This window comes from Streptomyces sp. MUSC 14, from assembly GCF_001866675.1.
GTDB lineage: Bacteria > Actinomycetota > Actinomycetes > Streptomycetales > Streptomycetaceae > Streptomyces.
In genome coordinates, this window is the sequence record NZ_MLYN01000060.1 from 1 (window position 1) to 113,108 (window position 113,108).

At 71.4% G+C, this 113,108-nt stretch carries 108 protein-coding genes and 1 tRNA gene (1 of these 109 running past the window's edge); 47 read left to right on the forward strand and 62 right to left on the reverse strand.

Annotated features, from left to right (window positions below; translation table 11 throughout):
• The first annotated feature begins 2 nt into the window (after positions 1–2).
• The 6 genes from BIV25_RS34145 to BIV25_RS34170 all read left to right on the forward strand — a co-directional run bounded on the left by BIV25_RS34145 (position 3) and on the right by BIV25_RS34170 (position 6,361).
• A complete protein-coding gene (locus tag BIV25_RS34145) occupies positions 3–1,649 on the forward strand; it encodes a sensor histidine kinase (protein ID WP_256256594.1) in 1,647 nt (548 codons plus the stop codon).
• Positions 1,646–2,335, forward strand: a complete 690-nt coding sequence (locus tag BIV25_RS34150; RefSeq protein ID WP_071376383.1) for a response regulator — start codon at positions 1,646–1,648, stop codon at positions 2,333–2,335. The genes BIV25_RS34145 and BIV25_RS34150 overlap by 4 nt, the downstream gene beginning before the upstream one ends.
• A 115-nt stretch (positions 2,336–2,450) precedes the next feature.
• A complete protein-coding gene (locus BIV25_RS34155) occupies positions 2,451–3,824 on the forward strand; it encodes an extracellular solute-binding protein (protein ID WP_107486465.1) in 1,374 nt (457 codons plus the stop codon).
• Positions 3,821–4,711 (forward strand): carbohydrate ABC transporter permease, encoded by an 891-nt coding sequence (locus tag BIV25_RS34160; RefSeq protein WP_071376384.1) that lies wholly within the window; start codon positions 3,821–3,823, stop codon positions 4,709–4,711. The genes BIV25_RS34155 and BIV25_RS34160 overlap by 4 nt, the downstream gene beginning before the upstream one ends.
• A gap of 6 nt (positions 4,712–4,717) precedes the next feature.
• Positions 4,718–5,545: a carbohydrate ABC transporter permease gene (locus BIV25_RS34165; protein ID WP_071376385.1), complete on the forward strand. Its 828-nt coding sequence runs from the start codon at positions 4,718–4,720 to the stop codon at positions 5,543–5,545.
• Between the two features lie 120 nt (positions 5,546–5,665).
• Positions 5,666–6,361 (forward strand): helix-turn-helix transcriptional regulator, encoded by a 696-nt coding sequence (locus tag BIV25_RS34170; RefSeq protein WP_107486467.1) that lies wholly within the window; start codon positions 5,666–5,668, stop codon positions 6,359–6,361.
• Between the two features lie 26 nt (positions 6,362–6,387).
• Here BIV25_RS34170 and BIV25_RS34175 read toward each other — a convergent pair whose 3' ends face one another.
• A complete protein-coding gene (locus tag BIV25_RS34175; protein ID WP_071376387.1) occupies positions 6,388–7,413 on the reverse strand; it encodes an ATP-dependent 6-phosphofructokinase in 1,026 nt (341 codons plus the stop codon).
• 192 nt (positions 7,414–7,605) lie between these two features.
• Between BIV25_RS34175 and pta the strand changes: the two genes are divergently transcribed.
• From pta to pyk, 3 genes are all read left to right on the forward strand, one after another.
• On the forward strand, positions 7,606–9,681 hold the full coding sequence (gene pta / locus BIV25_RS34180; protein ID WP_071376388.1) for a phosphate acetyltransferase: 2,076 nt from the start codon (positions 7,606–7,608) through the stop codon (positions 9,679–9,681).
• Positions 9,682–9,710: 29 nt separating this feature from the next.
• Entirely contained in the window at positions 9,711–10,919 is a 1,209-nt protein-coding gene (locus BIV25_RS34185; RefSeq protein ID WP_071376389.1) for an acetate kinase, read from the forward strand.
• An 84-nt stretch (positions 10,920–11,003) separates the two neighbouring features.
• Positions 11,004–12,431, forward strand: coding sequence for a pyruvate kinase (gene pyk, locus BIV25_RS34190; protein WP_071376390.1), 1,428 nt, complete (start codon positions 11,004–11,006; stop codon positions 12,429–12,431).
• 102 nt (positions 12,432–12,533) lie between these two features.
• Here pyk and BIV25_RS34195 read toward each other — a convergent pair whose 3' ends face one another.
• From BIV25_RS34195 to BIV25_RS34210, 4 genes are all read right to left on the reverse strand, one after another.
• The gene (locus tag BIV25_RS34195; RefSeq protein ID WP_177235514.1) at positions 12,534–13,901 is read right to left on the reverse strand and encodes a hypothetical protein; all 1,368 of its coding nucleotides are present in this window, start codon (positions 13,899–13,901) and stop codon (positions 12,534–12,536) included.
• Complete coding sequence (locus tag BIV25_RS34200; RefSeq protein ID WP_071376391.1) at positions 13,891–14,457, reverse strand: DUF6114 domain-containing protein; 567 nt, start codon at positions 14,455–14,457, stop codon at positions 13,891–13,893. The genes BIV25_RS34195 and BIV25_RS34200 overlap by 11 nt, the downstream gene beginning before the upstream one ends.
• Before the next feature lie 115 nt (positions 14,458–14,572).
• Positions 14,573–15,205, reverse strand: a complete 633-nt coding sequence (locus BIV25_RS34205; protein WP_071376392.1) for a DUF6230 family protein — start codon at positions 15,203–15,205, stop codon at positions 14,573–14,575.
• Between the two features lie 619 nt (positions 15,206–15,824).
• Positions 15,825–16,793: a tetratricopeptide repeat protein gene (locus BIV25_RS34210; protein ID WP_071376393.1), complete on the reverse strand. Its 969-nt coding sequence runs from the start codon at positions 16,791–16,793 to the stop codon at positions 15,825–15,827.
• Positions 16,794–17,016: 223 nt separating this feature from the next.
• Between BIV25_RS34210 and BIV25_RS34215 the strand changes: the two genes are divergently transcribed.
• On the forward strand, positions 17,017–17,634 hold the full coding sequence (locus tag BIV25_RS34215; protein WP_071376394.1) for a TetR/AcrR family transcriptional regulator: 618 nt from the start codon (positions 17,017–17,019) through the stop codon (positions 17,632–17,634).
• A gap of 22 nt (positions 17,635–17,656) precedes the next feature.
• Here the strand turns inward: BIV25_RS34215 and BIV25_RS34220 are convergent, their stop codons facing one another.
• The 4 genes from BIV25_RS34220 to BIV25_RS34235 all read right to left on the reverse strand — a co-directional run bounded on the left by BIV25_RS34220 (position 17,657) and on the right by BIV25_RS34235 (position 21,614).
• Positions 17,657–19,357 carry a methylmalonyl-CoA mutase gene (locus tag BIV25_RS34220; RefSeq protein WP_071376395.1) on the reverse strand — a complete coding sequence of 567 codons (1,701 nt, stop codon included), beginning with the start codon at positions 19,355–19,357 and terminating at the stop codon, positions 17,657–17,659.
• Between the two features lie 91 nt (positions 19,358–19,448).
• Positions 19,449–19,787 carry a DUF3817 domain-containing protein gene (locus BIV25_RS34225; RefSeq protein ID WP_071376396.1) on the reverse strand — a complete coding sequence of 113 codons (339 nt, stop codon included), beginning with the start codon at positions 19,785–19,787 and terminating at the stop codon, positions 19,449–19,451.
• Positions 19,788–19,842: 55 nt separating this feature from the next.
• Positions 19,843–20,364 carry a MarR family winged helix-turn-helix transcriptional regulator gene (locus tag BIV25_RS34230; protein ID WP_071376397.1) on the reverse strand — a complete coding sequence of 174 codons (522 nt, stop codon included), beginning with the start codon at positions 20,362–20,364 and terminating at the stop codon, positions 19,843–19,845.
• Positions 20,365–20,375: 11 nt separating this feature from the next.
• Positions 20,376–21,614 (reverse strand): MFS transporter, encoded by a 1,239-nt coding sequence (locus tag BIV25_RS34235; RefSeq protein WP_071376398.1) that lies wholly within the window; start codon positions 21,612–21,614, stop codon positions 20,376–20,378.
• Between the two features lie 82 nt (positions 21,615–21,696).
• Between BIV25_RS34235 and BIV25_RS34240 the strand changes: the two genes are divergently transcribed.
• Positions 21,697–22,677 (forward strand): DUF5937 family protein, encoded by a 981-nt coding sequence (locus BIV25_RS34240; RefSeq protein WP_071376399.1) that lies wholly within the window; start codon positions 21,697–21,699, stop codon positions 22,675–22,677.
• Between the two features lie 10 nt (positions 22,678–22,687).
• On the opposite strand, the gene BIV25_RS34245 is transcribed toward BIV25_RS34240, so the two are convergent.
• From BIV25_RS34245 to BIV25_RS34255, 3 genes are all read right to left on the reverse strand, one after another.
• Positions 22,688–23,440, reverse strand: coding sequence for a hypothetical protein (locus tag BIV25_RS34245; protein ID WP_071376400.1), 753 nt, complete (start codon positions 23,438–23,440; stop codon positions 22,688–22,690).
• Between the two features lie 101 nt (positions 23,441–23,541).
• The gene (locus BIV25_RS34250; RefSeq protein ID WP_071376401.1) at positions 23,542–23,835 is read right to left on the reverse strand and encodes an MTH1187 family thiamine-binding protein; all 294 of its coding nucleotides are present in this window, start codon (positions 23,833–23,835) and stop codon (positions 23,542–23,544) included.
• On the reverse strand, positions 23,832–24,176 hold the full coding sequence (locus tag BIV25_RS34255; protein WP_071376402.1) for a DUF3817 domain-containing protein: 345 nt from the start codon (positions 24,174–24,176) through the stop codon (positions 23,832–23,834). Before BIV25_RS34255 ends, BIV25_RS34250 begins: the two co-directional genes overlap by 4 nt.
• A gap of 159 nt (positions 24,177–24,335) precedes the next feature.
• On the opposite strand from BIV25_RS34255, the gene BIV25_RS34260 reads away from it, so the two are divergent.
• The 4 genes from BIV25_RS34260 to BIV25_RS34275 all read left to right on the forward strand — a co-directional run bounded on the left by BIV25_RS34260 (position 24,336) and on the right by BIV25_RS34275 (position 27,005).
• Positions 24,336–24,968, forward strand: coding sequence for an AIM24 family protein (locus tag BIV25_RS34260; protein WP_071376403.1), 633 nt, complete (start codon positions 24,336–24,338; stop codon positions 24,966–24,968).
• Between the two features lie 2 nt (positions 24,969–24,970).
• Positions 24,971–25,621: an AIM24 family protein gene (locus BIV25_RS34265; protein ID WP_071376404.1), complete on the forward strand. Its 651-nt coding sequence runs from the start codon at positions 24,971–24,973 to the stop codon at positions 25,619–25,621.
• The gene (locus tag BIV25_RS34270) at positions 25,618–26,436 is read left to right on the forward strand and encodes an AIM24 family protein (protein ID WP_071376405.1); all 819 of its coding nucleotides are present in this window, start codon (positions 25,618–25,620) and stop codon (positions 26,434–26,436) included. Before BIV25_RS34265 ends, BIV25_RS34270 begins: the two co-directional genes overlap by 4 nt.
• Before the next feature lie 92 nt (positions 26,437–26,528).
• Positions 26,529–27,005 carry a MarR family winged helix-turn-helix transcriptional regulator gene (locus tag BIV25_RS34275; RefSeq protein ID WP_071376406.1) on the forward strand — a complete coding sequence of 159 codons (477 nt, stop codon included), beginning with the start codon at positions 26,529–26,531 and terminating at the stop codon, positions 27,003–27,005.
• A 5-nt stretch (positions 27,006–27,010) separates the two neighbouring features.
• Here BIV25_RS34275 and BIV25_RS34280 read toward each other — a convergent pair whose 3' ends face one another.
• The 3 genes from BIV25_RS34280 to BIV25_RS34290 all read right to left on the reverse strand — a co-directional run bounded on the left by BIV25_RS34280 (position 27,011) and on the right by BIV25_RS34290 (position 30,881).
• Positions 27,011–28,195: an MFS transporter gene (locus tag BIV25_RS34280; protein WP_071376407.1), complete on the reverse strand. Its 1,185-nt coding sequence runs from the start codon at positions 28,193–28,195 to the stop codon at positions 27,011–27,013.
• A gap of 495 nt (positions 28,196–28,690) precedes the next feature.
• Positions 28,691–29,647 (reverse strand): methylmalonyl Co-A mutase-associated GTPase MeaB, encoded by a 957-nt coding sequence (meaB, locus tag BIV25_RS34285; protein ID WP_071376408.1) that lies wholly within the window; start codon positions 29,645–29,647, stop codon positions 28,691–28,693.
• 34 nt (positions 29,648–29,681) lie between these two features.
• Positions 29,682–30,881, reverse strand: coding sequence for an acetyl-CoA C-acetyltransferase (locus BIV25_RS34290; protein ID WP_071376409.1), 1,200 nt, complete (start codon positions 30,879–30,881; stop codon positions 29,682–29,684).
• A gap of 148 nt (positions 30,882–31,029) precedes the next feature.
• On the opposite strand from BIV25_RS34290, the gene mce reads away from it, so the two are divergent.
• From mce to BIV25_RS34325, 7 genes are all read left to right on the forward strand, one after another.
• Complete coding sequence (gene mce, locus BIV25_RS34295) at positions 31,030–31,470, forward strand: methylmalonyl-CoA epimerase (protein WP_071376410.1); 441 nt, start codon at positions 31,030–31,032, stop codon at positions 31,468–31,470.
• A 209-nt stretch (positions 31,471–31,679) separates the two neighbouring features.
• Positions 31,680–35,594, forward strand: coding sequence for a polarized growth protein Scy (gene scy, locus BIV25_RS34300; protein WP_071376411.1), 3,915 nt, complete (start codon positions 31,680–31,682; stop codon positions 35,592–35,594).
• Positions 35,595–35,777: 183 nt separating this feature from the next.
• Positions 35,778–36,713, forward strand: a complete 936-nt coding sequence (locus tag BIV25_RS34305) for a cellulose-binding protein (protein ID WP_071376412.1) — start codon at positions 35,778–35,780, stop codon at positions 36,711–36,713.
• 84 nt (positions 36,714–36,797) lie between these two features.
• Positions 36,798–37,751 (forward strand): ABC transporter ATP-binding protein, encoded by a 954-nt coding sequence (locus BIV25_RS34310; RefSeq protein WP_071376413.1) that lies wholly within the window; start codon positions 36,798–36,800, stop codon positions 37,749–37,751.
• A 5-nt stretch (positions 37,752–37,756) separates the two neighbouring features.
• Positions 37,757–38,530, forward strand: a complete 774-nt coding sequence (locus BIV25_RS34315) for an ABC transporter permease subunit (RefSeq protein WP_071376569.1) — start codon at positions 37,757–37,759, stop codon at positions 38,528–38,530.
• A 131-nt stretch (positions 38,531–38,661) separates the two neighbouring features.
• Positions 38,662–39,933, forward strand: a complete 1,272-nt coding sequence (locus tag BIV25_RS34320) for an ABC transporter ATP-binding protein (protein ID WP_071376414.1) — start codon at positions 38,662–38,664, stop codon at positions 39,931–39,933.
• Entirely contained in the window at positions 39,930–40,811 is an 882-nt protein-coding gene (locus tag BIV25_RS34325) for an ABC transporter permease subunit (RefSeq protein WP_071376415.1), read from the forward strand. The genes BIV25_RS34320 and BIV25_RS34325 overlap by 4 nt, the downstream gene beginning before the upstream one ends.
• A gap of 18 nt (positions 40,812–40,829) precedes the next feature.
• Here the strand turns inward: BIV25_RS34325 and BIV25_RS34330 are convergent, their stop codons facing one another.
• A complete protein-coding gene (locus BIV25_RS34330; RefSeq protein ID WP_071376416.1) occupies positions 40,830–41,162 on the reverse strand; it encodes an ATP/GTP-binding protein in 333 nt (110 codons plus the stop codon).
• A gap of 223 nt (positions 41,163–41,385) precedes the next feature.
• Here BIV25_RS34330 and BIV25_RS34335 point away from each other — a divergent pair, with 223 nt between their 5' ends.
• A complete protein-coding gene (locus tag BIV25_RS34335) occupies positions 41,386–42,414 on the forward strand; it encodes an LLM class flavin-dependent oxidoreductase (RefSeq protein ID WP_071376417.1) in 1,029 nt (342 codons plus the stop codon).
• A gap of 119 nt (positions 42,415–42,533) precedes the next feature.
• Here the strand turns inward: BIV25_RS34335 and BIV25_RS34340 are convergent, their stop codons facing one another.
• Positions 42,534–42,926, reverse strand: coding sequence for an SCO5389 family protein (locus tag BIV25_RS34340; RefSeq protein ID WP_071376418.1), 393 nt, complete (start codon positions 42,924–42,926; stop codon positions 42,534–42,536).
• 278 nt (positions 42,927–43,204) lie between these two features.
• Here BIV25_RS34340 and nucS point away from each other — a divergent pair, with 278 nt between their 5' ends.
• Positions 43,205–43,876 (forward strand): endonuclease NucS, encoded by a 672-nt coding sequence (gene nucS / locus BIV25_RS34345; protein WP_071376419.1) that lies wholly within the window; start codon positions 43,205–43,207, stop codon positions 43,874–43,876.
• A gap of 56 nt (positions 43,877–43,932) precedes the next feature.
• On the opposite strand, the gene BIV25_RS34350 is transcribed toward nucS, so the two are convergent.
• From BIV25_RS34350 to BIV25_RS34360, 3 genes are all read right to left on the reverse strand, one after another.
• Positions 43,933–46,554 carry an ATP-binding protein gene (locus BIV25_RS34350; RefSeq protein ID WP_177235522.1) on the reverse strand — a complete coding sequence of 874 codons (2,622 nt, stop codon included), beginning with the start codon at positions 46,552–46,554 and terminating at the stop codon, positions 43,933–43,935.
• Positions 46,555–46,841: 287 nt separating this feature from the next.
• Positions 46,842–47,165 carry an STAS domain-containing protein gene (locus tag BIV25_RS34355; RefSeq protein WP_071376420.1) on the reverse strand — a complete coding sequence of 108 codons (324 nt, stop codon included), beginning with the start codon at positions 47,163–47,165 and terminating at the stop codon, positions 46,842–46,844.
• A gap of 193 nt (positions 47,166–47,358) precedes the next feature.
• Entirely contained in the window at positions 47,359–48,207 is an 849-nt protein-coding gene (locus BIV25_RS34360; RefSeq protein ID WP_071376421.1) for a 3-hydroxyacyl-CoA dehydrogenase family protein, read from the reverse strand.
• A gap of 490 nt (positions 48,208–48,697) precedes the next feature.
• On the opposite strand from BIV25_RS34360, the gene BIV25_RS34365 reads away from it, so the two are divergent.
• The 3 genes from BIV25_RS34365 to BIV25_RS34375 are packed head-to-tail and all read left to right on the forward strand — an operon-like array spanning position 48,698 to position 50,528.
• Positions 48,698–48,919: a hypothetical protein gene (locus BIV25_RS34365; protein WP_071376422.1), complete on the forward strand. Its 222-nt coding sequence runs from the start codon at positions 48,698–48,700 to the stop codon at positions 48,917–48,919.
• On the forward strand, positions 48,916–49,803 hold the full coding sequence (locus BIV25_RS34370) for a helix-turn-helix domain-containing protein (RefSeq protein ID WP_071376423.1): 888 nt from the start codon (positions 48,916–48,918) through the stop codon (positions 49,801–49,803). Before BIV25_RS34365 ends, BIV25_RS34370 begins: the two co-directional genes overlap by 4 nt.
• A gap of 11 nt (positions 49,804–49,814) precedes the next feature.
• Positions 49,815–50,528, forward strand: coding sequence for a hypothetical protein (locus BIV25_RS34375; RefSeq protein ID WP_143076743.1), 714 nt, complete (start codon positions 49,815–49,817; stop codon positions 50,526–50,528).
• Here BIV25_RS34375 and BIV25_RS34380 read toward each other — a convergent pair.
• Positions 50,525–51,166 (reverse strand): TetR/AcrR family transcriptional regulator, encoded by a 642-nt coding sequence (locus BIV25_RS34380; protein WP_071376425.1) that lies wholly within the window; start codon positions 51,164–51,166, stop codon positions 50,525–50,527. The two genes, BIV25_RS34375 and BIV25_RS34380, sit on opposite strands and share 4 nt — an antisense overlap.
• A 97-nt stretch (positions 51,167–51,263) precedes the next feature.
• On the opposite strand from BIV25_RS34380, the gene BIV25_RS34385 reads away from it, so the two are divergent.
• The 3 genes from BIV25_RS34385 to BIV25_RS34395 are packed head-to-tail and all read left to right on the forward strand — an operon-like array spanning position 51,264 to position 53,398.
• Positions 51,264–52,049, forward strand: coding sequence for an ABC transporter ATP-binding protein (locus BIV25_RS34385; RefSeq protein ID WP_071376426.1), 786 nt, complete (start codon positions 51,264–51,266; stop codon positions 52,047–52,049).
• A gap of 13 nt (positions 52,050–52,062) precedes the next feature.
• Complete coding sequence (locus BIV25_RS34390) at positions 52,063–52,812, forward strand: ABC transporter permease (RefSeq protein WP_071376427.1); 750 nt, start codon at positions 52,063–52,065, stop codon at positions 52,810–52,812.
• Between the two features lie 13 nt (positions 52,813–52,825).
• Complete coding sequence (locus BIV25_RS34395; protein ID WP_071376428.1) at positions 52,826–53,398, forward strand: cob(I)yrinic acid a,c-diamide adenosyltransferase; 573 nt, start codon at positions 52,826–52,828, stop codon at positions 53,396–53,398.
• 36 nt (positions 53,399–53,434) lie between these two features.
• On the opposite strand, the gene BIV25_RS34400 is transcribed toward BIV25_RS34395, so the two are convergent.
• Genes BIV25_RS34400 through BIV25_RS34420 form a run of 5 tightly spaced genes read right to left on the reverse strand, consistent with a single transcriptional unit; the run spans position 53,435 to position 56,951 of the window.
• A complete protein-coding gene (locus tag BIV25_RS34400) occupies positions 53,435–53,674 on the reverse strand; it encodes a hypothetical protein (RefSeq protein ID WP_071376429.1) in 240 nt (79 codons plus the stop codon).
• Positions 53,674–54,078, reverse strand: coding sequence for a hypothetical protein (locus BIV25_RS34405; protein ID WP_071376430.1), 405 nt, complete (start codon positions 54,076–54,078; stop codon positions 53,674–53,676). Before BIV25_RS34405 ends, BIV25_RS34400 begins: the two co-directional genes overlap by 1 nt.
• 57 nt (positions 54,079–54,135) lie before the next feature.
• On the reverse strand, positions 54,136–55,623 hold the full coding sequence (locus tag BIV25_RS34410) for a sensor histidine kinase KdpD (protein WP_071376431.1): 1,488 nt from the start codon (positions 55,621–55,623) through the stop codon (positions 54,136–54,138).
• Positions 55,620–56,360, reverse strand: coding sequence for a response regulator transcription factor (locus tag BIV25_RS34415; protein ID WP_071376432.1), 741 nt, complete (start codon positions 56,358–56,360; stop codon positions 55,620–55,622). The genes BIV25_RS34410 and BIV25_RS34415 overlap by 4 nt, the downstream gene beginning before the upstream one ends.
• A gap of 9 nt (positions 56,361–56,369) precedes the next feature.
• Positions 56,370–56,951: a hypothetical protein gene (locus tag BIV25_RS34420; RefSeq protein ID WP_071376433.1), complete on the reverse strand. Its 582-nt coding sequence runs from the start codon at positions 56,949–56,951 to the stop codon at positions 56,370–56,372.
• A 151-nt stretch (positions 56,952–57,102) separates the two neighbouring features.
• On the opposite strand from BIV25_RS34420, the gene BIV25_RS34425 reads away from it, so the two are divergent.
• The 3 genes from BIV25_RS34425 (at position 57,103) to BIV25_RS34435 (ending at position 61,346) form a co-directional block, all read left to right on the forward strand.
• A complete protein-coding gene (locus BIV25_RS34425) occupies positions 57,103–58,287 on the forward strand; it encodes a sensor histidine kinase (RefSeq protein ID WP_071376434.1) in 1,185 nt (394 codons plus the stop codon).
• Positions 58,288–58,714: 427 nt separating this feature from the next.
• Entirely contained in the window at positions 58,715–59,368 is a 654-nt protein-coding gene (locus BIV25_RS34430) for a response regulator transcription factor (RefSeq protein ID WP_071376435.1), read from the forward strand.
• A gap of 148 nt (positions 59,369–59,516) precedes the next feature.
• On the forward strand, positions 59,517–61,346 hold the full coding sequence (locus tag BIV25_RS34435; RefSeq protein WP_071376436.1) for a glycoside hydrolase family 18 chitinase: 1,830 nt from the start codon (positions 59,517–59,519) through the stop codon (positions 61,344–61,346).
• Positions 61,347–61,424: 78 nt separating this feature from the next.
• Here BIV25_RS34435 and BIV25_RS34440 read toward each other — a convergent pair whose 3' ends face one another.
• From BIV25_RS34440 to BIV25_RS34560, 25 genes are all read right to left on the reverse strand, one after another.
• On the reverse strand, positions 61,425–61,871 hold the full coding sequence (locus BIV25_RS34440) for a DUF2550 domain-containing protein (RefSeq protein ID WP_071376437.1): 447 nt from the start codon (positions 61,869–61,871) through the stop codon (positions 61,425–61,427).
• A gap of 157 nt (positions 61,872–62,028) precedes the next feature.
• Positions 62,029–62,403, reverse strand: coding sequence for a F0F1 ATP synthase subunit epsilon (locus BIV25_RS34445; protein WP_071376438.1), 375 nt, complete (start codon positions 62,401–62,403; stop codon positions 62,029–62,031).
• Between the two features lie 130 nt (positions 62,404–62,533).
• Positions 62,534–63,970: a F0F1 ATP synthase subunit beta gene (gene atpD, locus BIV25_RS34450; protein WP_071376439.1), complete on the reverse strand. Its 1,437-nt coding sequence runs from the start codon at positions 63,968–63,970 to the stop codon at positions 62,534–62,536.
• Positions 63,971–64,885, reverse strand: coding sequence for a F0F1 ATP synthase subunit gamma (locus BIV25_RS34455; RefSeq protein ID WP_071376440.1), 915 nt, complete (start codon positions 64,883–64,885; stop codon positions 63,971–63,973).
• Between the two features lie 21 nt (positions 64,886–64,906).
• Complete coding sequence (atpA, locus tag BIV25_RS34460) at positions 64,907–66,499, reverse strand: F0F1 ATP synthase subunit alpha (protein WP_071376441.1); 1,593 nt, start codon at positions 66,497–66,499, stop codon at positions 64,907–64,909.
• A gap of 133 nt (positions 66,500–66,632) precedes the next feature.
• The gene (locus BIV25_RS34465; protein ID WP_071376442.1) at positions 66,633–67,448 is read right to left on the reverse strand and encodes a F0F1 ATP synthase subunit delta; all 816 of its coding nucleotides are present in this window, start codon (positions 67,446–67,448) and stop codon (positions 66,633–66,635) included.
• Entirely contained in the window at positions 67,445–67,996 is a 552-nt protein-coding gene (locus BIV25_RS34470) for a F0F1 ATP synthase subunit B (RefSeq protein WP_071376443.1), read from the reverse strand. The genes BIV25_RS34465 and BIV25_RS34470 overlap by 4 nt, the downstream gene beginning before the upstream one ends.
• A gap of 39 nt (positions 67,997–68,035) precedes the next feature.
• Positions 68,036–68,284: an ATP synthase F0 subunit C gene (atpE, locus tag BIV25_RS34475; protein WP_023546735.1), complete on the reverse strand. Its 249-nt coding sequence runs from the start codon at positions 68,282–68,284 to the stop codon at positions 68,036–68,038.
• A gap of 76 nt (positions 68,285–68,360) precedes the next feature.
• The gene (atpB, locus tag BIV25_RS34480; protein WP_071376444.1) at positions 68,361–69,131 is read right to left on the reverse strand and encodes a F0F1 ATP synthase subunit A; all 771 of its coding nucleotides are present in this window, start codon (positions 69,129–69,131) and stop codon (positions 68,361–68,363) included.
• 273 nt (positions 69,132–69,404) lie between these two features.
• Positions 69,405–69,842, reverse strand: coding sequence for a hypothetical protein (locus tag BIV25_RS34485; RefSeq protein ID WP_071376445.1), 438 nt, complete (start codon positions 69,840–69,842; stop codon positions 69,405–69,407).
• Positions 69,843–70,145: 303 nt separating this feature from the next.
• Complete coding sequence (locus BIV25_RS34490) at positions 70,146–71,456, reverse strand: MraY family glycosyltransferase (RefSeq protein WP_071376446.1); 1,311 nt, start codon at positions 71,454–71,456, stop codon at positions 70,146–70,148.
• Between the two features lie 151 nt (positions 71,457–71,607).
• Complete coding sequence (gene glyA / locus BIV25_RS34495) at positions 71,608–72,849, reverse strand: serine hydroxymethyltransferase (protein WP_071376447.1); 1,242 nt, start codon at positions 72,847–72,849, stop codon at positions 71,608–71,610.
• Positions 72,850–72,965: 116 nt separating this feature from the next.
• On the reverse strand, positions 72,966–73,643 hold the full coding sequence (locus tag BIV25_RS34500) for a protein-tyrosine-phosphatase (protein ID WP_071376448.1): 678 nt from the start codon (positions 73,641–73,643) through the stop codon (positions 72,966–72,968).
• Entirely contained in the window at positions 73,640–74,287 is a 648-nt protein-coding gene (locus BIV25_RS34505; RefSeq protein ID WP_071376449.1) for an L-threonylcarbamoyladenylate synthase, read from the reverse strand. Before BIV25_RS34505 ends, BIV25_RS34500 begins: the two co-directional genes overlap by 4 nt.
• 52 nt (positions 74,288–74,339) lie before the next feature.
• A complete protein-coding gene (gene prmC, locus BIV25_RS34510; RefSeq protein ID WP_071376450.1) occupies positions 74,340–75,185 on the reverse strand; it encodes a peptide chain release factor N(5)-glutamine methyltransferase in 846 nt (281 codons plus the stop codon).
• Positions 75,186–75,225: 40 nt separating this feature from the next.
• The gene (gene prfA, locus BIV25_RS34515; RefSeq protein WP_071376451.1) at positions 75,226–76,302 is read right to left on the reverse strand and encodes a peptide chain release factor 1; all 1,077 of its coding nucleotides are present in this window, start codon (positions 76,300–76,302) and stop codon (positions 75,226–75,228) included.
• A gap of 105 nt (positions 76,303–76,407) precedes the next feature.
• Positions 76,408–76,632 carry a 50S ribosomal protein L31 gene (gene rpmE / locus BIV25_RS34520; protein ID WP_019326867.1) on the reverse strand — a complete coding sequence of 75 codons (225 nt, stop codon included), beginning with the start codon at positions 76,630–76,632 and terminating at the stop codon, positions 76,408–76,410.
• Between the two features lie 171 nt (positions 76,633–76,803).
• A complete protein-coding gene (locus tag BIV25_RS34525; RefSeq protein WP_071376452.1) occupies positions 76,804–77,934 on the reverse strand; it encodes an LCP family protein in 1,131 nt (376 codons plus the stop codon).
• Positions 77,935–78,165: 231 nt separating this feature from the next.
• Positions 78,166–80,187 (reverse strand): transcription termination factor Rho, encoded by a 2,022-nt coding sequence (gene rho, locus BIV25_RS34530; protein ID WP_071376453.1) that lies wholly within the window; start codon positions 80,185–80,187, stop codon positions 78,166–78,168.
• A 409-nt stretch (positions 80,188–80,596) separates the two neighbouring features.
• Positions 80,597–81,526, reverse strand: coding sequence for a homoserine kinase (gene thrB / locus BIV25_RS34535; RefSeq protein WP_071376454.1), 930 nt, complete (start codon positions 81,524–81,526; stop codon positions 80,597–80,599).
• A gap of 239 nt (positions 81,527–81,765) precedes the next feature.
• Positions 81,766–82,824: a threonine synthase gene (gene thrC / locus BIV25_RS34540; protein WP_071376455.1), complete on the reverse strand. Its 1,059-nt coding sequence runs from the start codon at positions 82,822–82,824 to the stop codon at positions 81,766–81,768.
• Positions 82,825–82,830: 6 nt separating this feature from the next.
• Complete coding sequence (locus tag BIV25_RS34545) at positions 82,831–84,123, reverse strand: homoserine dehydrogenase (protein ID WP_071376456.1); 1,293 nt, start codon at positions 84,121–84,123, stop codon at positions 82,831–82,833.
• 151 nt (positions 84,124–84,274) lie between these two features.
• Complete coding sequence (lysA, locus tag BIV25_RS34550; RefSeq protein ID WP_071376457.1) at positions 84,275–85,666, reverse strand: diaminopimelate decarboxylase; 1,392 nt, start codon at positions 85,664–85,666, stop codon at positions 84,275–84,277.
• A 55-nt stretch (positions 85,667–85,721) separates the two neighbouring features.
• Positions 85,722–86,711, reverse strand: a complete 990-nt coding sequence (gene nrtL / locus BIV25_RS34555; protein ID WP_071376458.1) for an ArgS-related anticodon-binding protein NrtL — start codon at positions 86,709–86,711, stop codon at positions 85,722–85,724.
• A gap of 90 nt (positions 86,712–86,801) precedes the next feature.
• Positions 86,802–87,320, reverse strand: a complete 519-nt coding sequence (locus BIV25_RS34560; protein ID WP_071376459.1) for a response regulator — start codon at positions 87,318–87,320, stop codon at positions 86,802–86,804.
• A gap of 229 nt (positions 87,321–87,549) precedes the next feature.
• Between BIV25_RS34560 and BIV25_RS34565 the strand changes: the two genes are divergently transcribed.
• Positions 87,550–87,621: transfer RNA gene (locus BIV25_RS34565), tRNA-Arg, on the forward strand.
• Between the two features lie 97 nt (positions 87,622–87,718).
• Here BIV25_RS34565 and BIV25_RS34570 read toward each other — a convergent pair.
• Positions 87,719–88,687 carry a Ku protein gene (locus BIV25_RS34570; protein ID WP_177235515.1) on the reverse strand — a complete coding sequence of 323 codons (969 nt, stop codon included), beginning with the start codon at positions 88,685–88,687 and terminating at the stop codon, positions 87,719–87,721.
• 41 nt (positions 88,688–88,728) lie between these two features.
• Here BIV25_RS34570 and ligD point away from each other — a divergent pair, with 41 nt between their 5' ends.
• Complete coding sequence (ligD, locus tag BIV25_RS34575) at positions 88,729–89,613, forward strand: non-homologous end-joining DNA ligase (RefSeq protein WP_071376460.1); 885 nt, start codon at positions 88,729–88,731, stop codon at positions 89,611–89,613.
• Positions 89,614–89,623: 10 nt separating this feature from the next.
• Here the strand turns inward: ligD and BIV25_RS34580 are convergent, their stop codons facing one another.
• Positions 89,624–90,427, reverse strand: a complete 804-nt coding sequence (locus BIV25_RS34580) for a nuclease-related domain-containing protein (protein WP_071376461.1) — start codon at positions 90,425–90,427, stop codon at positions 89,624–89,626.
• Between the two features lie 321 nt (positions 90,428–90,748).
• On the opposite strand from BIV25_RS34580, the gene BIV25_RS34585 reads away from it, so the two are divergent.
• The 6 genes from BIV25_RS34585 to BIV25_RS34610 all read left to right on the forward strand — a co-directional run bounded on the left by BIV25_RS34585 (position 90,749) and on the right by BIV25_RS34610 (position 96,639).
• Positions 90,749–91,501, forward strand: coding sequence for a hypothetical protein (locus BIV25_RS34585; protein WP_071376462.1), 753 nt, complete (start codon positions 90,749–90,751; stop codon positions 91,499–91,501).
• Positions 91,498–92,754 (forward strand): HAMP domain-containing sensor histidine kinase, encoded by a 1,257-nt coding sequence (locus BIV25_RS34590; protein ID WP_071376463.1) that lies wholly within the window; start codon positions 91,498–91,500, stop codon positions 92,752–92,754. Before BIV25_RS34585 ends, BIV25_RS34590 begins: the two co-directional genes overlap by 4 nt.
• 82 nt (positions 92,755–92,836) lie before the next feature.
• Positions 92,837–93,193 carry an SH3 domain-containing protein gene (locus BIV25_RS34595; RefSeq protein WP_071376464.1) on the forward strand — a complete coding sequence of 119 codons (357 nt, stop codon included), beginning with the start codon at positions 92,837–92,839 and terminating at the stop codon, positions 93,191–93,193.
• 43 nt (positions 93,194–93,236) lie between these two features.
• A complete protein-coding gene (locus tag BIV25_RS34600) occupies positions 93,237–94,598 on the forward strand; it encodes an FtsW/RodA/SpoVE family cell cycle protein (RefSeq protein WP_071376465.1) in 1,362 nt (453 codons plus the stop codon).
• Positions 94,599–94,648: 50 nt separating this feature from the next.
• Positions 94,649–96,106: a penicillin-binding transpeptidase domain-containing protein gene (locus BIV25_RS34605; RefSeq protein ID WP_071376572.1), complete on the forward strand. Its 1,458-nt coding sequence runs from the start codon at positions 94,649–94,651 to the stop codon at positions 96,104–96,106.
• 44 nt (positions 96,107–96,150) lie between these two features.
• Complete coding sequence (locus tag BIV25_RS34610; RefSeq protein ID WP_071376466.1) at positions 96,151–96,639, forward strand: DUF3291 domain-containing protein; 489 nt, start codon at positions 96,151–96,153, stop codon at positions 96,637–96,639.
• Here the strand turns inward: BIV25_RS34610 and BIV25_RS34615 are convergent.
• Together BIV25_RS34615 and BIV25_RS34620 are read right to left on the reverse strand one after the other, a co-directional pair.
• The gene (locus BIV25_RS34615; protein WP_371273099.1) at positions 96,623–97,471 is read right to left on the reverse strand and encodes a hypothetical protein; all 849 of its coding nucleotides are present in this window, start codon (positions 97,469–97,471) and stop codon (positions 96,623–96,625) included. The two genes, BIV25_RS34610 and BIV25_RS34615, sit on opposite strands and share 17 nt — an antisense overlap.
• A gap of 187 nt (positions 97,472–97,658) precedes the next feature.
• Positions 97,659–98,792, reverse strand: coding sequence for a ferritin-like domain-containing protein (locus BIV25_RS34620; RefSeq protein ID WP_071376468.1), 1,134 nt, complete (start codon positions 98,790–98,792; stop codon positions 97,659–97,661).
• 123 nt (positions 98,793–98,915) lie between these two features.
• On the opposite strand from BIV25_RS34620, the gene BIV25_RS34625 reads away from it, so the two are divergent.
• From BIV25_RS34625 to BIV25_RS34640, 4 genes are all read left to right on the forward strand, one after another.
• Positions 98,916–99,854, forward strand: coding sequence for a diiron oxygenase (locus BIV25_RS34625; protein ID WP_071376469.1), 939 nt, complete (start codon positions 98,916–98,918; stop codon positions 99,852–99,854).
• Positions 99,855–99,985: 131 nt separating this feature from the next.
• Positions 99,986–100,642 (forward strand): TetR/AcrR family transcriptional regulator, encoded by a 657-nt coding sequence (locus BIV25_RS34630; protein ID WP_071376470.1) that lies wholly within the window; start codon positions 99,986–99,988, stop codon positions 100,640–100,642.
• Positions 100,629–100,976: a hypothetical protein gene (locus tag BIV25_RS34635; RefSeq protein ID WP_079177060.1), complete on the forward strand. Its 348-nt coding sequence runs from the start codon at positions 100,629–100,631 to the stop codon at positions 100,974–100,976. The genes BIV25_RS34630 and BIV25_RS34635 overlap by 14 nt, the downstream gene beginning before the upstream one ends.
• A 122-nt stretch (positions 100,977–101,098) precedes the next feature.
• Entirely contained in the window at positions 101,099–102,157 is a 1,059-nt protein-coding gene (locus BIV25_RS34640) for a C40 family peptidase (RefSeq protein WP_071376472.1), read from the forward strand.
• Here BIV25_RS34640 and BIV25_RS34645 read toward each other — a convergent pair.
• Genes BIV25_RS34645 through BIV25_RS34665 form a run of 5 tightly spaced genes read right to left on the reverse strand, consistent with a single transcriptional unit; the run spans position 102,130 to position 108,239 of the window.
• Positions 102,130–103,383, reverse strand: coding sequence for a styrene monooxygenase/indole monooxygenase family protein (locus BIV25_RS34645; protein ID WP_071376473.1), 1,254 nt, complete (start codon positions 103,381–103,383; stop codon positions 102,130–102,132). The genes BIV25_RS34640 and BIV25_RS34645 overlap by 28 nt on opposite strands.
• Before the next feature lie 54 nt (positions 103,384–103,437).
• Positions 103,438–104,112 carry an ATP/GTP-binding protein gene (locus tag BIV25_RS34650; RefSeq protein WP_071376474.1) on the reverse strand — a complete coding sequence of 225 codons (675 nt, stop codon included), beginning with the start codon at positions 104,110–104,112 and terminating at the stop codon, positions 103,438–103,440.
• On the reverse strand, positions 104,093–104,521 hold the full coding sequence (locus tag BIV25_RS34655; protein ID WP_071376475.1) for a DUF742 domain-containing protein: 429 nt from the start codon (positions 104,519–104,521) through the stop codon (positions 104,093–104,095). The genes BIV25_RS34650 and BIV25_RS34655 overlap by 20 nt, the downstream gene beginning before the upstream one ends.
• Positions 104,518–105,015: a roadblock/LC7 domain-containing protein gene (locus tag BIV25_RS34660; protein WP_071376476.1), complete on the reverse strand. Its 498-nt coding sequence runs from the start codon at positions 105,013–105,015 to the stop codon at positions 104,518–104,520. The genes BIV25_RS34655 and BIV25_RS34660 overlap by 4 nt, the downstream gene beginning before the upstream one ends.
• Entirely contained in the window at positions 105,012–108,239 is a 3,228-nt protein-coding gene (locus BIV25_RS34665; protein WP_079177061.1) for a nitrate- and nitrite sensing domain-containing protein, read from the reverse strand. The genes BIV25_RS34660 and BIV25_RS34665 overlap by 4 nt, the downstream gene beginning before the upstream one ends.
• Before the next feature lie 385 nt (positions 108,240–108,624).
• Between BIV25_RS34665 and BIV25_RS34670 the strand changes: the two genes are divergently transcribed.
• The gene (locus BIV25_RS34670; protein ID WP_071376477.1) at positions 108,625–109,413 is read left to right on the forward strand and encodes a protein phosphatase 2C domain-containing protein; all 789 of its coding nucleotides are present in this window, start codon (positions 108,625–108,627) and stop codon (positions 109,411–109,413) included.
• Between the two features lie 89 nt (positions 109,414–109,502).
• Here BIV25_RS34670 and BIV25_RS34675 read toward each other — a convergent pair whose 3' ends face one another.
• Positions 109,503–109,994 carry a MarR family winged helix-turn-helix transcriptional regulator gene (locus BIV25_RS34675; RefSeq protein ID WP_071376478.1) on the reverse strand — a complete coding sequence of 164 codons (492 nt, stop codon included), beginning with the start codon at positions 109,992–109,994 and terminating at the stop codon, positions 109,503–109,505.
• A gap of 247 nt (positions 109,995–110,241) precedes the next feature.
• Here BIV25_RS34675 and BIV25_RS34680 point away from each other — a divergent pair, with 247 nt between their 5' ends.
• Positions 110,242–111,066 (forward strand): lysozyme, encoded by an 825-nt coding sequence (locus tag BIV25_RS34680; protein ID WP_071376479.1) that lies wholly within the window; start codon positions 110,242–110,244, stop codon positions 111,064–111,066.
• A 63-nt stretch (positions 111,067–111,129) separates the two neighbouring features.
• On the opposite strand, the gene lon is transcribed toward BIV25_RS34680, so the two are convergent.
• Positions 111,130–113,108, reverse strand: partial view of an endopeptidase La gene (gene lon / locus BIV25_RS34685; RefSeq protein ID WP_071376480.1) — the 3' portion only. It continues 451 nt past the right edge of the window; 1,979 of the gene's 2,430 nt are visible here — the last part of the coding sequence; its start codon lies beyond the right edge, outside the window — the gene reads right to left on this strand; its stop codon occupies positions 111,130–111,132.

Genomic DNA, 113,108 nt, shown 5'->3' on the forward strand with positions numbered 1-113,108 from the left:
GCTTGACGAAAGACATAGAGGCACCCCCCCGGCCTCGCAGCCTGGCGGGCCAGCTGTTCGCCGTGCAGGCCGTGCTGATCGCACTGGTCGTGGCCGGGTACGCGCTGTTCACCTACGTCAGCGACCGGCAGCAGGCCCAGGACGCGGCGCAGCGCCAGGTCGTCGCGGTGGCCCGGTCGATCGCGGACGCCCCCTCGGTCCGCTCGGCGATCCACACCACGGCCCCCTCCGCCGTGCTCCAGCCCTACGCCCTCCAGGTCACCCGGGACGCCGACGTCGACTTCGTGACGATCATGAACACGGACGGCATCCGCTGGACCCACCCCGATCCGTCGCAGATCGGCAAGCGGTTCCTCGGCCGTATCGGCCCCGCCCTGCACGGCCACACCTTCACCGAGACCTACACCGGCACCCTCGGCCCGTCCGTCCGCGCGGTGACCCCGGTCGAGGAGGACGGCCGCGTCATCGGCCTGGTCAGCGCCGGCATCAAGGTCGAGGCGATCAGCGAGCGGGTCCAGGGCCAGGTCACGGCCCTGCTCGGGGTGGCCGGCGGCACCCTGCTGCTGGGCGCGGTCGGCACGTACGTCGTCAACGCACGCCTGCGCCGCCACACCCACGGCATGAACGCCGCCGAGCTGAGCCGGATGCACGACTACCACCAGGCGGCGCTGCACGCGGTCCGCGAGGGCCTGCTGATGCTGGACGGGCAGTACAGGGTGGCGCTGATCAACGACGGCGGGCGCGAGCTGCTGGGCGTGGGGAGCGAGGAAGAGGTGATCGGCCACTCGGTCGCCGACCTCGGCCTGCCGGGCCCGCTGACCGGCGCGCTGCTGTCGTCGGAGCCGAGGGTGGACGAGGTGTATCTGACGGCCTCCCGCGTCCTGGTGGTGAACACCTCCCCGGTGTCGGGAGGCGAGCGGCGAGGAACGGTGGCGACCCTGCGCGACGTGACCGAACTCCAGGCGCTGACGGGCGAGTTGGACTCGGAACGCGGCTTCACCCAGGCCCTGCGCTCCCAGGCGCACGAGGCCGCCAACCGCCTCCACACGGTCGTCTCGCTGATCGAGCTGGGCCGGGCCGAGGAGGCGGTGGCGTTCGCCACGGCCGAACTGGAGCTGGCGCAGGCCCTGACCGACCAGGTCGTGGCGGCGGTGCGCGAGCCGGTGCTGGCCGCGCTGCTGCTCGGCAAGACGGCCCAGGCCAACGAGCGGGGCGTGGAGCTGGTCGTCTCCCCCGACAGCCGCCTGGACGACGGCCTGCTCCCGGCGGAGCTGTCCTCCCGCGACCTGGTCACGATCCTCGGCAACCTGATCGACAACGCGGTGGACGCGGCGCAGGGCAGCGCCGGGGCGCGGGTGACGGTCACGGCGTACGCCTCGGAGCGCGAAGTGGTCCTGCGGGTGACCGACACCGGCCCCGGTGTCGACCCGGCCCATGCCGACCTGGTATTCCAGCGGGGGTTCTCCACCAAGCCGGCCGGACCCGGCGGGCGGGGACTCGGGCTGGCCCTGGTCCGACAGGCGGTGGCCCGCCACCAGGGCACGCTGACGGTGGCGGAGCCCGACGACAACGGCGAGGGCGGAGCGGTGTTCGAGGTGCGGTTGCCGACGCGTACGACTTCCCCGCTGCCGGGAGGCGACACGACATGACGGATGCACCGGCGATCAGGGTGCTGGTGGTCGAGGACGACCCGGTGGCCGCGGACGCGCACGTGCTGTACGTCGGCCGGGTGCCGGGGTTCGTCGCGGTCGGCAAGGCCCACACGGGCGCGGAGGCACGCCGCGTCCTGGACCGCACGCCCGTGGACCTCCTCCTGCTGGACCTCCACCTGCCCGACGTGCACGGCCTCCAGTTCGCCCGCTCCCTGCGCGCGGCCGGCCACCATGCGGACGTCATAGCGGTGACCTCGGCCCGCGACCTCGCGGTCGTCCGCGAGGGCGTCTCCCTGGGCGTCGTCCAGTACGTCCTGAAGCCCTTCACCTTCGCGACCCTCCGCGACCGCCTGGTCCGCTACGCCGAGTTCCACGCCGCGGCCGGCGAGGCGAGCGGCCAGGACGAGGTCGACCGCGCCCTGGCGACCCTCCGGGCACCCTCACCCGCGGCCCTCCCGAAGGGCCTGAGCGGGCCCACGCTGGAGCGGGTGACGTCCGCTCTGCGAGAGGCGCCGGAGGGCCTTACGGCGGCGGGCCTGGCGGAGTCGGTGGGGATCTCCCGCATCACCGCCCGGCGGTATCTGGAACACCTGGTGGAGACGGGCCGCGCCGACCGGAGCCCGCTGTACGGACAGGTGGGGCGGCCGGAGTTGGTGTACCGGTGGGTGGCGCGGGGGCGGTGAGGCCGGGGATCTCCGGGTACTGATCCCGCGCACATCCATTGACCTGACCAGACCGCCCCTCTTACCTTCACACGGCAGTCATCTCCGCGCCATCCCCACGTGCGCTCAGGAGGTCATGCCCGTGCGCCCCACCGCCGCCCTCTCCGCCCTCCTCACCACCGTTCTCGCCGCAGCAGCCCTCACCGCGTGCACCAGCGGCTCCGGAAGCAGTCCCAACACCCTCAAGGTGTCGTACAAGCAGTCGACCGACAACTCCATCAAGGTGATGGACACCTATCTCGCCGGGATCAAGAAGGAGTTCGAGAAGAAGTACCCGGGGAAGAAGGTCGAGTTCGTTCCCGTGAAGGCCCCGGACTCGGAGTACTACACCAAGGTCCAGCAGATGATGCGCTCGCCGAGGACCGCGCCGGACCTGGTCTACGAGGACACCTTCCTCATCAACTCCGACATCACGAGCGGGTATTTGAAGCCCCTCGACCCCTATCTCGCGGGCTGGCCGGACTGGAAGCAGTTCCTCGACAACGCCAAGGCGTCGGCGCGGGGTGCGGACGGGAAGACGTACGGTGTGCCGGACGGGACCGACACCCGGGGGCTGTGGTTCGACAAGCGGGTGTTCCGGAAGGCCGGGCTGCCGCTGGACTGGCAGCCGAAGACCTGGGACGACGTCCTCGCCGCCGCCCGTACCATCAGGCAGAAGGTGCCCGGCGTCGTCCCGCTCAACGTCTACACCGGCAAGCCGGCCGGTGAGCGGGCGACCATGCAGGGCATGGAGATGCTGCTCTACGGCACGGGGGACGGGACGTCCGATCCGCTGTACGACAGCGCCGGCAAGAAGTGGATCGCGGGGAGCCAGGGGTTCACGGACTCGCTGAGGTTCATCGAGAGCGTCTACAAGGAGAAGCTCGGGCCCGACGTCTCCGACGCCCTCGACCCGAACTACGCCACCACCGTCGCGGGCGAACTGCTCCCCCAGGGCAAGCTGGGCATCGACCTCGACGGCTCCTGGCTGCCGCAGAACTGGCTGCCGGGCAGCGGCCGTGACTGGCCGGACTGGTCCAGGCAGCTCGGTCTCGCGTACATGCCGACCCAGCACGGGCAGGCCCCGGGGAAGGTGAGCATGTCGGGCGGGTGGACGTGGGCGATTCCGGCCAAGGCCGGGCACCCCGACCTCGCCTTCGACTTCATCAAGACGATGCAGACGGAGGCGAACGCCAGGAAGTGGTACATCGCCAACTCCGGTATCGCGCTGCGCAAGGACGTCGCCGCCGACCCCGCGTACGCCACCGCCCAGCCCGGCATCAGGTTCTTCACCGATCTGGTGTCCAGCACGCACTACCGGCCCGCCTATCCGGCGTATCCGAAGGTGTCCACGGCGATCCAGGAGGCGATGGAGAGCGTGACCACCGGTGACGCGTCGGCCGCGAAGGCGGCGAGCACGTACGACTCGACGCTGAAGGACGTCACCGGCGGCCAAGTGGTCCGCAGGTGAGTCCACACGTGAGGCGGCGTCCCGGCCGGGCCCGCCGCCGGTTCGTGCGGGCGCTCCCGCTCACCCCGGCCGTCGTCCTCATCCTGCTCTTCCTCGCCGGCCCGATCGCCTACTGCGTCTACATCGCCTTCACCGACCTGCAGTTGACCGGGCAGGCGCACGCGTCGTTCGTCGGGTTCGACAACTTCCGCAGGGCCTTCCGGGACAGCGAGTTCCTGAACGCCGTATGGCTGACGCTGGTGTTCACCGTGCTGTCCTCGCTCGTCGGGCAGAACACCCTGGGGCTCGCGCTGGCCGCGCTGATGAAGCGGGCCGGCAGGACCGTGCGGACCCTCACCGGCGGGGTGGTGGTCACGGCCTGGGTGCTGCCGGAGGTCGTCGCCGGGTTTCTGCTGTACGCCTTCTTCCGGCGGGAGGGGACGCTCGACGCCATCCTGGAGTGGCTTGGTCTGCCGCGTCAGAACTGGCTGTTCACCCTGCCCATCCTCGCCGTGTCCTTCGCCAACGTCTGGCGCGGGACGGCGTTCTCGATGCTCGTCTACTCCGCCGCGCTCGACGAGATCCCCGCCGAGATCACGGAGGCCGCGGAGGTCGACGGGGCCGGCGGCTGGCGGCGGATGTGGCACATCACGCTGCCGATGATCCGCCGGTCCATCGCCACCAACCTCATGCTCAACACCCTCCAGACGCTGTCCGTCTTCGGGCTGATCTGGGTGATGACCCGGGGCGGCCCCGGCAACAAGAGCCAGACCCTGCCGCTGTTCATGTACGAACAGGCCTTCCAGAACAGCATGATCGGATACGGCACCGCGGTCGCCCTGCTCCTGCTGCTCGTCGGCTCCCTGTTCTCCGTCGTGTACCTGCGTCTGCTGCGAACGGAGGTGTGACCGGCCGTGCCCCGCAAGCGCACCTCCCGCCGGCTCACCGCGGACGCCGCCCTGCTGCTGGTGGCCGCCGCCTTCGCCCTGCCCCTCGCCTGGGTGGTGCTGTCCGCCGTGGACCCGCACGCCGACCTCAGGGTCCGCGTCCCGGGCGGCTTCACACTCGCCAACTTCCGGGCCGTCCTCACCCCCGACATCACCTACACGCCGCTGCTCAACAGCCTGGTCCTGTGCGGCTGCGCGACCGCGCTGACGGTCGTCTGCGCTGCCCTCGCCGCGTACCCGCTCTCCCGTTTCCACTCCCGTCTGAACCGGCCGTTCCTGCTGACGATCCTGTTCGCGACGAGCCTGCCGATCACCGCGATCATGGTGCCGGTGTACGCGCTGTTCGTCCGCGTGAATCTGATCGACACCATGCAGGGCACGATCCTGTTCTTCACCGCCTCCCAACTCCCCTTCGCCATCTGGCTGATGAAGAACTTCATGGACGGGGTGCCGAGGGAGCTGGAGGAGGCGGCCTGGACGGACGGCGCCTCCGCGCTCCAGTCGCTGCTGCGCATCGTGCTGCCGCTGATGGGCCCGGGCGTCGCCGTCGTCACGGTGTTCTCGTTCGTGACGATGTGGGGCAACTTCTTCGTCCCGTTCATGCTGCTGCTCACCCCGGACCAGATGCCGGCCTCGGTCAGCATCAACGACTTCTTCGGCAACCGCGGCATGGTGGCGTACGGCCAGCTCGCCGCGTTCTCCGTGCTCTACTCGACACCGGTGATCCTGCTGTACGTCCTGGTGGCGCGCAGGCTGGGCGGCGGGTTCGCGCTGGGCGGGGCGGTCAAGGGGTAGCCGGCACAGGTGTTCCGTCCGTTACATTCCTTACATACCGAACAGTCGGAACTGTACGTTCACACAATCCGTGCTCCTGGCCGAACAGACCGTAGCCATGACCGCACCGACACCCTTAGGTTGTGCGAGGTGCGCCAACCGTCAGCTCCACCGTTCAACGCCCAGGCCGCCCGCAGACTGCGCGCGGCGCTCGGCATGGGCCCCGAGCATGTCGCCTACGGCATGCGCGTCTCGTACGGCATGCCCTACGTCACGCCCGATCTCGTCATCTCCTGGGAGCGGGGTACGGCGGTGCCGTCGAGCCCTGAAGTCACCGCTCTCGCCGGGGTGTTGTGGTGCTCCCCCGGCGAGCTGATCGGACGGCCCCGCACCCTGCGGGAGCACCGCATCGCGCGCGGTCTCGCCGGTGAGGACGTCGCCCGTGCGACCGGCCTGGAGCACCGCGCCTATCTGCGCATGGAGGAGAGCGACGACTGGCGCGGCAACGAACGCCAGTCCGCCGCGCTCGCCGAGGCCCTCCAGCTGTCCCTGCCGGACTTCGTCGCCGTGACGAAGCGGGAGGGGAAGCTCACCGAACTGCTGCGCAGCGCGGTCACCACGCGCTGGCAGGCCTACGTACGGCCGGTCGGCAAGCTGGTGCCCCTGGACCGGAAGCTGCTGGAGAGCGCTCTCCAACGGCTGCACACGGACTATCAGGGGCAGATGGTGGCCAGCCTCAACTGGGGCGGGAACAGCGCGGCCGACGCCGCCGGCGACGCGGGCCGCGAGTTCCTCGACGGGATAGTCGAGCGCTTCTGGGCGCTCGCCGTTCCCTAGGAGACCGACCCCTGGGAGACCGGCCCCTAGAAGACCGACTCCGCCTCGTCCATCCGGTCCTTGGGGACCGTCTTCAGTTCGGTGACCGCCTCGGCGAGCGGCACCATCTGGATGTCGGTGCCGCGCAGCGCGGTCATCCGGCCGAACTCGCCGCGGTGGGCGGCCTCGACGGCGTGCCAGCCGAAGCGGGTGGCGAGGACGCGGTCGTAGGCGGTGGGGACGCCGCCGCGCTGGACGTGGCCGAGGATGACCGGCTTGGCCTCCTTGCCGAGGCGCCGCTCCAGCTCGTAGGCGAGCGCGGTGCCGATGCCCTGGAAGCGCTCGTGGCCGTACTGGTCGATCTCGCCCTTGCCGTAGTCCATGCTGCCCTCGGCGGGGTGGGCGCCCTCGGCGACGCAGACGACGGCGAACTTCTTGCCGCGGGCGAAGCGCTCCTCGACCATCTTGACCAGGTCGACCGGGTCGAAGGGCCGCTCGGGCAGGCAGATGCCGTGGGCGCCGGCGGCCATGCCGGACTCCAGGGCGATCCAGCCGGCGTGCCGGCCCATGACCTCGACGACCATCACGCGCTGGTGGGACTCGGCGGTGGTCTTCAGCCGGTCCATCGCCTCGGTCGCGACACCCACGGCCGTGTCGAAGCCGAAGGTGCGGTCGGTGGAGGAGATGTCGTTGTCGATGGTCTTCGGGACGCCCACAACGGGCAGGCCGGCGTCGGAGAGCATGCGGGCCGCGGTCAGCGTGCCCTCGCCGCCGATCGGGATCAGCGCGTCGATGCCGAACTCCTCGACCATGTCGGTCGCCTTGTCGCAGGCCTCGCGCAGCCGGTCGCGCTCCAGCCGGGAGGAGCCGAGGATCGTGCCGCCGCGGGCCAGGATGCCGCTGACGGCGTCCAGGTCGAGGGAGCGGTAGTGGCGGTCGAGCAGACCGCGGTAGCCGTCCTCGAAGCCGATGACCTCGTCGCCGTACTGTGTCACGGCCCGGTGCACGACCGACCGGATCACGGCGTTCAGGCCGGGGCAGTCGCCGCCTGCGGTGAGAACTCCGATGCGCATCGTGCTGTGTCTCCTGCTCGCTGTCGGTGCGGGTGAGCCAGTGCCGATTCTTCCACGTCCGCCGGAGCACCGACCTACTTGACGGGCGCTTTATCCGGAGCCGGAGGTATTGTCAAGAGGGTTCCGCTCACCTTGGTGGGCGATTTTTATGCCGGTGATGCGACATACGAGACCGAGGAACGGAGTGGACGCGTGACGCGCAGCGTGTACGTGACCGGGATCGACCGGGGCGACGGCCGTCAGGTCGTGGAGCTGGGAGTCATGGAGCTCCTGACCCGCCAGGTCGACCGGGTGGGGGTCTTCCGTCCGCTCGTCCACGACCGTCCCGACCGGATGTTCGAGCTGCTGCGCTCGCGCTACCGGCTCTCCCAGGACCCGGCGACCGTCTACGGCATGGACTACCACGAGGCGTCCGCGCTCCAGGCCGAGCGGGGTACCGACGAACTGGTCTCCACGCTGGTCGACCGCTTCCACCTGGTGGCCCGCGACTACGACGTCGTCCTCGTCCTCGGCACCGACTTCGCCGACACCCAGCTGCCCGACGAGCTGTCCCTGAACGCCCGGCTGGCCAACGAGTTCGGCGCCTCCGTGATCCCGGTGGTCGGCGGCCGCAGGCAGCCGGCCGAGTCCGTGCTCGCCGAGACCCGCAACGCCTACCGCGCCTACGACGGCCTCGGCTGCGACGTGCTCGCCATGGTCACCAACCGGGTGGCCCGCGAGGACCGCGACGAGATCGCCGAGCGGCTGCGCGACCGGCTGCCCGTGCCCTGCTACGTCGTCCCCGACGAGCCCGCGCTGGCCGCGCCGACCGTCGCCCAGATCGTCCACGCCCTCGACGCGAAGGTCCTGCTCGGCGACGACTCGGGGCTCGCCAGGGACGCGCTGGACTTCGTCTTCGGCGGCGCGATGCTGCCGAACCTGCTCGGGGCCCTGACCCCGGGCTGCCTGGTCGTCACCCCGGGCGACCGCGCCGACCTGGTCATCGGCTCGCTGGCCGCGCACAGCGCCGGCACCCCTCCGATAGCCGGTGTGCTGCTGACCCTGAACGAGGTGCCGCGCGAGGAGATCCTCACCCTCGCCGCCCGCCTCGCCCCCGGCACCCCGGTGCTGTCCGTGACCGGCAACAGCTTCCCCACCGCCGAGCGGCTGTTCTCGCTGGAGGGCAAGCTGAACGCGGCCACCCCGCGCAAGGCGGAGACCGCACTCGGCCTGTTCGAGCGCTACGCCGACACCGCCGAGCTGGCCGCGCGGGTGAGCGCACCCAGCACCGACCGGGTCACTCCGATGATGTTCGAGCACAAGCTGCTGGAGCAGGCCCGCGCCGACAAGCGCCGGGTCGTGCTCCCCGAGGGCAGCGAGACGCGCGTGCTGCACGCGGCCGAGGTGCTGCTGCGCCGGGGCGTGTGCGACCTGACCCTGCTCGGCCCCGAGGACCAGATCCGCAAGAAGGCCGCCGACCTCGGCATCGACCTCGGCGACAGCCAGCTGATCGACCCGGCCACCAGCGAGCTGCGCGATGCCTTCGCCGAGCAGTACGCCCTGCTCCGGGCCCACAAGGGCGTCACCGTCGAGCTGGCCTACGACGTCGTGACGGACGTCAACTACTTCGGCACCCTGATGGTCCAGGAGGGCCTGGCCGACGGTATGGTCTCGGGCTCCGTGCACTCCACGGCCGCCACCATCCGCCCGGCCTTCGAGATCATCAAGACCACGCCCGAGTCGTCGATCGTCTCTTCCGTCTTCTTCATGTGCCTGGCCGACAAGGTGCTGGTCTACGGCGACTGCGCGGTCAACCCGGACCCGGACGCGCAGGCGCTCGCGGACATCGCCATCCAGTCGGCGGCGACGGCCGCGCGGTTCGGCGTGGAGCCGAGGATCGCGATGCTGTCGTACTCGACCGGCACGTCCGGTTCGGGCGCCGACGTCGACAAGGTGCGCGAGGCGACCGAGCTGGCGCGCTCGCGCCGGCCCGACCTGAAGATCGAGGGGCCGATCCAGTACGACGCGGCCGTCGAGCCCTCGGTCGCCGCGACCAAGCTGCCGGACTCCGATGTCGCCGGGCAGGCGACGGTCCTGATCTTCCCGGACCTCAACACCGGCAACAACACCTACAAGGCCGTGCAGCGCTCGGCCGGCGCGATCGCCGTCGGACCGGTCCTGCAGGGTCTGCGCAAGCCGGTCAACGACCTGTCCCGGGGCGCGCTCGTCCAGGACATCGTCAACACCGTGGCCATCACCGCCATCCAGGCCCAGACGCCCGCCAACTGACCTTCCCGTACAGAGAGTTCCCGAACACCGTGACCGCGACCCGCGTCCTCGTCCTCAACTCCGGCTCCTCGTCGCTGAAGTACCAGCTGCTCGACATGCGCGACGCCGCCCGCCTGGCCGCCGGCCTGGTGGAGCGCATCGGCGAGCAGACGTCCCGGTTCAGGCACACCCGCCTCACCACCGGCGAGACCCGCGAGCACACCGGGCCCATCGCCGACCACGACGCCGCGCTCAAGGCGGTCGCCGCCGAGCTGGGCCGGGACGGCCTCGGCCTGGACTCGCCCGAACTGGCCGCGATCGGGCACCGGGTGGTGCACGGCGGGATGTTCTTCACCGAGCCGACCGTCATCGACGACGAGGTGATCGCCGAGATCGAGCGGCTGATCCCGGTCGCCCCGCTGCACAACCCGGCCAACCTCACCGGCATCCGCACCGCCCGGGCGCTGCGCCCGGACCTGCCCCAGGTCGCCGTCTTCGACACCGCGTTCCACACCACGATGCCGGAGTCCGCGGCGCGCTACGCGATCGACCCGAGGATCGCCGACCGCCACCGCATCCGCCGCTACGGCTTCCACGGCACCTCGCACGCGTACGTCTCCCGCGAGACGGCGCGGCTGCTGGGCAAGGACCCGTCCGAGGTCAACGTGATCGTGCTGCACCTGGGCAACGGCGCCTCGGCCTCGGCGGTCGAGAAGGGCCGGTGCGTGGACACCTCGATGGGGATGACGCCGTTGGAGGGGCTCGTGATGGGCACGCGCTCCGGTGATCTGGATCCGGCCGTCATCTTCCATTTGGCCCGGGTTGGGGATATGTCCATGGACGAGATCGACACTCTTCTCAACAAGAGGAGCGGTCTGTTCGGCCTGTGCGGGGACAACGACATGCGGGAGATCCGCCGCCGGATCGACGAGGGCGACGAAGAAGCCGCACTCGCCTTCGACATTTACATTCACCGGCTCAAGAAGTACATCGGCGCGTATTTCGCCGTACTGGGCACGGTGGACGCGATCGCGTTCACGGCCGGGGTCGGCGAGAACGCCGCGCCGGTGCGCGAGGCCGCGATCGCGGGCCTTGCCGGGCTGGGCCTCGCGGTCGACCCGGAGCTGAACGCGGTGCGAGCGGACGAGGCCAGGCTGATCTCTCCGAAGGATGCGCGTGTCGCGGTCGCCGTGGTGCCGACGGATGAGGAACTGGAGATCGCGACCCAGACCTACGCACTGGTCGGAAAGAACAACTGAATAGCACCTGAGCGGTGCGCCACTCATTTGTATCTTCCGCCAGACGGAATATTCCGTAGCGAAACAAACCGATAGGATCGCCCCATGCGCCGTTCCAAAATCGTCTGTACGCTCGGCCCCGCGGTCGACTCCCACGAGATGCTCGTCGCCATGATCGAGGCGGGCATGAATGTGGCCCGGTTCAACTTCAGCCACGGCACCCACGCAGAGCACCAGGCGCGGTACGACCGCGTCCGCGCCGCGTCCAAGGAGACCGGCCGGGCCATCGGTGTCCTCGCCGACCTCCAGGGGCCGAAGATCCGTCTGGAGACCTTCGCCGAGGGTCCGGTCGAACTCGAGCGCGGTGACGAGTTCGTCATCACGACCGAGGACGTCCCGGGCGACAAGCACATCTGCGGTACGACGTACAAGGGGCTGCCGGGCGACGTCTCGCGCGGCGACCAGGTCCTGATCAACGACGGCAACGTCGAGCTGAAGGTCCTGGACGTCGAGGGCCCCCGGGTCAAGACGATCGTCATCGAGGGCGGTGTCGTCTCCGACCACAAGGGCATCAACCTGCCCGGCGCGGCCGTCAACGTGCCCGCGCTGAGCGAGAAGGACGTCGAGGACCTGCGCTTCGCCCTCCGCATGGGCTGCGACATGGTCGCGCTGTCCTTCGTCCGGGACGCCAAGGACGTCCAGGACGTCCACCGCGTCATGGACGAGGAGGGCCGCCGGGTCCCGGTCATCGCCAAGGTGGAGAAGCCGCAGGCGGTGCAGAACATGGCGGACGTCGTCGCGGCGTTCGACGCCGTGATGGTCGCGCGCGGTGACCTCGCCGTCGAGTACCCGCTCGAAAAGGTCCCCATGGTGCAGAAGCGCCTGATCGAGCTGTGCCGGCGCAACGCCAAGCCGGTGATCGTGGCGACCCAGATGATGGAGTCGATGATCACCAACTCCCGCCCGACCCGCGCCGAGGCCTCCGACGTGGCCAACGCGATCCTGGACGGCGCGGACGCGGTCATGCTGTCCGCCGAGTCCAGCGTGGGCGCCTACCCGGTCGAGACCGTCAGGACGATGTCGAAGATCGTCCAGGCGGCCGAGGAGGAGCTGCTGAGCAAGGGCCTGCAGCCGCTCGTGCCGGGCAAGAAGCCGCGTACGCAGGGCGGTTCGGTCGCGCGTGCCGCGTGCGAGATCGCCGACTTCCTCGGCGGCAAGGGCCTGATCGCCTTCACCCAGTCCGGTGACACCGCGCGCCGGCTGTCCCGCTACCGCGCGGTCCAGCCGATCGTCGCCTTCACCACGGACGAGGGCACCCGCAACCAGCTCACCCTCAGCTGGGGCGTGGAGTCGCACATCGTGCCGTTCGTCAACACCACCGACGAGATGGTCGACCTGGTGGACCAGGAGGTCGCCAAGCTGGGCCGCTTCGACGCGGGCGACACCGTGATCATCACGGCCGGCTCGCCCCCCGGCGTCCCCGGCACCACCAACATGCTCCGCGTCCACCACCTGGGCACGCAGGGCAACTGAGCAACCGGCCGTACGGGCCCCGTACGGCACCGAGGGCGCCCCCTGGGATCCAGGGGGCGCCCTCGGCTTTTGTGCGGCTCCCGAACGGGCTGGTGCGACCGGTCAGTTGTCGGTCGTGTAGACGTGCATCCCGGGCACGTGCAGGTTGCCGCCGAACTGGCCGGCCTGGACGACCTTCACGTTGGTGAAGTAGATCAGCGGGATGTTCAGCGGCGGCGGGCTGTCCGGGCTGAAGGTGATCGGGATCAGGCCGAACAGGTTGCCCGAGATGCTCTCGGTGTACATCGTGGTGGAGCCGCCGGTGATGGTGGACGTCGATCCCTTGGACGCCTGCACGTGGTAGACCTTGCCGGACAGCTTGTCGTTCACCGTCTGGTGCAGGTCACCGATGTCCGTGCCGCCGGAGATGACGTACTTCAGCACCTTCTTGGTGGTGCCGGACGCCGTCTTCACCTCGACGATGCCCTGGTAGTCGGCGCTCTTGAGCAGCAGCGAGCTGGCGCTCAGGTACCAGGGGTCGTCCGCCACCGGCACCTGGTTGTCGACGCCGCTCTGGTCGGTCGTGGCCGCCGGGCAGTCCCCCGCCGGGGTGCCGGCGCTCGCCGACGGACTCGGGGCCGCCGAGGCGGCCGCGTCCTGCGCCGCCTTGGTCGTGTCGGCGACCGTCTTGGACACCGTGCCGGTGGCGTTCTTCACCGTGTCCGTGACGGTCTTGCCCGCCTTGGAGACGGTGCCCTTGACCGTGTCGGTGAGCTTGGAGCCGGTGGACCCCGCGGAACTCGCCGACGCGTCCGGGGTGGCCGACGCCTTCGGGGACGCACTGGCCGACGGGGTCGCCGACGGCGAGGGGCTCGCGGACGAGCCGGAGTCCTTGCCGCCGCCGAGCAGACCGCCGAGCGTGTCGCCGATGGTGTCCAGCAGGCCGCCGCTGCTCTTGGACGCGGACGGCGTCGGCGAGGCCGAGTCGCTGCCCGAACCCGAGGAGCCCGAACCGGAGGAGCCGGAGGTCGCGCTCGGCGTCGGGGTCGCCTTGTCGCCGGAACCTGAATCCGACGAAGAGGACGATGACGTCGAAGACGACGAAGGGGTCGTGTCCGAGCCCTTCGTGCCGGCGCTCGCCGAGGGCGACGGCGTGGCCGAGTCGGACGCGCTCGCGGAGGCGGACGGCGTCGGCGAGGCCGAGCTGTCCTTGCCCGCCAGCTGCTTGACGCAGTTCTTGTACTCGTCCGCCGTCAGGCTCTTCGACGTCGTCGACGGCGACGGGCTGCTGCCGCTGTCGGCGAGCGCGAGCGTGGACGTGAAGCCCATGCCCATCAGCACCGCGGTCGGCATCGCCACGGAGGCTATCGCCTTGCCCGCGGGCATGTGGAACCTGGTGAACAGCGGCTTTCTGGGTGCCGCGTGGCGGGGCCCGGTTCTCTCACGGGACCCGTCCACCTCGGTCTCGCGGGTCGCCTCGTCAGCCGGCACTGTGCCTCCCGTTCGCCCCGTTGGCCGGGCTCGTTCCTGACAGGTCGTTCTCGCCCACGCCGTCCATGGCCGTGCCCTTGTCGAAGCCGTAGGGGGCCTCGCCCGGCGCCTCGCCCCCGGCCGGGGGGACGTCCTGCCCCGCCTCCGGCTCCGGAGGAACGCCCGGCGCCCAGGACACGGCCATCGCTCCGCCGATCAGGGCGAACAGAAAGCCCACGACGAAGCCGCCGAAGTTGGACACCGGAAGGGACACCAGCGCCAGCAGGATCGCGGCGACTCCCGCGAAGGTCCGTACATGCTTCTGGAACCAGAGGCTGAAGCCCAGGACGACGAGCAGCACACCGATGATCAGGGATCCGGCACCGGCGGTGGTCGCCAGCGCCAGCGTGAGATGGCCGACCTGGAGATGCGCGTACGGGAAGTACATGATCGGAAGGCCGCCGAGCATGACGAACAGACCGGCCCAGAACGGACGGGCACCACGCCAGGCGCGGAACTGCTGCCTCCGGTAGGTGAACTGGCCGGGGTGGGCGGCGGCAGGGGTCTCGGCGCTCATGGAAAACAGCTCCCTGTTGCGGTGTTGCTGTGGCGGTGATGTACCCCGGGCGCGCAGGACACCCGGGGAGTGGACGGGCGGGGGCGCCACCGGCCCCCCGCCCGTCAGCGAGTGCTCAGTAGCACTCGTGCGTTCCCGTGGACACCGACATGTGCAGACCGCTGAGCTTGAAGGTTCCGGCGGTGGTCGCCCACGCCGTCTGCTTCACGTTCGTCAGCGTGGCCGAGTCGGCCTGCTGGGCGAACCCGTAGGGGTTCGACTGCTCGCTGCCGCCCTTCATGCCGGGGCCCTTGTGGGCGTCCTTGGCGGCCACACCGATGTCGATGTTGTTGAACGTCGCGTCGGCGCTCAGGTCATCGAGGTCGATGTAGAGGTTCGTCGCCTCGACCGGGTCCTTCGCGCCGGCCTTCAGCGTGAGGCTGACCGAGCCGAGCACCGGGATGTTCGGCGTGACGACCGACTGGCACATGTTCGTGATCTTCGCGGAGTTGAACGCCGAGACCGCGACGGGGTGAGCCGCCTTCTGGCCGTCGAGCGAGTAACCCGAGTCGATCGCTCCGTACTGTTCGAAGCCTTGGCCTTCGAGCCGGTCCGCCGTCACCTTGAACGACTGGCCGGAGACACTGAACGACGCGGCGAGAGCGCCCTGCGCGAGGGCGACACCTATGCACGCCGTGGCGGCGACGCTGGGCACCATGACCACAGCGAACCGCTTCCATCTGGTCCCGCCACGCACCTGGGACTCCATATTTCCTCCTTCTCGGACGTACATCTCCTGGTCCGGAAGCCGCGGTGGACGGCTCGGCCGGACAGGGATGGGAGAAGTGCTACGTCCTCGGAAGGGGAGCGCCCGCGCTCGGTGGCGCGAAACGCGCCACAATCACCGGCGATCACCCCCGAGCGACAACCACTGGTCGCGCCTGACACGCATCACGCACAACCTTGCTGGACAGGCTTCGCCGGCCGGCGAAGACCCCCCTGCCCAAGAGCCGGCGCCACTGCCGCCGGCTCTGCTCGGTGGGGACCCAGAGTCTCCCGTTCCCCGACCGGTTGCCGGGGTGCGGAAATGGACCGAGCGTCGCCGATCGTGGTGCATTCTCGCCCGTGACACAAGGGGCTTCGTTACTCGGTAGTAACGGGGGGATAACCGTAGGACGACCCGCCGATCTCGGAGCGCGACACACGGTCGCGACTCTGGGCAGAGCAAAGCCGTTGATCTCTGGATGAAACCAGACAGATCAACGGCTTCGATTTACTCCGAGTAACAGCGGCCGCAATTACCAAGATTTGGTAAAGCACGGCCGCCCTGACGTCTCGTCGGCAAATCTTTCACCCCGGCATCACAAGCCGTGGCGTTTAGTGACTGGTCAGAACAACGCCCGGGCCAGCGCCCTGCGCGCCCCGACCACCCGCGGGTCCTCCTGGCCCACGACCTCGAACAGTTCCAGCAGTCGCAGCCGAACCTTGTCGCGGTCGTCGCCCGCGGTGCGGCTCACGGTGTCGATCAGGCGCCCGAAGGCGTCCTCGACGTGCCCGCCCACCAGATCCAGGTCGGCCGCGGCGATCTGCGCGTCGGCATCCTTCGGCCGCTCGGCGGCCTCCTGACGCACCTTCTGCGGGTCGAAGCCCTGCACCCGCTGGAGCAGTTCGGCCTGCGCCAGGCCGAGCTTGGCCTCCGGGTGACCCGGGTCGTCGGCCAGCACGTTCTGGTACGCCCGGACGGCACCGGCCAGGTCGCCGGCGTCCAGGGCGTCGGCCGCCGCGTTCAGCGCCGCGTCGTACGGCCCCACCTGCTCCTGCGCGGGGGCCTCGCCCGGCCGGGCGTCCGGGTCGACGGTCAGGCCGGTCAGCCCGAAGCGCTGCTCGGCGACCTGCACCAGCTGATCCAGCGTCTCCCGGATCTGCTGCTCGCCGGCCGCACCCTGGAAGAGCGGCAGCGCCTGGCCCGCGACGACGGCGAACACCGCCGGGATGCCCTGCACCCCGAACTGCTGCATCAGCATCTGGTTGGCGTCGACGTCGATCTTGGCGAGCAGGAAGCGCCCGTCGTACTCGACGGCGAGCCGCTCCAGGACCGGGCTCAGCTGCTTGCAGGGCTGACACCACTCGGCCCAGAAGTCGATGACGACCGGGACCTCGGCGGAGCGCTGGAGGACATCGCGCTCGAAGCCCGCCTCATCGACGTCGATGACGAGATCGGCCGGGGCGACGGCCCCCGTGCCACCCTGCCGGGCGGCCTCGGCGCGCGTCTGCTCGGCCTTGGCCTTGGCCTCCTGGGCCGCCTTCACCGCGGCGAGGTCGACGACGCCGCTCATGGACATGTTCCGTGGCTGCATGCGTCTATCCTCCCCCGTCACCGCGCCGGAATGAAAAAGTCGTGCGCCGGGGCGCCGGGTCCCCACCCCACGCCTCATGATCACGCCCGCGTACGTCCGTCACGGGCTGCTCTCACGCGCTTTCGCTACGACTCGTAGCGTAATGCCATGGGGACCCCGCGCGACACCACACCCCGGTGATCTCCCTCACGACACCACAGGACCCGCCCGTTATGGTCGAGGGATGCAGAGCCGCACCCCCGCCAGCCGTGCCGGGCGCCCGCGCGACCCCGCCGCGGACGCCGCGATCCTGGCCGCGACCAGGGAGGCGCTGGTGGAGCTGGGCTGGTCCAAGCTCACCCTGGGAGACGTGGCGACGCGGGCCGGGGTTGCGAAGACGACCCTCTACCGCCGCTGGGCCGGCAAGAACGAACTGGTGGTCGACGCGGTCGCCGAACTCTTCGACGAACTGGAGCTGCCCGACCGCGGCAGCCTGGCCGACGACATCGAGGGCGTGGTGCTCCAGTTCGCGGCGATCCTCGCCCGCCCGGAGGCCAAGAGCGGGCTGATGGCGGTGGTCGCCGAGGCCACCCGCGACGACGCCCTGCGCGAACGCATCCGCCGTTCCATCGTGGAGCGGCAGATGCGTCTGGTCCTCCAGGGCCGCGCGCGGGCGCAGAAACGCGGCGAACTCCCGCCGGAACCCGATCCGCGGGAGGCCGCCCGCACGGTGGACCTCATCTTCGACGTGGTGGCGGGTGCGGTAGTGCACCGCACCCTGGTCAGCGGCAAGGCGGCGGACGAGGAGTGGGTGCGCAGCTTCACGCGCGTCCTGATCGGCGGACTGGCCTCGTCCGCCTGACCCCGGTGTCCGCCGCTCGCCCTCAGAAGCCGGCCGGCTCCGTGTACACCCCCCACTCGTCCCGCAGCACCCCGCAGATCTCGCCCAGCGTCGCCTCGGCACGTACGGCGTCCAGCATCGGCGCGATCATGTTCGAGCCGTCGCGGGCCGCGGCCAGCATGGCGTCGAGGGCGGTCCGTACGGCCCTCTCGTCCCGGGCGGCCTTCCGCCCGCCGAGCGCCCGCACCTGCTCGCGCTCCACCTCGTGGCTCACCCGCAGGATCTCCAGGTCCCCGGTGACGGACCCGGTGTGGACGTTGACGCCCACGACCCGCTTGTCGCCCTTCTCCAGGGACTGCTGGTAGCGGAAGGCGGACTCGGCGATCTCACCGGTGAACCAGCCGTCCTCGATCCCGCGCAGGATCCCGGAGGTGATCGGGCCGATCGGGTGCCGCCCGTCGGGGTGCGCCCGCAGACCCCGCTCCTTGATCTGCTCGAAGATCTTCTCCGCGTCCGCCTCGATCCGGTCCGTCAGCTGCTCGACGAACCACGAACCGCCCAGCGGATCGGCCACGTTGGCGACCCCGGTCTCCTCCATCAGCACCTGCTGCGTGCGCAGCGCGATCTCGGCCGCCTGCTCGCTCGGCAGCGCGAGGGTCTCGTCCAGGGCGTTGGTGTGCAGCGAGTTGGTGCCGCCGAGCACCGCCGCGAGCGCCTCCACGGCCGTACGGACCACGTTGTTGTACGGCTGCTGTGCGGTCAGCGAGACGCCGGCGGTCTGCGTGTGGAAGCGCAGCCACTGCGCCTTCTCGCTCTTCGCGCCGTACACGTCGCGCATCCAGCGGGCCCAGATGCGGCGCGCGGCGCGGAACTTGGCGATCTCCTCGAAGAAGTCCAGGTGCGCGTCGAAGAAGAAGGAGAGGCCGGGCGCGAAGACGTCCACGTCCAGACCGCGGCTGAGGCCGAGTTCGACGTACCCGAAGCCGTCCGCGAGCGTGTACGCCAGCTCCTGCGCGGCCGTCGCGCCGGCCTCGCGGATGTGGTAGCCGGAGACGGACAGCGGCTTGTAGGCGGGGATGCCGGCCGCGCAGTGCTCCATGAGGTCGCCGATCAGGCGCAGATGCGGCTCGGGCTGGAAGAGCCACTCCTTCTGTGCGATGTACTCCTTGAAGATGTCGGTCTGGAGCGTGCCGTTGAGGACCGCCGGGTCCACGCCCTGGCGCTCGGCGGCGACCAGGTACATGCAGAAGACGGGCACGGCGGGCCCGCTGATGGTCATGGAGGTCGTGACGTCCCCGAGCGGGATGTCCTTGAACAGGACCTCCATGTCGGCCGCGGAGTCGATGGCGACGCCGCAGTGCCCGACCTCGCCGAGCGAGCGCGGGTCGTCGGAGTCGCGGCCCATCAGCGTCGGCATGTCGAAGGCCACGGACAGGCCGCCGCCGCCGGCGGCCAGGATCATCTTGTAGCGCTCGTTGGTCTGCTCGGCGTTGCCGAACCCGGCGAACTGCCGGATCGTCCAGGTGCGGCCCCGGTATCCGGTCGGATGGAGCCCGCGTGTGAAGGGGTACTCCCCGGGCCAGCCGATCCGCTCGAATCCCTCGTACGTGTCTCCCGGCCGGGGACCGTACACCGGCTCCACGGGATCGCCGGAGAGCGTGGTGAAGTCAGCGTCGCGCTTGCGCGCGGCGTCATAGCGGGCCTGCCAGCGCCGGCGGCCTTCCTCGATGGCGTGAGCGTCCATACCCCCGAATTTACTTGGACGTCCTAGTAAATGTCGATGGCTGACCGCCGTACGGTGTCCGTACGACGGTGTGACGGCGCTCGCGTCGCCCTTACGCCTTGGCGACGGCCGGGGCCGGATCGGCGACCTTGGCCTCCAGCTCGCGGCTGATCCGCCGCTCGACGAAGAAGGCGGCCGTCGGGATCGTGCCCGCGAGCAGCACCCACAGCTGCTTGCCGACCGGCATCTTCGTCTTGGAGCCCAGGTCGAAGGCGACGACGAGGTAGACGACGTACAGCCAGCCGTGGGCGATGGCGACGACGCGCGTGACGTCGGCGGCACCGCTGATGTCCAGCCCGTACTTCGCGATCATGCTCAGGCACAGCAGCACCAGCAGGACACCCGTGGTGTAGGCCATGACGCGGTAGCGGGTCAGCACGCTCTTCTTCATGCCCACGAGCGTAACCACCCGTTCCGGGAGATCTTGGCCGGGGTCGGCCGTCGTCTCAGCCGTCGTCCCGGTCGTCGTCGAAGTCGTGGGCCGCGATCCGCAGCGGGCGGAACATCGCGAAGATCTCCGCGCACTCCTCCGCGTCGTACACGCCGAGCCCGAAGTCCATGGCCATCAGGTCGCGGGTGGCCGCGTCGACCACCTCGCGGCCCTTGTCGGTGATCACGGCGAGGGTGCCGCGGCCGTCGTTGGGGTTGGGCCGCCGGGCCACCAGACCCGACTTCACCAGCCGGTCCACGGTGTTCGTCACCGAGGTGGGATGCACCATGAGCCGCTCACCGATCTTGGACATCGGCAGCTCGCCGGCCTTGGAGAAGGTGAGCAGCACCAGGGCCTCGTAGCGCGCGAAGGTCAGCCCGTACGGCTTGACCACCGCGTCCACCTCCGCGAGCAGGATCTGCTGGGCCCGCATGATCGAGGTGATCGCGGCCATGGACGGCACACTTCCCCAGCGCTGTTTCCAGAGCTCGTCGGCGCGGGCGATGGGGTCGAAGGGGAGGCTGAGAGGCTTTGGCACGTCATCAGACCCTACCGGCCGGTCATATCCGGGGCAGCCCCGTCTCGGTCCTCGGTCGCCCGGACCGCCAGGGCCAGCCCGCAGCAGCACAGCACACCGAGCACGCCGGCCCCCGTCACCGTCACCCGCACCCCCGCCACCTGCGCCGCCACCCCGGCCAGCGCCATGCCCACGCCCTGGACGGTCATCAGCCCGGCGCTGAGCACGGTCATGGCCCGCCCGCGCAGCTCGTCGGGCACGGCCCGCACGAACCGCTGGTCGAGACCCAGGGTGTACGCCTCGCCGGCCCCGGAGACCAGCAGGAGCAGCAGGGACACGACGAGCCCGGGGTGCAGGGCGAAGCCGAGATAGGGCAGCAGGGCCAGGCACAGGAGGGGGAGCGTGACGCGTTCCCGGGTCGCGGGCACGAGGCGCGCTCCGGCGAACAGCTCACCGGCCACCGTGCCGACGGGCAGCGCGCACATCAGCAGCCCGAGCCCGGCGGAGCCGCTGCCGAGCACGTCGGCGTACGGCGCGGCCAGCGCCTCGGGGACGACGCCGAACGTGGCCGGGAGCCAGCAGGCGAGCAGCAGGACCCGGATCCGGCGGTCCCCGGCGAGCCGGCGCAGGCCGGGCGGGGCGTCCGTACCGTCGTGGGTGCGGGCAGGCCGGCACCGGGTGCCGCAGCGCAGCAGGGTGGCGGAGCCGAGGAAGCCGGCGACGGTGATCAGCAGGGCGTGGCGGGGTGCGAGGACCGTGAGGAGGAGCCCGCCGAGGCCGTAGCCGACGAGCAGGGAGCTCTGGGCGACGATCCGCAGCAGGGAGCGGCCGAGCACGAACAGGTCGCCGCCGCCGAGGACGTCGGCGAGGGTGGCCATGCGGGTGCCGGCGAACACCGGGGAGACGACGGCGAGCGCGCAGCGCAGCGCGAGCAGGACGCCGATCCCGGTGCCCGGCACCGTCATCAGGGCCACGCAGCCCGCGCACACCAGGTCGCAGACGACCAGTACCCGGCGGGCCGGGAAGCGGTCGGCGACAGGTGCGAGCAGGGTGCCGCCGACGGCGTACGGCAGGAAGCCCAGGGCGAAGGTGAGCGCGCTGAGCAGGGGTGAGCGGGTGAGGTCGTAGACGAGAACGGACAGCGCGATCTCGCTGACGATGACGCCGAGCATGGACAGCACGTGCGCGGCGAAGACGGCCCGGAACTCGGGCACGGCGAAGACACGGCCGTAGCCGGCGGGCGCCGGGGCCGTCTGCGGTGGTGCGGACATGCGGGGAGCGTGGCGGAGGGCGGCCGGAGGACGTAGATTTTCGGCTTCAGCCGAATCTTCGCGTCCTTCCGGGAGGTGGCCGGTGCCCTCACGCCTGCACTTCGGCGACGCGGACTTCCTGCGCTGCCGGTTCGCGATCTCGCCGATGTGGGAGACGCAGGAGGCCGTGCGCACCCTCAAGCGCCCGGACCGGCACGGCTATCACGCGCCCTGGCTGCGCCGGATCCGCGCGGCCGCGGCCGGGCTCGACCTCGGCCCGCTGTGGCTGCTGATGCCGCGCCGGGGCCACTCCCCCGACTGGCTGGGGCCGCCGCCGATCGGCCCGGCGGCGACGTTCGAGGAGGAGATCGCAGCCGTACGGGCCTGCGACCCGGTGGCGGCGCGGGAGGACACCGCCCTCGCCCTGGCCTGTACCCCGGGCGCGCTCGGGTCGCCGCGGGGCCGGGCCTGGCTGGCGGATCCGGCCCGCATGATCGCGGAGCTGGCGGACGCCGTGGAGGAGGCCTGGCGGGTGCTGATCGAGCCGGACTGGCCCCGGCTGCGGGCCCTGCTGGAGGCGGACGTCGCCTTCCACTCGCGCAGGCTGGCCGAGGTGGGCCTCGGCACGCTGCTGCCGGAACTGGACCGGCGGCTGTCCTGGGACGGCCGCACGCTCACCCTGGCCCTGCACGGGGAGTACGCCCGCGACCTCGCCGGCCAGGGCCTGGTGCTGATGCCGAGCGTGTTCTCCTGGCCCGACGTGGTCACCGGCTTCGAGCCGCCGTGGCAGCCGACGGTGGTGTATCCGGCCCGGGGGCTGGCGGGGCTGTGGACGGATCCGGGCGAGCGGACACCCGCGGCGCTGGTACGGCTGCTGGGCGCGAACCGGGCGGCCGTCCTGACCGCGCTGGACGAACCGTCGGCCACGACCACGCTGGCCCACCGCCTGGGTCTGGCCCCGTCGTCGGTGTCGTCGCACCTGACGGTGCTGCGGGACGCGGGTCTGCTGACGTCGCGGCGGTACGGCCATCATGTGCTGTACGAGAGGACGCCGTTGGGGGTGGCGCTGGCGTCCGGGGGCTGAACCCGGGTCGTCAGCCGTACTGCTCCAGCATGCGCAGCACCCGGGGCGCCCGCGCCTCCCCCGCGGTCTCCCGCTCGCACCTGCGCGCCGCCGGCGTGCACCCGAGCGGCGCGGTGAACAGCGCCAGCGAGATGGCCACGACCAGCAGCAGCGGGCACAGATACGCCACGGTGTCCGCGAACGGCCCGAAGAGCCTGAGCAGCGACTCCAGCCCGAGCCCGGTCAGACACACCGTGAGGACCACCGCGCGGACCGTCAGTTCGGCGAGCCAGTTGGCCAGGGCCCGCTCGGGGGTGATGCCCCGCTCCAGCCAGAGCCGCAGCCGGTCCAGGGACCAGGCCGTGGCCCAGCCGGTCAGCGGCCGGAACAACACCCGGTCGGCGACCGCGCCGAAGGCGCCCCAGCGGGGGCGGTAGTCGTAGCCGGTGAGGAGGCGGACACCGTGGGCGTCGGGCACGTAGCGCCAGTAGCCGCGCGCCTCGGCGATCAGGGACAGCGGGTGCGGGGCGAAGAAGCGCACGGCGGAGGTGCGGGTGCCGTCGGGGCGGTCCGTCTCGTCCGCCGCGTGACCGGTGCCGGACACGGTGAGGAACGGCAGCACGCGCGCGGTGCAGGAGAACCGCCGGGGCTCACCCGCCGCGCCCGGCAGTTCCTCGATCGCGGTGAACCGGAGGTCCCAGCGCCGGTGGGCGTCGGGATCCTGGGTGCGCGCCCACACCGTGTCCAGGTCTGCGCATATGTGTGTCTCTATACCGAGACTCATGGTGTTCCCCCAGGTCAGAACGTGCTCTGAAATGATCGCTCAGAACATCGACAGGGGAACGTACATCGCGGTGGGCGTGCCGCCCAAAACGGGGGGTCCGGTCAGCCGGCCAGGTAACGTTCGACGGTCTCGACCTTGGTGGTCAGGCCGTCCGTCACGCCGGGCCGGATGTCGGCCTTGAGGACGAGCGACACGCGCGGGGCGCGCTCCTCCACGGCGGCGACGGCGCGCCTGACGACGTCCATCACCTCGTCCCACTCACCCTCGATCGAGGTGAACATGGCGTCGGTGCGGTGGGGCAGCCCCGATTCCCGCACCACGCGGACGGCGTCGGCGACGTACTCCCCCACGTCCTCGCCGACGCCCAGGGGTGTCACGGAGAAGGCGACGATCATGCGCCCACGACCCCTTCCTTGCGGGCCCGCGCGGCGATGACCTCGTCCTCGGCGGCGCGCTTCAGCTTGCGCTCGGCGAAGAAGCCGCCGGTGGGCAGCACGGACAGCACGAAGTAGAGGAGTCCGGTCTTCAGCGGCCACTTGGTGCGGTTCCAGGCGTCCGCCCAGAAGATCACGTAGAGGATGAAGAGAACGCCGTGGATCCCGCCCATGACGGGGACGGCGTTGAAGTCCGTGGTCCGCTTCAGCACCGAGCAGACGAGCAGGATCAGGAAGGACACGGCCTCCGGGGCCGAGACCAGACGGAGACGGCGGAGGGCGGTGGCGGTCTTGATGTCCACAGGTCACCTTCGGTGGGGAGTCGTCGACGCTTTGTGAATGCGTGCACAAACGTTGCCCCATTGTGGCAAACGCCCGCCCTAGGGGTCCGCTCAGGGTCGGTGTCCACCCGGAGGCCCTGGTCCGTCCACCCGCACCGCCGCTACTTTCACTGGGTGGCGATGTTCCGACTTCAAGGCAGCAAGGTGCTCGCCGTCGACATGACCGGGGACGCCGTGAAGGCGAAGAACGGCTCGATGGTGGCGTACGACGGGAGGATGTCCTTCAAGAAGCTGACGGGCGGGGGCGAGGGGCTGCGGGGGATGGTGACCCGTCGGCTCACCGGTGAGCAGATGACGGTGATGGAGGTGAAGGGGCAGGGAACGTGCTGGTTCGCGGACCGCGCCTCGGAGATCAACCTCGTCAGCCTGACGGGGGACAAGCTGTACGTCGAGTCGAGCAACCTGCTCGTGACGGACGCCGCGCTGCGCACGGGGACGACGTTCACGGGACTGCGCGGCGCCTCGCAGGGCAACGGCCTGTTCACGACGACGGTCGAGGGGCACGGACAGGCGGCGCTGCTGTCGGACGGGCCGGCGGTGGTGCTCAGGGTCAGCCCTCAGTACCCGCTGACCGTGGACCCGGGTGCGTACATCGCCCATCAGGGCAACGTCCGCCAGTCCTTCCAGTCCGGCGTGACGTTCCGCACATTCCTCGGGGAGGGCGGCGGCGAGGCGTTCCAGATCCGGTTCGAGGGCGACGGGCTGGTCTACGTACAGCCGAGTGAGCGGAACACGATCGCAGGGGATCTGTAGAGATGGCGTTCCGGGAGATCAACTCCAAGATGGTCGAGGCGACGGTGCTGCCCGGGCAGCGACTGTTCAGTCAGCGCGGGGCGATGCTCGCGTACCGGGGGGACGTGTCCTTCACGCCGAACATCCAGGGCGGTCAGGGCGGGCTGATGTCCATGCTCGGGCGCCGGGTGACGGGCGAGGCGACCCCGCTGATGTCGGTCGAGGGCAGCGGGACCGTCTTCTTCGGGCACGGCGGCCACCACGTCCACGTCATCCACCTCACGGGCGACACCCTGTACGTCGAGGCGGACCGGCTGCTCGCCTTCGAGGGCACGCTCCGGCAGGGGACGATGTTCATGGGCTCCCAGGGCGGGGTGATGGGCCTGGTCCGGGGCCAGGTGACCGGCCAGGGCCTGTTCACGACGACGCTCCAGGGGCAGGGCTCGGTCGCCGTGATGGCGCACGGCGGCGTCTTCGAGATCCCGATCACCCCGGAGCACCCGGTCCATGTCGACCCGCAGGCCTACGTCGCCCACCACGGCGAGGTGCGCAACAAGCTGTCGGCCGCGCTCGGCTGGCGCGAGATGGTGGGCCGGGGCTCGGGCGAGGCGTTCCAGCTGGAGCTGAGCGGCAGCGGCACGGTGTTCGTCCAGGCGTCGGAGGAGAAGCTGTGAGCACGTACGGAACGCCGGGCGCCGGACCGGCCGGACCGGTCGTGTACGACCCGATGACCCTGCCCGCCGACGACAACGTGAACGCGTACACGTTCTGTGTCGAGCTGAAGAGCGGGCAGTGGTTCCTGCAGAAGGGGAAGATGATCGCCTACTACGGGGCGATCGAGTTCAACGGGATCGGACACGGGCGACTCGACCGACTTGTCCGTACCTCGTTCCATTCGCCACTGCACGCAAGCGACTGGGTCGTGGCCGAGGGTTCGGGCAAGATGCTGCTCGCCGACCGGGCCTTCGACGTCAATTCCTACGACCTCGACGACGGGAACCTGACCATTCGCGCGGGCAACCTGCTCGCTTTTCAGCCAAGTCTCGCGCTGAAGCAATCGATCGTGCCGGGTTTTCTGACCCTTATCGGAACCGGAAAGTTTGTGGCCGCATCTAACGGTCCGGTGGTGTTCATGGAACCTCCGATCCGGGTCGACCCGCAGGCGCTCGTCGGGTGGGCCGACTGCCCGTCCCCGTGCCATCACTACGACCACGGGTACCTGACGGGTGTACTGGGCGGTCTACGTGCGATGACGGGCCTCGGCGGGGTGTCCGGCGAGGAGCACCAGTTCGAGTTCGTGGGCGCCGGGACGGTCCTGCTGCAGTCGTCGGAGAGCCTGATGGACGAGACGGCGACGGGGGCCGTCCCGGCGGAACCGGGCGTACCGGGAGGTGGCGTTCCGGGGCCGGGCGGACACGGTCAGCAACCGCCGGGCGCACCGCGCCTTCCCGGACAGCTGGGGGACCTCCAGCGTCGCTTCGGGCTGTGAGCGGTAGTCTGCGGAGTGTGACGTCGAACGCGTGCGCACTGTCACATCATCCAAAGTAGTTCGGCATTCAACTTCTTAGGTAGACTTCATTCATGGAGACCGAGACGGCCACGCGCTGGCTGACCGATGCGGAGCAGTGCGCCTGGCGCACCCACCTGGAGGTCAACAGGCTGTTGACGTACCAGTTGGAGAAGGATCTTCAGCCGTTCGGCCTGACGATGAACGACTACGAGATCCTCGTGAACCTGTCCGAGTCGGACGACGTACGGATGCGGATGAGCGACCTCGCCTCTGCCACGCTCCAGTCCAAGAGCCGGCTCTCGCACCAGATCACGCGGATGGAGAACGCGAACCTGGTGCGCCGTGAGAACTGCGAGTCCGACCGGCGCGGGCTGTACGCGGTGCTGACCGAGCACGGCATGGAGACGATGAAGAAGGTGGCGCCACATCATGTCGCCTCCGTGCGACGGCATTTCATCGATCTGCTGTCGCCGGAGGCGCTGACGGAGCTGGACAAGGCCCTGAAGCCGATCGCCGAGCACCTGAGGGGCCAGCGGGGGCGCCCCTGAGCCTGCTAGCGGCCCGGACGGCGGAGGGTACCGACGGCGCTGATCAGCGCCGTGGCGCCCGCCAGGGCGAAGCACACCCCCAGCGGGAGGCGGCCGACCAGCAGGCCCGTTGCCAGCGCCCCGCCCGAACTCCCCGCGTTCACGGCCGTGTTGACCCAGGCGCCGGAGCGGGTGCGGGTGCCCTCTCCGGACAGTTCGTCGGCCAGCAGATAGGCCGTGGTCAGGGTCGGCGCGATGAACGCGCCCGCCAGGACCATGGCCCCGGTCAGGGCCCACAGGTCCGGCGCGAGACCGGCCACCGCCACCACCAGGCCCAGGCCCACACCGAACCCGCCCAGCCGGACGCGCGCCGGGGCCCGCCACCGCACCGCCCCGTTGACCAGCCCGCCCACCGCGCTGCCCGCCGACAGCGCGCCCAGCACCCACGGGACCAGGGCGGTGTCATAGGAGTGCCGCGAGGCGAAGGCCATCACCAGCAGATCCACACCGCTCAGGGCGAGCCCGGCGCCGGCGGCCACGGCGACCGGGGTCAGCAGACCGTGGGCCGTGCCGCCCCACCGGCCGCTCGGCGCGGGGCGCGGGCCCGGGAGCGCGGGCGCCGTGACGAAGGCGGCGGTACCGGCTACGACCAGGACCGCGCTCAGCAGGATCCCGGACGCCGGCGGGGCGACACCCGTCAGCACACCGACGAGCACCGGGCCGGACACGTAGAGCAGTTCCTCGGCGACACCGTCCAGGCTGTAGGCGCGGGCCAGCATGCCCGGCTCGGGGGCCAGTTCGGCCCACACCGCGCGCATCGTCGGACCGAGTGGGGGTGCGCAGGCGCCCGCGAGGCCCGCGACCGTGGCGATCGGCGCCGCAGGTGTCCCCGGGCGCCAGGTCAGGGCGGCCAGGGCGCACAGCAGGGCGCCGTACAGGGCCGCCATGGGTGGCAGGGCGCGGCGTGGGCCGTACCGGTCGATCAGGGGTGCGCGCAGGGGCATCAGGAAGACGGTCGTGGCGCCGAACAGGGACAGCACGGCGCCGGAGACGGCGTAGGAGCCGGTGGCACGCGTGACGGACAGCAGGACGGCCAGCGAGACCGTGCCGTAGGACAGGCGGGCGGTCAGGGCGGAGGCGAAGGCGCGGCGGGCGTGGGGCAGGCGCAGCACGGCGGCGTACGTGGGCCGCGCAGGGGCATGCGTGGACATGCTGATGTTCCTCTGGTCGAGGCGGAAGAGGGGGCACCGAAGGACGCGAGGGCCGGCCGTTCGTACGGCCTCGCGGTCCGGCGCGCGCTCTACGCCAAGAAGAGGGACATGCGGGTCAAGATACCGGCCCCGCACGGAAGTTGGCCACCGCTCAGCCCCAGGTCAGGCCCGCCACCAGGTCGTCCGCCGCGCGGCAAGGGTCCAACTCGCCCACGACGACACGCTCCCGCCAACCCGCCCGGCCACCGGTCACCATCGCGCTCGCGCAACGCCGTGACCGTGAACGTCTCCACCACACGCACCACACGAAGACCGACCAGCGCTCAGCCCCAGGTCAGGCCCGCCACCAGGTCGTCCGCCGCGCGGCAAGGGTCCAACTCGCCCACGACGACACGCTCCCGCCAACCCGCCCGGCCACCGGTCACCATCGCGCTCGCGCAACGCCGTGACCGTGAACGTCTCCACCACACGCACCACACGAAGACCGACCGGCGCTCAGCCCTGGGTCAGGCCCGCCACCAGGTCGTCCGCCGCGCGGTAGGGGTCCAGTTCGCCGGCGACGATGCGCTCGGCCAGGGTGCTGAGGCGGCGGTCGCCGTGCAGGTCGCCGATGCGTTCGCGCAGGGCCGTGACCGCGATGGTCTCCACCTCGCGGGCGGCGCGGGCCCGGCGGCGTTCGGCGAGGACGCCGTGCTCCTCCATCCACGCGCGGTGCTTCTCCAGGGCCTCCACGACCTCGTCGACGCCCTGCGCGCGTGCCGCGACCGTCTTCACGATCGGCGGGCGCCAGTCGCCGGGGGCGCGGGCCTCGCCGAGGCCCAGCATGTGGTTCAGCTCGCGGGCCGTGGCGTCGGCGCCGTCCCGGTCCGCCTTGTTGACGACGTAGACGTCGCCGATCTCCAGGATGCCGGCCTTCGCCGCCTGGATGCCGTCGCCCATCCCCGGGGCCAGCAGGACGACCGAGGTGTCCGCCTGCGAGGCGATCTCGACCTCCGACTGGCCGACGCCGACCGTCTCGACGAGGACCACGTCGCAGCCCGCCGCGTCGAGGACCCGGATGGCCTGCGGGGCCGCCCAGGCGAGGCCGCCCAGGTGGCCGCGGGTGGCCATCGAGCGGATGTAGACCCCGGGGTCGGAGGCATGGTCCGACATGCGGACGCGGTCGCCGAGCAGGGCGCCGCCGGAGAACGGGGAGGACGGGTCGACGGCCAGGACGCCGACCCGCTTGCCCTGTTTGCGGTACGCCGTGACGAGAGCGGAGGTCGACGTGGACTTGCCGACGCCGGGCGAGCCGGTCAGGCCCACCACATAGGCGTTGCCGGTCAGCGGGGCCAGCGCCGCCATGACCTCCCTGAGCTGCGGGGACGCCCCCTCCACCAGGGAGATCAGCCGGGCCACGGCACGCGGCCGGCCGTCCCTGGCCTGGGCCACCAGAGAGGAGACGTCCTGCATCAAACAGCTCCGTTCACTCGAGGGAGAGTACTGCTTACGCCTTCGGTACCCGCACGATCAGGGCGTCGCCCTGGCCGCCGCCACCACACAGCGCGGCCGCGCCGACCCCGCCGCCCCGGCGCTTGAGCTCCAGGGCCAGGGACAGGACGAGACGGGCACCGGACATGCCGATCGGGTGGCCCAGGGCGATGGCGCCGCCGTTGACGTTCACCTTTTCCGTGGACACGCCGAGGTCCTTCATTGACTGCACGGCGACCGCGGCGAAAGCCTCGTTGATCTCGATCAGGTCGAGCTCGGAGACCTCCAGGCCGTCCTTCTTCAGGGCGTGCAGGATGGCGTTGGACGGCTGCGACTGCAGGCTGTTGTCCGGTCCGGCCACGTTGCCGTGCGCGCCGATCTCGGCGAGCCACTCCAGGCCCAGCTCCTCGGCCTTGGCCTTGCTCATCACGACCACGGCCGCCGCACCGTCCGAGATCTGCGAAGAGGTGCCGGCCGTGATCGTGCCGTCCTTGGCGAAGGCCGGGCGGAGCTTGCCCAGGGACTCCACCGTGGTGTCGGCGCGGATGCCCTCGTCCTTGCTGAAGACGACCGGCTCGCCCTTGCGCTGCGGGATCTCGACCGGGGTGATCTCGGCCTCGAAGACGCCGTTCTTCTGCGCGGCGGCGGCCCGCTGGTGGGACAGCGCGGCGATCTCGTCCTGCTCGGGGCGCCGGATGCCGAGACGCGTGTTGTGCTTCTCGGTCGACTCGCCCATGGCGATGCCCTCGAAGGAGTCGGTCAGGCCGTCGTGGGCCATCGCGTCCAGCATCTCGATGGCGCCGTACTTGAAGCCCTCACGGGACTTCGGCAGCAGGTGCGGGGCGTTGGTCATGGACTCCTGGCCGCCCGCGACCACGATGTCGAACTCGCCGGCGCGGATGAGCTGGTCGGCGAGGGCGATGGCGTCGAGGCCGGACAGACACACCTTGTTGATGGTCAGCGCCGGGACGCTCATCGGGATGCCGGCCTTGACCGCCGCCTGGCGGGCCGGGATCTGGCCCGCGCCGGCCTGCAGCACCTGGCCCATGATCACGTACTGCACCTGGTCGCCACCGATCCCCGCACGGTCGAGGGCGGCCTTGATCGCGACGCCGCCGAGGTCGGCGCCCGAGAAGGACTTGAGGGAGCCCAGCAGTCGTCCCATGGGCGTGCGCGCGCCCGCGACGATCACAGAGCTGGTCGTTCCTGAAGGCATGAGCTGCGATCCCCTTACCGGCCTGCGCGGCCGAGGAGTGAACGAGGGTTTACTTCGAATGTACTGATGGCACTCCGTGCCGTCACCGGCCCGTCGGTGTGATCGCGCGCACGTTGCGTAACCACCCGCAGGGCGCTGCACTGAATCCATGCTGACGCGAATCGACCACATCGGGATCGCCTGTCACGACCTCGACGCCACCGTCGAGTTCTACCGGGCGACGTACGGCTTCGAGGTGTTCCACTCCGAGGTCAACGAGGAGCAGGGCGTGCGCGAGGCCATGCTCAAGATCAACGAGACGTCGGACGGCGGCGCCTCCTACCTCCAGCTGCTGGAACCGACCCGCGAGGACTCCGCGGTGGGCAAGTGGCTGGCGAAGAACGGGGAGGGCGTCCACCACATCGCCTTCGGCACGGCGGACGTCGACGCCGACTCCGAGGAGATCCGCGGCAAGGGCGTCCGCGTCCTCTACCAGGAGCCCCGGATCGGCTCGATGGGGTCGCGGATCACCTTCCTGCATCCCAAGGATTGCCACGGTGTCCTGACAGAACTGGTCACTTCGGCCCCTGTTGAGTCCACTGAGCACTGACTGCCGTACATAAGGGCCGGTAGGGTTGGGGGCGGTCGTCTCTGAACGCGGGGGGCGGCCGCATGCCGGGGTCCGGGTTTTCGGGGGACGAGCGTCGGGGCAGCAGCCCGTGCTCCGCCGTTGATCTGACACCATTCCCCGGGGGCCCCGTTCGGCGGTTGGACGGAGCTCGTTGCAGAAGCTGACCAGGGGACGGATGGGACCGCGCAGTGCGGGGCTACGAGAGCCAGGAGCGAGAGCCGGCGGCTGACGTCGACCACCTCTCTCGGTTCGAGGCCGAGATGAAGCGGCTGAGGACCGAGCGGGAAAAGGCGATCCAGCACGCCGAGGACCTCGGCTACCAGGTCGAGGTGCTGCGCGCCAAGCTGCACGAGGCGCGCCGCACCCTCATGACCCGGCCCGCCTTCGACGGCGGCGACATCGGCTACCAGGCCGAGCAGTTGCTCCGTAATGCCCAGATGCAGGCCGACCAGCTGCGCCAGGAGGCGGAGCGGATGGCCGCGGAGGCCCGCGCGCAGACCCAGCGCATCCTCCAGGAGCACGCCGAGCAGGCCGCCCGGCTCCAGGCCGAGCTGCACCAGGAGGCGGTGACCCGGCGCCAGCAGCTCGACCAGGAGCTGGCCGAGCGCCGCTCGACCGTCGAGTCGCACGTCAACGAGAACGTGGCCTGGGCGGAGCAGCTGCGCGCCCGCACCGAGCAGCAGGCCCGCCGGCTGCTGGACGAGTCCCGCGCGGAGGCCGACCAGGCGATGGCCGCCGCCCGCGCGGAGGCCGAGCGGCTGACCGACGAGGCCCGCCAGCGGCTCACGAACGACGCCGAGGCGGCCCGCGCGGAGGCCGAGCAGATCCTGCGCCGGGCCCGCACGGACGCCGAGCGGCTGCTGAACGCCGCGTCCACGCAGGCCCAGGAGGCCACCGACCACGCCGAGCAGCTGCGCTCCTCCACGGTCACCGAGTCGGACGCCGCCCGCCGGCAGTCCGCCGAGCTGAGCCGGGCGGCCGAGGAGCGGATGGCGGCGGCCGAGGAGGCGCTGCGCAAGGCGCAGGCCGAGGCCGAGAAGCTGGTCACCGAGGCGGAGCAGAGCGCCGCGAAGACCCTGTCGAGCGCCGAGGCCGCGAACGAGACGCGCACGCGCACGGCGAAGGAGCAGGTCGCCCGGCTGGTCGAGGAGGCCACCAAGGAGGCCGAGAGCACCCGCTCCGAGGCCGAGCAGCTGGTCGCGGACGCCCGCGCCGAGGCCGAGAAGATCGTCACCGAGGCCGCCGAGAAGGCCCGGACGATCACCGCCGAGGAGAGCGCGACCCAGCTGTCCAAGGCGGCCAAGACCGCCGAGGACGTGCTCGACAAGGCCTCCGAGGAGGCCAAGCGGACCACGAAGGCGGCCGCCGAGGAGGCCGAGCGGATCCGCACCGAGGCCGAGGCCGAGGCGGACCGGCTGCGCGCGGAGGCGCACGACATCGCCGAGCAGCTCAAGGGCGCGGCGAAGGACGACACCAAGGAGTACCGCGCCAAGACGGTCGAGCTGCAGGAGGAGGCTCGCCGGCTGCGCGGCGAGGCCGAGCAGCTGCGCGCCGACGCGGTCGCCGAGGGCGAGTCGATCCGTGCCGAGGCCCGCCGGGAGGCGGTCACGCAGATCGAGGAGGGCGCCAAGTCCGCCGAGGAGCTGTTGGCCAAGGCGAGGGTCGACGCCGACGAGCTGCGCAAGAGCGCGACCGCGGACAGCGAGAAGGTCCGCACCGAGGCCATCGAGCGGGCGACCTCCCTGCGCCGGCAGGCCGACGAGACCCTGCAGCGCGGCCGTGCGGAGGCCGAGCGGCTGCGCGCCGAGGCCGAGGAGCAGGTCGAGACGGTCCGCACGGACGCCGAGAGCGCGGCGCGCGAGCTGCGCGAGGAGACCGAGCGCGCGATCGAGGCCCGCCGCACCGAGGCCGCCGAGGAGCTGACCCGGCTCCAGACCGAGACACAGGAGCGCCTGGACTCCGCCGAGCAGGCGCTCGGCGAGGCCCGCGAGGAAGCCACCCGGATCCGCCGGGAGGCCGCCGAGGAGGCCGAGCGGCTGCGCACGGAGGCCGCCGAGCGGATCCGCACGCTGCAGCAGCAGGCCGAGGACGAGGCCGAGCGGCTGCGCGACGAGGCCGCGGCCGACGCGTCCGCCTCCCGCGCCGAGGGCGAGTCCGTCGCCGTACGGCTGCGTTCCGAGGCCGCCGCCGAGGCCGAGCGGCTGAAGACGGAGGCGCAGGAGAGCGCCGACCGGGTGCGCACCGAGGCGCAGGCCGCCGCCGAGCGGCTCGCCACCGAGGCCTCCGAGACGCTGGCCGCCGCGCAGGAGGAGGCCGCCCGGCGCCGACGCGAGGCCGAGGAGACGCTCGGCTCGGCGCGCGAGGAGGCCGACCAGGAGCGGCTGCGCGCCCGCGAGCAGAGCGAGGAGCTGCTGGCCTCCGCCCGCAAGCGGGTCGAGGAGGCGCAGGCCGAGGCGGTCCGGCTGGTCGAGGAGGCCGAGCGGCGCGCGACCGAGATGGTCTCCGCCGCCGAGCAGCACGCCCAGCAGGTGCGGGACTCCGTCGCCGGGCTGCACGAGCAGGCGCAGGAGGAGATCACCGGGCTGCGGTCGGCCGCCGAGCACGTGGCGGACCGTACGAAGCAGGAGGCCGAGCAGGAGGCGGACCGGGTCCGCGCCGACGCCTACGCCGAGCGGGAGCGGGCGAGCGAGGACGCCACCCGGATCCGCCGCGAGGTCGGCGAGGAGACGGCGGCCGCCAAGGCGCTGGCGGAGCGTACGGTCGCGGAGGCGATCGCGGAGGCCGAGCGGCTGCGCGCGGACGCGGGCGAGTACAGCCAGCGCGTGCGCACCGAGGCCTCCGACGCGCTCGCCGAGGCCGACCAGAGCGCGGCCCGCACCCGGGCGGACGCCCGCGAGGACGCCAACCGCATCCGCTCGGACGCGGCGACCCAGGCGGACACCCTGATCACCGAGGCCCGCGGCGAGGCCGAGCGGCTGACGACGGAGACGGCCGCGGAGGCCGACCGGGTGCGCACCGAGGCGCTGACCGAGGCCGAGCGGCTCCAGTCGGAGACCGTGGCCGAGGCGGACCGGGTGCGCGCGGAGGCGCTGGCGAACGCCGAGCAGCTGATCGGTGAGGCCACCGGGGACGCCGAGCGGCTGCGTGCCGAGGCCGCGGAGACGGTCGGCTCGGCCCAGCAGCACGCCGAGCGGCTGCGGGCGGAGGCCGAGCGGCTCCGGTCGGAGGCGGCGGCGGAGGCGGAGCGGCTCGTCAACTCCGCGCGCGAGGAGGCCGACCGGACGCTGGACGAGGCCCGCAAGGACGCCAACAAGCGGCGCTCGGAGGCGGCCGAGCAGGTCGACACGCTCATCACGGAGACCACGGCCGAGGCCGACAAGCTGCTCACCGAGGCGCAGCAGCAGGCGCTGAAGGCGACCGCGGACGCCGAGTCGCAGGCCGACACGATGGTGGGCGCGGCCCGCAGCGAGGCCGAGCGGATCGTCGCCGAGTCGACCGTCGAGGGCAACTCCCTGGTGGAGAAGGCTCGTACGGACGCGGACGAGCTGCTGGTCGGTGCCCGCCGGGACGCGACCGCCATAAGGGAGCGGGCGGAGGAGCTGCGCGACCGCATCACGACCGAGATCGAGGAGCTGCACGAGCGGGCCCGCCGCGAGGCCGCCGAGACGATGAAGTCCACCGGCGACCGCTGCGACGCGCTCATCAAGGCCGCCGAGGAGCAGCTGGCCAAGGCGGAGGCGAAGGCCAAGGAGATGGTGTCCGACGCCAACTCCGAGGCGGGCAAGGTGCGTATCGCCGCCGTCAAGAAGGCGGAGGGGCTGCTCAAGGAGGCCGAGCAGAAGAAGGCCCGGCTCGTCAAGGAGGCCGAGGAGCTGAAGGCCGAGGCGATCCGGGAGGCCCGGCGCACGGTCGAGGAGGGCAAGCGCGAGCTGGAGATCCTGGTGCGCCGGCGCGAGGACATCAACGCCGAGATCTCCCGGGTCCAGGACGTCCTGGAGGCGCTGGAGTCCTTCGAGGCGCCGACGGCCGGCAAGGACGGCGGGGTCAAGGCGGGCGCGTCGGTGGGTGCCCCCCGATCGGGTGGCAAATCGTCAGACGGCTAGCGCGTCGGGGACGTTCCGGTGTCTTCTGGGGGCTTTGCCCGGGTCGTTGGCAAGCTTTCCGGCCGTCAGCCACCCAAAAGGGGTCTCATTCTCCAGATCAAACACGTATCCGCGTGATGACACACCGCTTCGGCCCCTAGGATTCCACCTATCACCTCACCGGTCTCATTCGACAGGAACCCCATGAGCGACACTTCCCCCTACGGCTTCGAGCTTGTGCGGCGTGGGTACGACCGCGCTCAGGTGGACGAACGTATCTCCAAGCTCGTCTCCGACCGTGACAGCGCTCTCGCCCGGATCACCGCCCTGGAGAAGCGCATCGAGGAGCTCCACCTCGAAACGCAGAACGCCCAGGCCCAGGTCACCGACGCCGAGCCGTCGTACGCGGGTCTCGGCGCGCGGGTCGAGAAGATCCTTCGCCTGGCCGAGGAAGAGGCCAAGGAACTGCGTGAGGAGGCCCGGCGGGCGGCCGAACAGCACCGCGACCTCGCCGAGTCGGCGGCCCAGCAGGTCCGCAACGACGCCGAGTCCTACGCCGCCGAGCGCAAGGCCAAGGCCGAGGACGAGGGCGTCCGGATCGTCGAGAAGGCCAAGGGCGACGCGGCCCAGCTGCGCACCGAGGCGCAGAAGGACGCGCAGTCCAAGCGCGAGGAGGCGGACGCCCTCTTCGAGGAGACCCGCGCCAAGGCCGCGCAGGCCGCCGCCGACTTCGAGACGAACCTCGCCAAGCGCCGCGAGCAGTCCGAGCGTGACCTGGCCTCGCGTCAGCAGAAGGCCGAGAAGCGGCTGGCGGAGATCGAGCACCGTGCCGAGCAGCTGCGTCTGGAGGCGGAGAAGCTGCGCACGGACGCCGAGCGCCGCGCCCGCCAGACGGTGGAGACGGCCCAGCGCCAGGCCGAGGACATCGTGGCCGACGCCAACGCCAAGGCGGACCGGATCCGGTCGGAATCCGAGCGCGAGCTGGCGGCCCTCACCAACCGCCGCGACAGCATCAACGCCCAGCTGACCAACGTCCGCGAGATGCTGGCCACGCTGACCGGCGCCGCGGTGGCTGCCGCCGGTGCGCCGGGTGAGGACGAGCCCATTTCTCGTGGGGTGCCGGCGCAGCAGACGCGCTGACGCTGCCGCACACGGTCACTGAACGAGCCGAGGCCCCCTGCCGCTGAAGTGGCAGGGGGCCTCGGCTCGTCTTAGCGTGGCCGCATGATCGAGCTGGCGGGGCTGACCAAGCGGTACGGCGAGAAGGTGGCGGTCGACCATCTCACCTTCCAGGTCAGGCCCGGCATCGTGACCGGCTTCCTCGGGCCCAACGGCGCCGGGAAGTCCACCACCATGCGGATGATCCTCGGGCTCGACCACCCCACCGCCGGGGACGTCCGGATCGACGGCAGGCACTACGACCGGCTGGCGGACCCGCTGACGTACATCGGGGCGCTGCTGGACGCCAAGGCCGTGCACGGCGGGCGCAGTGCGTACAACCATCTGCTCTGCCTCGCGCAGAGCAACGGCATTCCGAAGCGCCGGGTCGGCGAGGTGCTGGAGGCCGTCGGGCTGAGCGCCGTGGCACGGAAGAAGGCCAAGGGGTTCTCGTACGGCATGGGGCAGCGGCTCGGGATCGCCGGGGCGCTGCTCGGCGATCCGCGGATCCTGATGTTCGACGAGCCGGTCAACGGGCTCGACCCGGAGGGCATCCACTGGATCCGGAACCTGATGAAGTCGCTCGCGGCGCAGGGCCGTACGGTCTTCGTCTCCTCGCACCTGATGAGCGAGATGGCGCTGACCGCCGACCATCTCGTCGTCATCGGGCAGGGGCGGCTGCTCGCGGACACCTCCATGGCGGACTTCATCCGGCAGAACGCGCGCGCGTACGTCCGCATCCGCTCGCCCCAGCGCGAGCGGCTCCTCGACGTGCTCCACGAGGACGGGATCACCGTCGTCGAGGCGGGCGGGGACGCGCTGGAGGTGGACGGGGGCAAGGCCGAGCAGATCGGCGAGCTGGCGGCGCGGCACGGGATCGTGCTGCACGAACTGAGCACCCAGCAGGCGTCGCTGGAGGAGGCGTTCATGCAGCTGACGGCGGAGTCGGTGGAGTACCACGCGGGGGCCGGTCCGGACCCCGTGCCGCGGGACTGGGGCGCCGGCTGGAAGGGGGCGTGAGCGCCATGGCGGCCGGTCAGGTCATCCGGTCCGAGTGGACGAAGATCCGGTCGGTGGCGTCGACGGTGTGGACGCTGTCGGTGGCCGTGGTCGTCACGATCGCGCTCGGGATGCTCATCTCGGCGCTGTCCCGCAGCCAGTTCGACTCGATGCCGGTCAGGGACCGGCTGTCGTTCGACCCGACCCTCGTGTCCTTCGCGGGCATGAGCCTCGGCCAGCTGGCCATGATCGTGTTCGGGGTGCTGGTCGTGTCGAACGAGTACAGCACCGGCATGATCCTCGTCTCGCTGGCCGCCGTGCCGCGCCGCGCCGCTTTCCTGTTCAGCAAGGTGGCCGTGGCCGCCGCGCTCGCGCTGGTCGTGGCGATGGCCACGAGCTTCGCCGCCTTCTTCCTCGGGCAGGCGGTGCTCGGGCCGTACCGGGCGCACCTCGGGGATCCGGAGGTGCTGCGCGCGGTGGTCGGCGGCGGGCTGTACATGACGCTGATCGCGGTGTTCTCCATGGGGGTCGCGGCGATGCTGCGCTCGCCGATGCTCTCGCTCGGCGTCCTGATGCCGTTCTTCTTCCTGATCTCCACCATTCTCGGCAACGTCGACGCGACGAAGAAGATCGGCCGGTTCCTGCCGGACCAGGCGGGCAGCCGGATCATGCAGGTGGTGCCGCGACTCGGCGACGAGCGGCCGTACGGGCCCTGGGGCGGGCTCGGGATCATGGTGCTGTGGGTGCTCGCGGCGCTCGCCGGCGGGTACGTGCTGCTGAAGCGGCGGGACGCGCAGTAGGCCGATTGTTCACGCTTCGTGATGCTCAGGCTTTACTTTCTTTTGGGCGGAACCGTCAGCCGCTCGATATCCTCCTAACCCTTACGGGGGCGTGCGCCCCGCTGTCCAGATCCTTTCGATGGGTGCGGAGCATGATCGAGGCTGTCGGCCTGACCAAGCGCTACGGCGACAAGACCGCCGTGTACAACCTTTCCTTCCAGGTGCGACCGGGAACCGTGACCGGCTTCCTCGGGCCGAACGGCTCGGGCAAGTCGACGACGATGCGGATGATCCTCGGGCTGGACAACCCCACGTCCGGCTCCGTGACCATCGGCGGCTACCCGTACCGCAAGCTGCCCAACGCGCCCCGCCAGGTCGGCGCGCTGCTGGACGCCAAGGCGGTGCACGGCGGGCGGAGCGCGCGCAATCACCTGCTGAGCCTCGCCCAGCTGTCGGGCATCCCGGCCCGCCGCGTGGACGAGGTGCTCGGGGTCGTGGGCCTCCAGGACGTGGCCAAAAAGCGCTCCAAGGGGTTCTCGCTCGGCATGGGCCAGCGCCTGGGCATCGCCGCCGCGCTCCTCGGCGACCCGCAGGTGCTGCTGTTCGACGAGCCGGTCAACGGCCTCGACCCCGAGGGCATCCTCTGGGTCCGCAACCTGATGAAGGCGCTCGCGGCCGAGGGCCGTACGGTCTTCGTCTCCTCGCACCTGATGAGCGAGATGGCGCTGACCGCCGACCACCTCATCGTCATCGGACGCGGCCAGCTGCTCTCCGACATGAGTGTGACGGACTTCATCTCGGCCAACTCCGCCGACTTCGCGCGCGTGCGCACCCCCGACACCGAGCCCCAGCTGCGCGAGAAGCTGACCTCCGCGCTCACCGAGGCCGGCGGCCACGTGCTGCCGGAGCAGGACGGCGCGCTGCGGGTGACCGGGCTGCCGCTGCCCCGGATCAGCGACCTCGCGCACACCGCGGACGTCCGGCTGTGGGAGCTGTCCCCGCACCAGGCCTCGCTGGAGGAGGCGTACATGCGGATGACGCAGGGCGCCGTGGACTACCGCTCGACCATCGACCAGAAGGCGGGCCTCCAGCAGCCGCTGCCGCCCGGCGCGCAGCCGCCCATGCCGGTGCCCGGCCAGGGCCAGCCCGGCTGGTACGCCCCGCCGCCGCCCCAGCAGGGCGGCCAGCCGGTACCGGGCCAGGCTCCGGCCGGTGGCCCCTACGGCGCCCAGCCGGGCCCGTACGGCGCCCCGCAGGCCCCGCAGGGCCACCCCGCCGCTCCGGGCGCCCCGAACCCGTACGCCCAGGGCCAGGCGCCTGCCATGCCCGCCGCTCCCCCGGCCCCGGCCGCCGCGCCTGCCCCCGCACCCGCACCCGCACCCGCCGACCTGACCAAGACCCAGCCCAAGGACGACGCCCGATGAGCACCCACCAGCCCCCGATGCCGCAGGCACCCGCAGCTGCCGCTCCCGCGTGGCAGGCGGCGCCCGGCGGGCAGTACCCCGGTTACACCTCGCCGATCCCGGTCGTGCGCGCCCACCTCGGGCACGCGCTGGCCTCCGAGTGGACGAAGATCAAGTCGGTGCGGTCGACGATCTGGACGCTCGGCGTCTTCGTGCTGCTCGTCCTCGGCATCGGCCTGCTGGCCGGCGCGGTCGTCAGCAACTCCTCCTCGTCGATGGACGGCCAGAGCCCGCTCCAGCTCGGCTTCTTCGGGCTGCTGCTCGGCAGCATGTGCATCATGACCCTCGGCGTGCTGACCACGGCGTCCGAGTACGGCACGGGCATGATCCGGACGACGATGACGGCGTGCCCGAGCCGCAGCCGGGTGCTGGCCGCGAAGGCCGTCGTGTTCTTCGTCCTCGCCTTCACGATCACCCTGGCCTGCGCCGCGTTCGTGGCGATGGTGCAGAACGCCATGGTGCAGGACAACGGCGCGCGCACGCCCACCGGCGCCGAGTGGTTCAAGGCCACCGTCGGCGTGAGCCTCTACATCGCGCTGCTCGGCCTGCTCTCGCTGGTCATCGGCTCGATCATCCGGCACTCGGCGGGCGCCATCACGATCATGATCGGCCTGCTGCTCGCGCCGCTGGTGATCGCGCTGTTCATGTTCGCCCAGTCGCTGCACAAACTGCGCGAGTGGCTGCTGGAGTACTCGATCCCGAACCAGATGAGCGTGTTCTACTCCAACTCGCTGAGCACGTCCGGCCCGTCGGGCTGGGAACCGCTGTGGATCATCCTGGGCGTGACGGCCGCGGCGTACGCCGGTGCCTTCGCGCTGCTGCGCAGCCGGGACGTGTGACGGCGAGCGCCCCGTCCCTCAGAACTTCGGCGCGTTACGGGACCGCTGCACCCGCGTGGTGCGGCGGTCCTTCGCGTTCCAGCACGCCTTGTGCCAGTGCCTGCGGTCGTCCACGCCCGCGTGCTCCGGCCAGGCCACCACGTGCGGGACCGCGGAGGGGATCAGCTGGTCGCAGCCGGGGCAGCGGTAGGTCTTGCCCTCCGCGCTCGCCCCGGCGACATGGCGCACGCTCCACTCCTCGCCCTGCCAGTTCTCGGTCGCCTGCCAGCCGCCGTACCGGCCGGTGCGGTCGTCCTCGGCGCTGCGGCCCGGCGATCCGGCTGCCTTCGGTCGGTTGCGACGCGGGGACACGGGACACCTCTCGGGGCTGTGCGGGGGGGCAGGGGCTCCGTCCAGCGTACGCGCCGCCGAGCGGGGTACGCGAAGAGCACCAACCCATACAAGTCCCCCTCCACGGCACGTCATTCTGAAGACAATCGGCAAATCCCTCCGCCAGGCCGTGTCCTGGGCACGTGTCGGACGGTTATGCCGGGTGGGGGAGCTCCGGGTCGGGGCCAAGGAAGCAGGAAACGCGATGTACGTAGGAAGCTTTGTGCTGGGCGCCCAGTTCCCGGGCCAGGGTCCGGGAGAGGCCCTGCACCGGGCGGTCCGCTCGGCGGAGGTCGCCGAGGAGGCCGGGCTGGACGCGGTCTGGCTGGCCGAGCACCACTTCGTGCCGTACGGCACATGCCCGTCCGCGGTCACCCTGGCCGCGTATCTGCTCGGCCGCACCCACCGCATCCGGGTCGGTACGGCGGTCAGCGTACTGCCCACCGCGCACCCGGTGGCCCTCGGCGAGCAGGCCGCGCTGCTGCACCTGACGAGCGGCGGCCGGTTCACGCTGGGCGTGGGCCGCGGCGGCCCCTGGGTGGACCTGGAGGTGTTCGGCATGGGGCTCGACGCGTACGAACACGGATTCCCGGAGTCACTCGATCTGCTGCTGCGCTGGCTGCGCGAGCCGCGGGTGGCGGGCGGGGGCGAGCGGTTCACCTTCCGTGAGGTGGCGGTCGTACCGCGTCCCTCGGACGGCCTGACGGAGACGCCCGGCCCCGAGGTCGTCGTCGCCTGCACCTCCCCGGCGAGCGTGCGGCTGGCCGCCGAGCGCGGGCTGCCGATGCTGCTCGGCATGCACGTCGGGGACGAGGAGAAGGCCGAGATGGTCGCCCTGTGGCGGCGCTGCGCCCGGGCGGCGGGCCGGCCCGCCGAGGAGGTCGCGGGGGCGGCCCACGTCTCCGCCGGGGTGTGCCAGCTCGCGGACCGGCGCACGGACGCGGCGGAGACCCTGCTGAAGGCGATGCCAGGCTGGCTGAGGCAGGGACTGGAGGCGCATGTGACGGTCGACGGACGGCCGCGCCGGATGCGCGATCCGTACGCCTACACCGAACTGCTCTGCGGCCTGCACCCGGTGGGCACCCCGCGACTCGCCGCCGACCGGCTCGCGGCCACCTCCGAGCGCACGGGCATCTCCCGCTTCGCCCTCCTCGTCGAGGGCTCGGGCGACCTCGCCGCGACCGAGGAGAACCTGCGGCGACTGGGCGCCGAGGTGCTGCCTCAACTGCGTTGACCCGACGGGCATTTCGCGCAGGCCACCTGGGGGGCTTGCCGCCCCTGTAGTGAAAGCACCTCCCGCGGGTGGAGCGGCAAGCAAGCGGCTCACTGCCGGTGTCGTGGCGGGGCTGCCCGTCAGCAGTCCCGGAGCTCCGGCGACTGGTTGAGCAACTGGTTGCGCACCGAGGTGAAGCGCGCCAAGGTCTCGTCCGCCGAGGCGTCCAGCGGGAACACCGCCACCCGGTGGCAGTTCTGGAAGGCCAGGCGTACCCCGAAGTGCCGCTGCAGCGCGCCGCGGATGGCGTCACTCGCGAGCGCGCGCAACAGCTGACCGCGTGCCTGCTCGTCCGGCGGGGGCGTCAGGTTGTCGGCGAACGGACCGCCGTCGACCTTCAGCCGCGCCACCAGGGAGCTGATCATCTCCCATGCGTAGGGCAGGGAGGTCCGGACGCAGTCGACGAATGCTGCTTCGTCGACCTCGCCTCGCTCGGCCTGTTCGAGTAGGGCCGGTGAGACGTCGAGCGACATGGGTTCTCCTCTCGCACCCCCGCGGGGAGCAGGGGTTGCCGGACAGGTAAGGGAGTTCGCGATATCGAACACGCTGCGTACATGCGTCGCGACCTCACGTTCCCTACGGTAGGCAACGGTAGGTGACCACACCAGCAGAATGCGTATATGGAACGGTCCCGTTACGCGCACAATCGGCCAGGGATGAACAAGAGTTTCCAGGGACAATTGGGGCGATCGTTCGGGAGCAGGACGGGCGAATCGCGCGCACCTCGGGGTGTCGAGTAGCGTTGCCGACCATGCGTCTCGTCATTGCCCGCTGCTCGGTCGACTACGCCGGCCGGCTCACCGCCCACCTGCCCTCGGCGCCCCGACTGATCCTGGTCAAGGCGGACGGCAGCGTCTCCATCCACGCGGACGACCGGGCCTACAAGCCCCTCAACTGGATGTCTCCGCCCTGCACGCTGAAGGAAGGAAGCGGCGAGGAGGACGGCGTCTGGACGGTCGTCAACAAGGCGGGCGAGAAACTGATCATCACGATGGAGGAGATCCTCCACGACTCGTCGCACGAACTCGGCGTGGACCCCGGCCTGATCAAGGACGGCGTGGAAGCGCACCTCCAGGAACTCCTCGCCGACCGCATCGAGACCCTCGGCGAGGGCTACACCCTGATCCGCCGCGAGTACATGACGGCCATCGGCCCGGTGGACATCCTGTGCCGGGACGCGGACGGCGCGACGGTGGCGGTCGAGATCAAGCGCCGGGGCGAGATCGACGGCGTGGAGCAACTGACGCGCTATCTCGACCTGTTGAACCGCGACCCGCACCTGGCCCCGGTCCGCGGCGTCTTCGCCGCCCAGGAGATCAAGCCCCAGGCCCGCGTCCTCGCCACCGACCGCGGCATCAACTGCCAGATCCTGGACTACGACGCCCTGCGCGGCATCGAGGACGACAAGCTGCGCCTCTTCTAGCGGCCCCCGCCCCGCGCCGCCCGCCCGCTCGGAGAAGGGCGGACGGCGCAGGGCGGTCAGGCCACCGTGCCGGAAGGCTGCGGTGCGCTCTGGGGCGCCGACGCGCTGCTCGTCGTGGTGCCGGTCGTTCCGCTCCCGCCGCTGGAGCCACCGGTCGTCGTACCGGCCGTACCACCACCGGTCGTCGTGCCGCCCGTGCCGGTGCCACCACCGGTCGACGTGCCGCCCGTGCCGGAGCCACCGCTCGTCGATGTGCCCCCGGTGCCCGAGCTGCCGCTCGTCGACGTGCCGCCCGTGCCCGAGCTGCCGCCGGTGCTGCCGCTGCTCGTGCCGCCCGTCGGGCTGCCGCTGGAGCTGCCCGTGGACCCTCCGGTGCCGCTGCCGGACGTCCCGCCCGTCGGGGAGGTGGCGGATCCCGACGGCTTGGGTGACTTGGACGGCGGGGTCGGGGTCGTGCCGGACCCGGACGGGCTGATGCTCTCCGACGGCCGGGCCGGGTCCGTCGACGGCGCCGGGCCGCCCGTCGTGCCGGACGTGCCGCCCGCGCCGGCGGTCGTCGGCCGGCCGGTCGCGCCGCCCGTCGCGGCGCCGCCGGTCCGGCTCTGCCCGGGATCCGCGCCGAGGGAGCCGTCGTCCGTGCCCTCGCTGATGGAGGGGTTGACGTCCACCTTGCCGGCCGGGTTCTTGTCGGCGTTCTCGTGGGACGTCATGCCGAGCGTGACGACCGTGCCGAGGACCACGGCGAGCAGCGCGCCGGAACCGGCCGCCACCAGGTTGCGGCGGGCCAGCCGGCGGATGCCACCGACCCCGCCGCGGGCCGGGGCCGCGGGCAGCTGCTGGGTGACCAGGACCTCGCCGAGCGGCGCGTACGGCGGCGGCGCCGACTCCTCGTGCCGTATCTCCGGCAGCTCCTCCCCCGCCATGGCCGAGATCCCGGGCAGCTCGCCCGAGCGGTCGGCGACCAGCGCGAGGGCCCGGCGCCCGGCGACGGTGCCCCGCTTGTCGGCGAGGGCGCCGCGCAGCCCGATGGACGCCTCCAGCTCGGCGCGAGCCCGGTCCAGCTGGCCCGTGCAGAGCGCCAGGACGCCCAACTCATGGTGAAAATAGGCCTGTTCATGTACGTCGCCGGTCAGCCGGGCGGCCTCGGCGCCGGAGCGCAGCGCACGCTCCCACGCGCCCCACCGGAGCCCGGCGGCGAAGGAGGGCGCGGCCGTACGGGCGAGCCGTACCGCGCGGCTCTCCGCGCCGTCGACGGGCGCGGAGGTCTGCGGGACGACGGCGGCGAGCGCGGCCAGCACCGCGTCGGCCTCCGCGCTCACCCGTTCGGGGGTGACCGAGGGGTGGCCGGTCCACCAGGTGTAGTGCTCGGCGGCGGCGAGCGCCCGGTCCTGGGCGTCGTCGGCGTATCCGGCGGCCTCCAGCTGGGTCTGCACCCCGGCCGCGAGCCGGTAGCGGGAGCCGACCGGGGAGACCAGTCCGCAGCCGGCCAGCTCGCCGAGGGCGGCGTCGGCGTGGGTGTCACCGACCAGCGCCGGCAGATGCGCCTGATGCGGCACCTCGCCGCCGAGGGCGACCGCGAAGCGCAGGGTGGCGCGGGCGGAGTCGCCGAGCCGGGAGGCGAGCAGCGGGGCGGGCGCGGCGGCCGCGCCGAGGGAGGGCAGCGGGACGGCGTCCGCCGGCTCAGCGGCCAGGTCCACGGGCGGGCGCGCGTCCGGTCGTACGTCCTCGAAGGCGCCGTACTCGCCGTACTGGTCCGCCGCCTCCGGGCCGCCCCGGAGCTCGTCGCGCTGCCGGAGCAGGGCGCCGGCCTGGACGAACCGCAGGGGCAGCCCCTCGGACTCGAACCACAGGTCGCCGGCCCAGTTGGCCTCGTCCTCGGTGAGGACGCGGCCGACGGTGCGCTCCAGGACCTGCACGCCGGCGGCGCGGTCGAGGCCACCGAGGAAGACCTCCTCGACGGCGGAGGCGGCGGAGGGCGCGGGCACGTCGGGCGTGGCGCCGATCAGGAAGGCGCACTCGCGGGCGGTGTCGAGGAGCTCCTCCAGGCCGGCGCCGCCGAACTCGATGTCGTCCAGGACGACGACCGCGCCGATCTCGGCGACGAGCGCGCGCAGGTCGTCCGGGGCGGGGCGGTGGCCGGGGGCGTCGTACACCGCGTGGAAGAGGTCGTGGAGCACGTCGCCGGAGCCGCGGTGGAAGCCGCTGAGCCGGACCACGCCGTCGGGGGCGAGGTCCTGGCAGTCCTCGGCGACGAGGTCGAGCAGCGCGGTGCGGCCGGAGCCGCCGGGGCCGGTGAGACGTACGGAGCGGCCGCGGGCCAGCAGCCGGACCAGGCGCTCGCGCTCGTCCTGGCGTTCCAGCAGGGCGAGGGGCGGCTGGGCGGGACCGGCCGGGGCGGGCGGCCTGGCGGCCCGCCCGGTCTCGGCGCGCTCGGCGGCGGTGCGCTTGCGGGGCGCGGCGGGGCGCCGGGCCGGCGGGCAGTGCTCTATCTCGCTGCCGTCGACGGGGTTGACGGTCAGCAGCAGATCGCCGGCGACGAGCTGGGCCGTGCGGGCGGGCGCGGGCGTGCTCGTGCCGAAGTCGGAGGTGACGGGTTCCCGGGGCGCGCGGCGGCCCGGCGCCTGTCCGTGCCCCTCGGGTCCCGGGCGGCCCGGATGTCCCGGGTCGATCGGGTCCATGGGTTCCATCGGTTCCATGGGTTTCCTGCCCCCCAAAAGCGTCGTGTGCTCGTGATCCGGCCCCTCCCGGCCTTGTCGCACACCGCGCTGTCGCTTCTGGTCCGGGCCCGCTCGGTCGAGGGTTGCGAGGCAGCGGGCGACCGAACCCTAAACCTTGGCTCAGTATCTCCGACAGGGCGGGGTGCCGTACGGCCCGGGACGTCACGGTCCGGTGAGGATTGCCCACGGTGTGCGCACCCGTCCCGGCCGCCCGGCGCTTCACACCCGGGGACCGGCCGTCCGGCGCGTCACACGCGGGGCAGCGACTCCACGCCGATGCCGCCCTCGATGGCGAGGATACGGTGCAGCCGGGTGGCCACCAGCAGGCGCTGCATCTGCGGCGGGACGCCGCGCAGCACCAGACGGCGACCGCAGCGGCCGGCCCGTCGGTGGGCGCCCATGATCACCCCGAGTCCGGTGGCGTCCCAGGAGTCCAGTTCCGACAGGTCGAGCACCAGGTCGCCGACGCCGTGATCGACCGCCCGGTGCAGGGCCGTACGGGCGTCCGCCGCGCTGCGGACGTCGAGGCGGCCCCCGACGACCAGCTCGGCATGGTCGCCCCTGATGTGCATAAGCGCTCCCCGTTGAGTGCGGTTGGCGTTCTCCGTGACGCTGCCTCGTCCTGACCGGTACTCCGTGACGTTGCAACGTCTGACTGTGCGAGTGGCGGTGCGGTTGCTGTTTGTAAGCGAACCGATACCGAATTCACCCCGGGGAGTGATACTCCCGGGGGTGATGTCCGGCGGATGCCCGTACAGACGGTGCTCAGTACTTGTAGAAGCCCTGCCCGCTCTTGCGGCCGATGTCACCGGCGTCCACCATCCGGCGCATCAGCTCCGGCGCGGCGAACTTCTCGTCCTGGGACTCGGTGTAGATGTTGCTCGTGGCGTGCAGCAGGATGTCGACGCCGGTGAGGTCGGCGGTCGCGAGCGGGCCCATGGCGTGGCCGAAGCCCAGCTTGCAGGCGAGGTCGATGTCCTCGGCGGTGGCGACCCCGGACTCGTAGAGCTTGGTGGCCTCCACGACGAGCGCGGAGATGAGCCGGGTGGTCACGAAGCCGGCCACGTCGCGGTTGACGACGATGCAGGTCTTGCCGACGGACTCGGCGAACTCCCGCGCGGTGGCGAGGGCTTCGTCACTCGTCTTGTACCCGCGGACCAGCTCGACGAGCTGCATCATCGGCACCGGCGAGAAGAAGTGGACGCCGACGACCCGCTCGGGGTGCTCGGTGGCCGCGGCGATCTTGGTGATCGGGATGGCGGAGGTGTTGGAGGCGAGCACGGTGTCCGGGCGCACGATCTTGTCGAGCGCACGGAAGATCTCGTGCTTGACCTCCAGCTTCTCGAAGACGGCCTCTACGACGACGTCCGCGTCGGCGGCGGCGTCCAGGTCCGTGGTGGCGGTGATGCGGGCGAGGGCGGCGTCGGCGGCGTCCGCCGCCAGCTTCCCCTTGCTCACGAACTTGTCGTACGACGCCTTGATGCCGTCGGTGCCACGCTTCAGTGCCTCGTCGGTGACGTCGCGCAGGACGACGTCCCAGCCCGCCTGCGCGGCGACCTGAGCGATGCCGGACCCCATGAGACCGGCTCCGATGACGGCGAGCTTCCGTGCCACTGACGACTCCCTTGAATCGCGCTCCAAGTCTGCTTCTCCGGCGGACCCTAGCGCTCTGGAGCCGCTGTGTGACCGGTAAGTAACGCGCGTCACGTCTCAATTGACGGACATCACACCGGCAGCGGTACGAGCCTCCCGATCGTGCGGCCCCCTCTTGGGGTGTTGCTTCAGCACAGGGGGCCGCACGGTTTCCCAGTGCGGTGTCGAGTGGCGCCTTGGGGCCACTCATGATGGCGGGGTAAGCGGCACTGTGCGGGCAGAAGTGCCCTTTCCCCCTCAATAGGTTGAATCGCTGTCATTCATCCGACGCGCCAGGGGTGGCGCGGGGTAGCGCGGACCGGCACGTGGGGTCATTGTTCCGTAACTCCATGATCACGTGGCGTGGCGGACGGGGCCGGGGCCATGCTGGCTCTCCCTCCTGATGGCGCCTCAGCACCGCCTGCCGGAGGGGCAGTTGGAGTGAGACCCGCTCACAGAAACGAAGTGCGTGATGTCGAGTAAGAAGGTGTGGACCGTCGCCGTCCTGGTGACCGTCCTCACGTGGAGCACGGTGATGACCGTGCTGGGGCAGGTCGCCGCCATGGCCACCCTGCTCCCGTCCCTGGGCCTGCTCGTGCAGCAGATGGTCCAGGCCCTGACCGGTCCCGACGGCCCCCGGGCGCCCGCCGACCCCGCGCCCACCGCCACCGCCGGGGAGGAGCCGCCCCGATGACCGAACCCCCTGGCACAGGCCGCCCCGCTCCCCCGGAGGCCGCCGGCCGGCGCGGCCGGAAGCCGGCTCCCATATCCACGGCGGCGGGTCCGGCCCACCGGGCCTGGCTGGAACCGGTCCGCCGCCACGTCTTCTCCAGCGGCCTGACCCTGGACGACCTCGTCCACCGCTCCGGCTACTCCAAGACCCGGATCAGCGAACTCCTGCGCGGCAACGGCTACTACCCCACCTGGGAGATCACCTTCAGCATGATCCGTGCGCTCGGTCTGCCCGTGCGGCCGATGCGCCGGCTGTGGACCGCCGCGGCCCGCGAGGCCCGCAAGGAGCGGTGGTGGATCGAGCAGTGCATCGGTCAGGTGGCGTGCGAGGCGGAGCCCCCGCCGCTGGCCCACCAGGCCTTCATCGAGGCGATGCGCGCGCCCTACACCGCCTACGCCCGCGCCTTCCTGCTGGCCGAGGACCGCGTCCGCTGGGCGGTGGGCGAGACCTTCGACCTGCTGTGGCTGTCCTGGGACACGGTCGCGAGCAGCGAGAACGTCCGCCGGGGCGCCTGGCTCCTGCTGCGCTCCCGGGTCCTCGCGCGCGCCACCCACCGCGACGGCCGCCCCGACCTGCGCGCCGCCGTCTTCTCCACCGAGGAGGTCAGCGACAGCGTCCCGGGCCATCTCGTCCTGATGACCGACCTGGTGGACCTCTTCGACGCCATAGCCCGCCTTCCCCAGGACCAGATGGACGTGGTCGTGCTGGGTCACCTGTGCGGACTGGATCTGGCGGAAACGATCCCCTACGTCACCGGTCTGAGCCCGGCCATCACGCACGCCGTCGACCACCACGCCCGCGCGGCCCTCGAAGCCCTGCTGCACCGCGCCGGCTCCCGGGAGTGAACCCCACCGCCATGACAGACACCGCTGACATAGACACCCTCCTCGCCCGCGCCCGGCTGCGCCGCCGCCCCGAGGTGCCCGCGGACACCGTCCCCTACGAGGACAGCGCCTACCCCGCGTACGGCGAGGAGACCATGGACGCCCCGGGCGCCCGGCCCGCCGACCCGGCCGCGATCCGCGACCTGCGCACCCTGTGCGACTCCCTGCTCGGCGCCCTCGCCCCCGGCACGCTGCACTTCCTCACCGACCAGCTGCCCGAGCCCGAGTGCGCCTGGCTGCTCGGCTGCGCGCTGCTCGTCGCCGGCATCGACGAGGGGGCGCGCTTCTGGTGGCAGTACGCCGGCGGCGCCGGACACGCGCCCGCGGCGTACTGCCTCTCCCTGCACCACCGTGCGCGCGGCGAGGCCCACGCGGCGGCCTTCTGGTACGAGCAGACCGGCCTCGACACCGTGACCGAGCCCGACACCATCCCGGTGACCGGCGTCTGCCCGCCCGTCAGCTGCACCTTCGACGCGTCCGTCCCCACAGTGCTCCGGGTCCTCAGCCGCCTGTCGTCCCCGGGCCTACGCCGACGGCCCCGGCGTGCCGAGATCGTCACGTCCTACGTCGCCCACGCCGTGACCCGCGGCTACGCCCGCCACCCCGGCGTCGAGATCCCCGTACCGGGCCCCCGCTTCGCCGACCACGTCAGCTCCCTGCTGCTGGGCGTGGGAGACGGGACCTAATTCTGTGCGCGCACCGCGTAGGCGAGGACCCGTTCGCCGAGCAGGTCCTCGATGTCGTCGATGAGGGCGAGCACCTCACGGGAGACCTCGGCCGGTTCGCGGCCGGCCATCATCTCGCGGCCGATGGTGACGAAGACCGTCTCGTGGATCCAGCAGATCTGGCCGGCCATCAGGTCCGGCAGCGGGTCGCCGCCGGCGGCGCCGGTCTCCTCGCGCAGGGCGGCGGCCACGTTGTCGTGCACCTCCTGCTGGAGGGACCACAGCCGGGAGCGCAGCGCCGGTGCCTCGTGGATGACCCGCATGAAACGGTCGTAACCCTTCATCAGGCCGACCCGGGGCGAGACGGCCTGGACCTCGCCGCGCAGCTCGCGCAGGACGGCGCCCGCGGCGGACTCCCCCGCGTCCCGGCTGCGGATCCAGCGGGCGAGGCGGTCGACCACGCCGGCCGAGCGGTCGAAGAAGAGGTCTTCCTTGGCCGGGAAGTAGTTGTAGACGGTGTTGACGGAGACGTTGGCCGCGTCGGCGATCTCCGCGACGGTCACCGCCTCGAAGCCGCGCTCCAGGAACAGGCCCGTGGCGACATCCGAGATGTACTGCCTGGTCTGCCGTTTCTTCCGTTCCCTGAGTCCCTCAGCCATGTCCGCATCCTAGCTTCGCTGGGCCGACTGAAAAGTTGGAGAGCCAGAAATTTTGGAGACGTTGCAAAATTTCAGGGACTCTGTTTTTCTGGTCGGCATGCCAGCAGTCATCAGCGCGGCGGGCCTCGCCCGCACCTTCCAGAGCAAGGCCGGCCCCGTCGAGGCCGTCCGGGGCATCGACCTCACCGTCCACGAGGGAGAGATCCTCGGCTTCCTCGGACCCAACGGCGCCGGCAAGACGACCACCCTGCGGATGCTCACCACCCTGCTGAAACCGACCGGCGGCGCGGCCACCGTCGCCGGGCACGACCTCGCGACCGACGCGGCCGGGGTGCGCCGGGTGTCCGGATACGTCGCCCAGTCCGGCGGGGTCGATCCGCAGATCACCGTGCGGGAGGAACTGGTCACCCAGGGCCGGATGTACCGGCTGTCCAGGGCCGAGGCGACCGGGAGGGCCGAGGAACTCGCCCGCGACCTGGACCTCGGCGACTTCCTCGACCGGAAGACGGCCGCCCTCTCCGGCGGCCAGCGCCGCCGCCTCGACATCGCGATGGCGCTCACGCACCACCCGAAGGTGCTCTTCCTGGACGAGCCGACGACCGGGCTCGACCCGGGCAGCCGCGCCGACCTGTGGGACCTGGTCCGCCGGCTGCGCGACCGGCACGGCACGACCGTGTTCCTGACCACCCACTACCTGGACGAGGCCGACGCCCTCGCCGACCGCCTGGTCGTCGTCGACCGGGGCACGGTCGCCGCCGAGGGCACGCCCGGCGCGCTCAAGCTCCGGCACGGCGGCTCGCTCGACGCCACCCTCCAGGACACCTTCCTCGCCATCACCGGCCGCGGCCCCGCCCCGGCCGACACCAGTCCCGTCTCCGTCTAGGGGTCCACAGAAGATGCTGCTCCACGACACGGCCCTCATCTACGGCCGTTATCTGCGCCAGTCCCTGCGCTCCCGCTTCGCACTGCTCTTCGGCGTGCTCACCCCGCTGCTCTATCTGCTCTTCTTCGGACCGCTGCTCACACGTCTCCCGCTGGGCGGCGGCGGCAGTTCCTGGCAGGTGCTGGTGCCCGGCCTGCTGCTCCAACTCGGCCTGTTCGGCGCCCTGTTCGCGGGGTTCACGGTCATCATCGAGAAGGGGCAGGGAGTACTGGAGCGCATGCGTGTGACCCCGGTCAGCCGGCTCGCCCTGCTCCTCGGCCGGGTGCTGCGCGACGCCACGGTGTTCGTCTTCCAGGCGGTGCTGCTGGTACTGGCCGCGCTGGTGATGGGCCTGCGGGCGCCGCTCACCGGCATCCTGATCGGCTTCGCGTTCGTCGCCCTGCTCACCCTCTCGCTGGCCTCGCTGTCGTACGCGCTCGGCATGGTGGTGCGCACCCCGCAGGAGTTCGGCCCGCTGATCAACGCGGTGTCGATGCCGTCGATGCTGCTGTCCGGCCTGATGCTCCCGATGACCCTCGCGCCCGCCTGGCTGGACGTGCTCTCGCACTTCGTGCCGTTCCGCTATCTGGTGGACGCGGTGCGCGACGCGTACGTCGGGCGGTACGCCACCGCGCACATGCTCTACGGCGGCCTCGTCGCCGTCGGCTTCGCGGTGCTCGCGGTGACGGTGGGCACACGAGTGTTCCGAACGGCCGGAGCGTAACTACGCTGGCCACATGGTCAATCTGACGCGCATCTACACCCGGACCGGCGACAAGGGCACCACCAACCTCGGAGACATGAGCCGGGTGCCCAAGACCGACCTCAGGATCTCCGCGTACGCGGACGCCAACGAGGCGGGCGCCGTCATCGGCACCGCGATCGCGCTGGGCGGGCTGGAGGCGGAGGTCGTGCAGGTCCTCACCCGCGTCCAGAACGACCTGTTCGACGTGGGGGCGGACCTGTCGACGCCCGTCGTGGAGAACCCGGAGTTCCCGCCGCTGCGGGTCGAGCAGTTCTACGTCGACAAGCTGGAGGCGGACTGCGACCGCTTCAACGAGCGTCTGGAGAAGCTGCGGTCCTTCATCCTGCCCGGCGGCACCGCGGGCGCGGCCCTGCTCCACCAGGCCTGCACGGTCGTCCGCCGCGCCGAGCGCTCCACCTGGGCGGCCCTGGAGGCACACGGCGAGACGATGAACCCGCTCACCGCCACCTACCTCAACCGTCTGTCCGACCTGCTGTTCATCCTGGCCAGGTGTGCCAACGGGGAGACGGGCGACGTGCTGTGGGTGCCGGGCGGGGAGCGCTGAGGGCGGCTCCCCGCCGGGCTCACCGGTCGGTCCGGCTCACTTGTCCGCCGTGCTGCTCGCGTCGCGGTCGGCCGCGGCCGCCGCGGACTCGGCCGCGTCGACCTTCTTCTGCATGTCCGCGTAGCCGGACGGCGCGCCCGCGGAGCCGGAGGGCGCGGCGGACGACGGGGGGGCCGGTGCGGCGCCGTCGTGGTGGGCGCAGCCCGTGGTGAGCGCCACGAGGCCGGCGACCGCCGCGGCCGCGCACACCCGGAGCACCGGCCGCCGGCCCCGCATCAGCTCGCCGCCTTCCCGCCGTCGTTCTTCTGGCACCACGTGCTGACGGCGGCCAGGTCCTTCTGCCGCTGCTCCAGGTTGGTCACCAGCGACCTGCGGAAGTCCAGCCGGTTCTGGAGGTACGTGGCGATCTCGGTGTGGCCCGCCTTCTTCGCGTTGTCCACCCGCTTCTCCAGCCGGGCCACCGACCCGCGCGTGCCCGCCCCGGCGTCGAGCCGCTTCAGGGCGCGTGCGATCCGCCGGTCGAGCTTCGGCAGCCGCTTGCACAGCGCCTTCGCCCCGTCACCGGTGGGACCCGGTGCGGGGGTGCTGCCGGCGGCGGCCGCCGTGCCCGCCGTGCCCGCCAGGACGGCCGTCACGGCGAGCCCCGCGAGCAGCGTGCGCGTGTGTCGTCGTACGTACATCTGCCTCTCCGTTCACTTCCCGGGCGGCCTCGGTCGGCCCGCCCGTGGCAACGGACGCTAGGCAGGGTCCTTGGGGAAACTCTGTGACCGGTTTGCCCCGGCTGTGCCGATCAGCCAGTCCCGTCGGCCGGGCGGGCCGGCCGGGGCGCCGCCGGCCACGGGCAGCCGTACCTCGAACCGGGCCCCCGTACCGTCCGGGCCGTCCGTCACGCTCACCCCGCCGCGGTGCAGCGCCGCCTGCTGTGCGACCAGGGTGAGACCGAGGCCGGAGCCCGCGCTGTCCGGGCCGCGCCGGAACCGCTCGAAGATCCGGGCGTGGGCGTCGGCCGGTACGCCGGGGCCGTGATCGTCCACGGTGAGCAGGATCTCGCCCGCGGCGCCGCCCGCCGCCGAGGCCCGCACCCCGACCCGCACCACGGCCCGGCCCGCCCGGTCCCGGCCGTGGGCCAGGGCGTTGGCCAGCAGGTTGTCCAGCAGCAGCCGCAGCCCCGGCTCCCAGCCGTGCACGGTGAGCCCGGGTGCCGCGTCCAGGGTGATCGCGGCGTCGGGCGCGCGGCGGCGGGCCTCGGCCACGGCCGCGTCGGCCACCTCGGACAGGTCGACGGCCCCGAACGCCTCCGCCTCCACCAGGTCGCCGCGCCCCAGTTCCCGGAGCATCACCAACAGGCCGAGCAGTCGGGCGTGTTCACGCCGCAGATCGTCCAGGACCTCGGTGCGGTCCGGCTCCGGAAGGTCGCGGTGGCCGGTGAGGATGTCGAGGTTGGTGCCCATGCTCATCAGCGGGGTGCGCAGTTCGTGCGCGGCCGCCGAGGAGAAGGAGCGGGCCGTGTCCAGGGCCTCGGCGGTACGCGCGGCCTGTTCGTCGTAGCGGGCCAGGACGGTGCGCACGGTGGCCGCCAGTTCGTCGACCTCGGCCACGCCGGTCCGCCACTGCCCCAGCCGGGCGCCGCTGGTGCGCGGGTCGAGGCCCGCGGTGCGGCGGGTGAGGCGGCGCAGCGGGGCGCTCGTCCCGGCGGCCAGGCCCCAGGCGAGCAGCCCGGACAGCGGTGCGGCGAGGATCGCGGCGCCGACCACCCGGCGGCGGACGAGCGGAATCTGCACGCGTTGCGCGGTGTCGGGCGCGAAGAGCCACAGCGTGCCGGAGGCCGTTCCGGCGTGCACCGGCCGGGCCAGGGCCCGCCAGGTGCGGCCGTCGGCCCGGACGCTGGCGAAGCCGGACGTGCGGTCGGGCAGCGCCGCCGCGGGGCCGGGCTGGGGGCCGCCGCTGACGGACGTGTCCGGACCGACGACGCGTACGCCGACGTCGAGGGCCGCGTCGAACAGCTGCCGCTCCCGTGTGTCGGCGGCCTTGGGGCGGTCGTTCGCCGCGGCCCGCAGCAGGGACCGGGCGTCCGGGGCGAGGGCCGCCGCACGCTTGCGCAGGTGCTGGTCCTCGGCCTTGCGCAGGTCGCCCGAGACCAGGTGCAGCAGCAGCCAGCCGCCGGCCAGCACGAGCAGCGGGACGGTGCAGCCGACGGCCAGGCCGATCCGGGTGGAGAGTCTCACGACGCGTCCCGCGGTTCTCGGGGCTCTCGGGGCTCCCTCGGTTCCCTCAGGACGAAGCCGACGCCCCGGACGGTGTGGATGAGCCGGGGGCGGCCCTCGGTCTCCAGTTTGCGCCGCAGATAGCTGACGAAGGTGTCGACGGTGTCGGTGCGCACGTCGAAGTCGTAGCCCCACACCCGTTCCAGGAGCTGGTCGCGGGTGAGGACGAGCCCGGCGTTGCGGGCGAGCACCTCCAGCAGCTCGAACTCACGCCGGGTCAGCTCCAGCGGGGTGCCGTCGCGCTCCGCGGTGCGGGCGTCCGGGTCGATCACCAGGCCGGCCGTGCGCAGCGGCTCCGTCCGGCCGGTGCCGGCCGGCGGGCGGCGGCGCAGCAGGGCGCGCAGCCGCAGCTCCAGCTCCTGCAGGGCGAAGGGTTTGACCAGGTAGTCGTCGCCGCCCGCCTGGAGCCCGGCGATCCGGTCGGCGGTCTCGTCCAGCGCGGAGAGCATGAGCACGGGCAGGTCCCGGCCCGCGTCGCGCAGCCGGGTGCACACCTCGATGCCGCTCATGCCGGGCATCGACACGTCGAGGACGAGCACGTCCGGCGGGGCGTCCTCGATCGCGGCCAGCGCCCCGGGACCGTCGGCGGCGGTCCGCACCGCGAAGCCGCCGAGCCGCAGGCCGCGCTCCAGCGAGCGCCGGATCGCCGCGTCGTCGTCGACGACCAGCACCGCGCCGGCAGCCGCTCCGTCAGTCATACGCCCTCCTCATCGTCCGGTCAGCGTACGGTCCTCCGCCTCGTGCGCGGCAGTCCCGGCCGGCGCCTTCTTCGGCCACAGCAGATAGGTCAGGGCGATGACCCCGTGGATCCCGAGGACGCGCAGCGCCGCCCACTGCCAGGAGCGCAGCGGGCCGGTGGCGGTGCCGTCGCCGACGTACCAGATCGCGCACTGGAGCAGGGCGAGGGCGACGGCCGCCGCGAGGAGCGTGCGCAGCCACAGGCGTCCTTCGTGCCGGGCGCGGGCGAGGCCGTACCTGGGCGGCTTCGGGGGCCGGGGGGCGCCCGCGAGGCGGTGGGCGGCGTGGCCGTCCAGCCAGCTGATCGTGGCGTGGCCGTAGGCGACCGTGAAGCCGATGTAGAGCGCGGCCAGGCCGTGCTCCCAGCTCGGCCGGGCGCCGCCGCGCAGGTCGACGGCCGTCGCGAGGAACAGCACCACCTCCAGCAGCGGCTCGCACAGCAGCAGCGCCACGCTGGTGCGGCGCCACTTCAGCACGTAGCGGACGGCCAGTCCGGCCGCCAGCAGCACCCAGAACCCCACCTCGCAGGCGATGACCAACCCGATGATCACGACTCGCTCCTTCCCGTCACCCTCTCAGCCTCGCCGCCGTTCTGTCCGCTTTCGTCGTCTGCGGGGGCGACCTCGCCGTAAACGAAAGTTGCAGTTCGGGACCCTTCCCGAGGAGCACGCGGGCGACGGCGCGAGCGTGTTGGATGGACGCATGGCACGAGCGCTCACCCGCCCCCACCCCGACGACCTGCGCATCGCGCTGGGCGGACTGCTCGGCGGGGTGGTGCTGTGGGCGCTCCGGATCCATCCGCGCACGGCCTCGGACCCGCTGGTGCTGTGGCACGCGGCCTGGGCCCCGCTGGTGCCGCTGACGGTGACGGCCGCGTGCGAGCCGCTGCGCCGCACCCGGCCCCGGCTCGGCGTGTTCCTCGGCACGCTCGCGCTGACCCTGGACACGGTGACCCAGGGCAACGTCGTCACCATCGTCATGTACACCGACCTGATCTACGCGTCGGTCCTGTACGGCGACCCCGCCTCGGCCCGCCGCGTCCCCTGGATCACCGGGATGCTGACGGTGCTCGGCGGTGTCGTGCCGGCGGCGGTCTGGCGCGATCCGCAGGCGCTGCTGATCGGTGTGGGCATCGGTGTGGTCGCGTTCGCGCCGGCGGCGACCGGCTGGGTGGTGCGCAACCACCGCGACGCCGCCGAGGCGGCCCGGCTGCGCGCCGAACAGACCGCGCTGCTCGCCGAGATGGACCGCTCCCAGGCGGTCACGGCCGAACGGTCGAGGATGGCACGGGAGTTGCACGACATGGTCGCCAACCACCTGTCCGCGATCGCCATCCACTCCACGGCCGCCCTGTCACTGGACGACGCGCAGACCTCCCGGGGCGCCCTTGAGGTCATCCGGGAGAACAGCGTGGAGGGACTGGCCGAGATGCGCCGGCTGATCGGTATCCTGCGGGACAGCAGCGGTGACCTGGAGCCCGCGGCCACCCCGACGCTCGACGGCCTGGCCGCGCTCGTCAAGGGCGCCCGGGCCAACGGACTGGACGTCCGCCTCGCGGACGACCACGGCACGGTGCCCGCGCCGGTGGAGCTGGCCGCGTACCGGATCGTGCAGGAGTCGCTGACCAACGCGCTCAAGCACGCGGTCGAGGGACCGGTCGAGGTCGCGCTGCGGCAGGAGGAGAGCATGCTGCGCGTCCGCGTGACCAGTGCCTACCGGCGCGACGGCACCCCGCGCGCGCCCGGTTCGGGCTCCGGGCTCGCCGGCATGCGGGAACGGGCCGCACTACTCGGCGGCACCTTCGAGGCCGGCCCCGGTACAGGCCCCGACCACGGCCGCTGGACCGTCCGCGCCGCCCTCCCCCTCGACCGGGAAGACCTCACATGACCCGCACCGCCGGGGACCGTCCCCCCGCCCGACCACCAGGACACGCACAACCGCCCGCCACCGACTCCACGCCCGACCGCGAAAACCCCGCGACGGCCACCACACACACCCCCGCCACCGAGGACCGGCCCCCCGTCCGCCCCGAACCCCGGCCTGCCCACCGCCACGCGCCCACCCGGCCGCCAGGACACGCACAACCGCCCGCCACCACCACCGGCTCCACGCCCACGGCGAGGCGGCCGGACGAACGCCGCTGGACCGTCCGCACCGACCCCCCGCCCGACCGCGAAAACCCCGCGACGGCCACCACACACACCCACACCACCGGAATCCGGCCCCCGGCCGCCCCGGCCCCTGGCCGGCCCACCCGTATGCGTCCACCCGGCCACCGGGACACGCACAACCGCCCGCCGAAGGAGACCCCCGCATGACCGGCCCCTCGATCCGGGTCCTCGTTGCCGAGGACCAGTCCGCCGTGCGTGCCGGGCTCGCGCTGATCCTGCGCAGTGCGCCCGACATCGAGGTGGCCGGCGAGGCGGCGGACGGTGAGCAGGCGGTGGAGCTGGCCCGGGAGCTGCGGCCGGACCTGGTCCTGATGGATGTGCAGATGCCGCGTCTGGACGGGGTGTCGGCGACCCGGGCCATCGTCGCGGAGGGCCTCGCGGACGTGCTCGTGCTGACCACGTTCGACCTGGACGAGTACGTCTTCGGGGCGCTCAGGGCGGGGGCGGCCGGGTTCCTGCTGAAGAACACCGAGGCGCGGGACCTGCTGGAGGCGGTGCGGACGGTGGCGCGCGGCGAGGGGATCGTGGCCCCGGCGGTCACCCGTCGGCTGATCACCGAGTTCGCCGCCGCACGGGTGCCCGAGACGACCTCCGACCCGGCCGTGCTGGAGCCGCTGACCCGGCGCGAGCGCGAGGTGCTGTCGTGCATCGGCGAGGGCTTGTCCAACGCCCAGATCGCCGAGCGGCTGGGGATGGCGGAGGGCACGGTGAAGACCCACGTCAGCCGCATGCTGGGCAAGCTGGGGCTGCGCAGCCGGGTCCAAGCGGCCGTACTGGCGCAGGAGTTGGGGATCTAGCGAGAGACGTCGGAGCCGGTTCGGCAAATTGGTCCAGACCTATTGACCCGTGGTCCAGACCTTCCTACTCTCGCAGCACCATGGGCGTGAAGGCTCAGTCATGCCCACGACACCCCCAACACATTCCCCGATACGGAGGAGGCGCACCATGCGCTTCAGACACAGAGCCGCGGCGGGCTTCGCGACCCTGTTGCTCCCCCTGGCCGGTCTCGTCGGGCTCGCGGACCCGGCCCATGCCGCCACGGCCGAGGCCACGGCGAGCTTCACCAAGACCACCGACTGGGGAACCGGCTTCGGCGGCCAGTGGACCATCAAGAACACCGGCTCCAGCAGCATCAGTTCATGGACCGTCGAGTGGGACTTCCCCTCCGGCACCTCCGTCGGCTCGGCCTGGGACGCGGACGTCACCAACGCCGGCAACCACTGGACCGCCAAGAACAAGTCCTACAACGGCACCCTCGCCCCCGGCGCCTCCGTCTCCTTCGGCTTCAACGGCTCGGGCTCCGGCTCCCCGTCCAACTGCACCCTGAACGGCGGCAGTTGCGACGGCGGTACGACCGTCCCCGGCGACAGCCCGCCCTCCGCGCCGGGCACCCCGACCGCCTCCGCCGTCACCGACACCTCGGCGAAGCTCAGCTGGGGCGCGGCCACCGACGACAAGGGCGTCAAGAACTACGACGTCCTGCGCGACGGCAAGGTCGTCTCCACCGTGACGACGACCTCGTACACGGACACCGGTCTGACCGCCGGCACCGACTACTCCTACACCGTGCAGGCCCGCGACACCGCCGACCAGACCGGCCCGGTCAGCGGCGCCGTGGCCGTCCACACCACCGGCGGCGGAAGCGGCACTCCCCCGGCCACCGGCGACGCGGTCAAACTCGGCTACTTCACCGAGTGGGGCATCTACGGCCGCAACTACAACGTCAAGAACCTGGTGACGTCCGGCTCGGCCGCGAAGGTCACGCACATCAACTACGCCTTCGGCAACGTGACGAACGGCCAGTGCGCGATCGGTGACGCCTACGCCGACTACCAGAAGACGTTCACCGCCGACCAGTCGGTCAGCGGCACCGCGGACACCTGGGACCAGCCGCTGGCCGGCAACTTCAACCAGCTGCGCGAGCTGAAGGCCAAGTACCCGAACCTCAAGATCCTGTGGTCCTTCGGCGGCTGGACCTGGTCCGGCGGCTTCGCGCAGGCGGCGGCCAACCCCACCGCGTTCGCGGACTCCTGCTACAACCTGGTCAACGACCCGCGCTGGGCCGACGTGTTCGACGGCATCGACATCGACTGGGAGTACCCGAACGCCTGCGGGCTGTCCTGCGACACCAGCGGCGCCGCGGCCTTCAAGAACGTGCTGTCCGCGCTGCGCGCCAAGTTCGGCAGCAGCAAGCTCGTCACGGCCGCGGTCACCGCCGACGGCTCGGCCGGCGGCAAGATCGAGGCCGCCGACTACGCCGGGGCCGCACAGTACGTCAACTGGTACAACGTGATGACGTACGACTTCTTCGGCGCCTGGGACGCCCAGGGCCCGACCGCCCCGCACTCCCCGCTCACCTCGTACTCCGGCATCCCGAAGGCCGGCTTCACCACGGCCGACGCGATCGCCAAGTACAAGTCCGTCGGGGTCCCGTCGAGCAAGCTGCTCATCGGCATCGGCCTCTACGGCCGCGGCTGGACCGGCGTCACCCAGGACGCCCCGGGCGGCACGGCCACGGGCCCGGCGGCCGGCACCTACGAGCAGGGCATCGAGGACTACAAGGTGCTCAAGACGTCCTGCCCGGTCACCGGCACCGTCGCGGGCACGGCGTACGCGCACTGCGGCAGCAACTGGTGGTCGTACGACACCCCGTCCACCATCGCCGGGAAGATGAGCTGGGCCAAGTCGCAGGGGCTCGGCGGCGCGTTCTTCTGGGAGTTCAGCGGTGACACCAGCGACGGCGAGCTGGTGAACGCGATCAGCAGCAACCTGTAGTACCCGTAAGTGCCCTAAGCGACGTTGACGCTCCCCCAGACTTCGTCCGGGGGACCCCCACCCAGCGAGTGAATGTGGCTACGCCACATTCACTCGCTGTCCGGGCGGGGCTGCCTCCAGCCACGCGAGGAATCCGGTCAGCGCGTCTTCGCTCATGGCGAGTTCGAGGCGCGTGCCCCGATGCGTACAGGCGAGGACCACCGCGTCGGAGAGCAGCGCCAGCTCCTCCTCGCCCTCGGGCAGCCGGCGCCCGGCCACCTCGATGGCGGCGCGCTCCAGGGTGCGGCGCGGGCGGAAGCCGTAGGAGAAGACGCGGTACCACTCGATGCGGTCGCCGTTGTAGCGGGCGACGCCGTAGCTCCAGCCCTTGCCGCTGGCGTCCGGCGGCTCGGTCACGTCCCAGCGCAGGGAACAGTCGAAGGTGCCGCCGGAGCGCTGGATCAGTCTGCGGCGCAGTCCGAACAGGAACAGTCCCGCCACCACGAGCGCGACCACGACCCCGCACACAGTCAGAGCGAGGACCATCGGCACCGACCTCCTCGTCTCCCAGGTAGCGGAACTGCTTCTGTTACTGAGTAATGAAACTTAAAAAACACCCACATCTGCCTCAGCCGCGACCGGCACCGGATTGCTCCGGGCCGGCCGCGGCTGAGTGACGTCATTCGGCAGCCGTGCTGTGGGCTCAGCTCGCCGCCGCCGCACGAAGACGGACGTCCGCGCGGCGCTCGGCGGCGGCGTCGCCCTCCGCCTTCGCACGCTCCAGCTCCCGCTCCGTGCGCTGGACATCGATCTCGTCCGACAGCTCGGCGATCTCGGCCAGCAACGACAGCTTGTTGTCCGCGAACGAGACGAAACCGCCGTGCACCGCGGCGACGACCGTTCCGCCTTCACTCGTACGGATGGTCACCGGGCCCGACTCCAGCACACCGAGCAGCGGCTGGTGACCGGGCATGACGCCGATGTCGCCGGACGTGGTGCGCGCGACGACCAGGGTGGCCTCGCCGGACCAGACCTCTCGGTCGGCCGCGACCAGCGCGACGTGCAGCTCAGCAGCCAAGGTGGCTCCTCGGGTCACCACCCGGCGGTTGTGCCGGGTGTTGGTTACAAGTCTAGTGGGCGTGGATGAGGGGGCGGGACGCGCCCGCCCCCTCACACGAACTCACGGAGTCCGGACGGACTCAGGAAGTTCAGGAGACGCCCAGCTCCTTGGCGTTGGCCTTGAGGTCCTCCAGGCCACCGCACATGAAGAACGCCTGCTCCGGGAAGTGGTCGTACTCGCCGTCGCAGATCGCGTTGAACGCCGCGATCGTCTCGTCCAGCGGGACGTCCGAACCGTCCACGCCGGTGAACTGCTTGGCGACGTGGGTGTTCTGGGACAGGAAGCGCTCCACGCGACGGGCACGGTGGACGACGAGCTTGTCCTCCTCGCCGAGCTCGTCGATACCGAGGATCGCGATGATGTCCTGCAGGTCCTTGTACTTCTGCAGGATGTTCTTCACGCGCATGGCCGCGCTGTAGTGGTCCTGCGCGATGTAGCGCGGGTCCAGGATCCGGGACGTCGAGTCCAGCGGGTCCACGGCCGGGTAGATGCCCTTCTCGGAGATCGGACGGGAGAGCACCGTCGTCGCGTCGAGGTGGGCGAAGGTGGTGGCCGGGGCCGGGTCGGTCAGGTCGTCCGCGGGGACGTAGATCGCCTGCATCGAGGTGATCGAGTGACCACGGGTCGAGGTGATGCGCTCCTGGAGGAGACCCATCTCGTCGGCCAGGTTCGGCTGGTAGCCCACCGCGGAGGGCATACGGCCGAGCAGGGTGGAGACCTCGGAACCGGCCTGCGTGAAGCGGAAGATGTTGTCGATGAAGAACAGCACGTCCTGCTTCTGGACGTCACGGAAGTACTCGGCCATGGTGAGGCCGGCCAGCGCGACGCGCAGACGGGTGCCCGGGGGCTCGTCCATCTGACCGAAGACCAGCGCGGTCTTGTCGATGACGCCCGAGTCGGACATCTCCTCGATCAGGTCGTTGCCCTCACGGGTGCGCTCGCCGACACCGGCGAACACGGAGACACCGTCGTGGTTGTTGGCGACACGGTAGATCATCTCCTGGATGAGCACCGTCTTGCCGACGCCGGCGCCGCCGAACAGGCCGATCTTGCCGCCCTTGACGTACGGGGTGAGCAGGTCGATGACCTTGACGCCCGTCTCGAACATCTCGGTCTTCGACTCGAGCTCGTCGAAGTTCGGGGCCTTGCGGTGGATGCCCCAGCGCTCGCCGTCGTACGTCTCGTCGACGTTCAGCACCTCACCGAGGGTGTTGAACACCTTGCCCTTGGTGAAGTCACCGACGGGCACCGTGATGGAGTTGCCGGTGTCGGTGACCGGGGCCTGGCGGACCAGACCGTCGGTGGGCTGCATGGAGATGGTGCGGACCAGGCCGTCACCCAGGTGCTGGGCGACCTCCAGGGTCAGCGTCTTCTTCTCGCCGGCGTTGGCCGGGTCGGCCACGTCGACGTGAAGGGCGTTGTAGATGTCCGGCATCGCGTCGACGGGGAACTCCACGTCGACGACCGGGCCGATGACCCGGGCGACGCGGCCCGTAGCCGTCGCGGTCTCAACAGTGGTGGTCATTTATCGGTCACTCCCCGCGGTCGCGTCGGCCAGGGCGCTCGCGCCACCGACGATCTCGCTGATTTCCTGGGTGATTTCGGCCTGGCGGGCCGCGTTGGCAAGACGGGAGAGCGTGTTGATCAGCTCGCCCGCGTTGTCGGTGGCCGACTTCATCGCGCGCCGCGTGGCGGCGTGCTTCGAAGCGGCCGACTGGAGCAGCGCGTTGTAGATGCGGCTCTCCACGTAGCGCGGCAGCAGGGCGTCGAGGACGTCCTCCGCCGAGGGCTCGAAGTCGTACAGCGGCAGGATCTCGCCCTTCGGCGCCTCCTGCGCGACCTCTTCGAGACGCAGCGGAAGGAGCCGGGCGTCCAGCGCCGTCTGCGTCATCATCGAGACGAACTCGGTGAAGACGATGTGGAGTTCGTCCACGCCGCCCTCGGCCGTGTCCTTCTCGATGGCCTCGATCAGGGGCGCCGCGACCTTCTTCGCGTCCGCGTACGACGGCTCGTCGGTGAAGCCCGTGAACGACTCCGCGATGGTGCGCTCGCGGAAGTTGTAGTGGGCGACACCGCGCCGGCCGACGATGTACGTGTCGACCTGCTTGCCGTCGCGCTCCAGGCGCTCGGTGAGCTGCTCCGCCGTCTTGATGGCGTTGGAGTTGAAGGCGCCGGCCAGACCGCGGTCGCTCGTGAGGAGCAGGACCGCGGCACGGGTCGGGTTGTCCGTCTCCGTGGTGAGCGGGTGCTTGGTGTTCGAACCCGTGCCGACCGCCGTGACCGCGCGGGTCAGTTCCTGCGCGTACGGCGTGGAGGCCGCCACCTTGCGCTGCGCCTTGACGACGCGCGAGGCGGCGATCATCTCCATCGCCTTGGTGATCTTCTTGGTCGCGGTGACGGATCGGATGCGACGCTTGTAGACCCGGAGCTGGGCTCCCATGAGTCAGGTCCCTTCCTTACGTCACTTGGCGGCAGCGGCAGGAACGTCCTCGCCGAGCAGCTTGCCGTCCGAGGTCTCGAACTGCTTCTTGAACTCCGCCACGGCGTCGTCGATCGCCTGGATCGTGTCGTTCGACATCTTGGCGCCCTCCTTGATGGAGGTCATCAGGCCCTGGTGCTTCCGGTGCAGGAAGTCGATCAGTTCCTTCTCGAAACGGCGGATGTCGCCGACCGGGACGTCGTCCATACGGCCGTTGGTGCCGGCCCAGACGGAGACGACCTGGTCCTCGGTGGCCATCGGCTGGTACTGGTCCTGCTTCAGCAGCTCGACCATGCGCGAACCGCGCTCCAGCTGCGCCTTGGAGGCCGCGTCCAGGTCGGAACCGAAGGCGGCGAACGCCTCCAGCTCGCGGAACTGGGCGAGGTCCACGCGCAGACGGCCGGAGACCTGGCGCATCGCCTTGTGCTGCGCGGAACCACCGACTCGGGAGACGGAGATACCGACGTTCAGCGCGGGACGCTGACCGGCGTTGAACAGGTCCGACTCCAGGAAGCACTGGCCGTCGGTGATGGAGATGACGTTGGTCGGGATGAACGCCGAGACGTCGTTGGCCTTGGTCTCGACGATCGGCAGACCGGTCATCGAGCCGGCGCCCATGTCGTCGGAGAGCTTGGCGCAGCGCTCCAGCAGACGGGAGTGCAGGTAGAAGACGTCACCCGGGTAGGCCTCACGGCCCGGCGGGCGGCGCAGCAGCAGGGAGACGGCGCGGTAGGCGTCGGCCTGCTTCGACAGGTCGTCGAAGATGATGAGGACGTGCTTGCCCTCGTACATCCACTGCTGCCCGATGGCCGAACCGGTGTACGGCGCAAGGTACTTGAAGCCGGCCGGGTCGGACGCCGGGGCGGCGACGATGGTCGTGTACTCCAGGGCGCCGTTCTCCTCCAGCGCGCGGCGCACGCCGGCGATGGTGGAGCCCTTCTGGCCGATGGCGACGTAGATGCAGCGGACCTGCTTCTTCGGGTCGCCGGTGCGCCAGTTGTCACGCTGGTTGATGATCGTGTCGACGGCCAGGGCGGTCTTGCCGGTCTGGCGGTCACCGATGATCAGCTGACGCTGACCGCGGCCGATCGGGGTCATCGCGTCGACGGCCTTGTAGCCCGTCTCCATCGGCTCGTGCACCGACTTGCGCTGCATGACCGTGGGGGCCTGCAGCTCAAGCGCGCGGCGGCCGGACGTCTCGATCTCGCCGAGGCCGTCGATCGGGTTGCCGAGCGGGTCGACGACACGGCCGAGGTAGCCCTCGCCGACCGCGACGGAGAGGACCTCACCGGTGCGCGTGACCGGCTGACCCTCCTCGATGCCGCTGAACTCACCGAGGACGATGGCACCGATCTCGCGCTCTTCCAGGTTGAGCGCGAGGCCGAGGGTGCCGTCCTCGAACTTCAGCAGTTCGTTGGCCATGGCCGAGGGAAGACCCTCGATCTTCGCGATGCCGTCGCCGGCAAGGGTGACCGTACCGACCTCCTCGCGCGAGGCCGCGTCCGGCTTGTACGACTGGACAAAGTTCTCCAGCGCGTCCCGGATCTCCTCCGGCCGGATCGTGAGCTCCGCCATCTGGGTTCCCTGCTCTCCTTGTTGGGCCCGAAGTTTCACTTTGGGGGTCTGGGGGCGACCCCCAGGATTCTTCTGCACGGCCCAACCAGGGCCGTTCTGAGTACTACTGCTCTTCTCGGATACCGAGCGTCGCTCAGCTCGCCATGCGGCGGGCGGCGTCGTCCAGCCGGTCCGCGAGGGAGCCGTTGATGACCTCGTCACCGACCTGTACCCGGATACCGCCGACGACCTCGGGGTCCACGTCCAGGTTGAGGTGCATCCGCCGGCCGTAGAGCTTGGCGAGGGCGGCGCCGAGGCGCTGCTTCTGGCCGTCGCCCAGCGGCACCGCCGAGGTGACGACGGCGACCATGCGGTCCCGGCGATCGGCGGCCAGCTTGGACAGGGACTCCAGTCCCGCTTCCAGGCTACGTCCACGCGGCACGGTCACGAGGCGCGCGACCAGACGCTCGGTGGCGGGCTTGGCCCGTCCGCCCAGCAGCCGGTGCAGCAGCTCGGTCTTGGCCTCGGCGCCGGCGGCGCGGTCGGTCAGCGCGGCGCGCAGCTCGGTGCTGGAGGAGACGATCCGGCCGAACCGGAACAGCTCGTCCTCGACCTCGTCCAGGTTGCCCCGCTTGTCGGCGGCGGTGAGGTCGGCGATGTCCGCCAGCTCCTCCAGCGCGTCGACCAGGTCGCGGGACTGCGACCAGCGGGCGCGGACCATCCCGGACACCAGGTCGGCGGCGGTACCGCTGACCTGGCCGCCGATCAGGCGCTGGACCAGCTCCGCCTTGGCCTCCGCCTGCTTCGCCGGGTCGGTGAGGACCCGGCGCAGGCCGGCCTCGCGGTCGAGCAGCGCGGTGACGGCCGCCAGCTCGTCGGCGAGCTGAGCAGCGTCCACCGACGTGGAGTCCGTCAGCGTGTCGAGACGCTCACGGCCGGCAGCCAGGGCCTCGCGGCTCGCTCCGTTCATCGAGTCGCCTCGGCCTTCTCCTCGAGCTCGTCGAGGAAGCGGTCGATCACACGGCTCTGGCGGGCGTGGTCCTCGAGGGACTCGCCGACGAGCTTGCCGGCCAGTTCGGTGGCGAGCTTGCCGACGTCCTGACGCAGCGTCTGGGCGGCGGCCTTGCGGTCGGCCTCGATCTGGGTGTGACCCGCGGTGACGATCTCCTCGCGTTGCCGCTGGCCCTCGGCCCGCATCTCGGCGATGAGCGCGGCACCCTGCTCCTGCGCCTCCTGGCGCAGGCGCGCGGCCTCGTGCCGGGCCTCGGCGAGCTGAGCCTTGTACTGCTCAAGCACGCTCTGGGCCTCGACCTTCATGGCGTCGGCCTCTTCGATACCGCCTTCGATCGCCGCGCGGCGCTCCTCCAGAACCTTGTTGATGTTCGGAAGCAGCTTCTTCCAGAAGAAGAAGAACACGATGGCGAAGGCGATGGTGCCGATGAGCAGCTCGGGACCGGCGGGGACGAGCGGGTTCTGCTCGGTCTCCTCGGCCGCCAGCTGTGCCAGGTTGGCGATCACATCAGTGCCTTTCGTCGATTCGTGTCGGGTAAGAGGTGATTACTTACCGAACACGAACGGCATCACGATGCCGATGAGGGCAAGCGCCTCACAGAAAGCGAAGCCCAGGATCTGGTTGGCACGGATCAGACCGGCGGCCTCGGGCTGGCGGGCCAGGGCCTGGGTGCCGTTACCGAAGATGATGCCGACGCCGATGCCGGGGCCGATCGCAGCGAGGCCGTAGCCGATGGAGCCGACGGAGCCGTGGACACCAGCGGTGGCGGCGAGGGTCTCAAGAGCAGCGGACATGCCGTTCTTCCTTCTCTTTCATGGACCGGTGGGGGTTGGCCACCGGACGTCTGGGGGTTGGCGGGGGTGGTACGACTCAGTGGTGCTCGGCGAGAGCGCCCTGAATGTAGGAGCAGGCCAGCAGCACGAAGACGTACGCCTGGACGGCCTGGACGAAGAGCTCGAAGAGGATCATGGCCATCGTCATCACGAAGGAGACGCCGGCACCCACGACCAGCCAGCTGTTCAGCAGGTACCAGGAGGCCACGGTGAACATGACCAGCATCAGGTGACCGGCGAACATGTTGGCGAAGAGTCGCACCGCGTGCGTGAACGGGCGGACCAGCAGGTTCGAGAAGAACTCGATGACCATGACGAGCGGCAGCACGGCGCCGAGCGACTTGTCGTAGCCCGTGACGTTCTTGAAGAAGCCGACGAAGCCGTGCTTCTTGAACGTGAGCGCGACCCAGGTGATGTAGACGATCGCGGCCAGCACCATCGGGAAGGCGATCACCGAGGACACCGGGAACTGTGCCAGCGGGATCACGGACCAGACGTTCATGAGCCAGACGAAGAAGAAGAGGGAGACCATGAGCGGCACCCACTTCTCGCCCTCGCGCTTGCCCAGCGTCTCGTAGACGATGCCGCGGCGCACGAAGTCGTAGCCGGCCTCGCCGACCATCTGCAGCTTGCCCGGGACGACCTTGGCCTTGCCGAAGGCGGCCGAGAAGAAGACGACGATGACCAGCGTGGTGACGAGCGCGAGCAGCATCACCTTGTTGAACTCGAAGCCCCCGACCGTGAAGAGCGGCTTGAACAGGAAGGAGTTCAGGCCCGGGGCCGGGAAGCCGCACCCGTTGTCGGACATGACCCGACAACTCCAGTCAAAGGCGAGCTGGGTCTGGTCAGCACTCACCGCGGGCTCCTTCGGCGTGACGCATGGGTACGGCAACCTCGTTGTGTCGGCGCGGCGCGTGGCCGCGGAGCGGCACCGGACTGGTGTTACGGATGTGGGGGCGGCTGGGGGGCGTGGAGCCTCGCCATTGAGCAGGCGTCAGCTCAGCTGCCCGCGCCCGCGATGCCGCAGTTGGCACCGGACGATAGCAGGAGATCTCACAAGCCTTTATCCCGCCCCTACCTCTCACGACGACGGCCCTGTCTTCTCGGGCTTCTCGCTCTTCTCGGAGTCCGGGTCGACGTAGAAGATCTTGGCCTTCATGTGCGCACGAGCCTGCGCGGCCATCCACACGACGGTCGCGACGACGAGCGCCACGGCGAACGTCTTCGGATTGAAGAGAGAGGTGTCCTTGAAAACAGCGACGAAGATCAGGAGGAGGAGCAGCTGGGCCACGTAGAGCAACAGGCCCATCATCTGGAACAGCTGCGGGAGCGTTTTTGCCGTCCACTGCAGGACGTAGAGGCCGACTCCCATGAACAGGACGGCCAGCAGCGTGCCGACGGCCGCGCCCAGCGCACCCTTACCCCCCGCGACCGCCGCGCTCACGGCGACAGCGATCACACCTGCGACCGCTGTGGGCACAGCGATCCGCAGAAGGTTCCGGGCGTCATTGGACGGCATGGCGGCAACTCCGCTTTCACAAGGGGGCAGGGTGTCGTCATGGACGAGCGTAGTCCCGGGCTGAGTGATCGAGACCTCACACCAATGGACCGTCGCACTACGGTCCTTCGGCTCTATCCGGGGTTCTCGTGAACCGTATCACAAACTATTTGATGAGGTCTTTACCCGCTTGGTGTGCTTGCTGTCACACATGAGAGTGACGGCGCCCGTCTGTGCAGGAACGGCGCCCACTTGTCTGGTATTAGGGGGCTTTGCCGCCCCACGAGATGGCAATGCTCTCGCCAGATTCTTACCTTGAGCGTCTCAGTGACGATCAACAAAACGCGAACGAGGGCCAATGGCGGTCGCCCCGTTGACGCCCGAGATCCCGGCCGCGACCGGTGCCCGCTCGGCGGTCTCCTCCGCCGCACAGGCCGCCTCCGCCACGGCGGCCTCGGCCGCCCTGCGCCGCCTGCGGTAGCGGGGCGGCACGAAGGCCTGTGCCCACACCGGCACACGCGGCGTGAAGCGCGGGAGCAGCAGCAGGATCAGTCCGATCGCGCTGAGGAAGACGACGCCGAGCACGATCCACATGGACGCCGAGTTCACCGAGTAGGCGAGGGCGCCGAAGGCGATCAGGGCCGACCAGAAGTACATGATCAGCACGGCCCGGCTGTGCGAGTGGCCGATCTCCAGCAGCCGGTGGTGCAGGTGCCCGCGGTCGGCGGCGAACGGCGACTGGCCGCGCCAGGTACGGCGGACGATCGCGAGGACCAGGTCGGCGGCCGGCACGGCGATGATCGTCAGCGGGAGGAGCAGCGGGATGTAGACCGGCACCGTCGCGTGCACCGCGGCCCTCTCGGAACCCACGTACAGGCCCAGCGCGTCCGGGTCCAGCTGGCCCGTGATCGAGATCGCGCCCGCCGCCAGCACCAGCCCGATCAGCATCGAGCCCGAGTCGCCCATGAAGATCCGCGCGGGGTGCATGTTGTGCGGCAGGAAGCCCAGGCACATGCCCATCAGGATCGCCGAGAACAGGGTGGCCGGGGCGGCGGCCTCGATGCCGTACGAGTACCAGATGCGGTAGGCGTACAGGAAGAACGCGCCGGCCGCGATGCAGACCATGCCGGCGGCGAGACCGTCGAGGCCGTCCACGAAGTTCACGGCGTTGATGGTGATGACGACGAGGGCGACGGTCAGCAGGGTGCCCTGCCACTGGGTCAGCGCCACGTTGCCGACGCCGGGGATGGGCAGCCACAGGATCGTCAGGCCCTGCATGACCATGACGCCCGCGGCGATCATCTGGCCGCCCAGCTTGATCAGCGCGTCGATCTCGAACTTGTCGTCCAGGACGCCGATCAGCCAGATCAGGGCCGCACCGGAGAGCAGGGCCCGCGGCTCGTTGGACTTCGCGAAGACCTCGTTGAGGTTGGTGAGGTGGTCCGCGACGAGCAGGCCCGCGCACAGGCCGAAGAACATGGCGATACCGCCGAGCCGCGGAGTCGGTTCCCGGTGCACGTCACGGGCCCTGATCTCCGGCATCGCCCCGGCCACGATCGCGAACTTCCGCACCGGCCCTGTCAGCAGGTACGTCACCGCGGCCGTGATGCAGAGCGTCAGCAGGTATTCACGCACGGGCTTCCCCACAGGTCTCGCTGGCCATCACAGCCCCACACCCTAGCGATGGACGTATATGGATGGGGACTTCCGGGTAGCGACGATGGTTGCACGTGTGGCTGTGGTCTACGGCGCACATAGGGGTGTACGGGCCGACGCCTGCCCCGGTTCAGGCCGGATACGGCGGAAAATCACCGGTCAGTTCGCGCACCTCCTCCCGCGCCCGGGCCGGCTCGGCGGTGCCCCGCAGCACCCCGGCCATCAGTGCCGCGATCCGGGCCATCTCCGGCTCGCCCATGCCCTGGGTCGTCACCGCGGCGGTGCCCAGGCGCAGCCCGCGGCCGTCGTCGTGCGGCAGCACACAGCAGTCCAGCACGATCCCGGCGGCGGCGAGGCGGCCGCGGGCGGCGCGGCCGTCCACGCCGAGCGGGGCGGGGTCGACGGTGATCAGATGGGTGTCGGTGCCGCCGGTGGTGACGGTGAACCCCTCGGCCTCCAGCAGCGCGGCCAGCGTCCTGGCGTTGGCGACCACCCGATGGGCGTACGCGGCGAACGCCGGGGTGGCCGCCTCGCCGAACGCGACGGCCTTGGCGGCGATGGTGTGCATCTGGGCGCCGCCCTGGGTGAAGGGGAACACGGCCCGGTCGATCCGCTCGGCCAGTTCGGGGGTGCCGCACAGGATCATGCCGCCGCGCGGCCCGCGCAGCACCTTGTGGGTCGTCGCGCACACGACATCGGCGTACGGCACCGGGTTCGGCGCCGCTCCCCCCGCGACCAGCCCGATCGGATGCGCGGCGTCGGCGATCAGATAGGCCCCGACCTCGTCGGCCACCTCGCGGAAGAAGGCGTAGTCGATGTGGCGGGGGTAGGCGATGGACCCGCACACGATCGCCTTGGGCCGGTGGTTGCGGGCCAGATGCCGCACCTGGTCGTGGTCGATGAGCCCGGTCTCGGCGTCGACGCCGTACCCGACGAAGTCGAACCAGCGGCCCGAGAAGTTCGCGGGCGAGCCGTGGGTGAGGTGACCGCCGGAGTGCAGGCCGAGGGCGAGGACGGTGTCTCCGGGGCGCAGCAGGGCGGCGTAGGCGGCCAGGACGGCCGAGGAGCCCGAGTGGGCCTGGACGTTGGCGTGCGCGGCCCCGAACAGCGCCTCGGCCCGCTCCACGGCGAGCCGCTCGGCGATGTCGACCAGTTCGCAGCCGCCGTGGTGGCGGGCGCCGGGATAGCCCTCGGCATACTTGTTGGCGAGCGGCGAGCCGAGTGCGGCCAGCACGGCGGGCGAGGTGAAGTTCTCGGCGGCGATCAGCTGGAGCGACGTCGACTGCCGGCGCAGCTCGCCCTGCAGGATCTCGGCCAGCTCGGGGTCCTGCTGCCGCAGGACATCGGTCGGGAGGGTGGAGGTGACCGACATGGCGGGCTCCCGGGCGGTCGACGGTGACGTAACCCCAATGTAGGCCCGCCCCGCACCCCCCGCGCGACCGTTGCGCCCGCGTGTGTCCCTTACGTCCGAACGGCCACACCGGTCGGCTACGTCCGGGTGGCCACGCCCGTCAGCGCCGTCACCACCGGGTCCAGTGCCTGGTGTATCTCGCCCCCGACGGAGCGGAAGAACGGCAGCGGGGCGCCGTACGGGTCGTGGACCTCGTCCGCCTCCGCCGTGGGCGCGAGCAGCCAGCCCCGCAGCGCCGCGGCCGCCCGCACCAGCGCGCGGGCACGCATCACCACGCCGTCCTCCAGCGGGGGCAGCGTCGTGGGGTCTATCGCGCGGACCAGCCGGGTGAACTCCTTCAGTGTGAACGTCCGCAGCCCCGCCGAATGCCCCATCGAGATCACCTGCGCCCGATGGTCCCGCGTGGCCGTGAGCACCAGGTCGGCCCGGATGACGTGCTCGTCCAGCAGCTCCCGGCCGAAGAAGCCGGAGGCGTCCGCGCCGAACTCGGCCAGCACCGCCTCCGCGTTGGCCTCCATCGGGGCGCCCTCGTGGCCCCAGGTGCCCGCGCTCTCCACGATCAGCCCGCCGCCGAGCACGCCGAGCCGCTCCGCGACGAAATGGCGGGTCAGCCGCTCGGTGATGGGCGAGCGGCACACGTTGCCGGTGCTGACGTGGAGGATGCGGAAGGTGTCGCGGGGAAAGCCGAAGGTCGTGGTCGTCTCTGCCGCACTGGCCCCGATGCCTATGCCACGCCCCGCTTCAGGGGCCGTCAATTCGCCACCTCGAGGTCAGGTACGACCTTCCGCAGCTCCTCCGCCGAGATCGCGCCCTCGCGCAGCAGCACCGGCACGGAACGGCTGACGTCCACGATGGACGACGGCACGATGCCGGGCGTCGGGCCCCCGTCGAGGTAGACGGAGACCGAGTCGCCGAGCATCTCCTGGGCGGCGTCGCAGTCCTCCGGCGCGGGGTGCCCGGTGAGGTTCGCCGACGACACCGCCATCGGGCCGACCTCGGTGAGCAGTTCGATCGCGACGGGGTGCAGCGGCATGCGGACGGCCACCGTGCCCCGGGTGTCGCCGAGGTCCCACTGGAGCGAGGGCTGGTGCTTGGCGACCAGCGTGAGGGCGCCCGGCCAGAACGCGTCGACCAGCTCCCAGGCCAGCTCGGAGAAGTCCGTGACGAGGCCGTGCAGGGTGTTCGGGGAGCCGATGAGCACAGGGGTGGGCATGTTGCGGCCCCGGCCCTTGGCGGCGAGCAGGTCGGCGACGCCCTCCGAGGAGAACGCGTCGGCGCCGATGCCGTAGACCGTGTCGGTCGGCAGCACCACCAGCTCGCCCCGGCGGACGGCGGACGCGGCCTCGCGCAGACCCGTCGCGCGGTCGGTCGCGTCGTTGGTGTCGTATCGCCGTGCCATGTCTAGCGGGCCTCCTCGTACACGTACAGCCGGATGAAAGTCGTCGGGGTGCTCACGGCAGCGCCTTGCGGGCGGTCGCGAACCGGGGGCGGTTGTTGAGGTCGGGGTGGTCGGCCGCGTCGGCCCAGCCCCGCTCCTCGGTGAAGATCCACGGCACCTGGCCGCCCTGGGTGTCCGCGTGCTCGATCACGACGACCCCGCCGGGGCGCAGCAGCCGGTGGGCGGTGCGCTCGATGCCGCGGATCAGGTCGAGCCCGTCCTCACCGGAGAAGAGAGCCAGCTCCGGGTCGTAGTCGCGGGCCTCGATGGCGACGTACTCCCACTCGGTGAGCGGGATGTACGGCGGGTTGGAGATGACCAGGTCGACCTGGCCGTCGAGGTCGGGGAAAGCGGTCAGGGCGTCGCCCTGGCGCAGGTCGACCCTGGAGCCCGCCACGTTCTTGCGGGTCCACACCAGGGCGTCCTCGGACAGCTCCACGGCGTGCACCCGCGAGCGCGGGACCTCCTGGGCGAGGGCCAGCGCGATGGCGCCGGAGCCGGTGCACAGGTCCACGATGCACGGCTCGACGACGTCCATGGCGCGCACGGCGTCTATGGCCCAGCCGACCACGGACTCGGTCTCCGGCCGGGGCACGAACACGCCCGGCCCGACCTGGAGTTCCAGGTAGCGGAAGTAGGCCCGCCCGGTGATGTGCTGGAGCGGCTCGCGCTGCTCGCGCCGGGCGATGACCTCCCAGTACCGGGCGTCGAAGTCGGCGTCCTTCACGGAGTGCAGTGCGCCGCGCTTCACCCCGTGCACGAACGCGGCCAGCTCCTCCGCGTCGTTGCGCGGCGAGGGCACGCCGGCGTCGGCCAGCCGCTGGGTGGCCTGGGCCACCTCCGCGAGCAGCAGGTTCACGCGAGTCCTCCGTGTCGTACTGGGTCGAGCGTAGATGCCTTTATGCAGCTGCCAGCTTCGCCGCCGAGTCGGCGTCGACGCAGGCCTGGATCACCGCGGCGAGGTCGCCGTCCAGGACCTGGTCCAGGTTGTACGCCTTGAAGCCGACGCGGTGGTCCGAGATGCGGTTCTCCGGGAAGTTGTAGGTGCGGATCTTCTCGGAACGGTCGACGGTGCGGACCTGGCTGCGGCGGGCGTCCGCGGCTTCCCGCTCGGCCTCCTCCTGCGCCGCGGCGAGCAGCCTGGAGCGCAGGATACGCAGGGCCTGCTCCTTGTTCTGGAGCTGGCTCTTCTCGTTCTGGCAGGAGGCGACGACGCCGGTCGGCAGGTGCGTGATGCGCACGGCGGAGTCGGTGGTGTTGACGGACTGGCCGCCGGGACCGGAGGAGCGGTAGACGTCGATGCGGAGGTCGTTCGGGTTGATCTCCACGTCCACCTCCTCGGCCTCGGGGGTCACGAGGACACCGGCGGCGGAGGTGTGGATACGGCCCTGCGACTCGGTCGCCGGGACGCGCTGCACCCGGTGCACACCGCCCTCGTACTTCAGCCGCGCCCACACGCCCTGGCCGGGCTCGGTGGCGCCCTGGCCGCCCTTGGTCTTCACCGCGACCTGGACGTCCTTGTAGCCGCCCAGCTCGGACTCGGTGGCGTCGATGATCTCGGTCTTCCAGCCGACGCGCTCGGCGTACCGCAGGTACATCCGCAGCAGGTCGCCGGCGAACAGCGCCGACTCGTCGCCGCCCGCGCCCGCCTTGATCTCCAGAATGACGTCCTTGTCGTCACTCGGGTCGCGCGGGACGAGCAGCAGCCGCAGCTTCTCGGTCAGCTCCTCGCGCTGCTTCTCCAGGTCCTTGACCTCGGCGGCGAAGTCGGGGTCGTCGGCGGCCAGCTCGCGCGCGGTCTCGATGTCGTCGCCGGACTGCTTCCAGGAGCGGTACGTGGCGACGATCGGGGTCAGCTCGGCGTAGCGCTTGTTCAGCTTGCGCGCGTTCGCCTGGTCGGCGTGGACCGACGGGTCGGCGAGCTGCTTCTCCAGATCGCCGTGCTCGGTGACGAGTTCCTCGACGGCCTCGAACATCTTGGGCTCCTGTACTGCGGTGAAGGGAAGGGCGGGCGACCAAAAACGCCGGTCCCGGGCACACCCCGGTGAGGGTGTGGCCGTGGACCGGCGAATGGGGGCTCGCTACTTCTTGGAGCCGGCGGCAGCCTTGCCGAAGCGGGCCTCGAAGCGGGCCACACGGCCACCGGTGTCGAGGATCTTCTGCTTGCCCGTGTAGAACGGGTGGCACTCGGAGCAGACCTCGGCCCGGATGGTGCCGGACTCGATGGTGCTGCGGGTGGTGAACGACGCGCCACAGGTGCAGCTGACCTGCGTCTCGACGTACTCGGGGTGGATGTCGCGCTTCAAGGTGTCTCCTAGGTTTCGGGAGGGCGCCGGGTCGCCGCCGCGGGATGCGGGAGCGTGAACCGGAGCCGACGTACCAGTCTGCCAGGACTGGCGCCATCCCCCAAAACCGGGGGTGCCCGTCATCTATTCCCCGGGGGCGGCGCCGGGGCCGGGAGAGGGGGAACGCACCCCTCAGGAACTCACCACGCCCTTGGCCTCGCCCGCGGCCGTACCCTCCGTCGCCGACTTCGGGATCGGCCGGTCGTTCTTCAGGGCGGACCAGACCTGCTGGGCCTTGGCGGTCTCCAGGACCACCCGGTTGGGGTCGGCCGGGTCGTACTGGACCGGCATCGTGACCATGTTCATGTGCTGCGCGCCGATGCCCTTGAGGCCGTTGGCGAAGTCGATGAGGGAGTTGACCGAGCCCAGGTCCGAATCGCTGGTCACGGCCTTGGTGGCGGTGTCGGCGAGGTCGTACAGCTTCTTGGGGTTGCTGAACACGCCGACGTGCTCGACCTGGTCGATCAGCGCCTTGACGAACGCCTGCTGGAGCTGGATGCGGCCCAGGTCGGAGCCGTCGCCGACGCCGTGCCGGGTGCGGACCAGACCGAGGGCCTGCCGGCCGTTCAGGGTGTGGGTGCCGGCCTTGAGGGTCAGGTGGCTCTGCGGGTCGTCGATGTTCTTGGTGGTCGTGACCGGGACGCCGCCGAGGTCGTCGACGAGCCGCTGGAAGCCCTCGAAGTCGACCTCCAGGTAGTGGTCCATGCGGATGCCGGTGAGCGACTCGACGGTCTTCACGGCGCAGGCCGCGCCGCCGGTCGCGTACGCCTCGTTGAACATCACGCCGGTCGCGGCAGGGTGCGCGGTGCCGCCGGTGTCGGTGCACGACGGGCGGTCGACGAGGGTGTCCCGGGGGATGGAGACCACGCTGGCCTTCTTGTGGCCCTCGTAGACGTGGACGATCATCGCCGTGTCGGAGCGGGCGCTGCCGTCGTCGGTGCCGCCGCCGAGCTTCTTGTTGGAGCCGGAGCGGCTGTCCGAGCCGAGGACCAGGATGTTCTCGGAGCCGTTGTCGATCTTCGTGGGCCGGTCGGCGCCGAGCGCCTGGTTGATGTCGACGCTCTTGAGGTTGCCGTTGAGCTTGAAGTAGACGTACCCGGCTCCGGTGCCGCCCAGGACGACCACGCCCGCGGCCGTCCAGGCCGTGACCCGCAGCGCCCTGCGGCCCTTGCTCGGGGCCTTGCGGCGGCGTCCCCTGCCGGTGCGGCGACCTGCCCCGTCCGGCTCGGTTATGACGGGCTCCGGCGTGCTCTGGGCGGACACATCGCTCCTAGGTCTCGTCGGTCGGCTGTACCCCCTGCTTTCAGGGTCGGGCGGGCGTCACCGCTCCATCGTCGCTCCGTACGGTCAGACGGAGAAACTCGGGACAGAGTTGCACAACGCAGAGTGCCCACCGCGTACAGCGATGGGCACTCTGCGTAGTCATTCCTGGTAGGTCACGACCGGGAACCCTGTGGCAGGGATCTCGGTTGTGACCTTTCCGACGCTCTTGTCCTAGTCACCGTTACCGGGCATCGGCGTCGTCTTCTGGATCTGCAACAGGAACTCGGCGTTCGACTTCGTCTGCTTCATCTTGTCCAGAAGCAGCTCGATCGCCTGCTGCGAGTCGAGCGCGTGCAGCACTCGGCGCAGCTTCCAGGTGATGGCCAGCTCCTCGGCGCCGAGGAGGATCTCTTCCTTACGGGTGCCGGACGCGTCCACGTCCACCGCCGGGAAGATGCGCTTGTCGGCGAGCTTCCGGTCGAGCTTGAGCTCCGCGTTGCCGGTGCCCTTGAACTCCTCGAAGATCACCTCGTCCATGCGGGACCCGGTGTCCACCAGGGCGGTGGCGAGGATGGTCAGCGAGCCGCCGTCCTCGATGTTGCGGGCCGCACCGAAGAAGCGCTTCGGCGGGTACAGGGCGGTCGAGTCGACACCACCGGACAGGATGCGGCCGGAGGCCGGCGCCGCCAGGTTGTAGGCACGGCCCAGACGCGTGATGGAGTCGAGCAGCACGACGACGTCGTGCCCCAGCTCCACGAGACGCTTGGCGCGCTCGATGGCCAGCTCGGCGACCGTGGTGTGGTCCTCGGCCGGACGGTCGAAGGTCGAGGAGATGACCTCGCCCTTGACCGACCGCTGCATGTCGGTGACCTCTTCCGGACGCTCGTCGACGAGGACGACCATCAGGTGGCACTCGGGGTTGTTGTGCGTGATCGCGTTGGCGATCGCCTGCATGATCATGGTCTTGCCGGTCTTCGGCGGGGCCACGATCAGACCGCGCTGGCCCTTGCCGATCGGCGACACGAGGTCGATGATCCGCGTCGTCAGCACGCCCGGGTCGGTCTCCAGGCGGAGCCGGTCCTGCGGGTAGAGCGGGGTCAGCTTGTTGAACTCCGGGCGGCCGCGGCCGTGTTCGGGCGCCATGCCGTTGACGGAGTCGAGGCGGACCAGCGCGTTGAACTTCTCGCGGCGCTCGCCCTCCTTCGGCTGGCGGACCGCACCGGTGACGTGGTCACCCTTGCGCAGGCCGTTCTTGCGGACCTGGGCGAGGGAGACGTACACGTCGTTCGGACCCGGCAGGTAGCCGGAGGTCCGGATGAAGGCGTAGTTGTCGAGGATGTCCAGGATGCCCGCGACGGGGATCAGGACGTCGTCCTCGGCGAGCTGCGGCTCGTTCGCGAACTCGTCGCGGCCACGACGGCCACGGCGGTCGCGGTAGCGCCCGCGACGGCCACGGCGGCCGCCCTCGAAGTCGTCGTCGTCCTGCGGGCCGTTGTCGCGCTGGCGGTCCTGGCGGTCCTGCCGGCCGCCGCCCTGCTGCTGGCCGCCCTGCTGCTGACGGTCCTGACGGCCGCCCTGGCCCTGCTGGTCGTCGCCCTTGCCGCGACGGTCACGGTCCCGGCCACGCTCACGGCGGTCGCGGCGGCCACGGCCCTCGCCCTCACCGGCGTCGCCCTTGGCACCCTCGCCCTGCGGCTGCTGGGCCGACGTGGCCGGAGACTCGGCCCTGGTCTCGGCCTTCGCCTCGGCGACGACCGTCTCGGCGCCGCTCGCGGTGGGGCTGCCGGCGTCAGCGGTGGCGCGGCGGCGACGGCGCTCGGTGGGCGCGTCGTCGGAGGCCGGCTGGCCGGGGATCTCGATCTGCTGCTGGGCCACGGCCTTCTCGGCCGGAGCCTCGGCCTTCTTGTCGCCGTCGGCGGCCTCACCCGTACGGGCCTTGGAGGTGGCGCGGCGCTTGGGCTTGGTCTCGGTGGCGGCCTCGGCCTTGGCTGCGGCTCCCCCGGCGGGGGCACCCCCACCGGCGGCCTGCGCCTCCTTGATGACCTCGATCAGCTGGCTCTTGCGCATCCGCGCGGTGCCCCTGATGCCGAGGCCCGAGGCGACCTGTTGCAGCTCGGCCAGCACCATGCCCTCAAGGCCGGTACCGCGGCGCCGCCGGGAGCCGGCACCGGTGGCAGGCGCGGAGGCGTCCGTGGCGGGCGCGGCAGCGGTCTCCTCGACACGTGCGCCCATCAGATCGGTGGTGTCGCTCACGAAGGGTCCTTCCCTGGAGCGGACGTCGGCCTGTCTGGCTCGGCGACCGGTTGTGCTGTCCGGCTACGGTCCTGTCTTCTGTGAACCGCGCCGGGGCGGTGGTCCGCCAAAGCGGCGGAAGAGAAATGTGCGGTGATCGGCGCTTCCGCGAGCCGTGACACCCAGTGTCACGTGGCGTGGTAGCACCAGTTCCGGAGCGTGCCCGGCGGCCCGCTCAGTGCTCGCATACGTCGTACTGCCCAGGTGCGGCGCAAGGAACACGGAGTGGCGTGGGAGGCTCCCGGAAGAATGTCTGTCCCGGACGGGGACACGAGGCACCTCGCCATGGTGGGGTCGGGTGCAGACTTGAGGTTAACACTACCGGATCCAACAAACATTCCCCCTCTCCAAATCCGGCAACCGGACGCAGTTAATCAACACCGGAGGTCGCGAGCGGCAGCACGCTCGCGCCCTGTACGTCCAGGTCCAGCCGGTTGGCGGCCCAGCCCCCACCTGCGAGGTGAGAGACCTTGTCGGCGCTGTCGGCGTCGGCCAGCGCCATGACGGTGGGGCCGGCGCCCGAGATGACGGCCGGGATGCCGTCGGCGCGCAGCCGCTCCACGAGCGCGGCGCTCTCCGGCATGGCCGGGGCGCGGTACTCCTGGTGAAGGCGGTCCTCGGTGGCGGGCAGCAGCAGCTCGGGGCGCCGGGTGAGGGCCTCGACGAGCAGTGCGGCACGGCCCGCGTTGGCGGCGGCGTCGACATGCGGCACGGAGCGTGGGAGCAGGCCGCGCGCGGTCTCCGTCAGGACCGGCTTTCCGGGTACGAAAACCACCGGAACGATGGAATCGCTGGGCTCCATCCTGATCGCCCGGGCGGCGCCGGCCTCCATCCAGGACAGGGTGAATCCGCCGAGCAGACAGGCGGCGACGTTGTCGGGGTGGCCCTCGATCTCGGTGGCCAGTTCGAGGAGGGCGGCGTCGTCGAGCCGGGCCTCCCCGCCTATGGTCACGGCGCGGGCGGCGACGATGCCGGCACAGATGGCGGCGGAGGACGAGCCCAGGCCACGGCCGTGCGGAATGCGGTTGGCGCAGACGATTTCCAGGCCGCGGGGCTGTCCGCCCAGCAGATCGAAGGCGGTACGCATCGAGCGGACGAGGAGGTGGCTCTCGTCGCGCGGGAGGGTCTCGTCGCCCTCGCCCGCGATGTCGATGTGCAGCCCGGCGTCGGCCACCCGGACGACCACGTCGTCGTACAGCCCCAGCGCGAGGCCGAGGGCGTCGAAGCCCGGGCCGAGGTTGGCGCTGGTGGCGGGGACGCGCACCCGGACGGCGGCGGCGCGGAACGCTGGACCGGCCATCGCTCGTTGACTCTCCTTGAGCTGCGTGACTGTCGAAGACATTCGATGACATTCGATACGTACGTAGAGACCCTCGGGCCGCGCAGACGGCGCGGCGTCACCCATATGCGCAGGCATATGCAATGGGCGGGTTCCCTACAGACTATCGAAGGAAGGTTCTGTGGCGACATAGGGCGCACAGGAGGCGCACGATGCGTGTCGTAAGCCCCCTGTGCACCCTGTCAGGGTTTTGCCGGGGCTCAGGCCAGACCGAGGCGCTCGGCGGCGGTGGCCGCGTCGACCGGCACGGTGACCGGCTGCGGGGCACCGGCGACGGCCCAGTCGGGGTCCTTCAGACCGTTGCCGGTGACGGTGCACACGATCCGCTGGCCCGGGTCGACCTTGCCCTGCTCGGCCGCCTTGAGCAGACCGGCCACGGAGGCGGCGGAGGCGGGCTCCACGAAGACGCCCTCCTGCGCGGCCAACAGCCGGTAGGCGCGCAGGATTTCACGGTCCGTCACCTCGTCGATGGCGCCGCCCGACTCGTCCCGCGCGGCGAGGGCGTACTGCCAGGAGGCGGGATTGCCGATGCGGATGGCGGTGGCGATGGTCGAGGGGTCCTTGACGACCTCGCCGCGCACGATCGGGGCACTGCCGGAGGCCTGGAAGCCCCACATCCGGGGAGTCTTGGCGGAGATGCCGTCACCGGCGTACTCCTTGTAGCCCTTCCAGTAGGCGGTGATGTTGCCCGCGTTGCCGACCGGCAGGACGTGGATGTCGGGCGCGTCGCCGAGCATGTCCACGATCTCGAAGGCGGCCGTCTTCTGGCCCTCGATGCGCACCGGGTTGACCGAATTGACCAGCGCCACCGGGTAGTTCTCGCTCAGCTCGCGCGCGAGGGTGAGGCAGTCGTCGAAGTTGCCGTCGACCTGGAGGATCTTCGCGCCGTGCACGAGGGCCTGGCCCATCTTGCCGAGCGCGATCTTGCCCTGCGGCACGAGGACGGCCGAGACCATGCCGGCCCGCACCGCGTAGGCGGCGGCGGAGGCGGAGGTGTTGCCGGTGGAGGCACAGATGACCGCCTTCGCGCCCTCCTCCTTGGCCTTGGAGATGGCCATGGTCATGCCCCGGTCCTTGAAGGACCCGGTGGGGTTGGCACCCTCCACCTTCAGGTGGACCTCACAGCCGGTGCGCTCGGAGAGCACCTGCGCGGGCACGAGCGGCGTGCCGCCCTCGCGGAGCGTCACGACCGGAGTGGAGTCGGATACCGGCAGCCTGTCCCGGTACTCCTCGATGATTCCGCGCCACTGGTGGGTCATTGCTGGTTACTCTCCTTCAACCCGCATGATGCTGGCGACACCCCGCACGGTGTCGAGCTTGCGCAGCGCCTCGACGGTCCCGGACAGGGAGGCGTCGGACGCGCGGTGGGTGACGACGACGAGGGAGGCCTCGCCGTCCTTGCCCTGCTGCCGAACGGTGTCGATCGACACGCCGTGCTCGGCGAAGACGGTCGCGACCTGGGCGAGTACACCCGGTTTGTCCGCGACGTCGAGGCTGATGTGGTACCGCGTGACGACCTCGCCCATGGGCGAGACGGGCAGGGCGGCGTACGCAGACTCACCGGGCCCCGTTGCGCCGTTGAGCCGGTTGCGGCAGACGGCGACGAGGTCGCCGAGCACGGCGGAGGCGGTCGGGGAACCGCCGGCGCCGGGACCGTAGAACATGAGCTGGCCGGCCGCGTCGGACTCCACGAAGACGGCGTTGTACGCGCCGCGCACGGAGGCGAGCGGGTGGCTCAGCGGAATCATGGCGGGGTGCACGCGCGCGGTGACGGATCCCCCGTCCGCCGCCCGCTCGCAGATGGCGAGCAGCTTGATGGTGCACCCCATCTCCTTCGCGGAGCGGAAGTCGGCGGCGGTGACCTCGGCCATGCCCTCGCGGTAGACGTCGTCGAGACGCACGCGCGTGTGGAAGGCGATGCCGGCGAGGATCGCGGCCTTGGCGGCGGCGTCGAAGCCCTCGACGTCGGCGGTCGGGTCCGCCTCGGCGTACCCGAGCGCGGTGGCCTCGTCGAGGGCCTCCTGATAGCCGGCCCCGGTCGAGTCCATCTTGTCGAGGATGAAGTTGGTGGTGCCGTTGACGATGCCGAGCACCCGGTTGACCTTGTCGCCGGCGAGGGACTCGCGCAGCGGGCGGATCAGCGGGATGGCACCGGCGACGGCGGCCTCGTAGTACAGGTCGCGGCCGTGCTCCTCGGCGACGGCGTGCAGGGCGGCGCCGTCCTGGGCGAGCAGGGCCTTGTTCGCGGAGACGACGGACGCGCCGTGCTCGAAGGCGGCGGTGATCAGGGACCGGGCGGGCTCGATGCCGCCGATCACCTCGACCACGACGTCGATGTCCCCCCGTTTGACGAGGGCGGTGGCGTCGGTGGTGACGAGTTCCGCCGGGATGCCCTCGCGCACCTTGGCGGGCCGTCGTACGGCGACGCCCGCCAGCTCCACCGGGGCACCGATCCTCTGGGCGAGGTCGTCGGCGTGCGTCGTCATGATGCGCGCCACCTCTGAGCCGACAACCCCACAGCCCAGCAGCGCCACCTTCAGCGGACGCGTACGCATCATCCGACCTCGTTTCCTCATACCGTCTACGGTTGGACCAGTCTCACTCACCGGACGGGCATTTCTACCCTTGGTCCGGATCGTGAGACATGAATTTCATTTGTACGGGGCCGGCCGACAGGAGATCTTCCAGCCCCTGTTGTTCGGCCGGTGACTAGCCGACGTCGAGACGCAGCAGGTCCTCCTCCGTCTCGCGCCGGACGATCACCCGGGCCTCCCCGTCCCGCACGGCGACGACGGGCGGCCGCAGGACGTGGTTGTAGTTGCTGGCCATGGACCGGCAGTACGCGCCCGTGGCCGGCACGGCGATGAGGTCCCCCGGCGCCAGGTCGGCCGGCAGGAACGCGTCCTTGACCACGATGTCCCCGCTCTCGCAGTGCTTGCCGACCACGCGGGCGAGCATGGGCTCGGCGGTGGAGGTGCGCGAGACGAGGGCGACGCTGTACTCGGCGTCGTACAGCGCCGTGCGGATGTTGTCGGACATGCCGCCGTCGACGGACACGTACGTCCGCAGCCCGTCGAGCGGCTTGACGGTGCCGACCTCGTAGAGGGTGAAGGCGGTGGGCCCGACGATGGCGCGGCCGGGCTCGACGGAGATCCGGGGCGTACGCAGCCGGGCGGCCTCGCACTCCCGGGTGACGATCTCGGTGAGGGCCTTCGCGATCTCGTGCGGCTCGCGCGGATCGTCGTCGCTGGTGTAGGCGATGCCGAGGCCGCCCCCGAGGTCGATCTCGGGCAGCTCGACGCCGTGCTCGTCCCGGACGTCCTTGAGCAGACCCACCACGCGGTGCGCGGCGACCTCGAAGCCGGACATGTCGAAGATCTGCGACCCGATGTGGGAGTGGATGCCGATCAGTTCGAGCCCGTCGAGCTGGAGGGCCCGTCGCACGGCCTCGGCGGCCTGCCCGCCGGCGAGCGGGATCCCGAACTTCTGGTCCTCGTGGGCGGTGGCGATGAACTCGTGGGTGTGCGCTTCCACGCCGACCGTGATCCGGATCTGGGCCTTCTGCCGCTTGCCGAGGGACTGCGCGATGTGGGCGACCCGCACGATCTCCTGGAACGAGTCGAGCACGATCCGCCCCACCCCGGCCTCGACGGCGCGACGGATCTCGTCCGTGGACTTGTTGTTGCCGTGGAAGGCGATGCGCTCGGCGGGCATGCCGGCGGACAGCGCGGTGGCCAGTTCCCCGCCGGAACACACGTCGAGGTTGAGCCCCTCCTCGTCGAGCCACCGCACGACGGCACGCGAGAGGAAGGCCTTGCCGGCGTAGAACACGTCGGCGTCGGGCCCGAAGGCGGTGCGCCAGGCACGCGCCCTGGCCCGGAAGTCGGCCTCGTCGAGGATGTACGCGGGGGTCCCGAACTCCTCGGCGAGCCGCCTGACGTCGACCCCGCCGACGGTGACGACCCCGTCGGCGTCCCGCCCGACGGTCTGGGCCCACACCTTGTGGTCGAGGGTGTTCAGATCGGCGGGCGGCGCGGAGTAATGGCCCTCGGGCAGGACGTCGGCGTGACGGGGCCCGGCGGGATGGGCGGAACGGCTCATGACGGTGGCTCTCAGACTCTCTGTCTCTCTCCGGGGCTCATCTGCTTCTTCGGCCTCAGAGATGTTCGGGTGCGTCGATGCCGAGCAGGGACAGGCCGCCGGCCAGCACCGTCCCGGCGGCTTCGGCGAGCGCGAGCCGGGCGCGGTGGGCGGCCGAGGGTTTCTCCTCGCCGCAGGGAAGCACGGAGGCGAGGAAGGGCAGCGCGGCATCGGCGACGGTGACGAGATGCCGGGCGAGCCGGTCCGGGGCACGGTGGGTGGCGGCCGCGGCGAGGATACGGGGGTGTTCGGCGAGGGCGGCGAGCAGCTCGCGGTGGGCGGTACCGCTGTCGAGTGGGCCGGGCTCGGCGTCGAAGCCCAGACGGCCGGCGTTGCGGGTGAGGGACCGGACACGCGCGTGGGCGTACCGCACCCGGAACAGCGGATTGCTCTCCCGCTGGACGAGGTGATCGGCGGTGATCCGGGGCCGGTCGTGCGGCGCGGGATGCAGCAACGCCCACCGGGCGGCGTCGGCCCCGAGCGGAGCGGGGTCCTCCGGCGCGGGCACGGGCCGCAGGTTGACGGGCCCGCCGTGCTCGACGGTGGCCCGCCCGCCCTGCGCGGCGACCAGTCGTACGACGGCGTCGGCGACGACCTCGGCCCGGACCTCGTACGGCACGCGCAGCGCGACGATCCGCCCGGCGAGGGCGTCGCCGTGGCCGTACGCGGCACCGCGGGCACCGACCTCGCGGACGACGGCGGTGACGAGGTCGGCCTGTGCCTGCTCGGCGAGGCTGATGTTGAGGAACCCGGGGCCGGTGACGACGACGTCGCGGATGCCGTCGGCGTCGGCGAGCCGGGGCAGCAGGATCGCGGCGACCCGCTGTGAAGGCTGCCCGGCCGGCCGGGAGAGCTGGAGGGCGATGGACGTGGCGTAGTCCCCGCACCCCCCGGGCCCCGGCGCGGTCACCACGGCCCGCTCGGGCACGGTCACGCTCAGCTCCCCGTCGTCCACAGCACGACGCACCGCGTGCAGCACGGTGCGGGACAACTCGACGGGGGTCACGAGACAAGCGTAGGGGAGGGAGGGGGTGGGTATGCGACGTGGTTTCTCACTGCGGGACGGGCGGGGGATTCAAGGGGGTTTCGGAAGGTTTCACTTCTGGATCCGGCCACCGTAGGAGACCCGGCAGCCGTACATGCCGTCGGTGCCGTCGCCCTCGCCGCTTCCGCCCGGCTCCTCGTCCCCGTCGCCCTCGCCGTCGCCGCCCCCGTCCGCGCCGCCGTGGCGCCCGCCGGCTCCCCTGTGCCCCGCTGCCCCACGGCCGTCCCCGCGCTGGATGAGCTGCTTGACGAGCCGGACCAGGTCGGCCGGCTCGAAGGGTTTGGCGAGGAAGGCGTCGACTCCGACGTCGAGGCCGCTCTCGACCTCGTACTGCGTGCACGCGCTGATGATGGCGAGCGGCAGATCGTGCGTACGGGGATCGGCGCGCAGCCGGGCCGCCGTGCGCAGGCCGTCCAGCCGAGGCATGACGACATCGAGGGTCACGACATCGGGCCGCACCTGGTGCACCACGTCCAGACACTCGGCACCATCGGCCGCGGTCACGACCTCGAGCCCTTCCAGCTCGAGATTGACCCTGATCAGCTGCCGGATGACCTTGTTGTCGTCCACAACAAGCACCCGACCCGAGGCGCCTGGCACACGTCGAGAGTAGGTCCGGACCGGCCACCGCGTCCGGGTTTTCCCCACTTCCGCCCCGTACAGGGGACCCGTTCCACCGAGCACCGCACACCGGCCCCACCGCGCCCCGCCCCCACCCCGCAAACGGGTTCCTGATCACCCCGCCGGACCTGCTAGTGTTCTACTCGTCGCCGAGAGCGAAGCGCTCAACAGCCGACACGCCCCCGTAGCTCAGGGGATAGAGCAACGGCCTCCGGAGCCGTGTGCGCAGGTTCGAATCCTGCCGGGGGCACTTCGCAGGGAGTGCCGAAAGACCCCGCCGTCAGCGAGTTCGCTGGGCGGGGTTTTTTGTGTGTGGCTCAGGCCCGCTGCAGGGTGTCGGCAGGTGTCTAGGCCGACCGCTTGCGGGGCGCGGGCTTTCTCGTCGTCGGCTTCGTGGTCTTCTTCGCGGCGGACTTGGCTGTCGGCTTCTTCGCCGTCGCCGTCTTCTTGGCGGCAGGGGTCTTCTTCCGGGCGGCGGCGGTCTTGCTCGGCAGGCGTCTGACCTCCGCCTCGACGTCCGAGGGGGGTTCGCCGCGGGACTCGCGGGCCGCTCGCACGCTGCTCTCCAGGGCCGCCATCAGGTCGAGGACCCTGCCGCCGGCCGCCGGGGCCGGGGTCTCGGGCGGGGCCTCGCCGGAGGCCTTCGCGGCGATGACCTCCTCCAGGGCCTCCCGGTACTCGTCGTGCAGGTCCGCCAGGTCGACCTCGCCCAGGGTGTCCATCAGGGCGTCGGCGAGGTCGAGTTCCTTGTCGCGGACGGTGACGTCGAGGTCCGGGGCGACGCCTTCCGGGGCACGCACCTCGTCCGGCCAGAGCAGGCCGTGCATGGCGATGGCGTCGCCGACCACCCGCAGCATGCCGAGTCGTTCGCGGCCGCGCAGGGCGTACTTCGCGATGGCCACCTTGTTGCTGCGCTTGAGGGCCTCGCGGAGGAGGACGTACGGCTTGGCGGCCGGGGCCCCGCTCGCGGCCAGGTAGTACGCCGCGTCCATCTGGAGCGGGTCGATCCGGTCGGCCGGCACGAAGGCCACGATCTCGATCGTGCGGGCGGTGGGGATGGGGAGGTGGGAGAGGTCGTCGTCGGTGATCGGGATGATCGTGCCGTCCGCGTCCTCGTAGCCCTTGCCGATCTCGGCGCCGCTGACCTCGCGGTCCTCCAGTTCGCAGATCTTGCGGTAGCGGATGCGGCCGCCGTCCTCGGTGTGGATCTGGCGGAAGGAGACCGAGTGGCTCTCCGTGGCGTTCACCAGCTTGATCGGGATGCTGACGAGACCGAAGGAGATCGCGCCGTTCCATATCGACCGCACGTGCCGCACCCTTCCGACGGTTGCACCGCTCTGTCTGGGATTGTCATCTTATGACGCCTATGACAGAGGTGGCGGGACGGCGGGTCGCGCTCAGCAACCTGGAGAAGGTGCTGTATCCGCGGACCGGATTCACCAAGGCGGAGCTGGTGCACTACTACGCGACCAGCGCCGACGCGCTGCTGCCGCATCTGCGCGACCGTGCCGTCTCCTTCCTGCGCTATCCGGACGGGCCCGAGGGGCAGGTCTTCTTCACCAAGAACGTGCCGCCGGGTACGCCCGAGTGGGTCACCACCGCCGAGGTGCCCCGGTCGGAGGGCCCGGCCCGGATGGTCGTCGTACAGGATCTGGCCAGCCTCGTCTGGGCCGCGAATCTCGTCGCCGAGTTCCATACGCACCAGTGGCTCGTGCAGCGGCCCGACGAGGCCGACCGGCTGGTGTTCGATCTCGATCCGGGGCCGCCCGCCCATCTCGTCCACTGCTGCGAGGTGGCCCTGTGGCTGCGCGAGCGGCTCGCGGCGGACGGGATCGAGGCGTACCCGAAGACCGCCGGGTCGAAGGGGCTGCATCTGCTGGCCGCCGTGCGGGGCTCGTCCGCGGAGCGGACCAGCGAGTACGCCAGGGCGCTCGCCGTCGAGGCCGAGCGGGCCCTGCCCCGGCTGGTGGTGCACCGGATGACCAGGAGCCTGCGGCCGGGCAAGGTGTTCGTCGACTGGAGCCAGAACGCCGCGCGCAAGACCACGGCCACGCCCTACACCCTGCGCGCCCGCCCCACACCGCTCGTCTCCGCTCCGGTCACCTGGGACGAGGTCGCGGACTGCCGCAGCCCGGCCCAGCTGGAGTTCCAGGCTCAGGACATCGCCCCGCGCCTGCGGGACCTCGGCGAGCTGATGGCACCCCTGCTGGACCCGGAGGCGGCGGCCCCGCTGCCCGGGTGACCGTCGGCGTCTACACCCTCTCCCACGTGTTCCGGTCCCGTGCCATGCCGTGCAGGGCCTCCACGTCCGCCGGCTTCAGCACCCCGCCCAGCCGGGCCAGGTCCGCCAGGTCCGCGTCCTGGAGGATCCGTACCGTGCGCGGCCGGGCGGTGACCGTCACCTCGGTGGGGCCCGCGAGGGCCAGGACCGGGCGGACCTCGGCGGTCAGGGCGTAGGAGGCGCGGTCGGCGTCCGCGCGCAGGCGGCGCAGGAGGGGCTCGGGATCACGGCGCCCGACGGTGACCATGGGGTCGGCGACCAGGATCCGGGCCTTGCGGGCGTACAGGGCGTGGACGGTGAAGACGCCGCCGGGGCCGAGCAGCAGATGGTGGATGCGGTCGCCGCCGGGCAGCGCGAGGGAGTGCAGGGTGTGCCAGCCGGCGCCCTCCAGGGCGTCGAGGGCCTGGCCGACGGTCTGCTCGGCGGTCAGGGCGCGGCGGCGCGGATCGGGGCGCAGCCGGTGGGCGGGACCGGGGTCGCGGTCGAGGGCGACGAGGAGGGCCTCGCCGGGGCGGTTGGGTGCCAGGTCGTCGTCGGGGTGGAGGGTCAGCCGGGCCAGTTCGGCCGGGGTCGGGACCGGGGGCGGGCCCACGGTCACCGGGCCGGTCAGAAAGGGCTTCAGAGCATGGAGTACGTCGTCCCTGCTGTCCTCGCCGAGCAGGTTCACCCGGCCCGCCTCCCGGTCGTACCAGGCGACGTTGCTGCCGTCCGGGCGGCAGACGTAGAGCCTTTCCCGGCCGTGCCGATAGGCCGGCACCACGCGCAGTGCGTTCATGCGCCATCACCCCTCGACCATGGGAACAGGCGGGGCGCTCCGGGGGCAAGACCGGTCACCTCGGAGAAGGGCCCCGGAGACGGCCCCTGCGCGCGGCCCTGCGCGGGACTGCCGACCGTCCGGCTGCTCGAAGATCTGGCCGAGTAACCTCTGCCCAGCACCATCACCAGGGAACAAAAAGGACTTCCCTACAAAATTACGAGCAATACGAGACTACGCATAAGGTTGTACGGGGCCCCGGACGACCCCGTCAGCCCCGGCCTGCCCGTCCGTCCGCCCCTCCGCCCGCCTGTTCGTCCGTTCGCCCGCCCCAGGAGCCCCGTGCCAGTCCGCCGTCCCGCGCGTATCGCCCTCGCCGCGGTCGCCGTCGCCCTGCTGTCGGTGACGGCATCGGGCTGCGGGGACCGCGGCGGGCTGCGGGCCGCCGGGCCGACCCCGACGGCGGTCAGCCCCGCCAAGCTCTGGCCCGACCTCCGGCCGGCGTCCAGCCCGGCCTACCCCTACGACGTGTCGACCCGGTCGGTCGTCAAGGGCATCAAGGTCCCCGGCGACGACATCCGCAAGGTGGACCCGGTCGACGTGGTCGAGGCGGAGATCAAGGCGGAGCCGGACGACTACGGGTCCAAGGGGGCGTACCACGGGACCGTGGACCGGCTGAAGGACTGCCGGCCCGGCGGCGACGAGGCCCGCTGCCCGCTGCTGAAGCCGTACTACCGGGACCTCACCGGCGACGGCAAGGACGATCTGACGCTCGGCTTCCGGCTCTACCCGACCAACCAGACGGCGGTACGGGTCTACACGGTCGAGAAGCACCAGCTGGTGCAGGTGCTGGCCGACAACGACGCGATCCTCGGGGTCGAGCTGGCCGGGCGGGCGCTGATCGAGCGCTCACCGGCGGACATCTCCGGCTACGAGTACCGCACGACCTGGGTGTGGGACCCGGAACAGCGCGCGATGGTGTTCTCGCGGGACGAGTACCTGCACACCGGCGACGGACGGAAGACCTCGAAGCCTTCCCCGTCCGCCACGCCCTCCTCGCCCCCGTCTGCCACCTCCTCGGCGGGCACCCCGTGAAGCCCGGTCTGCCGCGGTGGGCCGGTCCGCTCGCCGTGAAGGCGGCCGTGTTCATCACGGTCATGTGCTGTGCGCTGGCTGCGCTGCTCGGCGTCCTGGTGCACGTCTCGGTGACCGACCGGACCGTCAACCAGGCCCGCGAGCAGGCACTGTCCCGGCTCGACGACGCCACCCAGACGTACGAGGCCGGGGACACGCTGCTGCCGGACGCCGGCGTGGACCCCGAGGGGCTGCCCGCACCGCTGCGGTCACTGGCGGCCACCGGGCAGCGGGGCACGATGGTCTCCACGCACCGGGGGCACCCGACCATGTGGGCGGCGGGCCCGGTGGCCGGGCACCGGGCGCTGGCCGTGGAGCTGGACTACTCGCAGCAGGCCCGGACGATCACCGGGCTCGACACCTCGATCCTGTGGTCGTCGGTGCTCGCGATCGGGGTGACCGTGCTGGTCGGCGTGTTCGCGGTGACCCGGGTGACCCGGCGGCTGCACGCCACCGCGCGCGTGGCCCGGCGGATCAGCACCGGCGACCTGGACGCACGCGTGGACGACCTGCTGACCAAGGACCCGTCCCGGCCGCAGGACGAGGTGGCCGCGGTCGCGGCGGCGCTGGACACGATGGCCTCCACGCTGCAGAGCAAGCTGCTGAGCGAGCAGCGGTTCACGGCGGACGTGGCGCACGAGCTGCGCACCCCGCTGACCGGGCTGCACGCGGCCGCGGAGCTGCTGCCGCCGGGCCGGCCGACGGAGCTGGTGCGGGACCGGGTGGCGGCGCTGCGCACCCTCACCGAGGACCTGCTGGAGATCTCCCGGCTCGACACCGGGCGGGAGAAGCTGGAGGTCGGCACCGAGGAGCTGGGGGCGCTGGCCCGGCGGGTGGTGCGGGCGTCGGGCACCGACACGGAGGTGCGGATCGTCCGTAACGCGCGCGTGGACACCGACCGGCGGCGGCTGGAGCGGGTGCTGGGGAACCTGGTGGCCAACGCGCACAAGCACGGCGGGCTGCCGGTGGTGCTGACGGTGGACGGGCCGGTGGTGACGGTGCGGGACCACGGGGGCGGGTATCCGAGGTACCTGGTGGCCCATGGGCCGCAGCGGTTCCGCACGGAGGGCGGGGCCACGGGGCACGGGCTGGGGCTCACCATCGCCATGGGTCAGGCGGAGGTGCTGGGCGCGCGGCTGGTGTTCGCCAACGCGGTGGACGGGGGCGCGGTGGCCACGCTGATCCTCCCGGTGGACGAATCCCCGGGCCTCTGAGAGAGCGTCGTGCCGGGCTGGGCCACCTGACGCCTCGTAATGTGGCGAACAGTAAGGTTTCGCCCCTTTTCAGGAGGCTCACATGTCCCTGCCCCGTTCCCTCACCCGATCACTCGCCGTAGCGGCCGCCGCCGGCGCCCTCCTCGCCACCGCCTCCATCGCCCCCGCCAGCGCCGGCGGCAAGGGGGGCGAGGAGGGCCTCGGGCACTACCGAGGTGTCGTCACCGCCAAGGGCGGCATCTGGCTGCGGGAGCGGCCGGACCGCAGCAACCGGCAGGTGCGGTTCGTCAAGCAGGGCGAGCAGGTCTCCATCTACTGCAAGACCTCCGGCGACGCGGTGCGCGGCAACCCGGTCTGGTACCTGCTGACGAACGGCACCTGGGCCTGGGGGTCGGCACGTTACATCGCCAACGTCGGCCCCGCGCCGCGCTCGTGTTAGTGGGCACAGCCCACAAGACGCCTCATATGGGTAGGTTCCGGGCATGACCAAGGCCGGAACCACCCTGGCGGCGGCGCGCAGGCCCGCCCCCGCCGTACGCCTCCCCCGGCGCCGTGGCTTCGAACTCGCCCTGATCGTGCTGGCCGTCCTGTTGTGCGTGTACGGCTACTGCGCGGTGGGGCTCGCCCGGACCGGCACCGTCCCGCCCGGCGCCCTCGGCTACGGCGCCGGGCTCGGGGTGCTCGCCCTGGTCGCCCATCTCGCCGTACGCCTGCGGGCGCCGTACGCCGATCCGCTGCCGCTGCCGATCGGCGTGCTGCTCAACGGGCTCGGGCTGGTCCTGATCTACCGGCTGGACCTGCAGACCCCGCACGATCGCGCCGCACCCGCCCAGCTGGTGTGGTCCACCCTCGGGATCGGGCTGTTCACCGTCGTCGTCCTGCTGCTGCGCGACCACCGGGTGCTCCAGCGGTACGCGTACGTGTTCGGGGCCGCGGCCCTCGTGCTGCTCGCGCTGCCGATCCTCTTCCCTGCCGTCAACGGGGCCCGCATCTGGCTGCGGATCGCCGGATTCTCCATCCAGCCCGGCGAGTTCGCGAAGGTGCTGCTCGCGGTGTTCTTCGCCGCGTACCTGGCCGCCAACCGCAACGCGCTCGCGTACACGGGCCGCCGGCTGTGGCGGCTCCAGTTCCCGACCGGGCGGGTGCTCGGCCCGATCGTGACGATCTGGCTGCTGAGCGTCGGCGTGCTGGTCCTGGAGCGGGACCTCGGCACCTCACTGCTGTTCTTCGGGCTGTTCGTGGTGCTGCTGTACGTCGCCACCGGGCGGACGGGGTGGATCGCGGTCGGGCTGCTGCTGGCGGTGCTGGGCGCCGATGCCGTCGGGCGGTTCGAGCCGCATGTGGGCGGGCGGATCGAGGACTGGCTGTATCCGTTCCACACGATCGACGCCGGGAACGGGCCCAACCAGCTGTCCCAGTCGCTGTTCGCGTTCGCGGCCGGCGGGGTGACCGGCACCGGGCTCGGGCTCGGGCACTCCGTGCTGATCGGCTTCGCCGTCAAGTCGGACTTCATCCTGGCGACGGCGGGCGAGGAGCTGGGGCTCGCCGGGCTCGCGGCGATCTTCCTGCTGTACGCCCTGCTCGTGGAGCGCGGCTTCCGGGCGGGGCTCGCGCTGCGCGAGCCGTTCGGCCGGCTCCTCGCCGTCGGACTCGCCTCGCTGCTCGCGCTCCAGGTGTTCGTGATCGCGGGCGGGGTGACGGGGCTGATCCCGCTGACCGGCATGGCGATGCCGTTCCTCGCCCAGGGCGGTTCCTCGGTGGTCACCAACTGGGCGATCGTGGCCCTGCTGATCCGGGTCAGCGACTCGGCACGCAGCCAGTACGACGGGCGGGAGGCCCCGTGAGCGATCCCGGCCACCCCGACCACGCCGGCCTCCCCGACGGCGGGCGGCCCATGGCCCGGTACATCCGCCGCGCCTGGGGGTTCTGCGCGCTGCTGCTCGCGGCCCTGCTGCTCAACGCGGCCCGGGTGCAGGTGGTGCAGTCGCGGATCTACGACGCCAATCCGGCCAACCGCCGTGCCACGATCGCCCGTTACAGCCAGCCGCGCGGCGACATCCTGGTCGGCGGCGAGCCGGTCACCGGATCCACCGACACCGGCGAGCAGCTGCGCTACGAACGCGCCTACCGCAACGGCCCGTTGTACGCCCCGGTGACCGGCTTCGCCTCGCAGCTGTACGGCACCACGTTCCTGGAGCACGCCGCGGACGGGGTGCTCTCCGGCACCGATCCGCTGCTGTCTCCGCTGCCGCTGTGGCAGGACGTGACGCGCAGGCCCAGCCCGGCCGGGAACGTCGTCACGACCCTGAACCGGGCCGCGCAGGAAGCCGCGTACCGGGGGCTCGCCGGGCGCAAGGGCGCGGTCGCCGCGATCGAACCGGCCACGGGCCGCGTGCTGGCGCTGGTGTCGAGCCCCTCGTACGACCCCGGGCAGCTGTCCGGCAACGGCGAGGCGGTGACCTCGGCGTGGGAGCGGCTGAGCCACGACCCGGAGAAGCCGATGCTCAACCGGGCGGTACGGCAGACCTATCCGCCGGGCTCGACGTTCAAGGTGGTCACCGCCGCGGCGGCGCTGGACGCGGGCGTGGTCACCGACCTGGACGCGGACACCGACTCCCCCGACCCCTACCGGCTGCCGGGCACCACGACGCGGCTGACCAACGAGGCCGACGGCTGCGCGGACGCCTCGCTGCGGGCGGCCTTCGAGTGGTCCTGTAACACGGTGTTCGCCAAGCTCGGCGTGGACGTCGGGGCGCACGACATGGTGGCCATGGCGCAGGCGTTCGGGTTCAACGACGCGGGCGCGCGCATCCCCTTCGGCGTGGCGCCCAGCACCTTCGACCCGCGCGTGGACCGGGCGCAGCTGGCGCTGTCGTCGATCGGGCAGTACAACACACGGGCCACGCCCCTGCAGATGGCGATGGTCGCGGCGGCCGTCGCCGACGGCGGTCTGCTGCACTCCCCCTACCTGGTCGCGCGGATCACCGGGCACGACGGTGAGGTCCTCTCCGGGAGCGGGGCGCATCCGGTGCAGCGGGTGATGAGCCCGCCGACGGCCACGCGGCTCAGGGAGCTGATGGCGGACGTGGTCCAGGAGGGCACCGGCACCCGGGCGGCCATCCCCGGCGCCCTGGTCGGCGGCAAGACCGGCACCGCGCAGCACGGGGTCGGCAACTCCGGTGTGCCGTATGCCTGGTTCGTCTCCTGGGCGCAGGCCGACAACACCCTGGATCCGCAGGTGGCGGTCGCGGTGGTGGTGGAGGACGCCTCGGCGGACCGGGGCGAGATCAGCGGCGGCGGGGACGCGGCACCGATCGCGCGGGCCGTGATGCGGGCGGTGCTCGGGAAGTGAGACGGGGGTTCCGAGGACGGCCGCGGCCGACCTACCGTTCGGTCATGCCGCATACGCCAGCCGCGCACGAACTCGCCGAAGTCAACATCGCCCGCCTCAAGTTCCCGCTGGACTCGCCCGAGTTGAAGGACTTCGCCGACGCGCTCGACCCGGTGAACGCGGTGGCGGACGCCGCGGACGGGTTCGTCTGGCGGTTGCAGAGCGACTCCGGCAACGCCACCGACATCCCGGTCCTCGGTGACGAGTGGCTCATCATCAACATGTCGACCTGGCGGGACACGAACGCGCTGACGGCGTTCATGTACCAGGGGCAGCACCGGGAGTTGCTGGCCCGGCGCCGGGACTGGTTCGAGAAGCTGGAGGAGGCGACGGCCGTGCTGTGGTGGGTGCCGGCCGGCCACCGGCCGACGGTCGCCGAGGCGGAGGACCGGCTGCTGCACCTGAGGGCGCACGGCGCGACGCCGTACGCCTTCACGCTGCGCACGTCGTTCCCGGCGCCGCGGGAGACCGAGGCGGTCAGCCGATCGGTCTGATCATCTCCGAGCGGACCTGGAGGGTGAGCTTCGCGTAGAACGCGAGGTCCACCTGGGACGGGTCCTGCGTGGCCGACTTGGCGGTGACCGAGGCGACCATGGCCCCCGTGTTGCCGTCGTTCCAGGCGCACGCGGGGTAGGTCAAGGTCGCACCGACCCTCTTCTCCGTCAGCACCTCACAGCTGACCGTGGGCGAGCCGCTGTCGGTGAAGTCCTTGCGCGCCACCGCCACCGTCATGCCGTCCGCCTCGGACGCGCCCTTCAGCATGTCGACGCGGGCCTTGTCGGCGTTGCTGAAGCGGCCGTACATGCCCGACACCGCCATGGTGCCCTGGCTCGCGTCGCCGTTCAGGGTGTACGAGGCGATCACGGCGTGGACGTCCTTGGCGTCCCAGGCGCCGTCGGCCTCGTCCTCGATCTTCTTGCCCTCGGAGTCGGAGAGATCCTGGGACAGCTGGAACCTGCCGCCGACCAGCGTCTTCGGCAGCGTGAGCTTGTTCTTCGCCGCGGGGAAGCCGCTGCCGAGCACCGCCCCGAGCAGGACGAGCCCCACGACGACGAGCGTGACGACACCGCCCACGATCCCCAGGACCAGCCCGACCCGGCGCTTCCTCGGCGGCGCCGCCATGGGCGGCACCCCCCAGGCCGGGTAGGGCTGCTGCTGGGGATAGGACTGCGGCGGGTACGGCTGCTGCGGACAGGGCTGCCGCGATGCGTACGGGGAGCCGTACGGGCCGGGGGCAGGCTGCGGCGGCGGACCGTACGGGGGCTGCCGGCCATAGGGAGGCTGCGGCCCGTACGACGGCTGCGGCTGCTGCGGTGGCGGAGGCATGGACACGCCAGCACGCTACTGCACCTGGGTGAACCTCCCCGCCCGCACGGTCCGCGGGCTCAGACCCAGGGGGTTGCCGCTTGGATCATCCCGGCGTCGCGGGCCCTGGCATGCGCCCCCGGAGGGGGCACCCCCAGCGCGGGGGACCCCCATGACCCCGCTCGGGCCGGCCGGCCCGCACCGCTCGTCACGGCCGGCCCGGTCCGGACGACGCCCCCTCGGCCGCCCCCGCGTCGACGGCCTCGCGGACCTCCGCCACCCGTGCGCGTTCCTCGGCCGCGAAGCGCTCGGCGTCCAGCCGCTCGGCCAGTTCCTCGTCCTGGGCCATGAGCAGGTCGAGGCTGGCGTCACCCAGTTCGAACACCCCCATGTCCACATAGGCCCGCTGGAGCCGCTCGCCCCACAGGCCGATGTCCTTGACGCACGGCACGATGCGGCTGAACAGCAGTTTGCGGAAGAGCTGGAGGAACTCGGAGTGCTCGCTCAGCTCCGCCGCCTCGGCCTTCGGGATGCCGAAGTTCTCCAGCACCTCCTCGCCGCGCAGCCGGTCGCGCATCAGATAGCAGCCCTCGATGACGAACTCCTCGCGCTCGCGCAGTTCGGCGTCGGTGAGCTGCTTGTAGTAGTCCCGCAGGGCCATCCGGCCGAAGGCCACGTGCCGGGCCTCGTCCTGCATGACGTAGGCCAGGATCTGCTGGGGCAGCGGCTTGGTGGTGGTGTCCCGGATCATCCCGAAGGCGGCCAGCGCGAGGCCCTCGATGAGCACCTGCATGCCCAGGTACGGCATGTCCCAGCGGCTGTCGCGCAGCGTGTCCCCGAGCAGGGCCTGCAGGTTGTCGTTGATCGGGTAGACGAGGCCGACCTTCTCGTGCAGGAACCGGCCGTAGATCTCGGCGTGCCGGGCCTCGTCCATGGTCTGGGTCGCGGAGTAGAACTTGGCGTCCAGGTCGGGCACCGACTCCACGATGCGCGCGGCGCAGATCATCGCGCCCTGCTCGCCGTGCAGGAACTGGCTGAACTGCCAGGAGGCGTAGTGCCGGCGCAGCTCGCCCTTGTCCTGGTCGGTCATCTTGTCCCAGTACGGCGTGCCGTACAGGGCCATGGACTCCTCGGGCGTACCGAGCGCGTCGTACGGATCCACCTCAAGATCCCAGTCGATGCGCTTCTGCCCGTCCCACTGCTTGTCCTTGCCTTTCTGGTACAGGGCGAGGAGGCGGTCGCGGCCGTTGTCGTACTCCCAGTTGAACCGGGCCGCGCCGCTCGCGGGCACCTGCCAGAGGGAGTCTCCCGGGTCGTTGGCGTACAGGTCATGGGTCGGCATACACCGCAGGCTCACACGTAGACGCGGAGTCAACAAGTCATGTGCAAGGGATTGACGCCCTTGCTGACAGGCAGTCTCATAAGAGGCAGGACGACGTACCCCGGGTAACGAGGTGAGGGAGCCATGACGACGCTGACGGAAGCGGACGCGCTGGACGGACTGCGCGACGCGCTCGGCCTGCTCAAGGACCGGGAACAGGTGGCCGAGCGGCTGCTCGCCTCCTCCGCCAAGCACTCCTTCGACCCGGACAAGGAGCTGGACTGGGACGCGCCCTTCGAGCCCGGCAAGTGGTTCTGGCCGCCCGAGCTGGTGTCGCTGTACGACACGCCGATGTGGCGGCGGATGAGCGAGGAGCAGCGGATCCTGCTCTCCCAGCACGAGGCGGCGGCGCTGGCCTCGCTCGGCATCTGGTTCGAGCTCATCCTGATGCAGTTGCTCGTCCGGCACATCTACGACAAGGCGGCCACGAGCGCGCACGTCCGCTACGCGCTCACCGAGATCGAGGACGAGTGCCGGCACTCGAAGATGTTCGCCCGGCTGATCTCGCACGGCGGCACACCCTGGTACCCGGTGAGCCGGACCCACCTGAACCTCGGCCGCGTCTTCAAGACCGTCTCCACCACCCCCGGCTCCTTCACGGCGACCCTGCTGGGCGAGGAGGTCCTGGACTGGATGCAGCGCCTGACCTTCCCGGACGAGCGCGTCCAGCCCCTCGTCCGGGGCGTCACGCGCATCCACGTGGTCGAGGAGGCGCGCCATGTCCGCTACGCCCGTGAGGAGCTGCGGCGCCAGATGCTGACCGCCCCGAAGTGGTCGCAGGAGTTCACCCGGGTCACCTCCGGCGAGTTCGCCCGCGTCTTCTCGGTCGCCTTCGTCAACCCCGACGTCTACACGAACGTAGGCCTCGACAAACGGGAGGCGATGGCCCAGGTGAAGGAGAGCGGCCACCGCCGGGAGGTCATGCAGACGGGCGCGAAGCGGCTGACGGACTTCCTGGACGACATCGGGGTGCTGCGGGGTGTCGGGCGGCGGCTGTGGAGGTCGTCGGGGCTGCTGGCGTAGCAGGGGCTGGGGCGCGCCCCGAAGGGCGCGGGACTGTATCGATATGCGGCTCCGCCGCGTGGGCGCGATCAGCCACGACGGAGCCGCAGACGAAGGACGGCGCCCCGAGCGGAGCGATTAGGCTGCGGTTCATGACCCCGCCCGCCACCCCCGCCTACCGTCGGCTCAGCGTCGAGGAGCGGCGAAGCCAGCTCCTCGACGCCGCCCTGACCCTCTTCGCGCACCGCGCGCCCGAGGACGTGTCGCTGGACGACGTGGCGGAGGCGGCCGGAGTCTCGCGCCCGCTGGTGTACCGGTACTTCCCGGGCGGCAAGCAGCAGCTGTACGAGGCCGCGCTGCGGTCGGCCGCCGAAGAGCTCCAGCAGTGCTTCGACGAGCCGCTTCAGGGCCCGCTGCTGGCCCGGCTCGGCCACGCCGTCGACCGCTATCTGGCCTTCGTCGACGAGCACGACACCGGCTTCAGCGCGCTGCTCCAGGGCGGCAGCGTGGTGGAGACCTCCCGCACCACCGCCACCGTGGACGGGGTCCGCCGGGCCGCCGCCGAGCACATCTACCGCCATCTCGGCGTCGCCGCCCCCGGCCCCCGGCTGCGGATGACCGTGCGTACGTGGATCACGGCCGTCGAGGCGGCCTCCCTCATCTGGCTCGACGAGGGCAAGCAGCCGCCGGTCGAGGAGCTGCGCGCGTGGCTGGTGGAGCAGTTCGTGGCCGTCCTCACCGTCACCGCGGGCCGCGACCCGCAGACGGCCGCCCTCGTCGGCACGCTCACCGGGGATGGCGGAGACTGAGCCCGTGAAGAGCGAGGACATCCCCTTCGAGGGCGGACCGATGGACGGGCGGGTGCTGCCGGTCGCCCTCGGACCGACCGGGCACCCCCCGAAGACGTACCGCATCCCCGTGCCCGACCCGGACGGCGGCCCGGCCACGGTGCTCGTCTACCGCCGTGTGGCGCGCGGGCACAGCAGGCGGCTGGGCCTGATCCAGGGGTGGAAGTACCTCCACGACCCGGACGACATCTCCGGCGGCGGGCTCCGGTGGCCGTGGTCGAAGCCGGCCGGCGCACCGGGCGCCGCGCGAACGGCCGGGCCGGACAACAGCAAGCCGGACGACGCGAACGAGTGACAGGCGTGGGCCGAACCGCCCACGCCCGGCGCGCGCCCCACACGGATACATCTGATTATCGCGGTGCGATAGGAGGCGACCAGCCCGCCCGCCGGGCCCCCTCCCCGCATCGAGGTGATGACATGTCAGGGACGTTTCTGCGCCTGGCCTGCACGGTGACGGTGGCGACCCAGGCCGTCCTGGTGCCCGCACCCGCCGCGGCGCAGCCGACCGCTCCGGCCCCGCCCCGCTCCGTGGCCCAGCTGCTGACGGACCTTCAGCAACTGTACCGGCAGACCGAACAGGCCACCGAGACCTACGACGCCACCGCGGAGCAGCTGACGAGGCAGCGCGTCGCGGTGGCCCGGCTGGACGGCGAGCTGGCCCGCGCCCGGCTCGACCTCCAGGACAGCCGGGCCGACGCCGGCCGGCTGGCCCGCCAGCAGTACCAGAACACCGGCGGCCTCGGGCCCTTCGCCCGGCTCCTGCTCGCGACGGACCCGGAGCAGGCGCTGGACGAGGGGCATGTCCTCGGCCGCCTGGCGCGCGAACGGGCCCGCAGGGTGTCCCGGCTGACCGGCGCCGAGCAACGGCAGGACGCCGTGGCCCGGGCCGCCCGCACGGCTCTGGACACCCAGCTCACGCTCGCGGACCGGCAGCGCGCGCAGCGCGACGCCGTCCGGGCGAAACTGGCCGACGTGGAGCGCCTGCTGGCCGGTCTCACCCCGCAGCAGCTGGCCGCGGTCACCACGCTGGAACAGCGGGACGTCACCCGGGCCCAGCAGAAGCTCGCCACCGCGGGCGCGCTGCCCACGGCCCGCGCCGCCTCCCCGGCCGGGCAGCGCGCGGTCCGCTACGCCTTGGCGCAGCTGGGCAAGCCGTACGCGTGGGGGACGCAGGGCCCCGGCTCCTACGACTGCTCGGGCCTCACCTCCCAGGCCTGGCAGCACGCGGGCACTTCGATCCCGCGCACCAGCCAGGAACAGTGGAAGCGGCTGACGCGCGTCCCGCTGACCGGGCTGCGCCCCGGCGACCTGGTGGTCTACTTCCCCGAGGCGACCCATGTGGCCCTCTACGTCGGGGGCGGCAAGGTCGTCCAGGCGCCGAGACCGGGCGCGCACGTCACGGTGTCACCGCTGGCGTCGTACCCGGTCCTCGGAGCCGTACGGCCGGATCAGGCTCCGGCGACCGAACCCAGGTAGGCCGCCGTCCTGTCGGGCTCGTAGAAGAAGTCCTCGAAGTCCGCCGGGTCGTCGAAGGCGTTGGCGAAACGGTCCGCCACCGGCTGGAGCTGTCCGGCCGCGCCGATCAGGTTCAGGATGTGCTCCGGCGGCGGGGCGAGCATCGCGTTCGTCCACTTGGTGACGTGCCGCGCCGTGTTCCAGTAGCGGTCGAACGTCGCCTGCATCCAGGCCTCGTCGAACTCCTTGTCCCCGTGTTCGAGGATCGAGGCGAGGTAGGCCGCGGCGCACTTGGACGCCGAGTTGGAGCCCTGGCCAGTGATCGGGTCGTTCGCCACGACCACGTCCGCGACGCCGAGCACCAGGCCGCCGCCGGGGAGCCGCCCGACGGGGTTGCGGACGGTGGGCGCGTACCGGCCGGCCAACGTGCCGCCGGCGTCGGTCAGTTCGACCTTGGTCGCGCGCGCGTACTCCCAGGGCGTGAACTTCTCCATGAGCTCCAGGGTCAGGGAGAGATGCTCGGACGGGTCCTTGACGCCGTTGAAGACGTCGAGCGGGCCGCCCGGGATGCCCTCCCAGAACAGGATGTCCGCGCGGCCGGAGGTGGTGAGCGTCGGCATGACGAACAGCTCGCCGACGCCGGGGACGAGGTTGCAGCGCACGGCGTCGAAGTCCGGGTGCTCCGGGCGCGGGCCCAGGCCGTGGACGTACGCCACCGCCAGCGCGCGCTGCGGCTCGCCGTACGGGGAACGGGCGGCGTCCCGGCCGAACATCTGGACCAGCTCGCCCTTGCCGGCCGAGACGAGGACGAGGTCGTAGGCGCGGGAGAAGTAGTCGAGGTCGCCGACCGCCGCGCCGTGGATGACCAGCTGGCCGCCGCGCTGCGCGAAGGTCTCCATCCAGCCGGCCATCTTCACCCGCTGGTCGACCGACTGCGCGAACCCGTCGAGCCTGCCCACCCAGTCGATGGCCCGCTGTGTGGGGCCCGGGTCGTGCGAGCCGGGGGCCGCGACCGAGACGCCGAGCCCCTCGATCCTCGGGGCCTGCGACTCCCAGAAGTTCAGCTGGAGGTCGCGCTCGTGCTGCAGTGCCGTGTGGAACATGCACTGCGTCGACATGACCCGGCCGGTGCGGATCTCGTCCGCGGTCCGGTTCGACATCAGGGTGACCTCGTAGCCGTGCGACTGGAGGCCGAGGGCGAGCTGGAGACCGGACTGGCCGGCTCCGACGACGAGTATCTTCCGCATGCGGGGGAGGACTCCTAACCGGGACTACTCGGAAACTGACCGGAACTGATCGGACTACTCGGGGGTTTCGTCCAGCGCGTGGCCGACCAGGGCCAGGAGTATCTCGATGACCGAAATTCGACGCCGCGCATCCATGATCATGACAGGGATGTGCGGGGGGACCGTCAGCGCCTCCCGTACGTCCTCCGGCTCGAACCGCTCGCTGCCGTCGAAGTGGTTGACCGCGACGACGTACGGCAGCCCGCAGCTCTCGAAGTAGTCCAGCGCGGGCCAGGAGTCCTTCAGCCGGCGGGTGTCGGCCATGACGACCGCACCGATCGCGCCACGCACCAGGTCGTCCCACATGAACCAGAACCGCTGCTGGCCCGGCGTGCCGAACAGGTAGAGCACCAGGTCGTCGTCGAGCGTGAGGCGGCCGAAGTCCATGGCCACGGTGGTCGTGACCTTGTCCGGGGTGGCGGTGAGGTCGTCGGTGTCCTCGCTCGCCTCGGTCATCAGCGCCTCGGTCTTGAGCGGCGTGATCTCCGAGACGGCGGTGACCAGCGTGGTCTTGCCGACGCCGAAGCCTCCGGCCACCACGATCTTGGTGGCGACGGGGGCCCGGGTGCGGTCCGTCTGCCAGGACTTCAGGTCCTCGTCGGGCTCGGCGAAGCCGGCGACGAGGGGGATGCCTCCGACCGCGGAGGCGCCGACCGCACAGTCGGCGGTGTCAGAGACGACGGAGTCCACCGAGCACCCTTTCCAGCAGAGCGCGGTCCGGGCGGCCGGTGCCGTGACCGGTGCCGGTGCCGTACACACGGATCTTTCCCTGGTCCGCGAGATCGCTCAGCAGGACGCGGACCACGCCGAGCGGCATCTTCAGCAGCGCGGCTATCTCGGCCACCGTGCGCATACGGCGGCACAGTTCGACGATGGCCCGCATCTCCGGCATGACCCGGGTGTTGAGGGAGCCGTTCGTCAGTTCCCTGCGCTCCTCGGGGGCTTCGAGTGCCGCCGTGCCGGCTGTGCTTCCTACGAATGTCTCCACGAGGAGGACGTGGCCGAAGCGGGTACGGCCGCCGGTGAGCGAGTAGGGGCGGACGCGGGCGGGTTTGCGGTCGCCGCCGCGCACGGGGAGTCTGTTCGGTGTGCCGCTCATCGCGCGCTCCCGGTCGACTGGGACTCCAGTGACTGCCGTAGCTCCGAACGGAGTTCCGGTGTGAGGACGTGGCCGGCGCGGCCGACGAACAGAGCCATGTGGTAGGCCACCACGCTCATGTCGCACTCGGCGGAACCGTGCACACCGAGCAGCGAGCCGTCGCTGATGGACATCACGAAGAGGCTGCCCTCCTCCATGGCGACCATGGTGTGCTTGACCTGGCCGAAGTCCATCAGTTTGGCGGCGCCGACGGTGAGGCTGCCGATGCCGGAGACGATGGTGGCCAGGTCGGCGGAGGAGCCGCGGGGGCCCTTCGCGGGGCGGCGCAGACGGGACTGCTCGGTCTGGCCCGGATCGGACGAGAGCAGCAGCAGACCGTCCGAGGAGACCACGGCGACGGACTGGATGCCGGGTACTTCCTCGACCAGGTTGGTCAGCAGCCAGTGCAGGTTGCGGGCTTCACTGCTCAGTCCGTACGTACTGGGCGCGGTCAACTGCTTGCCTCCTCGGCTGTGCCCCCCGTGGTTTCTTCGGCGTGTGCGTAAGTGGTCGGCCTGCGGTGACCGGCGGTCTGCTCTTCGATCTCCACCTCCACGGCGCGGTATCCGGCCTGAGCACCGCTGCGGAAGCCGCCGAGCCGGCGGCGGAGCGCTTCGGCGTCGACACTGCCGGTCCGCTGGCGCGGGGCCTGGGCGGGAGCGGTGATCTTGGGGGTGCGCTTGGGAAGGCCCTTGCTGGTGACCGGCTCCTCCGCATCACCGGCCCCCTGCGGGGCTTCGGCGGATCGCTGCGCGGCCCCTGCGGCTTCCTGCGGAGCCTCGGCCCGTACGGCGGCGCCGTCGGCGTCCGCCGGGTGCACGGGCAAGGGACGCGTGGACGCCGGGGCCATCGGGCCTGTGTGTGCCGGGGCCGTGGGCGCTGCGGCAGCCGCGGGCGTCGACTGGGCCGGGGGCGCACCGGCTGCGGGCGCCGAGGGGGCGGTGGACGCCGAAGGCGCGGCGGGTGCGGGCGTCGACGAAGCCGTAGATGCCGGAGCCGTGAGCGCTGCGCCAGCCGCAGGCAACGCCGACGGGGCGGTGAACTCCGGAGGCCTGGCGGCTGCGGGCGTCGACGGGGCCGTAGGCGCCGGAGCCGTGGGCGCTGCGGCAGCCGCGGGCGACGCCGACGGGGCGGTGAACTCCGGGGGCCTGGCGGCTGCGGTCGCCGAGGGGTCGGTGGATGCCGAGGGCGTGGCAGGTGCGGGGGTCGGCGGGGCCGTAGGTGATGCGGCAGTCGTCGTCGGCAAGGTGGTCGGGGCCGGGGTGCTGTCCGCCGGGGGCGGGACGGGTTCCGACGGGGCCGAGGGGAGGGCGGTCACGTCCGGGAGCAGGAGCTCCATCGTTGTTTCGGCGTACGTCTCCGCCGGGGCCTTCGGCCGGGTCTGCGTCTGCTGGGCCGGGCTCGGTTCGGCCTGTCCGTGTTCGGCGGGCTCCTCCGCCTCCGCGCGGACCGCTTCCTCCGCGAGAGCCACCAGCGGGTCGGTGCCCTTGGCGCGGCCGTGCAGCACGTTGGAGTTGACCTCGGCGTCGGCGCCGGGGAGGGAGAACGTGCCGGTGCTGCTCATCGACGTGGTCTGCGGCAAAAGCGCGGCCGACGGGGCCTGGGTGAGCAGGGTGGCGGGCAGGACGACGACCGTCGCGATGCCGCCCTGCTTCTGCTCGCGCAGCTGCACGCGGACGCCGTGCCGGTGGGCGAGGCGCGCGACGACGTACAGGCCGAGGCCGAGACCGGCGTCGCCCTCGTTGTCGTAGTGGGACTCGGGGTCGAAGTCGGCCAGGCGGGCGTTGAGGTGGTCGAGGCGGTCCGTCGCCATGCCGATGCCCTCGTCCTGGACGGAGAGCATCACCTCGCCGGACTCCAGGAGCCAGCCGGAGACCTCCACCGGGAGGTCCGGCGGGGAGAACGAGGTGGCGTTCTCCATCAGTTCGGCCAGGAGGTGGGAGAGGTCGTCGGCGGCGAAGCCGGCCACGTGGGCGTGGGGCGGCAGCGCGGCGATGCGGACGCGCTCGTAGCGCTCGATCTCGCTGACCGCCGCGCGGACGACGTCGACCAGCGGGACCGGGCCGTGGTGCTGCTGGACGTGCTCGGTGCCGGCGAGGACCAGGAGGTTCTCGCTGTGCCGGCGCATGACCGTGGCGAAGTGGTCGAGCTTGAAGAGCGTGGCCAGCCGGTCGGGGTCCTGCTCGCGCTCCTCCAGTCCCTCGATGACGGCCAGCTGGCGCTCGACCAGGCCCAGGGTGCGCAGGGCGAGGTTCACGAACGTGCCGCCGATGCTGGTGCGCAGCCGCGTCAACTGAGCTGCGGACTCGGCGAGTTCGGCGCGCAGCTCCGCACGGGCGTCGGCCATCTTCTGGCGCTGGCCGACCAGGTGCTTGCGGTCGGTCTCCAGCGTGGCGACGCGCTCGTGCAGGGCCGCCGCGTGCGCGTGCAGGGCGTTGACCGAGCGGACCACCTGGGCGAACTCGTCGTTGCGGCCGGTGAAGGCGATCGGTTCCCGCGTCGCCGGGTCCCCGGGCTCCGCCAGGCGGGCCGAGCCGCGGCGCAGCACGGACAGCGGGCGGGTGAGGGTGCGGGCCATGGCCGTCGCGATGCCCACCGCCACGAGCATCAGGGCGCCGAGGACGGCGATGCGGATCTCCAGCGCCGTGACGTCGTCGTCCCGGAGCTTCGCCAGGTCCTTGGTGCGGTGGTCGTAGAGGGCCGACTCCGCGCCGCGCATCAGGTCGACCCGCGCGGACAGGGCCGCGTCCAGCTTCTTGGTGCTGGTGGACAGCTCGCCGTCGGTGAGGGCGGGCTGGGCGGTGAGCGTGGCCAGGTACTTCTCCGCGGTGTCGACGTCCTGGCCGGTGACGGTCGAGTCGTAGGAGTCGACGGCGGACTGCGGGGCGGTCTCGCGGAAGTCGGCGAGGGCCACGTCGGCGCGCAGCCGGGCCTGCTGGGCGGCGGCGGTGAGGGCGTCGCGCTGCTTCCTGTCGGCCTCGGTCGCCGTGGAGGCCGTGACCGGCAGGCCGGTGACGGGACTGATCACCGTCCGGGTGGCGCCCGGCACGTTCAGCGCGGCCAGCAGCAGGCCGCGGGCGGCGGCGGACTGCTGGACGGCGGTGTCCAGTTCGGCGAGCGCGTGGGCGCCGGAGCCGGCCCGCGAGGTCGACTGGTCGGCCAGCTGCTCGGCGACCTTGTGCAGTGCGGCGATCGTCTGCGAGTAGGCCTGGTGGGCCTGGAGCGCCGTGGTCTGGCCGGTGAGCGCGGACTGGCGGACGGCGGCGATGCCGTCGAGCTCGCCGCGCAGGCTCGCCGGGGTGTCGGAGTCGCCGCGCAGGTCCTCGACCTGGCGGTCGACGCGGGCGCTGCGGTCCTCGGAGGGGGCCTTGGACTTGACACGCCCGGCCGCGATGTAGGAGGTGACGTCGTCGCGTTCGTCGGCGAGGGAGTTCGCCAGGGCGAGCGCGTCCTGGGTGCGGCCTGCCAGTGTCACCAGGCTCTGCGAGTCGCCGACGTCCGCGGAGGCGGCGAGGAGCGAGGGTGTTCCGGCGCCGGCGACGGCGGCGGCCACCACGGCGACGGCGACGATCAGCCGGGTGCGCACATGAGTGGGGCGGCCGGTGCCCACGGGGGTCTGCTGGGCGGTCCCCGCGGGGTCCGTCTGCCTGCCTGTGCGCCGAGGCCGCTTCATCTGCACCGGTGCTCGCATTCCTGAACTCGACTACCAAGGGGCCCGGGTGGCGCCCCGTCATCTCGGTGCCAAGTGGTGCGTACACCCGGTTCGTACGGTTCCCGACCCTCCCAGCGCCGGTGGGCAGTGGTCGTGCATCACCTGACCCGCCACTCGAAGGAGTGAACATCGCTGGGGAGTTGGCGGGCAAGTTCCTGTGGCGTGTGCACGACTGCCGCGGGGCACGCCGGTTGGACGCGCGCGGGATGCTTTGGCAGTATTCGCCACCCACGCCTTCCCGGAAGGGTGGATTCCCACCCAAAACAGGCGGCTGACCTGCGGGGTCGTGGCAATTCGGCGGCACATAGCGCCCTTTGGCGGAGGCTGTGAAGGCCTCGTGCAGACTGGCTGGATGCGAACTGAACTCGTTTCGGAACCCGGCGACCCGAACCGCCCCAACGAGGACTTCGCCGGGGTCGGACTACCCGCCTCCGGACAGGGCGGTTGTGTGATCGTCCTGGACGGGGTGACACCGCCGAAGGGCGAGACAGGGTGTCTGCATTCCGTTCCCTGGTTCACGGCGCGGCTCGGCGGGGCGTTGACCGAACTGACCGTTTCGGGGCGAGATCTGACGCTCCCGGAGATTCTCTCGCGGGCGATCGCCCGCACGGCCGGGGCCCATGCGGACACCTGTGACCTTTCTCACCCGCGAACCCCGCAGGCAACCGTCGCCCTGGCGCGCTGGTCCGCCGAGAGCGTCGAGTACCTGGTGCTGTCCGATGCCGCGCTGCTGCTCAAGGCGGCCGACGGTACGGTCGTGCCGGTCCTGGACGACCGGCTGGCCCGGCTCCCGCGCACCGCGCTCGCCACGGAAGCCCTGGTGGACGCGAACCTGCGCAACAAGGAGGGCGGCTTCTTCACTGCCGCCGCCGACCCCGCCGTATCCGCCCGCGCGGTCACCGGCACCGCGCCGCGCGCCGGGGTCCGGGCCCTGGCCGCCCTGACGGACGGGGCGACCCGCTGGACGGAGACGTTCCACGAGGGCGACTGGACGGCCCTGTTCGACCTGGTGGCGAAGGAGGGCGCCCGGTCACTCGTGGACCGGGTGCGGGAGCTGGAGACGGCGGACAGCGAGGAACGGACCTTCCTGCGGAGGAGCAAGACGCACGACGACGCGACGGTGGTGTACGCGGAACTGTGAGCCGTACGCCGTACGCCGACACGGCTCCGCTCTTGCCCCGCTGCCCCGTGAGACCGTGACCATGCACGTCTATTCACATCTATCCACGGCTATTTCTCCATGACGCCGTTGAGCTGGTGCAGCAGCCGGGCCAGCTCGGCGACCTCGTGGCGGTCCCAGTGGGCGAGCTGGCTGACGTAGCGGCCGCGGCGGGCCTCGCGCACCGTGCCGACCCGGCCGCGGCCCTCGTCGGTGAGGGTGACGAGCCAGGCGCGGCCGTCGGCGGGATCCGGTTCGCGGGCGATCAGGCCCAGCTCCTCCAGCGCGCGCAGCTGGCGGGACATGGTGGCCTTGCCGACGCCGATGTAGCCGGCCAGCTCCGTGGCCCGCTGGCCGCCGCACTCGTCGAGCCGGATGAGCAGCCCGTACGCGGAGGACTCCAGGTCGGGATGGACCTCGCGGGCCATCTCGCCCTGGTTGGCCCGCGCCCGCCGCAGGAGCACGGTCAACTCCCGCTCCAGCGCCAGGAATTCCTGGTCTGCACCACTGGGCGTCATCTGCCCGGCGGCGCGATGTGCGCCGTCGTTTCCGTGCTCGTGCACGTCAGCACCCCTGCTCGGTTTCGCGATTCTGAAAGTTTCTGTCAAACGCCGTCATTGCCGCAGCTCCGTAAGTATTTCGCAGGCGTAGACCAACGGCGGCGTCCGGACCCCCTTCCCACGCCGTCATCTACGTGCGTAGCTTCTTTACCAGGCAATGAATGGCATGCCCACGCCCAGTGGGACGACCCCCCACAGGTTCCACCACGCGTCTGCCGCTCCCCCCACCTCACTTCCCCGGAGGCACGCCATGCCCGTGCTCGGACCCGGCACCATACGCACCCCCCGCGCTCTCCTCACGGCCCTGCTCGCGGCGCTCTCCCTCACCCTTCCCCTCACCACGGCCCAGGCCGCCGGCGGCACCGCGCCCAGCCGCGGCTCCGCCCACATGGGCATGGGCGTCCTCGCGCACGACGGCGCCGGCTCCACCCCCGCCAACAGCGCCGTCACCCAGACCGAGGGCGTGGACGTCGCCGGCTACCAGGGCAACGTCGCCTGGCCGACCCTGTGGAGCAGCGGGGTCAGGTGGGCGTACACCAAGGCCACGGAAGGCACGTACTACACGAACCCGTACTTCGCCCAGCAGTACAACGGCTCGTACGACGTCGGCATGATCCGCGGCGCCTACCACTTCGCGACCCCGGACACCACCAGCGGCGCCACCCAGGCCAACTACTTCGTGGACCACGGCGGCGGCTGGTCCAAGGACGGCAGGACCCTGCCCGGCACACTCGACATCGAGTGGAACCCGTACGGCGCCGAGTGCTACGGCAAGTCGGCGAGCGCGATGGTCGGCTGGATCGCCGACTTCCTGAACACCTACAAGGCGCGCACCGGCCGGGACGCCGTGATCTACACGGCGACCAGCTGGTGGAGCGACTGCACCGGGAACTACGGCGGCTTCGCGGCGAACAACCCGCTGTGGATCGCCCGCTACGCCTCCGACCCCGGCACACTGCCGGGCGGCTGGGGGTACTACACGATGTGGCAGTACACCTCCTCCGGCCCGACGGTCGGCGACCACGACAAGTTCAACGGGGCGCTGGACCGGGTGCAGGCGCTGGCCAACGGCTGACACAGGGCGCAGGCCCGGGCCTCCCTCACGGGACCCGGGCCTGCGTCCGTCCGGCAGCGTCCGTCACGCCGCGACCGGAACCTCCGGGGCCGCGCCGCGCACGGCGGGCGCGAGCGCCAGTTCCAGGACCTGGCGGACGTCGGTCACGGTGTGGACGTCGAGCCTGTCCAGCACCTCGGCCGGGACGTCGTCCAGGTCGGGTTCGTTGCGCTTGGGGATGATCACGGTGGTCACGCCGGCGCGGTGGGCGGCGAGCAGCTTCTGCTTCACACCGCCGATGGGCAGCACCCGGCCGGTCAGCGAGACCTCACCGGTCATCGCCACGTCCGTACGGACCAGCCGGCCGGAGAGCAGGGACGCCAGCGCCGTCGTCATCGTGATGCCCGCGCTCGGGCCGTCCTTCGGGACCGCGCCCGCCGGGAAGTGGATGTGCACGCCCCGGTCCTTCAGGTCGGCCACCGGCAGCTCCAGTTCGGCACCGTGGCTGCGCAGGAAGCTCAGCGCGATCTGCGCCGACTCCTTCATCACGTCACCCAGCTGACCGGTCAGGGTCAGCCCCGCCGCGCCCGTCTCCGGGTCGGCCAGCGACGCCTCCACGAAGAGGACGTCGCCGCCCGCTCCGGTGACCGCGAGGCCCGTCGCCACGCCCGGCACCGACGTGCGGCGCTCGGCCGGGTCCTGGGCGGACTCGGGCACGTGGTGCGGACGCCCGAGCAGACCGCGCAGGTCCTCGTCCCGGACGGTGAACGGCAACTCCCGCTCGCCGAGTTCGTGCTGGGCCGCGACCTTGCGCAGCAGACGGGCGATCGAGCGCTCCAGGGTACGGACGCCCGCCTCGCGCGTGTACTCGCCGGCCAGCTTGCGCAGCGCGCCCTCGTCGACCGTGACCTCGTCCGCGTTCAGGCCGGCCCGCTCCAGCTGGCGCGGGAGCAGGTGGTCCCGGGCGATGACGACCTTCTCGTCCTCGGTGTAGCCGTCGAGCCGCACGATCTCCATGCGGTCGGCGAGCGCCTCCGGGATGGCCTCCAGCACGTTGGCCGTGGCCAGGAACACGACGTCGGACAGGTCGAGTTCGACCTCCAGGTAGTGGTCCCGGAAGGTGTGGTTCTGCGCCGGGTCCAGGACTTCCAGCAGGGCCGCGGCCGGGTCGCCGCGGAAGTCGGAGCCCACCTTGTCGATCTCGTCCAGCAGGACCACCGGGTTCATGGACCCGGCCTCCTTGACGGCGCGCACGATCCGGCCGGGCAGCGCGCCGACGTACGTGCGCCGGTGGCCGCGGATCTCGGCCTCGTCGCGGACGCCGCCGAGCGCGACGCGGACGAACTTCCGCCCCATCGCGTGGGCGACGGACTCGCCGAGCGAGGTCTTGCCGACGCCGGGCGGGCCGACGAGGGCCAGTACGGCACCGCCGCGCCGCCCGCCGATGACGCCGAGACCGCGCTCACCGCGCCGCTTGCGCACGGCCAGGTACTCGGTGATGCGCGCCTTCACGTCCTCCAGGCCCGCGTGCTCGGCGTCCAGGACCGCCTTTGCGCCCTGGATGTCGTACGCGTCCTCCGTCCTCTCGTTCCACGGCAGCTCCAGGACCGTGTCCAGCCAGGTGCGGATCCATGAGCCCTCCGGGGACTGGTCGCTGGACCGCTCCAGCTTGTCGACCTCCTTGAGCGCGGCCTCGCGTACCTTCTCGGGCAGGTCGGCGGCCTCGACGCGGGCGCGGTAGTCGTCGGACTCCTCGGCCGAGTCCTTGGAGCTCTCGCCGTTCAGCTCGCGCAGTTCCTTGCGGACGGCTTCCAGCTGACGGCGCAGCAGGAACTCGCGCTGCTGCTTGTCGACGCCTTCCTGGACGTCCTTGGCGATGGTCTCGGCCACGTCCTGCTCGGCGAGGTGGTCGCGGAGCTGCTGCGCGGCGAGCCTGAGCCGGACCACCGGGTCGGCGGTCTCCAGCAGTTCGACCTTCTGTTCGGTGGTGAGGAACGGTGAGTAGCCGGAGTTGTCGGCGAGCGCGGCGACGTCCTCGATCGCCTGGACGCGGTCGACGACCT

Coding starts and splice junctions, on each gene's coding strand:
- BIV25_RS34220 (WP_071376395.1), bottom strand. CDS start 19,357: ATGGACGCTCACGCCATCGAGGAAGGCCGCCGGCGCTGGCAGGCCCGC.
- BIV25_RS34290 (WP_071376409.1), bottom strand. CDS start 30,881: ATGCCTTCAGGAACGACCAGCTCTGTGATCGTCGCGGGCGCGCGCACG.
- atpE (WP_023546735.1), bottom strand. CDS start 68,284: ATGTCCGCTGCTCTTGAGACCCTCGCCGCCACCGCTGGTGTCCACGGC.
- BIV25_RS34335 (WP_071376417.1), top strand. CDS start 41,386: ATGTACGTAGGAAGCTTTGTGCTGGGCGCCCAGTTCCCGGGCCAGGGT.
- BIV25_RS34395 (WP_071376428.1), top strand. CDS start 52,826: ATGGTCAATCTGACGCGCATCTACACCCGGACCGGCGACAAGGGCACC.
- BIV25_RS34370 (WP_071376423.1), top strand. CDS start 48,916: ATGACCGAACCCCCTGGCACAGGCCGCCCCGCTCCCCCGGAGGCCGCC.
- BIV25_RS34615 (WP_371273099.1), bottom strand. CDS start 97,471: ATGCCTCCGCCACCGCAGCAGCCGCAGCCGTCGTACGGGCCGCAGCCT.
- BIV25_RS34505 (WP_071376449.1), bottom strand. CDS start 74,287: ATGGCACGGCGATACGACACCAACGACGCGACCGACCGCGCGACGGGT.
- BIV25_RS34440 (WP_071376437.1), bottom strand. CDS start 61,871: ATGGTCCTCGCTCTGACTGTGTGCGGGGTCGTGGTCGCGCTCGTGGTG.
- BIV25_RS34175 (WP_071376387.1), bottom strand. CDS start 7,413: ATGCGCATCGGAGTTCTCACCGCAGGCGGCGACTGCCCCGGCCTGAAC.
- BIV25_RS34580 (WP_071376461.1), bottom strand. CDS start 90,427: ATGAACGCACTGCGCGTGGTGCCGGCCTATCGGCACGGCCGGGAAAGG.
- BIV25_RS34605 (WP_071376572.1), top strand. CDS start 94,649: ATGGCCCGGTACATCCGCCGCGCCTGGGGGTTCTGCGCGCTGCTGCTC.
- BIV25_RS34610 (WP_071376466.1), top strand. CDS start 96,151: ATGCCGCATACGCCAGCCGCGCACGAACTCGCCGAAGTCAACATCGCC.
- lysA (WP_071376457.1), bottom strand. CDS start 85,666: ATGAGCCGTTCCGCCCATCCCGCCGGGCCCCGTCACGCCGACGTCCTG.
- BIV25_RS34600 (WP_071376465.1), top strand. CDS start 93,237: ATGACCAAGGCCGGAACCACCCTGGCGGCGGCGCGCAGGCCCGCCCCC.
- atpB (WP_071376444.1), bottom strand. CDS start 69,131: ATGTCCGACAACGGGTGCGGCTTCCCGGCCCCGGGCCTGAACTCCTTC.
- pyk (WP_071376390.1), top strand. CDS start 11,004: ATGCGCCGTTCCAAAATCGTCTGTACGCTCGGCCCCGCGGTCGACTCC.
- BIV25_RS34205 (WP_071376392.1), bottom strand. CDS start 15,205: ATGGAGTCCCAGGTGCGTGGCGGGACCAGATGGAAGCGGTTCGCTGTG.
- BIV25_RS34265 (WP_071376404.1), top strand. CDS start 24,971: ATGGCGTTCCGGGAGATCAACTCCAAGATGGTCGAGGCGACGGTGCTG.
- BIV25_RS34655 (WP_071376475.1), bottom strand. CDS start 104,521: ATGAGCGGCACACCGAACAGACTCCCCGTGCGCGGCGGCGACCGCAAA.
- BIV25_RS34305 (WP_071376412.1), top strand. CDS start 35,778: ATGAGCGACACTTCCCCCTACGGCTTCGAGCTTGTGCGGCGTGGGTAC.
- BIV25_RS34635 (WP_079177060.1), top strand. CDS start 100,629: ATGGCGGAGACTGAGCCCGTGAAGAGCGAGGACATCCCCTTCGAGGGC.
- BIV25_RS34275 (WP_071376406.1), top strand. CDS start 26,529: ATGGAGACCGAGACGGCCACGCGCTGGCTGACCGATGCGGAGCAGTGC.
- BIV25_RS34625 (WP_071376469.1), top strand. CDS start 98,916: ATGACGACGCTGACGGAAGCGGACGCGCTGGACGGACTGCGCGACGCG.
- BIV25_RS34210 (WP_071376393.1), bottom strand. CDS start 16,793: ATGCAGCCACGGAACATGTCCATGAGCGGCGTCGTCGACCTCGCCGCG.
- BIV25_RS34415 (WP_071376432.1), bottom strand. CDS start 56,360: ATGACTGACGGAGCGGCTGCCGGCGCGGTGCTGGTCGTCGACGACGAC.
- BIV25_RS34365 (WP_071376422.1), top strand. CDS start 48,698: ATGTCGAGTAAGAAGGTGTGGACCGTCGCCGTCCTGGTGACCGTCCTC.
- BIV25_RS34435 (WP_071376436.1), top strand. CDS start 59,517: ATGCGCTTCAGACACAGAGCCGCGGCGGGCTTCGCGACCCTGTTGCTC.
- BIV25_RS34250 (WP_071376401.1), bottom strand. CDS start 23,835: ATGATCGTCGCCTTCTCCGTGACACCCCTGGGCGTCGGCGAGGACGTG.
- BIV25_RS34595 (WP_071376464.1), top strand. CDS start 92,837: ATGTCCCTGCCCCGTTCCCTCACCCGATCACTCGCCGTAGCGGCCGCC.
- BIV25_RS34225 (WP_071376396.1), bottom strand. CDS start 19,787: ATGAAGAAGAGCGTGCTGACCCGCTACCGCGTCATGGCCTACACCACG.
- BIV25_RS34350 (WP_177235522.1), bottom strand. CDS start 46,554: ATGGACCCGATCGACCCGGGACATCCGGGCCGCCCGGGACCCGAGGGG.
- BIV25_RS34155 (WP_107486465.1), top strand. CDS start 2,451: ATGCCCGTGCGCCCCACCGCCGCCCTCTCCGCCCTCCTCACCACCGTT.
- BIV25_RS34385 (WP_071376426.1), top strand. CDS start 51,264: ATGCCAGCAGTCATCAGCGCGGCGGGCCTCGCCCGCACCTTCCAGAGC.
- BIV25_RS34310 (WP_071376413.1), top strand. CDS start 36,798: ATGATCGAGCTGGCGGGGCTGACCAAGCGGTACGGCGAGAAGGTGGCG.
- BIV25_RS34630 (WP_071376470.1), top strand. CDS start 99,986: ATGACCCCGCCCGCCACCCCCGCCTACCGTCGGCTCAGCGTCGAGGAG.
- BIV25_RS34340 (WP_071376418.1), bottom strand. CDS start 42,926: ATGTCGCTCGACGTCTCACCGGCCCTACTCGAACAGGCCGAGCGAGGC.
- BIV25_RS34620 (WP_071376468.1), bottom strand. CDS start 98,792: ATGCCGACCCATGACCTGTACGCCAACGACCCGGGAGACTCCCTCTGG.
- BIV25_RS34425 (WP_071376434.1), top strand. CDS start 57,103: ATGGCACGAGCGCTCACCCGCCCCCACCCCGACGACCTGCGCATCGCG.
- BIV25_RS34455 (WP_071376440.1), bottom strand. CDS start 64,885: ATGGGAGCCCAGCTCCGGGTCTACAAGCGTCGCATCCGATCCGTCACC.
- BIV25_RS34545 (WP_071376456.1), bottom strand. CDS start 84,123: ATGATGCGTACGCGTCCGCTGAAGGTGGCGCTGCTGGGCTGTGGGGTT.
- BIV25_RS34325 (WP_071376415.1), top strand. CDS start 39,930: ATGAGCACCCACCAGCCCCCGATGCCGCAGGCACCCGCAGCTGCCGCT.
- BIV25_RS34245 (WP_071376400.1), bottom strand. CDS start 23,440: ATGAGTCTCGGTATAGAGACACACATATGCGCAGACCTGGACACGGTG.
- BIV25_RS34235 (WP_071376398.1), bottom strand. CDS start 21,614: ATGTCCGCACCACCGCAGACGGCCCCGGCGCCCGCCGGCTACGGCCGT.
- mce (WP_071376410.1), top strand. CDS start 31,030: ATGCTGACGCGAATCGACCACATCGGGATCGCCTGTCACGACCTCGAC.
- BIV25_RS34645 (WP_071376473.1), bottom strand. CDS start 103,383: ATGCGGAAGATACTCGTCGTCGGAGCCGGCCAGTCCGGTCTCCAGCTC.
- BIV25_RS34670 (WP_071376477.1), top strand. CDS start 108,625: ATGCGAACTGAACTCGTTTCGGAACCCGGCGACCCGAACCGCCCCAAC.
- BIV25_RS34150 (WP_071376383.1), top strand. CDS start 1,646: ATGACGGATGCACCGGCGATCAGGGTGCTGGTGGTCGAGGACGACCCG.
- BIV25_RS34485 (WP_071376445.1), bottom strand. CDS start 69,842: ATGCCGTCCAATGACGCCCGGAACCTTCTGCGGATCGCTGTGCCCACA.
- BIV25_RS34390 (WP_071376427.1), top strand. CDS start 52,063: ATGCTGCTCCACGACACGGCCCTCATCTACGGCCGTTATCTGCGCCAG.
- BIV25_RS34315 (WP_071376569.1), top strand. CDS start 37,757: ATGGCGGCCGGTCAGGTCATCCGGTCCGAGTGGACGAAGATCCGGTCG.
- atpD (WP_071376439.1), bottom strand. CDS start 63,970: ATGACCACCACTGTTGAGACCGCGACGGCTACGGGCCGCGTCGCCCGG.
- BIV25_RS34465 (WP_071376442.1), bottom strand. CDS start 67,448: ATGAACGGAGCGAGCCGCGAGGCCCTGGCTGCCGGCCGTGAGCGTCTC.
- ligD (WP_071376460.1), top strand. CDS start 88,729: ATGACGCCTATGACAGAGGTGGCGGGACGGCGGGTCGCGCTCAGCAAC.
- thrC (WP_071376455.1), bottom strand. CDS start 82,824: ATGACCCACCAGTGGCGCGGAATCATCGAGGAGTACCGGGACAGGCTG.
- thrB (WP_071376454.1), bottom strand. CDS start 81,526: ATGGCCGGTCCAGCGTTCCGCGCCGCCGCCGTCCGGGTGCGCGTCCCC.
- BIV25_RS34680 (WP_071376479.1), top strand. CDS start 110,242: ATGCCCGTGCTCGGACCCGGCACCATACGCACCCCCCGCGCTCTCCTC.
- prfA (WP_071376451.1), bottom strand. CDS start 76,302: ATGTTCGAGGCCGTCGAGGAACTCGTCACCGAGCACGGCGATCTGGAG.
- BIV25_RS34380 (WP_071376425.1), bottom strand. CDS start 51,166: ATGGCTGAGGGACTCAGGGAACGGAAGAAACGGCAGACCAGGCAGTAC.
- BIV25_RS34320 (WP_071376414.1), top strand. CDS start 38,662: ATGATCGAGGCTGTCGGCCTGACCAAGCGCTACGGCGACAAGACCGCC.
- atpA (WP_071376441.1), bottom strand. CDS start 66,499: ATGGCGGAGCTCACGATCCGGCCGGAGGAGATCCGGGACGCGCTGGAG.
- BIV25_RS34430 (WP_071376435.1), top strand. CDS start 58,715: ATGACCGGCCCCTCGATCCGGGTCCTCGTTGCCGAGGACCAGTCCGCC.
- meaB (WP_071376408.1), bottom strand. CDS start 29,647: ATGCAGGACGTCTCCTCTCTGGTGGCCCAGGCCAGGGACGGCCGGCCG.
- BIV25_RS34355 (WP_071376420.1), bottom strand. CDS start 47,165: ATGCACATCAGGGGCGACCATGCCGAGCTGGTCGTCGGGGGCCGCCTC.
- BIV25_RS34400 (WP_071376429.1), bottom strand. CDS start 53,674: ATGCGGGGCCGGCGGCCGGTGCTCCGGGTGTGCGCGGCCGCGGCGGTC.
- BIV25_RS34640 (WP_071376472.1), top strand. CDS start 101,099: ATGTCAGGGACGTTTCTGCGCCTGGCCTGCACGGTGACGGTGGCGACC.
- BIV25_RS34405 (WP_071376430.1), bottom strand. CDS start 54,078: ATGTACGTACGACGACACACGCGCACGCTGCTCGCGGGGCTCGCCGTG.
- glyA (WP_071376447.1), bottom strand. CDS start 72,849: ATGTCGGTCACCTCCACCCTCCCGACCGATGTCCTGCGGCAGCAGGAC.
- nucS (WP_071376419.1), top strand. CDS start 43,205: ATGCGTCTCGTCATTGCCCGCTGCTCGGTCGACTACGCCGGCCGGCTC.
- BIV25_RS34200 (WP_071376391.1), bottom strand. CDS start 14,457: ATGAGCGCCGAGACCCCTGCCGCCGCCCACCCCGGCCAGTTCACCTAC.
- BIV25_RS34375 (WP_143076743.1), top strand. CDS start 49,815: ATGACAGACACCGCTGACATAGACACCCTCCTCGCCCGCGCCCGGCTG.
- BIV25_RS34280 (WP_071376407.1), bottom strand. CDS start 28,195: ATGTCCACGCATGCCCCTGCGCGGCCCACGTACGCCGCCGTGCTGCGC.
- BIV25_RS34260 (WP_071376403.1), top strand. CDS start 24,336: ATGTTCCGACTTCAAGGCAGCAAGGTGCTCGCCGTCGACATGACCGGG.
- BIV25_RS34215 (WP_071376394.1), top strand. CDS start 17,017: ATGCAGAGCCGCACCCCCGCCAGCCGTGCCGGGCGCCCGCGCGACCCC.